The organism is Trichlorobacter thiogenes (assembly GCF_900167465.1).
In the GTDB taxonomy this organism is placed as follows: domain Bacteria; phylum Desulfobacterota; class Desulfuromonadia; order Geobacterales; family Pseudopelobacteraceae; genus Trichlorobacter; species Trichlorobacter thiogenes.
In genome coordinates this window covers 1-115343 of sequence record NZ_FUWR01000002.1, presented here as the reverse complement: position 1 = coordinate 115343, position 115343 = coordinate 1, and the positions used below count along the sequence as shown (strand labels likewise).

The window sequence follows — 115343 nt, the reverse complement described above, 5'->3', positions numbered from 1 at the left end:
CACCAGGCGGTCGATGGTATCGTTTACCCCGGCAACAACCTTCCTGAAATCCCCCTGATGCTGTGAGGCATCGGCACGGGTGTTTAATCTACCGGCAACCGCTGCATCGGAAAGCATATTGGCATCGGCCACCAATAGATTGACCGCATCAATACAGGTATTCAGGTTATTCTTGATCTCGTTGAAATCACCGTTATAGCTATCGGTAATACGTGGCGGGACATCCCCCTTGGAGATCCGGTCTACATACTCGGCAGCCACATTCAGGGGACCAATCACGGCATCAAGAGTTGCATTGATTCCTTCAACCATCTCCCTGAAACTGTTATTAAACTTTGACGCATTTCCGCGAGTCGCCAGACGGCCACCTTTAGCGGCATCCACCAGCATCATGATTTCCTGATTAAGCGACAGCATATTTCTCTTAACATTATCAATGGCCTCAGTGATCAACGCTTTTTTGCCTGGCAGACGATCCATATCCACCGTGAGATCGCCGTCGGCATATTTTCCAACAACTTCCACCACCCGCATCTTTACAGCTATATGCGACTTGACCAGCGTATTGATCCCTTCGGCCATTTGTGCATAGGCCCCCTGGAACTGCTCCACCGGCATAACTTCATCGATCATCCCAAGATCGTGCTGCCGACTCATCTCTTCGCGGGCGGCAATCAGGCCGTTCAGGGCATCGATACAACTGTTCAGATTGTTTTTCACCTCATTGAAGTCACCTTCATAACTATCGGTGATGCGAGGAGGGATATCCCCCTTTGAAATACGGTCCACATATTCAGCAGCCACATTCAGTGGTCCTATCACCGCATCAAGGGTCTGATTAACTCCTTCTACAATTTTCTGGAAGTCACCGTGATGCTTCGAGGCATTGGCACGGGTAGCCAGCTTGCCAGCCACCGCTGCATCAGACAGCATATTGGCATCGGCCACCAGGGCGTTGACCGCGTCAATACAACCGTTCAGGTTGTTCTTGATCTCATTGAAATCGCCGTTGTAGTTATCGGCAATCCTGGGGGGAATATCCCCTTTGGAGATCCGGTCCACATACTCGGCAGCCACATTCAGGGGGCCGATCACTGCATCAAGGGTCTGGTTAACCCCTTCCACAATGCCACGAAACTCAAAATTGACTTTTTCCACACTGCCACGGGTAGCCAGCTTGCCAGCCACCGCTGCTTCAGTCAGACGGTTTGATTCATCCAGCAGCCCTTTGAGAATGGCAGCGATGTTACGCTTAAGGTAGAAGCCAATCATCAGCGACAACAGGATTGCCACCACCAGGGCAACAACCAGCTGTATCCTGGCATGAGTGGCCACCTTTTCACCTGTCTTGCCAGCTTCACGTCCAAGCTTTTCATTCAACCTGGCCAGCTTGCCCAACAATGTCTCCACCTCTAAAAACTTCTTGCGAGAAGCCAGGGATGCTTCAAAGACTCTGTTATCAAGAGCATCGACCCGCTTATCTTTCAGATCGGCACCGGCTGCCAGCAGGCTGTCCTTTTCACGGGACAGCTCCACCACCTGTTGGCTGGCTTTTTTCCAGGCATCCCACTTTGGAACAAACTCCTTCCAGAGTGCTGCCTCTTCAACGGTCTGGGGCAGAGGCTCATAGATCTTCCAGGCCTCTGCTGCTTCTTTCCAGGACAACTCAATATGATCGTACTGCGCCTTACGCACAGCCGGATCCATCATCCTACGATTGATCAGCCCCCGTTCGCCAGCCAGAATGCTATACTGAGCCTCCTTCATGATCAGCAGCGTCTGAACGCTTGGAAGCCGTACCTCAGCAACTTCATACATGTTCTTTGACACTTCGTTTAAACCGTAGTAGCCGACTACCCCCATAACAGCAGCAATCAGCGTTACCACTGCAAAACCTGTCAGTATCTTGGTTCCAAGCTTCATCTGCTTAAACATGATCAATCCCTCCTTAGTCGCTCACACAGCACGCCAGGGTCTGCTCAGGCTGCCAGATCCAGATGATTCTCTGCGGAATTCTCCACTAACTGCATATCTGCGCCACCCATCAGCTTTTCTATATCGGCCAGGATCAGCATCTGTCCGTTTGTGGTGCCGATACCGGTGATGTACTGGGTATCAATGCCGGTGCCGAACTCAGGTGGCGGTTTGATCTGATCAGGCAGCAGGCTGACCACGTCAGAGACCCCGTCCACCACCATGCCGATCACCCGTCCCAGGACATTGATGATGATCACCACCGTGAACTCGTCATAGGCCACCGTGCCCAGGTTAAATTTGATCCGCATATCGATAATCGGCACAATCACCCCTCGCAGGTTAATCACCCCTTTCAGGAACTGCGGAGCGTTGGCGATGCTGGTTACTGCGTCATAGCCACGGATCTCCTGCACCTTGAGGATATCCATGCCGTACTCCTCTTTGCCCAGGGTAAAGGTCAGATACTCCCTGGCGCCGTCCTCTGCCATTGTGCTGGTCATTTCTTCCATGACTCTGGGACCCTCCTTTAGATTTGCGGGGCTTTACGCCACAGGTGAACCAAATCACCCACATCAAGGATCAGGGCGACATGACCGTCTCCCATGATGGTGGCTCCGGCTGTGCCATCCACCTTGCGATAGTTTGTCTCCAGACTCTTGATCACCACCTGGTGCTGATTCAGCAGTTCATCTACCAACAACGCCACCTGCTCACCTTCAGCATCCACAATCATCACCACCGCCTGTTCAGGCTGATCTACAGCACCCTTGATGCTGTAGATTTCATTCAGGCGCAGCAGAGGCAGATACTCTCCCCGCACCCGAACGGTGGTGTTGCCGCTCACCGCATTGATATCATCAAGCTGCGGCTGGAGTGACTCGATGATCGAGTTGAGCGGCACAATAAAGGTCTCGCTCCCCACCCGCACCGAGAGCCCATCCAGGATAGCCAGGGTCAACGGCAGGGATACCAGTACGCGACTGCCCCTGCCGGATTCTGATGAAATGGAGACGCGGCCACCCATGGCCTGAACATTTTTCATCACCACATCCATACCCACTCCACGGCCAGAGACATCGGTAACCTTTTCAGCCGTGGAGAAGCCGGGGGCAAAGATCAGCTGCCAGACCTCTTCGTCGCTCATCTCATCTGACACTGCCAGGCCGTTCTCAGATGCCTTCTGCAGTATCCTGGTACGATTGAGTCCGGCACCGTCATCAATCACCTCAATCACAATCCGTCCTCCGGTCTGGGCCGCACGCAGGGTAATGGTACCGTTTGGCTGTTTACCTGCCTGTCTGCGCTCTTCAGGGGATTCTATGCCGTGGTCAAGGCTGTTGCGTACCAGGTGGGTCAAGGGATCGGCCAGTTTTTCGATCAAACCTTTGTCCAGTTCAGTGGTTTCACCCACCAGCTTCAGCTCCGCCTGCTTACCCAGCTTGGCTGCCAGATCATGCACCAGCCGGGGAAAGCGGCTGAAGATAAAACTGATCGGCATCATACGGATCGACATGACACTTTCCTGCAGATCACGGGTGTTACGCTGGAGAAGCTCCATGCCGCGATGCAGGCTTTCGTACAGGACCGGATCAAACTGTTGAGCGGTCTGGGCCAGCATGGCCTGGGTAATGACCAGCTCGCCCATCTGATTGATCAGTTGGTCCACCTTGGAGACACCTACCCGGATGGATGAAGACTCGGTTCCATCAACCGGCCTGCGCCCAAAGGCGTTGGGAGCGGTTTCGTCCCGGTCATAGAGACGTCTGCCCGGTGATTCAGGAGCTGGATTTCTGCTGCTCTCGCTATTTTTCAAATTGGTTTCAGGTACGGTGGGGGGATCGTGGTGAAGGTCAGCAGGCTTAACAAGCTGTATTACTATCTCATCTTCGTCTGCCACAAACATGAAGATATCGCGCAGCTCTTCCAGCTGGGCCGTACTGTTCAGGGTCATATTCCAGCACAGGTAACATTGTTCAGGATCATAGCCATCAAAACCATCAGGAACCGCCACCTCTGCCGTTACCGACAGTTCCCCCAGGCTTGCCAACTCATCAAAGAGCGGCTCAACCCGCACCCCCCGCTTAAACAGATCAGCTGGCGGTGTAAAAACAATCCGGTATTCTGTAGTAGCATCAGGACTGTCCGTAGCAGGTGCCTCAGCACTGTCTGTAACCGGCTCTGGTGACGAATGGGACTCACCACCCTCAATACTCTTGAGTTTGTTGCAGGCTGACGCAACAACAGCTTCATCCACCGGAGTCTTATCGCGATGCCCGGCCAGTAACATGGCAATGGCATCCTTGGTTTCTAAAAAGGCATCCACCATTTCAGCAGTAAGGCCCAACTCATGATGACGCACCCGATCCAACAGGGATTCAAGGGTATGGGTGGTGGCGGCCATGTCTCCAAAACCAAAGGTTGCCGCACCGCCTTTTATGGAATGGGCAGCCCGGAATACGGCGTGCAACTCCTCTTCATCCGGCGCATGGGGATCAATGGAAAGCAGTATCCGCTCCATTTCTGCCAGATGCTCGGTACTTTCCTCAAAAAATACCTGAAAAAATTGTGAAAGGTCTGCAGACATGGCGCCCCTCTCATGCATCAGTGGTAGCACCTATGACAGGGCCACATCCTGCGAAGCCTCAAACAGCTTATGCAAGCCAACCTTATGCACCGTTGAACGCATGCCGTCTGACAGATTAACCAGTTCAGCACGCAAGCCTTTTATCTGCAGACACTGCACCCAGACATACAGCAGCTGCAAACCACTTATGTCGATCGCCTTGATACCTGAGCAATCAACCACCAATCGGTTGTTTTGGGGTACGACACCGCCCACGCCGTTGGAGATCGCCATTAAGGATTGTACCTGTTGGGGAATACCGTTCATGGTCCAGTCACCTGAAAGGTTGGTGGCAATACCTGTATGCTCTGTTTTCATACTGTCCTCCCGGTGATCTGTTCACCGTTACATTGCCAGATTCCTGCATCACGACATCCGCTACGGGTGAGAGTTTCTATTACAGAAAGCATGCCGAGGAGCAACACAGAGCTAATCACCTTGTTTTATTAAACTAAATAAAACAGACAACAGAATATCAGCCAAATATTTATATGGCGGGTGACTTCGCAGACAGGCTCTTTGCAAAGGAATACTGCAGGAACACAGAGTTAGATCGGCCGGTAAAAATTTTTACATTGGGGTAAGTTTTTTACTTAAGGTGGGTCAACGATTAGCGTCTGGCCAACGAAGCGGAATAGCCATTACAACAAGCGCGTTTCAGGCGGTAGTTTTGCCATTAGCACGGGCTTTAAGGCGATTGGTGATGGTTTGACGCGTGACGCCAAGCAGAGATGCAGCCAGATTGTGGTTGCCACTACTTAAGGTAAGCGCTTCATCAATAAGGTAGTCCTCTATCTCATGGAACGAAGGAAAGTGACCAAACAATGATAACAGATGGTTACTGTTACCTACCTGAACACTGTTACGACACGTTTCTTTGGATAGCCTGAAATGCTCACAGGTGAGCAGCCCCTCCTGATGGCGGGCCATGGCATCCAGCACCAGTCCCCGCAACTCCCTGATATTACCTGGATATGCCTGGGCACGAAGATGAGGTATCAGCTCTGCACTGAGTAAAGGAGGTTGTTTTCCGTAGACACGGGCCGTTTCTTCAACAAGGTGAATGGTAAGCAGCGGTATATCCTCAGGGCGCTCCCGCAACGGCGGCAGTTCAATGGTATGGGCACAAAGCCGGTAATAGAGGTCGCTTCTGAACCGCCCCGCTCTCATCGATTCCTGCAGATTATGATTGGTTGCCGCAACGATCCGGGCATCACTCTTTTTAACGGAATCGGAACCAACAGGAAAATAGTCACCTTCCTGCAACAGCCGCAGCAGTTTGATTTGAGAGGCACCGTGCAGGTCACCGATCTCGTCCAGAAACAGCGTTCCCCCTGCAGCCTTCCTGATCAGGCCTTCCCGTACCTGGTCGGCACCGGTAAATGCCCCTTTTACATGGCCAAACAGGGCGTCCGAAAACATAGCGTCATCCAGACCAGCCACATTGACCGCCACAAAACTGCCCTTGACCCCGCTTAGCTGATGGATGGCACGGGCCATCAACTCTTTGCCAACACCGGTTTCTCCAGCTATCAGGACCGGCTGACGAGAGCCTGAAACCGCCTCAGCATACTGAAAAATTGAACGCATCTTCTTACTGCAGGTCTTGATCTCCGTAAAGGCCTCGGGCTGCTTCAGTCGATCGGTAAGCAGATATTGCTTCAGAATACTGATCTCATTTCGCAGGTCATTAACATGCTGCGCATTTTTAACACAGGCGATCAATCTGCTGGGTTCAACCGGTTTCAGCAGATAATCGTAGGCGCCAGCCTTCATACATTCTACAACGGTTTCAACATCAGAAAGGCCGGTCACCATTACAACCGGCAGATAGGGATATTCCTGTTTGATCAAAGGCAGCAGATCCCGTCCGCTGAGATTCGGCATCATCATATCCAGAAGTATCAGTGAGGCACCGTCCTGCTTCAGGATATCCATTACCTGACGGCTATCGGTTACCTTGCGTAGATCTGCAATCCCTTCCGACTGCAGGGTTAATGCCACCATATTGGCAACCTGTTCATCATCATCAACAACCAGCACAGGGCCTTTCAGGGCACAACTGTTTTCCACACCTACCCCCTTTATGCGGTGTTACCGGCGCTATGCTTAACGCCCTCTTTTAATCCGGCGAGTCGGGCTTCAATTTTGCGGGCTGACGCAACAATACTTGCAATCACCATTGCTCCGTTTTTTCTGGCTTCAAGGCAGTCATCGCTGGAAAACAGATCATCATCACAGCGGCCATCATACTGATCCAGACTTGAAATAATGTCATCCCAGTAACGTGATAGCAGGTTTGCGCCAAGCAGAATGGCGTGGTTAGCGTTGACAAGCTCATGCCTGATATCGGTAACAGCCTGTTCCGACTCAAAAACACCGCTTTGGACAGCAGCACAGTCCAACTCTGCGGTTTTAGTAAGGCTGCCAACGCTCTGATTATCAGTCTTATGCATCATACAAGTATGCCCGCTTGTGTTTCCTGCAGCTTGAGATCAGCTCCGCAAAAAGGTTCAGGAAGTTGTGAACAGCTGTTACGCACTATTTGGTGAACTATATCAGGGAATTGGTGTCTGGCAAGGTGGGGGATAAAAAAACAGCAGCATCTACTTGCCGGGACAGACCTGGCTACAGTGCGATATCAACGTTGATACCGTCCGCCGGTTTCAGGCCATACCAAGGCATTACCTTCAATTTCCAGACGTAACTCACGGAAAAAAGGTTGTACAAGCCGAGATGCATCAACCAGCAGCTGATAGATGCTACCAGAAACGGTGCCAGGAGGCAGGGTCAAGGTCTCAAGCTGTCCAGGGCCTGCCTTAAGCTCAAGGGCAATTACCTTTTCCTGAGCTCCAAGCCTGACAACAGCGACAGCCCCGGATGAAACAGCAGCACGTCTGGCACCATCAGCCAAAACAAAGCCTATCTTCAGACGGTAGAGGGGAGATCCACTGCTGCTGTCACGCACCACAACACCGACTCCCTGCCGTGACCAGGAAGCAGGACGATCCTGCTGCACATCCGGTTCCTGCGGCATTTGGCAACTCTTTGGCCAGTGTAGAACCGGACGCTTAAGCGCTGGCCTTCCAGCATCCCCATTGGTCTCTTTTGCTGTCAGCCAGGCCTCCTGAAACCGGTCCATGGCTTCAACCGCCTTCTGCATTGCTGTTTGAGAATTGTGCTTCACAGCGTTCGCAGCAGCCAGCTCTACAGCCTTTGTTGCCTTATGCAGCTTGAGTAGTGCCGCATCAGCCTGTTGCTGACGCTCTGCCTTTGATGATTCCGGTACGCCAATCATTTTTGGTGCAGACGCATACTCAGCAGTATCAAGAAAAGGGCAGGCCTTCAGCACCGCTTCCCGCTGCCCTGCATACAACTGTTCCTGCAACGCCTTTTCCGCTTCAAAATTCCAGGGTTCAGTCGGTTTCTTCGTGTCCAACTGAAATAAGGGGCCTGTGGTTGAAGGTACTGCTGCCGTTAACACAATGCTGTCACCCTGCCGGGTCCAACGTCCTTCAGAGCTATGATCCTGATTACCATATGCCAGCATCCAGGCGTAGCTACCGTTAGTACGCAGCAAAAGCTCTGAACCGACCTCCCTCACCCCCTGCAGGTAATACCTGCCAACAAAAGCGGGCTGCTCGGCTGCCTGCAGACTGAAGGCAGATAACAGCAGAACAGACAGCACCAAAAACAGAATTTTTATCTTTTGCATGTGGGGCTCCATCAATCAACCGCTATCCTGCTAACAACACGATATTACTACTGCATATCCGCTCAAAACAGGCCGATCTTATTCAACAATACCAACGCCACTAAAATCGGCGACACATACCGGATAAGGAAAAACCAGATCCGGTAAAACCGTTGGGATCCCCCACCCTTTAACAGCTCTTCCCTGCCAACTTTAGGGGTCAGTATCCAGCCTGCAAACAGGGTGATCAACAGTCCTCCCAACGGCAAGAGATAGTTGGTTGACATAAAATCCATTGAATCCAAGAAATTGCGCGAACCGATCAGGTGCCAATCCTTCAGCATATTGTTGGAAAGTGCCGAGGGAACACCCAGCACAAAGATCAGCGCCCCTGCAATCAGAGTTGCCTTGCTGCGATCCCATTTAAGCTCATCACAGTAGTAGGCCACCACAACTTCCAGCAGGGAGATGGCCGAGGTAAGGGCGGCAAACACCAGCAGCAGGAAAAACAGAATGGCGATCAAGGTACCACCCGGCATCTGGCTGAACAGAATGGGCAACGTCTTAAAAACCAGGCCAGGACCGGCCGCAGGGGCCATGCCATAGCTGAAGACAATCGGAAAGATTGCCAGACCAGCCAGTAGCGCCACCAGGGTATCCATAACAGAAACGGTAATGGCTACCTTGGGGATGTTTATATCTTCATCCGCATAGCTGCCATAGGTCAGCATTGCCCCCATCCCGAGGCTGAGGCTGAAAAAGGCATGCCCCAACGCCTCCAGCATGGCAGGTGGATTCAATTTGCTCCAATCCGGCGCAAACAGAAACTGAAACGCCTTGGCACCACCTGGCGAGATCAGACCATAACCGGCCAGCGCAAGCAGAATTAGAAACAGAATCGGCATCATAATTTTGTTGGCCCGTTCCAGACCGCCCTTAACCCCACCAATTACGATCATCACCGTGGTAACCATGAAGATGGCCTGCCAGAACAGTTGGCTGAGATCGCTTGTTAGCAGGTCGCCAAACAACTGTGGGACCTGATCGGCATGGTGATGGGAGAAGGTTCCCTTCAACGCCAGCCAGAGATAATCCACAGCCCAGCCGGCCACCACACAGTAGTACGATAGAATGACAAAACCGGCCACTACCCCCATCCAGCCCACCAGTGTCCAGCCGCCACCTTTCAGCCGTTTAAAGGCCCCCACCGGATCTTTGCGGGTATGCCTGCCGATGACCATCTCAGCCATCATCAGCGGCAGACCAATGGCAACAATACAAAAGAGGTAGAACAGCACAAAGGCGCCACCGCCGTGCATTCCGGTGATGTAGGGGAATTTCCAGATATTGCCAAGACCGACAGCAGAACCGGCGGCAGCCATGATGAACCCCAGCCGGCTGGACCAGCGCCCACGAAAGTGCTGCGGTACCTGTGGATGATGACTCATACCGATATCCTCATTACTTCAGATTCACAGAACATCATTTTTGTGCATCGTGCCCTTGTATCAGATGTTTCCTGAAAAACGCCTCCATGGCCCCGTAAAACTCAAACTGGTTTTCCTCATTATGGAAGCCATGTCCTTCGTTATCCTTCACCAGATACTGCACCTCAACGCCACGCTTCTTCAGGGCAGCCACCATCTGGTCAGACTCATCCTTATTCACTCGGGGATCATTTGCCCCCTGGGCAATAAACAGCGGCGTCTTGATTCTTCCTGCATGAAAGACCGGAGAGCTAGCCGTCAGCGCAGCTTTGTCCTTTACCGGATCCCCCACCATCTCATACATCATAGCCAGATACGGTTTCCAGTAGGGAGGAATGGTTTCCATAAAGGTAAACAGGTTGGCAACCCCAACATAATCAACCGCTGCAGCATACAGATCAGGGGTAAAGGTCACTCCGGCCAGGGTGGCATAGCCGCCGTAGCTGCCACCATAGATCCCCACCCGCTTGGGATCGGCAATCCCCTCCTTGATCAGCCAGGCAACGCCGTCCGTAATATCATCCTGCATGCTCCTGCCCCACTGCTTGAAGCTCTTCTCCCAGAAGGCCCTGCCGTAGCCGGTTGAGCCGCGATAGTTCATCTGGAACACCGCAAAACCGCGATTGGCCAGAAACTGGATTTCCGGGTTATAGCCCCATGAATCCCGAACCCACGGCCCGCCGTGGGGATTGACAATCACCGGCAGGTTCCTGGCCTCACGGTTCACCGGCAGCGTCAGATAACCGTTAATGGTCAGGCCATCCCGTGTCTTGTAGGTTATCGGCTTCATACTGGCCATATCAGCCGGATTGATCCGGGGATTGATCTCACCCAGGCTGGTCAGGGTATCGGCTTTAAGCGAGTAGACATAGCGGGCACCCTGGGTACGGTCATTGTAGGCTGCCACAACAAAGGTATCTTCAGCCAGGTTTTCACTTTGCAGAGAGATCTCATAGCCGGGCAGTTTTTTCTGAAGGCTGTCGTAGATTGATCTGGTTTCAGCATCAAAGAAATGGCGTTGGCTCTTCCAGGTGGTGAAACTTGCCTGTGTAAGCAGTTTACGCTTGTGGGAATAGGATACTCCGCCAAGATCAACCTCTGGATGTTCAAAAAGCGGTTGTGATTCCGTAGCGTTGTTCGGATCAAGCACTACCAGCGCGGTCTTGTCACGGTCACGGTTTGAAAGGGCATACAGTGCTTTGTTATCAAAGGTGAAAAACAGGGGCGAGACCGAGGTACGGAAGTCTGTGGTCAGGATAGTCTTGAAGGCATCCTTTTCAGTAGCGCGATATAAAAGGCTGGTATTGACGCCATCTGATGTTGAGGCCATCCGGACACGGCCAGTATGGTCAGTGATCCAGCCGGTGATATTGCCGGGGTTCTCTGCCACCAGGCGGGCATCACCGGTTTTGACATTAACCCGGTACACGTCAAAAAACTGCGGATCCCGCTTATTGTGCTGCACCAACACATGCTCAGGATCATCCAGCAGGTCATCCACAATCGACGCACGGATCTTGGGAAAGGGGGTAAGATCCTTGACGGTGCCGCTTTTCAGATCCACCGACAGCAGATGATAATTTTCATCCCCGCCAAAATCCTTCACATAGAGAATGGTATCATTCCCCTTCCAGAAAAAGCCTGCAATATCCCGCTCTGTTTCAGCCGTAATTCGCTTTGCCGTGGCAAAGTCAGGCGCCTTGCCATCAGGAGGCAGGGCAACCACATGCAGATTCTGACGACGCTGGTACGGCTGCATAAACCCGAGGGTTTTCCCGTCATCGGAAAGCCTGAAAACAGAACGCTCCGGCTTGCCGAAAAAATCCTTCAGATCATACTGCTTTAAAGCTCCCCCGGCCATGGCCGGGCTGGCAAGAGCAGAAAGCATCAACAGATTACAGACACCGCTTGTTACGAAAGACTGCCTCATTATAAAACTCCTTTAAAATCGGACTAAATCATCCTAAAAACAACACAATATATCGTGAACTCCAGGATTAATTAAGGCACAGGATTATTGACTTTTCATTACCTAAATCCGTCTTGTGTTTCCATAGAAGTTGGCAACAAAACTTCTCTACACATTCCTAATTCAGCATATTTTTCAAGGCGTTATACGCACCTTCGGCATCAAGCTTTGAAGCGGCATAATCTCTACTAAGTAAGTCATCAGACAAGAATAGATCGTATTTTTGGCACACCTTGTTTTCTACTGATCTTGCCAGCTCGTAAGTATCAGGTTTCCCTTCCGCTAGCAAAACCCGCAAAGCGTCTTGAATTTCAACCGGTGATGCATTGAACACAGCAATTGCAATCCCTTCATTTGTGGCCTTAATCCCCTTTGACCTGAGCATGGCCGCCAGGGTGTCCAGCACCCTGTCGCCCATCCAGCAGAAAAGATGCGCTGTGCTGCCTTGCGTCACTATCCTCTTACTCTCCAGACTGAAACGACTGAAGTTTACCCGTGCTTCCGCCAAAAGCGTCTTTGCCTTGGCATCAAGAAAAGTCGGGACGTGGCTTTCTGAGTAAACAACAAACATTTCCTGCCTGATCCGATCATGAACCCATCCGGCCTGCCCGCCAAAAACTGGGGGTGCCCCGCCTTTTGATGGCTTCAATACAATGACCTTCTTGGCTGAATCCACTTCTTCAACAAGCCATCTCCTGCCTCCAAAGATCAGCAAAGAACCCTCGGTAACAGGCCGATCAATCGGAAGTGTACCAAGCGTCCTGTCGCCAGACACCAAGCGGTACTCCTCTACAGTTGAGAATGCAGTATAAAACGAATAGTGATTAACGATTCGTTCTCCGATCTGCCCATGCAAGAGCAAACCATCGCTTGCCTGCATGATAAGACGCTGTTCACCTAGGTTTCTCAAAAACGCAGTAAACATCTGCTGACCAACAAGTGAAAAGGGACCATTTTTACACAGGACATTGTACGCCTGCACAGCAGTAACCCCGCCACACTGGGCAATCAATGACAGCATCTGCTGAACAAGAGTTGACAAATGCAGGCCACCAGCAGGAGGTGGTTCATACCATTTTTCCAGCAAGAGCCTGACCATGGCAACGGTCTGTACCAGACCGGCACGAAGACAGTCAGCAAGGTCAGATTTTTCTGTTAATGCATCCTCCTGAATATACATCCTCAGAACAGCCGGGGCGCCATCCCTTCTTCCAGAACGACCAAGACGCTGACGCATACTTGCAACGGAGGGTGGCACACCCACCTGAGCAATGCTTGCCACAGAACCGATATCTATTCCCATCTCCAAAGTAGAGGTACAAACAATACTGACTGGGCAAGACTTATCTTTAATTGCCGCTTCCGCATCTTCACGCAGTTCTTTTGAGAGGCTGCCATGATGTGGCCAAAATTCATTTGGTAGTTGCTGTTCCACACACCGTTTCCGCAGTAGGTCGGCAAAGAACTCCACTCTATTTCGACTATTGGCAAAAATCAGATTGCTGCTTCCGCGCAGAGTTTTAAAAAGATTGTCACCTATATCAAGCAAACTACCATCCGGCTGTAGGTCTGCTTCGGCCTCTCCTGCCAGCACCAAGGGCGGTTGCTTCTGAAGATATCCCTTCAGAAGCAACTGAAGTTCCTGACCAGTGGTCGTTGAAACAATCATTTCTGTCTCACTAACGCCATCAGGTCTCAAAAATTGTGATGCAAGTTGCATATCGCCAATGGTTGCGCTCAATCCAATGCGCGGGACTTTCCGCTTGATAGCACATTCAATCCGATGAAGCAGCGATTGTAACTGCTGGCCCCGCTCAGAACCAATGAAGGAATGAAGTTCATCGACGACAATGTACAGAAGATTTTCAAAAAGCTGGGGAATGGCGTTACCATGATTAACGAAGAGTGATTCGACAGATTCAGGGGTAATCAGGAGAATACCGTTTGGCTTCTTAAGAAATCTGCTTTTTTTGCTACCAGAGATATCGCCATGCCATGGATGCACGGCGATATCCAGGCGCTCGCACAACTGTTCCATTCGGGAAAACTGATCATTAATAAGCGCCTTCAGAGGACTAAGGTAGACAACACAGGAATTCTGGTTTTCCTTTGACAGTAGTTTTGAGCAGATGGGGAGAAACGCGGCTTCAGTTTTACCTGCTGCCGTTGCCGCCGCAATAATTACATCAGTATCACCGGCAAGAATCGGGGCAACTGCCCGTTCCTGTGCATCCCGCAAGACCGTCCATCCCTGCTCCCAGACCCATCGACGGATCTTTTCATCGAGCAGAAAAAAAGCTTGTGATTCCTCAGAGTTTGAAGGATGCAAGACTATCCTCGTCATCAGCAGGCATTATCAGAGACGCCTGTGAACTGGCAGCTACCGTCTCTTCAGGAGTAAAGTCCAAATCAGGATTGACATCCGGCCTGATATCCACTGTTCCAAGAATATCCTGCCACGTTATTTGACGGTTTTGCTCCAGAACCGAAAGGAGGTTGACAAAACTGGTAATTGTATTGCGCGGAGTCCTGAAATAGGCATCTCCGATTTTTTTGGAGCAATGCTCCATAAAGGCTTTGAGGACTTCATCAGGAATAAGGTAGTCGTCGGTTTTTCCATAGGCAAAGACATGCCTGATTTTTCCCAGCAGGATATAGAAATCTTCAGGGCTCAAATTGCTCAGACGCAAAACAGGTCCGCTGTAATCTACCAATCCTTTAACGGCAAAGGTATTTTCAGCAAGACGGGATTGAAGCGCCGAATAGCTGTAAAGCCCCCGTCGCGTATCCATAAGAAAGTCTGGTGTCCCGCCCATGATAAAACCAAGCCCAACAGCAGTACCCTGCAAGGAATCGTTCAGTATCCGCAAAATCTGCTCATAGTTTGAATTTCGGGCTTGAACATTCGATAATTTATACAGGTTTACCAGTTCATCCAGACAGATCAGCATCCCCTCAAATCCGGCAAGCCTCACAAACCTGGACATCAACTTTAGGTGGTCATAAAAAGTACCGTCATCAATGATGGTCCGCACGCCAAGTGCATTACGAGCATCGGTTTTAGTAGTGAACTCTGCACGAAGCCAACGGATTGCATCCGCTTTTAACTGCTCGTTCCCTGCGTCGTGTCCTTTCCAGTATGCGGCGATAACATGGGCGAAATCATAGCCTCCCACCATTTCAGAAAGAAACTCCAGTTTTTCATGAATAACTGCCTCTGCATTTTTACCGGTGGCTTTAGACTCTTTAAGCGCCTCCGTAACAAACCGTTCCACAATAGATTGCATTGCTCCACCGTCCGGCTTTGAACGGGTTGAAATATTGCGCATCATCTCCGCATACAGTGAGCGCGCCTGCCCACCGGTAGCGTGAAGACGTCTGTCAGGGTTCAAGTCCGCATGGGCAGTAACCAGCCGTTTCTCAAGGGCAATTGCCCTGATAAGATTCAGAAAGAACGTCTTGCCGGAGCCGTATTCTCCGATGACAAAACGGATACCAGAACCATTATCTGCGATCCGTTCAATGTCTTTAATAAGGGCAGCAATCTCATTTACCCGCCCAACCTGGATAAGGTGCTGGCCGGTACGGGGTACCACACCCGCACGTAATGATTGAATGACAGCATCCCGGTCTTTGGGACGGATTGGGGTAGTCATGCCGTTATCTCCTTAGCAATATTTATTCGGTATCGAGGCGTCAGCCGCCCCACAACTTACTTTACCTTCTTGCTGCGCGATGTTTTGCCAGACGGTAGAAAGCTATCACCCGTCACCACACTTTTGCCGGTCTTAGCCTCCAGAGCCTTACGTGCCTGCTTGGCAATTGCCCCACCCTTTGTGGCCGCTACCTTGTTTTCAACCAGACCGGTTGCGTCATCTGTTTCAGCGATCTGGCGGGTTGATAATTCCGCCAACGCAGTAAAAATCAATTCAGCTTCGTTCATGTGGTCGCGCAGATTCTGACTCTGCAAGCCTTTCATCTCTTTGTGGTCTTTCACACTCACCCCTGACCACTCCTGATGAATGATGTTGGTAAGAATCGCAAACTCCTCACCCTTCTTGATGTCATGGTTTGCCCAGTAATCAGTCAGCTTGTTACGTGTTTCCTGACCGGTCATACGCTGTTGAATCCACTTTTCACTGCGCCCGTGCTTCTGCCAGGTTTCACGGGCGCGGTTCAAAGACAATGCTGGATCAGCCAGCTCCTGCATACGCTCGTAACCGACCTTGGCCAACCAGAGCTTGATCGGCTCAGCTTTCGGGCTAGGAACAGACTGCACCAGACGCAACAAGGTTTCGGCGGTAGCAACATCCGTAAGATAGTTTTTGCCATCAGCAGCAGGTAATTTCAGTCGGTGACAATTTGTCACCGACTGATTTCCTTCCCTACCAAGCCTCTCTTTTAGCTTATTCCAATACTTTCGAGCAGTTTGATAATCAGATTGCTGAGTCAGCACCTGAATGATATCCACCACCGAAAACCACCAGATTTCGGTTTCCTCATCATAGATGCGACGGATCTGGTGGGTTTCAAAAAGTGCCGGTTGGATTTGCATGGTTTCAGTTCCTTCCATTGGTTGGTGCAGAGTCAATGAGAGATTTATGTGTATTCAAGACATTAGACAGCCCCAACACCTTCCAATCTATTCACCATCTCAGGATCAATTTCAATGGGGTCGTCACCTTCAAAAAACGGTCCGCCAAAATGGTCAAAAGAAGCATCATTGATACTATCAAGAGTACCATCCAACATCAGGTTGTAGTCAGCAGCCAGCTTTTCCAACTCATCTCGCGCCCAAACCAACTTAGAAGCCAGCACCTGCATGAATGCAAATGATTCAGTATCAAGCCCGGCAATGGTAACATCTGAAACAATCGACTTAGAAGCAGTCGCCGGTGGCTGCGTCAAACTCTCTTCAGTAAAAATATTTTTTAGCATGTCAGAAACGGCGACAGTTTCCGCAAGTTTTGCCCTGATGCTGTCCATATCCAAAGAGATTCCCTCAACTGTTTTTTGCGGTGGCGACGGGATGACATATCCTTGTGGCTTTGTAAAATCAGCGGCCTGAACGGTGACCGGCCCAACGGCGGCGGCATGGGCATGGCTATAGAGACTCTGGGTATCCAATCCAAGCAGTTCATAAATCTTCGTAAGCATTTTCAGTTCAGCCGGATCAATGTAACCGTCAGACTGTGCAACACCGACAAGGAATCGCCCTAGCGACTCCCGCTGATCCTGTTTAAGCAGCTCAATCCGTTTTTTGACGCCATTCATGCCGGGAAAAGACGACAGAAGCCACTGGGTATGTGCCTGTAACCGTGATTTTTCATCAGCGGACAAATGAAGCCACGATTCAAGATGTTCCAGAAGATGGCGTTCTTCATTTACATCCACCGTTCCATCTGCAGCAGCTACAGCAGAAGCGAGATGTAACACCACGGTTGCAGCAGAGTATTCTGCTGAGGACGAATTTGGAGCATTATCGCTGATCCTAAAGAGAACAACCTGCTGTTCTGGTTTCGGGATAAAATTGACAAAACGAGGGTCCGGCTCGATGCCAATATTCATCTTGCCAAGCAGACTGGCAACGGCTGTTGCCTCTTTCTTGCCGAAGCCATCCGGCTTGATTGATGGTATCTGCTCCAGTAGAGTGGAGAAGGATACTGGCAAAGGAGCATCCAAAAAAAATGTTCTAGCCAGCCAACGGTAAAGATTTTGAAATTCTTTGCCTGCATATTTATTTAAAAGCTGGTGGGGGAGATATGAGGTTGCTTCTATCGAACTTCTACCATCAGGATTCCTACCAAGATAGCGGCTGTACCCTTCAAGTTCGTCAGTGCAGATGGTTACAATGTCACTTATTTTTGAAGATGGGCCGGTAAGACGAGTAATGTCCGGGAGGTCTGACACTGAAGTCTCAACATAGCCGCCAAAAGAAGAGCTTGCCGGACGATAACCAGCCTTGATGAGAGTCTTGTTCACTTTCAGCTTAAGACCTTCGCCGAATGTATTAACATAGCGTATTTTAAACAGCTCACCGAATTCCTCAGGACAACGTTGGAGCGGCATTCTGCGAGGCATTGACGGATCATTCGCCGCCCATGCCAGTGCCCATTCAGCTGGCAGGGGGATGCCGTCACGTGCTATTTGGCCAAGAGCAACCTTGAGGGTCAATGGGATCTCCCAGGGAACATACTCAATCTGCGGGGAGGCACGATAGAGTGGCACGGAAGTTTGTAAGACCTGCAAGAGATCCATAAACCTGCTGGCATACCCCTTAAAAGAATTATTGCCCCCGTATATGGACAGAAGACGTTTCACTTCCTCCATAATTACAGGCAGATCATTACGCGCAGCAACGGACTCTTTAGCATCAGCCAAGGCGCGTCTTTCCAGACCATAGAAATAGATAAATACATAACCAATACAGATTTTTGGATCTTTCCGTCCACTGGAAAGCCATTCAAGAAAACCAGCACGTGATGCCGGTGAAATCTGTGAATAAGAAGGCCAATAACTCATATTCAAGCCTTCCCTGTCAGGATGGGTACTGTCAACAGCGAGAGTGGGGTCAATCAGAGCTGGCTCTTCGCCCCACCCCTGAATCGATTTCAAACCAGTACCCAAGTAAATGAGTCCACCGGGAATAGTATATCCTGCATGTTGAAACGTTCTTCCATAAGGCACCCAAATTGTCTCAGAAGAAACGGTACGACTTGGATCTGGAGAATCGGTGAAGATTCGACCACTATCTGTTTTGAAGATAAAGAAGTTTTTGCCGCAGACAAAGCACTTGCAATCGATTGTTTTTTCAGTGATTTTAAGAATCTGATGCAAGCCGACGGCATTACAAAATGCACATTTTGTATTTTGTTTAGGTGCCTCTGTAAATACGGTAGGAACTGTTAAATTTTTCGTTTCAGGAGGGGGCTCTGGCGTTTTAGGGGATGGCTGGTTTTCAGTAGTTACAGAATTTCTTTGAATTGGTTCATACCTTGAAATGTCTGGTACCATGACAGACAGGGTGTTTGTATTGATTTGATTACTATCTGTTTTAAATACAAAGAAGTTTTTACCGCAGGCGAAGCACTTGCAATCAATTGTTTTTTCAGTAATTTTAAGAATCGGATGCAAACCGACGGTATTACAAAATGCACATTTAGCATTTTGTCTAGGAGTCTCAATCACTTTCCCTGAGACGATCTCGTTTCTGGCTTCAGACCTTTTCACAGATGTTTTAGGCGTTGACTGATTTTGGATTATTTTTGCAATGCCCCAAGCCGCCAAGACAACGACGCCACCAGCAACGACTAAATACCAGTATTTTGCCAGTAAAGCTATAATGATAAGTCCTACAATCGCAATACCACCACCGGCAGATTTCCTTTTAGCCATGGGATATCCTTTCGCGCAAAAATGTAGCCATAGTATTCAAACAACTGTAATCCGTAAGCGTCCCTCTCAATCAGACCGCTTTACATCATCGGGGAATGCTTCAGGTAGCCCGCCTCAATCCGCTGTAGCTCATCAAAGAGCCGTTGATTCACCGGAGTTGGGATACCGTGCTGCCTGCCCAGAGCGATGGCGGTTCCTGCCAGCATCTCCACCTCGGTCTTGCGGCCAGCCTCCACATCCTGCAGCATAGAGGTCTTGCTGGCATCCCCCAGGGTTTCAAGAACCTTGTACCATGCCGCAATATCCTGTTCAGCAAGATCTATCTGCATGGCTTGGGCAAGGCTGATCACCTCACCCATGGCTGCATCCATCAGTTGCTTTGCCTCGCTTGAGGCACGGATAGCGCCGTAGGTCAGGCCCATCACAGCAGAGACCTGATTTACCCCCACGTTGATCATATACTTGAACCAGAGGCTGCGCAGCATATCCAGCGGGATCTCATGGGCTATTGCAGCCCTGGTAAAAAGATCACGAACCTGTTTGACCCGATCAGTCAGTGTGCTGTTCTGCCTTTCTCCGAAAAGCACACGTCCCAGATTACTGTAGGTTACAGCGTTGTGTTCCCTGACCGCATCAATCCCCAGGGTCAGGCCATAGAGAAGTTTGTCCATGCCATAGACCGCACCGATGCGTTCTTCGCTGTCAATGCCATTCATCACCGAGAGGATGATGGTGGCAGGTCCAACAGCCTGTTTTATCTCAGCTATGGCCTGATCAAGGTGATGATACTTGACCGCCACGATCAGAAGATCAACAGGGGTTGCCTCTTCCGGGCGCAGCACCGTGATGCGAGAGGTAATGCCATTGACCGTGACGCCATCCTGCTGCAACCGGTTATAGCGTTCATCCGATGCAATCAGGCAGACTGATGCCGGATCCATGGCATAAAGCAGGCTGCCATAGGTTGCACCCAGCGCCCCGGCACCGATGATGGCGGTCTGATTGACTAATCTACTCATACAACTGAGTTGTCACACTACTGATAATCTGCAGCATGATATGAGCTGCGTACATAGGGACCGCTCTCCACATGCCTGAATCCCAGTGCCAGCGCCTCATCCCGCAGCTGATCAAACTGCTGGGGCGGAATATAGGCCACCACCGGCTGATGCCGTTTGCTGGGGGCCAGATACTGGCCAAGGCTTAAGTAGCTACAGCCCACCTTGCGCAGATCCTGCATGGTCGCCCGCACCTCATCCAGCTCTTCCCCCAGGCCAAGCATGATGCCTGATTTAGTGGGGATGGATGGCGCACCCAGCGCTGCCTGCTGCAGCAGGTCAAGCGAACGCTGATAATCAGCCCCTTTACGCACTTCATACAGGCGGGGCACGGTCTCCAGATTATGGGCCAGAATGGCTGGTTGCGCAGCCAGCACCGTTGCCAGACAGATATGATCACCGCCAAAATCAGGCACCAGCAGCTCTATTGCCGTAGCTGGTGATAGCTCCCGCACCGCAGCCACCGTTGCTGCATAATGGGCAGCACCGCCATCGACAAGGTCATCACGGGTGGGGCTGGTTATGACCACATGGGAGAGCTTCAGACGCAGCACCGCCTCTGCCAGGCGACGCGGTTCATCAGCATCCGGTGCCTGGGGGCTGGGCGCCTTATCCACATTACAGAAGCTGCACTGGCGGGTGCAGTCCCTGCCCAAAATCAGAAAAGTGGCTTGGCCGCAGCCAAAACACTCGGATATATTGGGACAGAGCGCCTGCTGGCAGACCGTGTTCAGTTTCAGTTCCGACAGCAGGCCCCGCATGGCAGCCTGCTCTCCCTGCGGTACCTTTTTGCGCAGCCATTCCGGCTTGCGTTGAATTTTCATGGTTCTTCACCTTCCAGATTCCAATGATCCGTTCGATATTTTTCTTGCATCAATTTCTCTGACAAATCACGCTCCTGCTCTGTCAGTCCTCCTGATTGTAGCGTTGCACCCAACTGCCCTGCAAACTGCTGCTGCAGAGCCTGTTTCAGTTGATCATACCCCACCGCAATCCCCTCATCAGCCAGACAGGTGGTAGCCTGTTCAAGCCCCTGCGGCCTGATCTTCAGGTACTGCAGCCCCTGCTCTACCCGGTTCTGCAGTGGTATCGAGCCATGCTGAAAGATGATCTCCCGCGAACGGCGCTGGGCATTACCACCGATCTTGCGGCCATGCAGCATGATATCGTAGCTTTCCTTGCCGGCAAAACAGAGCGGCGTGCGCTGCCCCAGCCTGCTGCCTGCCGGGGCCAGATCAACGGCGTAGTCAGCCTGCAAGCCCAAGGTACGGTAAAAGCTCAACAGAAACGAGGTCAGCACCCGGAAGGACTCTTTTACGGAAGCAGCAGGCGGGATCTGCGCTGGTGAACAGACCAGGCTGTAGGTCAGTTCATCGGCATGCCAGATCGCCCCGCCACCGGTAATCCTGCGCACAATCGTCAGGTTATCAGCCCTGCAGCGGGTCAGACCCAGATCATCCCCAGCCTTCTGAAACCGCCCCAGCGACAACGCAGGCGGCTGCCAGCCATACAACCGCAGCACCGGTTGGGATACCGCTGGATCAAAACAACGAAAAAGCGCCTCATCAATCGCCATGTTCTCCCTGCCGCAGCAGGGACCGGTATCAATGACCCGCCAGATTACACCAGGTTCAGCTTGTCTGTGCATCGATACTGTCCAATCCTTGTGTCTGTTACAAATTCAGCGGAATACAGAAATTGTATTTGAAGAATCCAGGAGCCGAATGTATACCATAACAGCCCACGCCTCCGCCATATTTGAGGTGATTATTGATCACGCGGCTGTAGTTGAAACCGGGCACAAAAGAGACCAAGACTCTGGTTGAAAAATATGGAGATGATTTGGTCTGCTTCCGCCACCGTTACGATGATACAAACCGTACACGGCTAAAAACGGTAGAAACCAATTACGGAAAGAAAGCAGAAACTGTGACCAGAAAAACCGATGCCCTCTATGCGGCCCCCCTCCAGGAAATAATCGATTTTCAATTTGATGAGCGGGTTGTCGCGGTGTTTCCCGACATGATACAGCGCTCAGTGCCGGGCTACGGCATGATTATATCCAATATCGGCATCCTTGCTGCGAAATATGCCCAGGCCGGAAGCCATTGCTATGATCTCGGCTGTTCACTTGGGGCGGCAAGCCTGGCCATGCGCCAACGGATCAGTACGCCGGACTGTGACATTATTGCGGTGGATAACTCTCCGGCAATGCTTGAACGCGCCCGTGAGCTGCTGGCCCTTGATACCGTGGCGTCCATTCCAGTGACAATAATCTGTAGCGATATCCAGGATGTAACCATTGAGAACGCCTCAGTCGTGGTGCTTAACTTCACCCTGCAGTTCATCCCACCACCACAACGACTGGCACTGATGCAACGGATCTACGGCGGACTTAATCCGGGCGGTATCCTGATCCTCTCGGAGAAGATTGCATTCAGCGAGCCGGAGCGGCAGAACTTTCATGTAGGGCTGCATCACGACTTTAAACGGGCCAACGGCTACAGTGATCTGGAGATCAGCCAGAAGCGGTCAGCACTGGAGAACGTGATGATTCCTGAAACCCTGGCTGTTCATCACAAACGGTTGAAGGCAGCCGGATTTTCCTGTTCTGAGCTCTGGCTGCAGTGCTTCAATTTTGTTTCTCTGGTCGCAATAAAATGAAATGCTACGATTCACTCTATCCGCAACTTGCGGCCATGGGGCAGGAACAATGGGCTGACCAGCTGCAAACCATCCTGTCAAAGCAGCAGTTGCTTGAACGTTACGGTGATATGCCGGAGTGGCTCAGCGCCCTGGAAGCGTTGCCGGAGCTACAGCCATCCTGCGTTGATCTGCTGGACTCTGTTACCATCGGCTCCAGCAGTGATCTTAGCCGGATCAGCAGTAAAGAGCTGATCAACAAACTGCAGGCCTTTCACCCCTGGCGTAAAGGCCCCTACAGCTTCTTCGGGGTTGAGATCGATACCGAGTGGCGATCTGACTGGAAGTGGGAACGTCTTCTGCCCCACATCCAACCGCTGGCCGGACGCAGGGTTCTGGATGTGGGCTGCGGCAACGGTTATCATGGCTGGCGGATGCGCGGCGTTGGCGCTGATTTTGTGCTTGGTATTGAGCCGTTTCTGGTTTCGGTGATGCAGTTTCAGGTCATACAACGTTACCTGCAGGATCCCCGGCACCATGTCATCCCAATCGGTGTTGAAGATCTGCCTGCCAACATGGCCTGCTTTGACAGCGTTTTCTCCATGGGGGTGCTCTATCATCGCCGCTCCCCCCTTGACCATCTGCTTGAGTTGAAGGGCTGCCTTCGTCCGGGGGGGCAGTTGATCCTGGAGACGCTGATTGTTGAAGGGGATCAGGGTACGATCTTTATGCCGCCGGGACGGTACGCCAAGATGCGCAATGTCTGGTTTTTGCCGTCGGTTGCTGCGATGACCCTGTGGTTGCAGCGCTGCGGTTTTACAGAGATTGCCTGCGTCAACACCAACCGTACCAGCCATGGGGAACAGCATGCAACAGAGTGGATGCGTTTTGAGTCACTGGCGGATTATCTTGATCCTGATGATGGGTCAAAGACCATTGAAGGACACCCGGCACCACTGCGGGCAATCTTTATTGCAACCAGGCCGTAAAAACCTGAATCAAGCAATTGGCCGCGAAAGAATGCAAGGATCGCAAAGAATTTAACCAGGTATAGTCTTAGAAAAAACAACCATCCACGAAGAACACGAAGTAACACAAAGAAAAACTGATTGCTTAAAGCAAACCGGTAATCAGCATTTGGGTAACACCTTTATTTCCTGTATCATTTTAAATCTTCGTGAAACTTCGTGTCCTTCGTGGACATGAACAGGCATTTTTCAGACAAAAAAGAGCCGACCGGAAACAATCCCGGTCGGCCTTTTCGTTTGAGACATCACCAACCTGCTACCCCAGACAGCAGACGGTCTGGCTACGGGCCGCCCTGGTCTCATCCAGCCGGGTGACCGGCATGGTAACCGGCATGGCGGCAAAGGAATCAGGATCAGCCTCTGCCTGCTTGGCAGCTTCGATCATCACCTCGATAAAGGCATCCATGGTGGCCTTGCTCTCGGTCTCGGTCGGCTCGATCATGATCGCCTCTTTCACGATCAGCGGGAAGTAGACCGTGGGTGGATGATAGCCTTTGTCGATCAGGAACTTGGCAATATCAATGGCATGGACACCCTGGGCCAGCTGTTTTGAGGCAGAGAAGACCACCTCATGCATGCAGGTCTGTGTGTAGGGCAGATCAAACCAGTCCTTCAGTTTTTCCTTCATGTAGTTGGCATTCAGCACCGCCTGCTCAGAAACCTGAATCAGGCCTTCACGTCCCAGCATGATCATGTAGGTGTAGGCCTTGACCATTACCCCGAAGTTACCAAAGAAATTGGCGGTACGGCCAATGCTCAAGGGATTATCGGTCTGGATCTGCAGCTTGCCGCTGACCTCGTCATGGATAATGCGGGGCATCGGCAGGAACGGAATCAGGCTTTTCTTGACCCCTACCGGACCGGAACCGGGACCACCGCCACCGTGGGGGGTACCAAAGGTCTTGTGCAGGTTGACGTGTACCACGTCAAAGCCCACATCGCCGGGCCGTACTTTGCCCATGATGGCGTTCAGGTTGGCGCCATCGTAGTACATCAAGGCATCATGACTGTGGGCAATATCAGCGATTTCCTTGATGTGCGGGTTGAACAGGCCCAGGGTGTTGGGGCAGGTCATCATGACCGCTGCCACTTCACCACTCATGGCCTGCTTGAACAGCTCCAGGTCCATGTCACCATAGGGAGCCGTAGGGATCGTGATGATCTCATAGCCCACCATGGCTGCCGAGGCTGGGTTGGTGCCATGGGATGAGTCAGGCACCACCACGTATTTCTTCTTGTTGCCCTTGGCCTTGTGGTAGGCCGCAACCAGCAGCATACCGGTCATCTCGCCATGGGCGCCTGCCAGCGGCTGGGTGGTGACTTCATCCATGCCGGTGATGTCAGCCAGCATCTGGCCCAGGTCATACAGCATTCCCAAGGCCCCCTGGCACAGCTCTGCCCCACCGGGCAGGAAGGCGGTTAAGGGATGCAGCGGAGCAAACAGGTTGGATGCGTTTTCCAGCACCTTGGCGTTGTACTTCATGGTGCAGGAACCCAGGGGATAGAAGTTGGTATCCACCGAGAAGTTGCGGCGGGACAGGTTGGTGAAGTGACGCACCATATCCAGCTCTGACATCTCAGGCAACCCGGCTGTTTCTGAGCGCAGCAGGTTTTGCGGCAGGTCAGTGGCTGCAGGGACATCAGAAACCGGCAGCATCACACCACGGCGACCAGAGACGGATTTTTCATAAATCAGTTGCATAGTGCCACCTCCAGCGCCTTCACCAGCTGATCAATCTCTTTTTTACTGCGTTTCTCGGTTACCGTCACCACCAGCATGTTTTCTGAACCAACATAAAACTGGCCCAGCGGCATACCGGCAGCAATCCCTTTATCCAACAGGGCAGCCACCACAGCTTCCGCCGGTTTTGGCAGGCTGATGGTGAACTCGTTAAAGGTTGGAGCGGTTTGCAGCACCGCCACGCCAGGCAGTTCTGCCAGACGGGCCTTGGCATACTCAGCCTTGTCCCGGTTCAGACGGGCCAGATCAGCCAACCCCTGCTTACCAATAGCAGCCAGGAAGATCAGACCGCGCAGGGCGCAGAGTGACTGGTTACTGCAGATGTTGGAGGTGGCTTTATGACGCTTGATATGTTGTTCACGGGCCTGCAGGGTCAGCACAAAACCACGCTTACCGTTCTTGTCAACGGTCTCACCCACGATCCGGCCCGGCATATTACGGATATGTGACTTCTTGGCAGCAATGAAGCCAAAGGAGGGACCACCAAAGGAGAGCGGATTGCCCAGTGACTGGCCATCACCCACGGCAATGTCAGCACCCAGATCGCCCGGTGACTTCAAGATTCCCAGGGCAACCGGATAGACCGCGGTTACCAGCAGGGCACCAGCAGCATGGGCCTGATCAGCCAGGCCGGAGAAATCTTCCACAGCACCAAACACGTTGGGATACTGCACAAGTACTGCAGCGGTGTTGGCATCAAGCTGTTTTGCCAGTTCTTCACGGTTCAGGAGACCATCCAGAGGTGGCAACTCCACCAGCTCTGCATCCTGATTGGAAAGATAGGTTGCCAGCACCTTACGTGCGATGGGAGAGACACAGCCATCAACCACCACCTTGGTCCGGTTTGTGGCCCGCATGGCCATCAAAGCGGCCTCAGCCAGGCCGGTGGCACCATCGTAGAGCGAGGCGTTACTGACATCCAGCCCGGTCAGACGACAGATGGCGGTCTGGTATTCAAACAGTGCCTGCAGGGTACCCTGGGAGCATTCCGGTTGGTAGGGAGTATAGGCGGTGTAGAACTCGGCCCGACCGGAGAGATGATCAACCGCTGCCGGGATGATATGGTCATAGAATCCGCCCCCGATGAACAGGGACAGGTTTTGACTGTTATCAGCAGCAACGGCCTGCAGTTTGGCATAGGTCTCAAATTCTGACATGCCAACAGGCAGGTTAAAGGTGCTGCAGCGCAGTGCAGCCGGAATCGGAGCAAACAGTTCCTCAACGCTGGATACGCCGATGGCAGCCAACATCTCCTGAATCTCTTCAGGAGTATGGGGGCAATAGTGACTGGTGTTCATATCATCTCCCTACAGGCTTTTCAGGTATTCGTCGTATTGGGCCTTGGTCATCAGGTTTGCCAGCTCAGCAGCATCACTCAACTCAAGCTCTGCCATCCAGGCCGCTTCCTCTGCCGACTCATTCACCTTTTCCGGTGCATCTTCCAGCTCACTGTTTACCTTGACCACCTTACCGGAAACCGGGGCATAGATGTCACTGGCAGCCTTGACTGATTCAATGGCAGCCAGCACATCAAACTGCTTAACCTGCTTGCCAACCGCAGGCAGCTCAACAAAGGTAATGTCACCCAGTTCATGGGCAGCATGATCACTGATGCCGCACACTGCGCTGGTACCACTCACTTTGACCCACTCATGCTCTTTGGTAAAATAGATTTCTGACATCTGTTCCTCCTCTAATGGATATATAGAATTACAGCTTAAACAACCTACTTTTTAGGGCACTCACCAATCCGTTTTCCCTTTACCTTTACCGTCATATTCTGGCCCTGAGACTTCATCTTCATGGTTGAACTGTAGGCATCAGAACTGAAGATGGTTTCACCGTTAAAGGTACCGGCACTCTGGCCCGTACATTTCATGGCCCAGGTCACCTTATTGCTGACCACCTTGTAGTCGGTCATAGTACAGTTCTTGTCCCGTGCAATCACCTTCTTCTGGTCTTTAACATCCTCTTTGGTGTAGCAGTGTTTGATGGTTGATGCAGGAATTTTCATCGGCATACCGGGCATCTCGGTCTGTGAGGTAACCTCCCAATACCCTTCACGGATACTGTCAGCAGCAAATGCACCTGCTGGCACCAGCAACATGGCTCCCAGTACAGCAATAATGGTACGTTTCATACACAACTCCTTTCGCTTAAACAGTTTTAGCCCCGTACTGATCCTTCCGTAAAGAACGGCACGGTACAGACTGCAGCCTCCATCACCGCCCGATCCTGCTTGATGGTCAGGCTGGTGCCGAGTGTTGCATAGCCGGGCTCAACATAGCCCAGACCGATACCGCAACCCAGCATCGGTGAGAAGACACCGCTGGTCACTTCACCGATCTGCTTTTCTCCATCAAAGATCCCAAAACCGTGGCGAGGAGTACGCCGTGAGGTAACCTTAAAGGCTACCTTGACCCGCTTCAGGGCCTGCTCCTTTTGCTTCAGCAGCGCCTCTTTGCCTACAAACTGCTTATCCAGCTTGACAAAGGCAGCCAGATCAGCCTCCAGCGGTGTGGTCGCCTCATCAATATCACTGCCATAGAGTGAGTAGCCCACTTCCAGGCGCAGCACGTCCCGTGCCCCCAGACCGGCAGGCTTGACCCGCTCATCCGCCAGCAGTTTCTCCCACAGCTCGCCCACCTTTTCAGCCGGCAGGAAGATCTCGTAGCCCAGCTCACCGGTGTAGCCGGTGCGGCTGACAATGGCAGGCACCCCCAGCACGGTCTGCTGTACAAATTTGAAATAAGGGATTTCAGCCACCCAACCACCCAGCAGATCAACCAGTACCTCGCGGGAACGGGGGCCCTGCAGGTCAAGCTTGGCAGTGGCAGCGGTAATATCGTTGAACTGGCCACCCTTCAGGCGTGATTGAATCACCTTGAAATCATTGGGGGCGGTTGCGGCATTAACCACAATCATGACTTCATCTTCTGCCATACGGAACACAATCAGGTCATCAATGATCCCGCCCTGCTCGTTCAGCAGAAAACCATACTTGGAGCGACCAACCGGGATGGCGGTAATGGAAAAGGTAAACAGATCCTCAAGCCCGGCTGCAACGATATCACCTTTGAAGGTAAACTCCCCCATGTGACAGATATCAAACAGGGCTGCCTGCTCACGACACCAGCGATGTTCAGCAATAATCCCTTCATACTGGATCGGCATATCCCAGCCGCCAAAGGGGGCCATCAGGGCACCCAGAGCGCGGTGCTGTTGGTTGAGAGGTGTAACGGATAATGATGTGGTTGCGTCTGACATGGATAGGTTCTCGATTCTGTGTGGAAGTTATCTAATGGTAATATTTCTTCACGCGGGTAACGTGGGATTTTTTCTTCTTCAGGCCAGCCAGGCCCTTGATGTCAGCCAGCCGCACCTTCCAGCGTCCTTCTTCATGATCCAGAGTAAACTCACGGCTCTGGCTTTCATCAATGCCAGGGCTGCCTTCCATCCCCAGTTTTGCAAAAACCTTGGCTGTTGTCCGTTTTTCACTGATCAGACGAAAAGCAGTCAGTTTATTAAAACAACAAACCGGCTTGATCTCTGCGTCTTTCATGTTCTGGACAAATCGTTCTCTGGTCATGCCACTTCTGTGGGAAAGGCTGTCGTATAGCAGCTCAAAACGTCCCTCTCGCCAGAGATCAAGGCTATCAGACATGGCCTGTTCGCGGGGGTCATTGCGTTGTTCTGCGCTACAGATAGAAGTAAAAGCGAATGTAATGACGAGCAAAAACAGAACAAAAAGGCGGGACATACGCGAAGACCTCCCCAAAAAGTGATCTATGGTAGTGCATCCTGGCCGCTGCAGCAATCAAAATTTATCCTGAATTGAACCTTGCCAATCCCTCTTCTTCAGTTACAATGCTAGGCAACAGTCAGATCTGCGGGGGGCGCAATGAAAAATCAAAATGAGACATTACAACAACTTCTTGATTTTGGACTGGATATTTCCCAGATCAAGGATATTGACTTCCTGCTGGAAAAGATCTTGTCTGAAGCACGCCGTTTTACCAACTGCGATGCAGGTACCATTTACATCAAAGACGGCAACTGGCTTGCAGCCCGTTATTCACAAAATGACACCATCAACACCCAACTGGCTGCACACCGGAAATCGGTTTACAGCAACATCATCATCAAAGTGGACAACACCTCCATTGCTGGCTACGTGGCAGCCACCGGCAATCAGCTTAACATCCCGGACGTCTACCAGCTTGACCCTAACCTGCCCTACTCCTTTAACAACTCCTTTGACGACCTGACCGGCTATCGTACCATCTCGCAACTGGTACTGCCGCTGACCAGCATGCGGGGCGAGACCGTTGGAGTGCTGCAACTGATCAACGCCAAGGAATCAAACGGTGCGGTTGGCGCTTTTGACGTTAATGACGAGAGTGGCATCAGCTACTTTGCCGTTACTGCAGCCAACGCCATTGAACGGGCCAAGATGACCCGCGAAATCATCCTGCGGATGAACCGGATGGCAGAGCTGCGGGATCCGAAAGAGACCGGCCCCCACGTCAATCGGGTGGCTGCCTATTCGGTGGCACTCTATGAAGGCTGGGCAGCCAAAAGGGGGCTGGAGCAGGATGAGATTGACCGGACCCGGGATATCCTGCGGATGGCAGCCATGCTGCATGATGTCGGTAAGGTGGCTATCTCGGACAATATCCTGAAGAAGCCGGGTAAATTTACCCCGGAAGAGTATGATGTCATGAAACTGCATACCGTCTATGGCGCCCGGCTATTTCCTGACCTGTACTCAGAGTTTGACGAATCTGCTGCTGCTGTTGCCCTGAATCACCATGAACGCTGGGATGGCAACGGCTACCCCGGCCATATCAGCCTGGCCACCCTAAAACCACTACCTGGCTATGAAAAGGAAGATGGCACAGCACGGGGAAAAAAAGGGGAAGAGATACCACTCTTTGGACGGATTGTGTCCATTGCTGATGTCTATGACGCCCTCTCAAACCGGCGCTGTTACAAAGAGGCATGGGATCAGGACGAGGTTCTCGAAACTCTGAAAAAAGATGCCGGGACCTTTTTTGACCCAGAGCTGATGGAGGTTTTCCTGGACAGTATTGATGCCATCCGCCAGCTGGGTGCCCAGTTCCCGGATGACCCGGATGCCCATGGCTAGCTACGGTAAAGGCTGCCAGATTCCTGAGCAGCCTTTACCGTAACAGCAGATCTACAGACTACGTCCATCCGCCTCGGCAAACAGCCGCAGCTTTTCCATCATAGCAGCAAACTTCTTTGGCTTCAGTGATTGCGGGCCGTCGCTGGAGGCCCGCTCAGGATCAGGGTGTACCTCCACAATCAGGGCATCCGCACCGGCTGCCACAGCGGCATAGCACATTGGCGCTACATAGTGATAGTTGCCGGTTCCGTGGGATGGATCAATTACGATCGGCAGGTGGGTCTTCATCTTCAGGACCGGAATGGCTGAAAGATCCAGCGTGTTACGGGTAGCAGTCTCAAAGGTACGAATCCCCCGTTCACACAGGATCACCCCCTGGTTCCCCTCACTCATGATGTATTCAGCGCTCATCAAAAATTCCTGAATAGTCATAGCCATACCACGCTTGAGCAGGATCGGTTTGCCGCACTGGCCAACCTTCTTTAACAGGGCGAAGTTCTGGGAGTTGCGGGCGCCGATCTGCAGCATGTCGGCATAGTCAGCCACCAGATCCACCGTTTCCGGGTTGATCACCTCGGTTACAAACGGCAGACCGGTCAGCTCACGGGCCTTGGCCAGCATCTTCAGCCCCTCTTCTTCCAGCCCCTGGAATGAATAGGGCGAAGTACGGGGCTTGAAGGCGCCACCGCGCAGCATGGTGGCTCCCGCCGCTTTTACCAACCTTGCACTTTCAATAATCTGCTCCTCACTCTCCACCGAGCAGGGACCAGCCATCACTACCACCTTATCACCACCGATCACCACACTGTCGCCCACCTTCACCTGGCTGGGCTCATGCTTTACCTCGCTGGAGGCCAGTTTGTACGGCTGCAGGATCGGCACAACGCTTTCAACGCCATGCATGTTCTCAAGCGAGTGCAAGACCAGCTTGCCCCGTTCGTCCCCAATGGCGCCAATCACGTCTCTGGTGGTGCCGTGAATAATGTGGGGTTTGTACCCCAGTTCCTTGATCCGTTTCACCACTTCATCCCTGTCTTTCTTGCCTGCGCCTGCCTTCATGACGATGATCATCTCTCGCTCCTTTTTCCCAAAAGCAAAAGGCCTGGAGGAGTCCCCCGGCCTTGTATCGTTTCTACCGCGTTAAACGAAAAAAGCCGGGGAGACTTGTTCCGTCTGCCCCGGCTTTTGGATGTGTAATCGGTTTTTTGCTCCTAAACCGCGTACACCCTTGCCCGGGCAGACGGCGTAAAATAAAAGCCGTACCAAAAAAACCCGAAAAAAGATGCAAAGCGATAGAAGGAGTTCATGGAAGGGATAAAAGCATAGGTTGCGATCCACTGTCAAGTATGTAGCGGTAAAAAATTGTTACGATACGGTTGCGGCCTGCGCGATCAGTTCACGGGCATGGTCTCTGGCAGCCTCGGTAATCTGCTCACCTGCCAGCATCCGGGCGATTTCCTGTATCTGGCCGTCCTGATCCAGTTCATGCACTATGGTGGTTGTTCTACCGTTCTCAACAAGCTTTTCAACCCGGATATGCTGCATGGCCCAGGCAGCCACCTGGGGTAGATGGGTCACGCAGAAGACCTGTTGACCGGTTGCCAGGTTCCGCAGCTTGCGCCCCACCACACCGGCAACTGCCCCACCCACCCCGGTATCCACCTCATCAAACACCATAGTTGGCGCTTCACCTTCAGGCAGTACCTGTTTAAAGGCCAGCATCAGACGGGAAAGCTCACCACCGGACGCCACTTTACCCAGAGGACGGGGCGGTTCACCAGGGTTGGGTGAAAACAGAAACTCTACCTTTTCAAAACCGCTGCCCCGCGGCTCAGCAAGCGGTTCAAACGCCACCTGCATCACGGCATGGGGCATGGCAAGCTGACGGGTCTCTGCGGCAAGCTGCTTTTCAAGCTCAACAGCGGCAGCACGGCGTTTTTTACTCAGTTCCGCCCCCAGTTTTTCAAGGGTCGTGCGCTGATCAGCCAGCTCCTGCTGCAGCTCATCACGGGATCTGCTCCGCCCCTGCAGCTCTTCAAGCTCTGCTGCAAGGGTGGCCCCCAGTGCAATCACCTCTTCCACGGTTGGTGCGTATTTGCGTTTCAGACGGGTCAGCAGATCCAGGCGATCATCAACCTGCTTCAACTGCTCCGGCTCTGCCTCAATCCGTGCAGCATAGTCCCGCAGTTGCAGGGCCGCATCCTCAAGCTGCAGGTAGCCCTCATCCAGCATGCTGTGCAGAGGGGCAAGTGCTATATCAATCTTTGCTGCCTCAGCCATGGCAGCGGTTACCCGCTTCAGCTCCCCCAGCAAGGCCTGATCACCGCCGTAGAGCGCCTCATAGGCAGAGCCGGTGGTGCAGGCCAGCCGTTCTGCATTGGCCAGCAGCCGCTGTTGTTCCTCAAGCTCTTCCTCTTCACCAGCCTTCAGTTCTGCTGCACTGATCTCTTCCACCTGATAGGCCAGCAGGTCAATCCTTCTGGCGGTATCCCGCTCCTGCTCATCAAAATGCGCCAGACGCTCTGTAATCTGTTTCCACTGTTCAAATGCAACAGCAACCTGCTGTCTCAGCCCTGTGGTATTGGCAAAGGCATCCAACAGCACCAGATGATACTCAGGCCGCAGCAGCCCCTGGGATTCATGCTGGCCGTGGATGGTGACCAGTTGCCGTCCAAGCCCGGTCAACTGCGCCAGGGTTGCCAGCGAACCGTTGATATAGACCCGGTTTTTGCCGTTACGGGAAAGACAACGTTTCACCAACAACTCATCAGCCACCTCAATGCCCGACTCCTGCAACTGAGACTGCAGCAATGGCAGTGAACCGAGATCAAACAGAGCCTCGACGGTTGCCTCATCTTCACCGGAACGGATCAGGTCGGTTGCTGCACGACCGCCACAGACCAGGGTCAGGGCATCGATAATAATCGACTTGCCAGCGCCGGTCTCACCGCTCAGGATGTTCAGGCCTGCCTTAAAGGAAAGCTGCAGCTGGTCAATAATGGCAACATTGCGGATGGACAGTTCGGTAAGCATGGGGGGCTAACGCTCCCCCCACTTCAATTTGGCACGCAGGATGGCAAAATAGTCTTTCTCAGGCGAGGTCACCAGAGCGGTGGTTGTATCTGCGCGGCTGACCTGGATACAGTCACCTTCCTGCAGTTCCACCCCCACCTGCCCATCCAGGGTCAGGTAGACCATCTCATCAAAGGATGATTTGACCGTAATCCTGATTATTGACTGGTAGGAAAGCACAATTGGCCGGTTGGTAAGGGTATGGGGACAGATCGGGGTAATCAGCACGCACTTCATCAACGGCTGCACAATCGGGCCACCAGCAGAAAGGGAATAGCCGGTGGAACCGGTGGGGGTGGATATGATCAGGCCATCAGCCTTGAAGGTAGTCAGAAAATCATCGTTGACCCTGGCCTCAAGCTCAATGATCCGGGCCAGCGCCCCCTTGTTGATCACCGCATCATTCAATACCTGACAGCGAGAGATTTCCTGATCACCCCTGGTCACGCTCACATCAAGCATCATCCGTTCAGTAATGCGATGGCTGTCGGCCAGACACTGCTCAAGCACCGGATACAGCTGTTCAACCGTTATCTCGGTCAGAAAGCCAAGGCTGCCCAGGTTGACCCCCACAATCGGCACCTGACGGCTGCTGAACAGACGGGCAACCGAGATCAGGGTGCCATCACCCCCCAGTACCACCACCAGCTCAGCCCGGTCACGGATCTGCTTTTCCGTCAAGCCCCTGGCATAGCCAACATGGCGTGCCAGATGGGTATCAACCAACGGCTGACATCTGCGCTCTTCAAGCCAGGTAACCAGTTCACTGGCTACCCCCTGACAGCGGGGATCATGTACTTTTGCAAAAATAGCGACCTGTTTCATGCATCTCCTGTACCACAGCATCCGGGGATTGTCCAGCCGACATAAACAGAAAAAGCCCCTGAACATCAGAGGCTTATCTTATGTTTAGAAGCAACAGACCAAGTCTCCTGCCCCATCCCCTGCAAAACCAATTGCCCACAACAATTTCAGCACCTTGCCAAACGCTTCACGTCATTTTTCCTATTGACACTTGTTCAAAATCATATATGGTAGTCATATGACTACCTATGCAGGCAAAAACCAAAATGAACTGACCCAGCGCCAGAAACAGGTGCTGCAGTTCATTACTTCCTACACGGACGACAACGGCTTTCCGCCCAGCCAGCGCGAGATAGCCAGACACCTGAATGTCTCCGGCACACTGCCGGTCATGAAACACTTGGGGGCGCTGGAACGTAAGGGCTACATCAAGCGGGAAAGCGTGAACCGGGGGATCTCTTTAGTACGACCAGTGAACCGCTCTGTCTCTCTGCCGGTCGTTGGGGTTGTACGTGCAGGACACCTCAGCCCTGCTATTGAAGATATTCAAGGGCACTTCTCTGTAGATCCGATGGCGGTAAAAGGGGATGGCTGCTTCTTTTTGCGGGTTAGGGGCGATTCAATGATCAACGCGGGCATATTCGATGGCGATCTTGCAATGATACGACCGCAGCAGACCGCCGGCAACAAGGACACCGTGGTCGCCATGATCGATGGCGAGGTTACGCTTAAATGGTTCTACCGCGAGCAGGACCATATACGCCTGCAACCGGCAAATTCTGCTATGGAACCAATCATTATCCGTCCGGAAGACGGCGAACTAAGCATAGTTGGCAAAGTCATCGGCGTGTACCGAAGCCTGTAACAACTCAAAATAATTAAACAATAATCAAGAAGGAGTAAAAAAATGGAACCGATTGTTTTAGTGGGAGCGATAATCGTTATGTTTGGTTTGTGGCAGGAATTAGAGCCTGTAGCTCAGAGGATAGTCACTGCAATTTCTAACAGATTGTATCATGCTAAAATCAACTTCAGCACTTACAGGCCTGTCCCCGTCCTATCAAGCAGATACATGGCTGGAGCGCAGAAAATAGCCAAATGACGAAGGGCTATTTTTCAGGTACCGGTGATACTTCAAGGTAACGCCGCAAGGCCTGACGCAGTGAATCAAAACCTATTTTCTGATAATCCAGAGCGTTGCGGTCTACCCACAGCGCCTCTGCCAGATCATCACCGGCTGTAAACTGCGGAAATTTATTCAGCCGTACCAGATAGATCAGATCCAACGTGTCATATTCAATGCCGCGATAGCGGTATTTGTTCGGGAAGGAAAACAGGTAGCGCAGTTCATCGTATAATTCAATTGCAAGTTCTTCCTTCAACTCGCGGCAAACCGCCTGTTCAGCAGTTTCCGCCGGATCAACGAACCCGCCTGGCAGATCAAGCATGCCTTTCTTCGGTTCATAGCGTCTTACCCCAAGCAGTATCTTACCTTGGCATTCAATAATCACTGCCACCGCTGCGGCAATATTCAGGTACAGTACAAAGCCGCAGTCCGCACAGGTAAAATGTTTGGGCGACGGCCACGTCAGCGCTTGGCTGCCGCACTGCGGACAGTATTTGATCGATGCATCACTCTCTCTCGTCATCTGGCTATCCTTCTCTTTCAGCATCCTGCCTCACGCCAACAGGTACCCGCTGGCAAGCTCCGTAAATGCCGCCACCTGCGCTTCCTGCCAGGCCTGATCATGCCCCAGCTCGCACGCCATCAGCGCCGCAACCTGCGGCGCCATGCTGATACTGGCGCGGGCATCCAGCAGCAACGCCCTGGTGCGGCGCGCCAGAACATCCTCCACCGTCCGCGCCTGCTCGTAGCGTGTCCCCCAAACCACCTCCCCTGCACAGTAGGGCAATGCCGGGTGCAGCGGTTCCCGCCAGGCCGGGTTCTCCGCCAGCAGCTGTTCCAGCAGCGCGGCATCACTGCCGTAGACCTGTAGAGGATGATCAGCAGCCACCCCTTCCTGCCAGCCGTGAATTCGCAGCTCGGCGGTATGCGACCGCCGTTCCTCCAGCCCGGCGATCTGGGCGGCAGCAGTCACCGTATCCTCTCCCATCTTGCGGTAGGTAGTCCACTTGCCACCGGCAATGGTCACCAGACCGCTGCTTTCAACCAGCAGGGTGTGATCGCGGGAGAGCGAAGCGGTGTCGCTGCCTGCATCGGCACGGACCAGTGGCCGGACACCGGCAAAGATGCTCAGCACGTCAGAGCGTTCAGGATGCCGATTCAGATAACGTCCTGCATGGGTAAGCAGGAAATCGATCTCTTCCTGCAGCGGACGTGGTTCCAGGCTGGCCGCCGGAATCGGGGTATCGGTGGTACCGACAATGGTCCGGCCATGCCAGGGGACCGCAAACAGCACCCGGCCATCATCGGTGTGGGGCACCATGATTGCGCTGTCACCGCTCAGAAACGAGCCGTCCAGTACCAGATGCACTCCCTGGCTGGGGGTGATCAGCTCCTTGAGGGTGGGATCAACCATCCGCCGCACCGTGTCGATGAACGGACCGGCAGCGTTGATGACCACCTTGCCCCTGATCACGAACTCCCGGTCGGTTTCCCTGTCCAGCGCCGCCACCCCGCTCACCAGCCCGTCTGTACGGATGATGTTGGTCACCGCCAGATAGTTGAGCGCAACACCGCCCAGATCAGCTAGGGTCAGGGCCAGACTGATGGCCAGACGGGAATCGTCAAACTGGCCGTCATGGTAAATCACCCCGCCCCGCAGACCGTTCGGCTCCACGGTGGGGATATGGCGCAGGGTCTCCTCCTTTGACAACAGACAGGAGGGACCGAGCCCCAGTTTACCGGCCAGCAGGTCGTACATTTTAAGGCCGATACCGTAAAACGGCCCTTCCCACCAGTCGTAGAGCGGCACCACAAACGACATGTTGTGTACCAGATGGGGTGCGTTGCGGATCAGCAGTCCCCGTTCCCGCAGTGCATCCAGCACCAGCGACAGGTTGCCCTGCTGCAGGTAGCGCACCCCGCCATGGATCAGCTTGGTACTCCGGCTGGAGGTTCCCTGGGCAAAATCCCCCTGTTCCAGCAGCAGGGTCCGGTAACCGCGGCTGGCCGCCTCCACTGCCGTGCCAAGGCCGGTGGCGCCGCCGCCGATCACGATCATATCCCAGATCGCACCATCTTCAAGCTGTTGCAGCAGTTCAGCACGCATCATGGCTGTACCCATCCTTTTGATCGCTCAATCGCCCTGCTCCAGTTATGGCGCAACTCCGCCATCCGTGCCGGATCAGCTGCAGGAGTAAAGGTCTTCTCCGCCTGCCAGAGCTGCCCCAATTCCTTGCGGTCCTGCCAGTAGCCGATTGCCAGCCCGGCCAGATAGGCCGCCCCCAGGGCGGTGGTTTCCCGCACCCTGGGCCGCACCACCGGCACCCCCAGCAGGTCGGCCTGGAACTGCATCAATAGATTGTTGGCCGTAGCACCGCCATCCACCCGCAGTTCAGCCAAGGGGGTAGCAGCATCCGACTCCATCGCCTCCAGCAGATCAGCAGTCTGGAAGGCGATACTCTCCAGGGTGGCCCGGGCAATATGACCGGCAGTAGTACCACGGGTGATGCCCAGCAGGGTACCGCGGGCGTAGGGGTCCCAGTGGGGCGCTCCCAACCCGGCAAAGGCCGGGACAAGGTAAACACCGCCGCTGTCCGGCACCGAGGCAGCCAGCGCTTCAACCTCTTCCGCACTGCGGATAATCCCCAGCCCGTCCCGCAGCCACTGCACCGCTGCACCGGCCACAAAGACGCTGCCTTCAAGGGCATATTCGGTCCGGTTCCCCAGGCGGCAGGCCACGGTGGTAAGCAGGTTCCGCTCAGAAAGAACCGGATGTTCACCGGTCTGCATCAGCATGAAACAGCCGGTGCCGTAGGTGTTCTTGACCATCCCGGGCCGGTCGCAAAGCTGGCCGAACAGCGCGGCCTGCTGGTCCCCGGCAATACCGGAGATCGGCACCCGTGCAGCAAAGAAACGGGCAGCGGTCTCACCGTAGACCTGGCTGGAGGAAACAACCTCAGGCAGGATTGCAGGCGGAATCCGGAGCAGCTGCAGCAGTTCCTGATCCCAGTTTCCCTCATGGATATTAAACAGCAATGTGCGGGAGGCGTTACTGGCATCGGTCAGATGCCGCTCACCACCGGTCAGATTCCAGACCAGCCATGAATCAATGGTGCCGAAGGCCAGCTCCCCCGCCTCTGCCCTGGCCCTGGCCCCGGGCAGGTGATCCAGCAGCCAGGCCAGCTTGGTGCCGGAGAAATAGGGGTCCAGCACCAGCCCGGTCTTGGCCCGAAAGGTTGCTTCCAGCCCCAGCCCCTTGATACGGTCACACTCCGCAGCAGTACGCCGGTCCTGCCAGACAATGGCATTGTGGATCGGCTTGCCGGTCCGGCGATCCCAGACCACCGTTGTCTCCCGCTGGTTGGTGATGCCGATGGCCGCGATGTCAGCGGCGCTCAGCCCGGCCCGGGCAACCGCCTCCACCGCCACCCCCAGCTGGGAGGCCCAGATCTCCTCGGCATCATGCTCCACCAGACCAGGCTCAGGGAAAATCTGGCGGAACTCCTTCTGGGCCAGACCGCGGACGTTGCCGTCATGGTCAAACACCAGGGCACGGGAACTGGTGGTACCCTGATCAAGTGCAAGAATGAAGCTCATGGCTTATTACTCCTGTACGAAGTATCTGCTGGTTGGAGTATATCGCGGTCTGTCCGCTTGGCAATCGCAGGCGCCCATTCGATCCGGTCTGCATAGAGAACAACAGCAGCGCCAAGGTGCCCTCAAAAAGCAAAAGCCCCCGATTTACCGGAGGCTTTTGAACGTATCCGCACCATGGCGGATTGTTAATTGGTGGAGGTGGTGGGAGTCGAACCGTGGCCCTAAAGGTTAAACATCCAATCACGCTACACGCATAAATTTATTAGCAAAATTCCATAGAGTAGCATAGTGATACTCAACTCTAATTTTATCCCTTGTGTACCACCCCTCTGTGCCACTTGGCAAGTAACTCTGTATGCTCTCCAACTGTGAGAAGGGTAAGCAGATACAGTAGTATTTCCTGGAAGTTGAAGCTCAGTCTTTTATCGCATCGGCAACTTGCCACCCTTTATGGGTCAACTTAAAAATGATATTATTGCCACTGTTAACTACTAATTCTTCAATTTGAAGTTCGCTCAATGCATTTTCCCATTTAGCCGCCTCACGCCCATTTACTCCACCAAAGCTTTCAACACCGGCCACTAATACGGAGCCACTAAAATCTAACCGCTTCAAAATTACTCCAGAATCTTCTTTTGATGCAGCCCTGAGAAGGGTACAAGCCTCGTCAGTCAAATTTATAGATGTAGGTAAAGGTGGGTGGGTTACGTTAATAGGCTCCGCTTTGGATACAGGCTGTGTTAGCTCCTTCAGATAGGGGTTGTTATTCAGGCAAAGCTGAAGTTGCTTGGAAACTTTGGAGCGGAATTGTTCTAGGTTGTCGAACGTCTCAACAAGCCCCCGTGGCTTCAATTTCTCCCTAAACGCCTGTAGTTCAGCGAACTGAGTGGCATCAATACTTTGCGGGGCTACTGGCTTTGATGAGAAATAAATCATAACCGGCCTGCCTTTGGCTACATGGCGTTCAATCTCCTCAACAGTCCCGCTCTGAGCCTCGCCAGTGGGCGTTCCTAGACGTGTCCAAAACACACCAATTAACACATCACAATCATCCAGTAATCGGGAGTTGATTAACTCTTGAGGTCTCGCGCCTAGCTCTGGAGATGAATGGGTTTCCCACCCAACGGGATTGAGTACTACCTTTGATTCAGAGGCGTTTACGTCATTCCAATCGTGAATAACTGCCCGAATAGCTTCACGTTCAGCGTCAACATCCCCGGGCGATGCTATCATCACAGGAATGACTGTTGCTTGATATGCCATGTATTACTCCTTTGAAGGTGTATCTGGACTTGGAACATGCTATGCAGCTACCTCAGTATAAGCGTTTTAATCCGTTGCAATCTCGGTGTTGTTTTGCCCTGCCCATATACACCGCCAAGGTAAACACCTACGAAGGTTGCAAAACAGCCACTTCTCCCTAAACGATCCAAAAATGTATTCTTTTCATCATCGGGTATTGAGTAACGTGTAGACAGCTCCTCAGAAAATTCAGGCCAAAATCGGATAAACGTCTGACAATCGCTTTCACCCTCTAATATTGGAAAGCGTGTCTCATATTCATCAAGTAGGAGCAGAACTGATAGTTCCCGATACGATAACTCATCAAGAATATATAGGTACTCCTCATACTCATCTACACTAGAGAACCGACCTTCTACAGTTGCCCCCAATAAAAGCCTTGCAAAGTACCGTATCTTCTCCGCCCTGTGTGTCTTTAGGGCTACCTCTGAAGTAGCAAAGAAACAATGCAGGAAGTCATTGTTATCTATCAATTCGGGTGATAGCTCTTGATTCCCATTAGCTAGCTCATCAAAGAAGACTCTCATACGCTCAGCCCGTATGGACTGAACCTTGGTAATCACTGCTGTATCAACCGCTGAGCCTATGCTTAAAGGGATCAACTGGACAAGGGCACGCAATAAAGCGTTGTGCTCATAGCGTTTCACCAGGGTATCAACCACAGCAGGTAATTCCATACAACACCAGCCTCCAGCAAAGTCTAGTGCCCACCAAAGGGGTTTATTTATTATCCCTTTTCTCTATCGCTTCCAGCGCACCCATAGGTAATGAGGCATAAAGAGCCTCAACTTCTTTAGGTTTTGTAATTCTATCTTCCACAATAATATTGATTAGCTTAAAGAGGCTCAGGGCGATGGGTACACAATGCAACCGACATTCGGGTTGTGTAGTAACGGGAGCTATGAAGACTGTAGCCAAGCTCTGCCCGCTTTTGAACTGAATAAACCCCACAGTAGGGGCAGTTAAAGTTGTCTTTATTATATTCAGGTGGATAAAACGTCATAGAACCTCCTCACATAAACCGCGACCAAAATACTATAGAAATCTGTGAGAGCATATTTGTAATTTCCCGTGAGCTGTTTACCCCGTACCCCGCCCCGAACTACCCTGTGCCAAGAAAAAAGGCGGCTGGCATTGGTGGAACAATAGCAGCAGCTTCAGTTCCCACAGGTAAACCACACATACGCCTGTCAATTCTACCTTGTCTTATTTGGTACTAGCCCTGGCTATCCGGTAGACACTGGCAACACCTATCTTCAGTGTATCAGCCACAGCCTGTTTGGTCATTCCTTGCTTTAACAGTTCCTGTACTTCTGCTGATTTATCGCGTGCTGTTGCCTTGCGTCCCTTGTACTTGCCTGCCTGCTTTGCCAGTTCTATCCCTTCCCGTTGCCTCTCTAACATCATTTCACGTTCAAACTGCCCGATAGCCGCCAGCATGGAAAGCATCAGCTTACCGGTGGGGGTGGAGGTGTCCAGATTGATGTTCAAGACCTTGAAGGAAACCTTTCTGGCTTCCAGTGTCTCTACGATCTCCAACAGGTGCTTGGTGCTGCGTGCGATCCTGTCCAGCTTGCATACGATTACAGTATCACCTTCCCGAAGATGGTCAAGCATTGCTGCCAACTGTGGGCGGTCCTGCTTTACGCCTGATGCTTTTTCTTTGAATATCTTGTCTACACCTGCCCCCTTCAACTGTTCAAGCTGTGCGGTCAGCTCCTGGCCTTCTGTGCTTACTCGCGCATAGCCGATGTTTGCCATGATGGTTTCCCCCAGTGTAGTTGCTATCAATAAGTTAAGCATTAATGTGATAAACCTATCAATAGGGTTAAGGACTGTCAAGGTTTTACTTTTTTCATCGGTTTTGTTGTTCGTAAGCTGCTGATTTTACATGAGCGCAACCTATCACGCTTTTACTATCATTGAATCATGGTCTATTGATAGGATATTTAAGGGGATACTGTAGAAAGACTTGTGGGGCTGTGGTGGAACTGTGGCTGTAGTGTATTTATATGATAGCTAGCTGCATGTTTTTTGAATTGTCTTGATGGAACCTATACCTCACTATCACCCGTTACTTGTCAGCTTCATAAAGTGGCACTTTATTACCGATACGAAATGACACCTATCACGCTGATACGGTTATAGATTACCCATGTTTTGTGTGAATACCTGCCCACTTTAGAGGAAAGGGAAAGGATGAAGGGATTGTTTAAGTTAAACTTAAGGGTAAACTTAAAGGGTAACTGTAGTCTCCTCCTTTTATGTTTCTGAATAATGGGTATCAGTAGCTTCAGTAGAAACTGTAGTGTATTACTTCAGTTCAACATAAAGATATCCTTAAGGTAAACACCACTTTTTAGTGAATACCCCCTCACTCTTGAGGAAAGGGAAAGGATGAAGGGATTGTTTAAGTTAAACTTAAAGGGTAACTGTAGTCTCCTCCTTTCATGTTTCTGATTAAAGGGTATCAGTAGCTTCAGTAGAACTTAACGTTACACCAAAGGTTCAGCTTCAGCTCCCCGCTGTGCTTCCCTTCAGCATCTTGTACCACCCACTGATTAAAACCACCTGAAAGGGGACCACCCTAAAGAGTCAACCCGCAGTGTGGTACTCTGGGAGTACACCTGAAGGGCAGCAGCTCCTCAATTACACACCAATCAGCTGGACAATACCACTGTTACACCCAACAAAAGCCTACTGCTTTAGTGTGAATACATCTGTCGTGTTTATGAAAATTGCAGGTGTACTCCCCATTACTACAGGTAATCCAATTGCTTAGGGTGATACTGAGGTATTCTGCTAATGTTTCGCTTTAGAAATATTCCCGTTATCGAAACATAACTATATGTAATTACTACTATTTTGTTATTGACTTGGCTTTATATTTCCCTGTAGTGTCCCCCCTCAGTTGAGCAACACCAATACAATTGACCAGGAGAGAGGGGAACACAGCACCATGACCAGCAACGACAGGCAACAGTCAATGAGTAGTCACCTGATTGATACACTGCTACACATAGAGGCCCTTTTTGGTATCTACACTGACAAGAGTATTGAAGATACTGCACTATCCTGTGGTTGTGGTGGCTTTGAGGAACAACTTACGGTATCACATCAGCTGCAAGGGCTTGAGGCTGGTATCAGAGCTTTACTGAATGAATGCATTAATACCGTAAGTAACCAACCCTCACAGGCTTGCTGATTCCGAGCAGTAATACAGCTACTCCCACACCAAAACTATAGGGCTACCTTAAGGATTTCTGATCCATCCAGGGTAGCCCTTTGGTTTGCCCTTTACCAAACACTTCTAACCACCTTTTAGCGAGAATACCTGACCTTTGGTATGGCTGAGGTTCGCACCATCGTGATTGATGGGGAACCTTGGTTTGTAGCCAAAGATGTAGCAACCGTGTTGGGTTATTTGAAACCTGAGAACGCAATATCAGCTCATTGTAAAGCTGCACGCACTACCCCGAAACAGGGTGGTGGTCTTTATTCCATCATCCCCGAACGTGACGTATATCGCTTGATCATGCGAAGTAAACTACCGGCTGCTGAGAATACCTGACCACCCTAGAGGAAAGACTACCGCTCCCCTGTAAGTAGCTTCTCTCTTGTCCTTATAAATTTTTCAAACATAGCAACACCACAACTGCATAGAAAGGAGGTGAATCAGTTGACACAACAGCAAGTCAGCAGAGGCTCTGGCAGTATCTACCATGTGAACCTTGACAGTGTGACCGCCCGAGACCTTACCGGCTGTCAGCAGCTACTCAGGGACCAGGGCTTTTCACTTAGTCAGAGTGCTATAGTACGCCGTGCCTTGAGGTACTACCTACAGCAGCTCAAGCAGTTGACCACAGAACAAGCTGTAAGCAGTGAGATTGTAGAAGTTATGAGAGCCGCTCAAGGTTTTGCTTGATCATTACAACACAGAGGAAAGGAACCACACGCATGAATCAGCTGTTAATTGAAACACTGCGGAAAGAGTTTAGCAAAGAGCTGTCAGTTCAGACTAATTGGGGACGTAATCAGATTTTATCGGCTTTTGAAAGATCACTCAGTAATGCAACAGGCAAAGTTCTTGATGCTCTGGGTAAATCCTTAAAGTAAGGAACAAACATGCCCGAATTTGCCAGTAACGCACGTACTACCCGTAAGCAGATAGACCCACGGGAATACTTCAGTTGGACCACACCGAACCGTAAAGTTACCGCCCAAGCAACAGACCCCTTTGTAACAGCAGGAAACATCCAGAGACAACCTGACCCAAACCTGATGGCCTTTGTTGACTCAATGAAGAACATTTCAGATTTAACCAATGGGTACATCCAGGTTCAGAAGTCATACGGTAAAGAGAATCAGCAGAAGGCTGTTGCAGATGCTGTTACCGGCAAGCCTCAAGCTACAGAACATGAGGGTCTGTTCAATGGTGGCTATGGCTACAATGAAGCCTACAATGTCACTATAGGTGAATCCAAGGGTCTTGCCTTCAGCAAAGAATACATGACCAAACTTGAGGAGAACCAATACTTCCAGAATCAGCCTGACCCTCAAGTTGCCCATAAGAAGTTCTTTGATGACCTGTATCAGCACCACTTCCAAACTGTAGGTGATAACCCTCAGATCCTCTTCGGGGCATCTGAGCGGCTAAAACAGGCGCAGGTTGAAGGTAGTGTGGCTATGCAGTCAGCAGCTCACAGGGTATCCAAAGAAACATTCATGAACAGCATGAGTACCCTACAACAGGATCATTTGTTCACGTATGCCCGAAGTGACAAAAGCACCACCTCTTTGGAACAACTACGGAAAGCCTTGAATGATGATTGGGACTTTAAGGCCAAACCCACCAACCTGCTAAGCCGTGATGAGTACACCAAGACTGTCATTCAGAACATAGCTCACTCTGCGGTTCAACTGGCTGAAGACCCTAGAGAGGGAACACATGAAGCTGTTGATAAAGCCTACAAGCTGCTTGAACTCTTTGATGTAGCTGACCCTGACACCAAACAATCGTGGGCTACTATGGTTGACGGTAAGGGGGAACTGAAGTTCAGAGAGACCATTGATCACGTAACCAACCAGATAGCGAAAATTCAGGAGAGGCGGGAACAGGCTGACGCTAAGGCACTCAAGGCTAAACAGGAAGCAGCCCTGAAGAGTCTGTTCGTGGATGTTATTCTGAACCCTGACATGGAGCTTAGCGAGAAAGAACAGCTCATTACCTCCAACAAGTACCTTGACTATACACAGATTGAAAAGCTGGTTGATAAGGCCACAGCGTACCATAAGGATGAACATAGTATTCATGAAGACCACAACACCATAGTGGGACTGAGGGGTAACATTGAAATGACCAGCTCTATCAAGACCCTTGAGGCCCTACGTGGGGAGGTAATGAGTCAGTATGGGTACACCCTGAAGTCAGGGACCGCAACGGAGCTGCTGTCAAGGATCACCTCAAGGATTGACCATATCAACTCTGAAGGTAGGGCCAACGCTCAGTTATCCCTTGAGCAGAAGAAGTTGGGCTATGACATGGTGCAAAAGGTCATTGGGGCACCTTCAGCTATGGATATGGATGGAACACAAGCTGCCCTACGGATGAACACCTATGGTCGTATGTTCTTTGGAAGGGTAAGCCAGGGAGAAGAACCAACTCAAGTGAGTGCTGCTCTCATTGAACACTACAGTAAACTCTCAAAGCGTACCCAGAAGAACACCCTGGGACCATCTAAGTTCAAGACCAGAGAGCAGATACGTGACGCGGTACACTCTGGGAAGTTACGGGCTGATGAGGGGCTACTTGAGTTGAAACGCTTTGACGGTGTTGAGTAATGGAAGAGACTAAACGGCTTACCCCGATCAAGGCTATTCGGGCCAAGTGTCTTGATTGTAGTCATGGTCAATACGGATCAGTTAAACAATGTACCATTAAGACTTGCCGTTTGTATCCGTATAGGATGGGTAAGAGGCCTAAGGTCTGCGACCACCCCCACACACCTGAACTCACCCCAGTCAAAACGATACGGGCTTACTGCCTGTGGTGTAGTAACAATCAGGTAACTGAAGTACGGTTGTGTACTGTTAAGCGGTGTGCCTTGTATCTGTACCGGATGGGTAAGAGGCCAGCAAGGCCGAAGGTCTGCGACCGACCACGGGGAAACTGAAGGGCCGTACAGTAGGGGAATAGTAACTTATCGTTAAAACCATAGGGCTATCTAAGGATTTTTGAGTTATCCAGGGTAGCCCTATGGTTTGACCTTGGGTACAGAGTCACAAATGCTTTATTGCGTACTACTACTTCTTCAACTTCACCGCAACGCCTGAAGCTGAACCTTTTCCCAGCCTAGTATTATTACACACAATCCGCCCCTTCAGTTCAACCAAAGCAGCAGCTACAGATACACCATAGTCAACCAACCGGACAGACTCAAGCAACACTGACGCTATATAGTCCTTACCGTATCTACCAAAGGTGATAGTGACCTGCCCGTGGCCTATCAGTTGTGCTGACACTGATTCACTGACACCGGCTTGCTTCAAGGCATTGGTGAAAGTATGACGGAATGAGTGGAACACCTTGCCCTTCTCTTTGGTAATCTTGCTCCGGTTGAAACGCTGATACCACTTACCAAACGCTTGACCATAACCGTCCCGCTGTTTCTGTAACCGTCCCCACAGTCTGACACTACCGCGCTGCCGTAACTTCTCCACATAATCCAGCAACCCCAAGTCAATCAACACCGGATGCACTGGAACAAGCCGAACTGATGAGGCGGTCTTAACCTCTTTGTCACCCTCTTCGTTCACACTGAAGCAGGGAACACCCTCATGGTCTTTAATATCAGTTAAGTGGAGCTGACATACTTCATTGAGCCGCAAACCTGAATAGAGGCTTATCAGAGGTATCCAGAACTGTTCTGGGCGTGCTTTGTCAAACTCTAGGGACTGCAGAAGCTGAACAAGATCAGAGGTGCTGTAGATACTCCTCTCTTCTGATTGCTTCCCTCGTTTGTGTTTAGCCAGTGTCAAACCTTCAAACTCATTACTTGATATGTACTTGTGCCTATGCGCCCACTTAAAGAAGGAAGCTATACGGATAAGGTACTTGTTTACCGTGGTTTGACTCATGGGTGGGAGTCCTAGTGCTATTACCTCCTGAAGAGTCTTACCCTCTCTTCCTTTACCCTTTCGGGGATTCGGTGGAAGTTTTACCAAGGTTGACCTGAAGCCCTGCAGCTCCCTGTGGCTGATTGATGTCACAGGCTTGTCTCCAAGTAATTCGAGAAGCACAGATAGTATTGCCGTATTCTCTTGTTCTGTCTTGGCTGTCCACTTCTTAAGGGTTATATGTTCCTGTGTGTATGCGATAACCACAGCTGACAGTAGCCCACCTTCAGCAGCTACCGCATCAGCAACCACCTGACTGTTCACAGGTGCTGCATACATCAGACCCCTGTCATAAGCATTCAAGTGATCCCCATTCAACCGGCTATCTTCTACCTTGCACACCTCCAAAACACGCTTGGCAAGCTCGCGGGTCAGCCCCACATACTCAGGTGATCCATATTCAAGGGTGATGCCTTCCTGTTCACACACCTGTTGCACCAGGGGCCGTACTGCCTCAAGCCCACGCTCTTTGGTTGCTGCAACATCAAGGAGGGATAAGGCTTTTGAATAGGTATCAAACACAGCACTGTAGCCCACTAGGGCTTTCTGGCGGTCTCCTTCAGCTCTCAAGCCTAAACCAGCATTGCGGGACTCCTCACTGTCCGCTAAAGTGCCATGCAAGAACTTGTTAGCTATTTCTCTAAGCTGTTCGTTATTCATACTTGCCTTGTATCTTACCATTGAATCAAAGGATACCGCTGCCCTGGCTGCTAGCACCTTAACCTGTAACCTTGCTAGCTCATAGGTGCCGGTTCTCAGGGATTGTCTGATTTCCTTACTACCTCCAAAGTACTCCCAAAGCTGCTCTGGTATCCTTACCCGAAAATAATAGCGACCGCCACGCCTGAACATAAACGAATGACCCATAGGAACAACCCCTGTGTGTACCGTACTTGTGTACCACTTGGCTGTTTCCTATGGGTCATTTTGCTTGAAACCTTAATGATTTCAATAGTTTTGGTGGAGGTGGTGGGAGTCGAACCCACGTCCGAAAGACCTACATCATGAGCTACTACACCGTTAGTCTGTTGATCAATTTAGCCGACATGCTGTACAGCAGACAAGACAGCAGGTCAGCGGTCCCTGGATTTCAGACGGCGTATCGGGCTTACGCAATCCAATTCGGTAGTGAATGACGGTCCCTTCCTACCACCGACATCTCAGTCGGGACCGCCTGTTAAGCAGCTAGTGCAACAGGAGTGTTATAATTGTCGGCAATTAATGCCATGCAGGTTTATTAAGGTCGGCCACCTGCCCCGACCCGGTGCAACCCAGGAGTTCATTCCCCCGTCGAAACCTTTACACCCCCAATTTGTAAAAGATCATATTTATACTATACGCTATCTGGCCTTAATTTTGAAATCTTTTGCATGCTCCCGCTTCAGATCCTTCTTTTTCAGGTCCTCACGTTTGTCATGCATCTTCTTACCTTTGGCAATCCCCACCTCAACCTTGACCTTGCCATCTTTAAAATACAGCCTGAGTGGCACTGCGGTACAACCATCCTGGCGGATTCTATCGTGCAGCTTGCCAATCTCTTTTGCATGCAGCAGCAGCTTCCTGTTCCGTTCCGGGTCATGATTCTGCCGGTTGCCAAAGTTGTAGGGGGCGATATGCAGGTTATGCAGAAAGGCCTCACCATTACGCACCAGCACAAATGCGTCAACCAGGTTGGCGGTGCCTGAGCGCAGTGACTTGACCTCAGTCCCGACCAGGACGATTCCAGCTTCCAACCGTTCTTCGATGTGGTATTCGTGGAAGGCCCGTTTATTTGCGCAGATGAGCTTTTCAGACATGATTGGTAGACTGTAGCAGAGCCGGACAAAAAAGGGAATGCCGGAAACGTTGCATAAATGTTGCCTTGCGCCTCCCCTCTTCAGTTGACAAGCGCTGACGTGGAGACTATACAAAAACACTCGGCATTTCGCCTGTTACAGAGTCTATTCAGGAGGTTTTCGCCATGATCAAGGTCTACTACAACGCAAATGGTGTTATTTCAAGCCACCTGATCAGCGGTGATGAGATTGATCTCATAGAATCAAAGCAGTTGATCTGGGTGGATATGCTTTCCCCAAGTATGACAGAGGTGAGTGAGCTCGACAAGAAACTGGGACTTGACCTGCCAACCCGCCAGGAGACTGAAGAGATCGAGTTTTCTGCCCGCTATTGGGAGGATGAATTTGGTATCACCATCAACACCTATTTTCTGGTAAAGCAAGGGACGACCGCCAGCAACGAGTCGGTTTCATTCACCCTGAAAGATAATTTCGTTATTACCATCCGCTTTATTGAACTGCCGGTTTTTGGTGATTTTAATCGCAAACTGCTGCTTAACCCCAGCCATTATACCGATGGAGCCCGAGTGATGGGGGGTATCCTGGAAATGCGGATTGAAGACGATGCCGACACCCTGGAGGCGGTCTCCCGCGAAATAGCCAGCATTGCGCGGCTTAACCCCAGTAACTTTGATGATACGAAAAAGTTTCTTTCCTATATGGCAGACTTTGAGGCCACCAACATCACCATCCGGGAAAACCTGACCGACAAGCAACGGGTGCTCTCTTCCCTGCTGAAGAGCGGCAAGATGCCCAGCACCCTCAAGAGCGATTTCAGTATCATGATCAAGGATGTAAACTCCCTGATTACTACAGCCAATTTTAACTTTGAACGGCTTGACTACCTGCAGAACCTGTTCCTTAACTTCTTAAGCATTGAACAGAACAAGGTGATCAAGATTTTCACCGTTATGTCGGTCATTTTCCTGCCGCCTACCCTGATCGCCAGTATCTACGGTATGAACTTTAAATACCTGCCGGAGCTTGATCTCAGCTTCGGCTACCCGCTGGCGCTTTGTATGATCGTCATTTCTGCTGTGCTGCCGCTTTATATTTTCAAGCGCAAAGGCTGGCTATAACCAGCTGCGCTGTTAAAAGGAATACTCCCCATGCCTATGCACCTGATTTCTGCTGCAGAGATCTTTCCTGCCGGAGACAAACGCAGCTTTGATGAACGCCGATCAGAGATACTTGAAGCCTGCAAGCGGTTCATAACCGACTCCCACGAAGAGATCCGTCAACGCCACGCAGCCGGTGCAAGCGGGACCGAGGTGGTTCACCAGCTTTCAGCCGTCATGGATGCCATGGTTTCCACACTGTTTAACGGCATTCTTGACCTGATGGGTGCTGACAGCAAGCGCCTGACCGGCCATCTGACCCTGGCTGCAGTGGGTGGCTATGGCCGTGGCGAACTCAACCCCTATTCAGATGTGGATATCATGTTCCTGCATGATGGCAGTGTGCCGGTGGAGGTAGTGGAGGCCTTTGCCCAGAAGCTACTCTATTTCCTGTGGGACCTGCGGCTGGATGTGGGGTACTCGGTGCGTACTCCGGCTGATTGTATTGAAATGGCAGCCCAGGACACCACTATTAAGACCGCCCTGATTGATTCACGTTTTCTGGCCGGTCATCAACCTCTTTTTGGCATCCTGCACAAGACCGTCTATTCCCAGATTTTGCCCAAGGCCAGCGATAAATTTATTAAGGAAAAGATCGCTGAAATGCGGCGGCGGCGGGACAAGTATGGCGCCACCATCTACCTGCTGGAGCCCAACATCAAAGAGGGAGAAGGCGGGTTACGTGATCTGCAGACCGCCCTCTGGGTGGCCCAGGTCAAGTACAAATTTGAAGACCCCAAAGAGCTGGTAATCAAGGGCATTCTCTCTGAAGCTGAAATGGAGGTCTACCACTCTGCCCTTGATCACCTCTGGCGGATGCGTAATGAACTGCACTTTCACACCCGTAGAAAATCAGACCAGATGAACTTTGACCTGCAGGTCCACCTGGCCGGTTTTCTTGGCTATGTTGACCGCGGCAAGGTACTGGCTGTGGAAGATTTTATGCGGGATTACTACCGCCATGCAGCTCGGGTTGAACATTTCTCCTCTACCCTTAGCTCCCGCTGTATCTGGCGAGATGAAGGAGCGGCAAAGATACTGGGCTACTTTGTGCGCCGTCCGGTGGGGCATGGTTGTTTTGTCCTCAAGGGTGAGTTGATTATCCCAGACGAATCAGTCGTTGATAAAAACCCGGCGGTACTGATGCAGATCTTTGAGCTGGCCCAGAAACATGGCGTCAGCCTTAATATCCGCGTCAAATGGTTAATCAGACGTTCACTGCATCTGGTAAATGACAAGTTTCGCCGCAACCGTGAAGTTAATCAGGCCTTCATGAATATCCTTCGTTCTGAAAAAGGGATGGCTGATACCCTGCGTCTGATGCACCACCTTGAATTTCTGAATGAGTACATCCCCGAGTTTGAGCATATCTATTGCAAGGTCCAGCACGACCTGTACCATATCTACACGGTTGATATTCACACCCTGTTTGCTGTGGAGCAGATTGAAAAAATCCTGAATGGTGAGCTGAAAAAAGAGCTTGCACTCCCCTGCGAGATAGCCCGCCAGATCGGCAAACGGGAACTGCTGATCCTGTCGATCCTGTTCCACGATATCGGCAAGGGAGAAGGAGGCGGCCACGCCGACAAGGGTGCCGACATGATCCCCACCATTGCCCGTCGGATGGGGCTCTCCAAAGAGGATAGCGAACGGCTGGAGTTTCTGGTACGCAGCCACCTGATCTTTGCCCATATTTCCCAACGCCGTGACCTGGCCGACGAACGGATGATCATGCAGTTTGCCCGTCAGATGGTCACCAGCGAAAACCTGAAGATGCTGTTTCTGCTGACCATAGCCGATGTCAGGGCGGTCGGTTCCGATGTCTGGACCACCTGGAAGGCGATGCTGTTTAACGAGCTGTACGAAAAGGCGTTCAACATCCTTGAACGGGGTGATTTCAGGCTTGAGGCCGGCACGGAACGGGTCCGCAGCGTACGTCGTAAGGTCAGGGAGATGGTAGAATACGATATCCCGGCTGCCACTGCCAAGGAAGAGTTACGCGCCCTGCCCACCCGCTATCTGCTATCGGCACCGCTGCAGACCATTGCAGACCATCTGCATCTGCTGGTGCAGTTAAACGGAAAAGATCTGGTCATGCAGGTCCAGCATGAGCAGGATAGTGGTTTTTCCAGCTTTACCATCTGCACCTTTGACACCTACGGGCTGTTTTCCAAGATAACCGGCGTCATGGCAGCCAACGGCATCAACATCCTGGGTGCCCAGATCTTCACCGGCAAAAACGGCAAGATCCTGGACATCCTGCAGGTAAACTCTGCCCAGGGATTTGTAATTACCGACCAAACCCGCTGGCAGAAGGTGGAAACAGACATGGCCGAGGTACTGCACGGTACGGTACAGGTCTCTGATCTGGTGCACAAACGTCAACGCCCCACCCTGCTGCCGGCTAAATCAGCCCGCCACTTCCCGACCCGGATCGAGATTGATAACGAGGTGTCGGATGAGTACACCGTCATTGACATCTACGCCCATGACAAGGTGGGCCTGCTCTACCTGATTACCAGCACCATCAATCAATTGGGGCTGTATATTGGGGTTTCCAAGATCTCCACCAAGGTTGATCAGGTTGCAGACGTCTTCTATGTACGGGATATCTTCGGCCACAAGATTGTCTCTGAAGAAAAGCTGGAAGAGGTCCGTACCACACTGTCCTGGGCCATTGATGACTGGCAATGAACCGCTTTCTTGACCTGTTTCTGGCCTGGCTGACCGTGGAAAAAGGGTTGTCAGGCAACACCTGCAGTGCCTATGCCGCTGATTTGGGGCGCTACCTTGACTATCTGGAGCGACTCAAACGTGACACGCCGGACAGCATCCAGTCAACCGACATCGCTGAATTCCTTGGCAAAGAGCGGGAGCGGGGTCTGGCCCCCCGCAGCCGGGCCAGACTGCTTTCCTCCATCAGGATGTTCCATCGTTTCCTGTTGATAGAGCGTTACGCCACCCTCAACCCCTCAGCCATCATTGAAGCCCCCCGCCCCCTGAAAAAACTGCCAACCTTTTTGAGTATGGAAGAAGTTGAAAAGCTACTGAGGGCAACGCTGGGCAAACGTGATGAAGATATCCGCGACCGGGCCATGCTGGAGCTGCTCTATGCCACCGGCCTGCGGGTATCAGAACTGGTGAACCTGAAGCTACGCGAGGTGAACCTTGAAGTCGGCTACCTGATGACCATTGGAAAAGGCAACAAGGAACGACTGGTACCGATCGGTGCCACCGCCTGCCACCGTGTGGCCGACTATCTGGAGCAGGTACGCAGCAAGCAGGACCCGGAGTTGCTGCAAAAAGAGCTGTTTCTCTCTCGGCTGGGGGAGTCCATGACCCGTCAGGCATTCTGGAACATCATCAAAAAGCGCGCCCTGCTGGCTGGCGTCCGCACCAGCATCTCTCCCCACACCCTGCGTCACTCCTTTGCCACCCACCTGCTGGCAAATGGAGCCGACCTGCGTAGTGTCCAGATCATGCTCGGCCATGCCGATCTCTCCACCACCCAGATCTATACCCATGTCACCCGCGAACGTCTGAAACAGCTGCACAAGGAGCTACACCCACGGGGGTAGGCCTACCGCCTGCGCCGCACCTTGCGCTTGTGCAGCTGCTCCTCAGGCGGAGGCGGCACCGCGGCAAGCATGGCGCGATACCCACAGTCGTCGGGCAACCAGTCAAGCGTGCAGACCAGTTCGGGAGTCAGGGCAATACACTCCGGATTGATCCGGAAACGATTTTCAAAGATCTTGCACTGGCGGCTGTCCAGATCAAGGTAACGGCAGGCGGTGGTGGTATAGGTCACCCGCCCCCGCTCATCCTCGATCTTTTCAAAACAGCAACGACCACAACGGCGGCAAAGCGCATCCCAATTTTTTTTATCAAGTAGCTGTTCTATCATTGTGCTACCATAACCAGCCGGAAACAGACTGTCAATTCCAGTTACAACGACTAATCCAAAAACCCTCAACCATTTTAATAGGTACCACGTTCGCCTTGCCACAGTACCGGTTATTCCTGTATATATCTTTGGATGAAAATCTGTTCACTGGCCAGCGGCAGCAAAGGCAACTGCCTCTTCATTGAGACAGGCGGCGTCCGTCTATTGATAGATGCTGGTTTGTCTCTGAAGGAGATCACAGCCCGCTTGTCAGGTTCGGCAATCGAGCCAGAATCCATCCATGGTGTGCTGATTACCCATGAACATATTGATCATATCCGTAGTGCCGGTTCATTTGCACGACGCTACAAAGTGCCGGTTCTGATCAGCTACGCAACCCGCCAGGCAGCTGAACGGTATCTGCAAAAGACACCGTTGGTGGAGTTTGAAACCGGCTACTCGTTTACTTTTCGCGACATCATGATTGACCCGTTTCCCATTTCCCATGATTGTTGTGATCCGGTCGGGTTTCTGCTTGAATCCAGCGAAGGTCGGGCTGGCTCTGCCACAGACCTGGGAATTGTCACCCGCCTGGTGCGGGAGAAGCTGAAAGGCTGCCGGGCCCTGAACCTGGAGTCAAACCATGACCCGGAGATGTTGTTGAACGGCCCGTATCCCTGGAACCTGAAGCAGCGGATAAAATCACGTCATGGCCACCTGTCCAACCAGGAATCACTGGAACTGTTGTACGATCTGGCCCACGATGGCCTTGAGGCCTTGGTGATGGCTCACCTCTCCGAGGTGAACAACCACCCGGACAAGGTTGTGGAAACCACATCAGCATTTTTGCGGGATCAAAATTGCTGTGCCCCACGGATTGTAATTGGGGAGCAGCATCAGGCCGGACCGGTAATAAAACTTTAACGCACACCACATAACAGAGGAGCTTTTGTAATGATTCCACGCTACACCCGTCCTGACATGGCAAAAATCTGGGAACCGGAAAACCGTTTCCGCATCTGGCTTGAGATTGAGACCCTGGCCTGCGAGGCCCAGGCCCAGCTTGGCGTCATCCCTAAAGAGGTCGTGCCGGTTATCCGCGAGAAGGGTAACTTTGACATTGAGCGGATCGATGCCATTGAGGCAGAGGTCAAGCATGACGTGATCGCCTTCCTGACCTCGGTGGCTGAGTATGTCGGTCCTGAGGCTCGCTTTATCCACCAGGGCATGACCTCATCCGACGTGCTTGACACCTGTCTGTCTGTACAGCTGGTGCAGGCTGCCGATGAACTGCTGGCTGATCTTGATATGCTGCTTGAATCAATCAAACTGCGGGCCTTTGAACATAAAGACACGGTCTGCATGGGACGGTCCCATGGTATCCACGCTGAACCGGTTACCTTTGGCCTGAAGCTGGCTTCATTCTACGCCGAGATGGGGCGTAACCGCACCCGTCTGCAGGCTGCCCGTGAGAACATCGCCACCGGCGCCATCTCCGGCGCAGTGGGTACCTTTGCCAACATCAATCCCTTTGTGGAAGAGTATGTCTGCGAAAAAATGGGGTTAAAACCGGAACCGGTCTCCAGCCAGGTTATCCCCCGCGACCGCCATGCCGAATACTTCTGTGTTCTGGCCATCATCGCCTCCTCCATTGAACGGATCGCCATTGAGATTCGCCACCTGCAGCGTACCGAGGTGCTGGAGGCGGAAGAGCAGTTCACCAAGGGCCAGAAAGGCTCGTCAGCCATGCCCCACAAGCGGAACCCGATCCTGTCTGAGAACCTGACCGGCCAGGCCCGCTACGTTCGCTCCATGTGCATTCCTGCCCTGGAAAACGTGGCACTCTGGCATGAGCGGGATATTTCACACTCCTCGGTTGAGCGTTACATTGGGCCTGATGGCACTGTTGCGCTGGATTTTTCCCTGCGCCGCCTGAACGGACTGATCCGCAATCTGGTGGTCTATCCTGAAAACATGCTGCGTAACCTGAATCAGATGAAGGGGCTGGTCTTCTCCCAGAAGATTCTGTTGGATCTGACCCAATCCGGTGTCTCCCGCGAGGATTCCTACCGTCTGGTACAGAAAAACGCCATGAAGGTCTGGGAAGAAGGCAAGGATTTCCAGACCGAACTGCTGGCCGACCCGGAAGTTGTCGGGGCGCTGGGTGAAACCAAGATACGTGAGTCCTTTGATCTTTCCTATCACCTGAAGCATGTTGATACCATCTTCAAAAGGGTCTTCGGTGCCTAGTCTACTGGAAGCGATCATAGCCTCTTTTATCCCTTCAAACAGCGACATCGGTTCTCTGTTCTGGGCCAAAAGATTACTGGTAGCCTTGATCGTCTTCGGCGGTTTCTGGCTCCTGGCCCAAGCGGTCTGTTCCGTAATTAACCGTTGGGGCAGCAAGGTCACCGCATTTACCAAAACAGATCTTGATGACCGGATAGTGCAGCGTGTTACCCCTTCGATCTCGCTGTTACTGACATTTTTAGGGATTTATTACGCCTTCAGGACCCTGCCACTGCATGAGAAAATCTTTCGGCTGCTGTCAGGTGGCCTGTACGTTTCCATTGTGGTAATTGTCTGCATCCTGATCTACCGGGTTCTGCATGAAACTCTGCTCTGGTATGCAGAACGCCAGCAAGATGGTGAAAACGGCACCTTCTCACGTCAGATGGCGCCAATGGTTGAAAAGATCACCATGCTGTTCATCATCGGCGGGGCACTGATGGCGGTGCTGAAGCATTTCAACTATGATATTCTTTCGCTGGTCACCGCCCTGGGGATCGGTTCTCTGGCCATCGGTATGGCAGCCAAGGACACCCTGGCCCATGTCATCTCCGGTTTTACCCTGATGATTGACCGCCCTTTCAGGATTGGCGACCGGATTCAGCTGGCAAGTGGCCAGATAGGTGATGTACAGGACATCGGACTACGCTCCACCAAGATCAAGACCCTGGACAACCAGTTGCTGATCATTCCCAACTCGGATCTCTGTAACACCATACTGACCAATCAGGCCTTTCCCGACAACCGGATCAAAGGCAGGATCAACGTGGGGGTCAGCTATGGCAGTAATGCAGAGCAGGTCAAGGCGTTGCTGGTACAGCTTGCCCTTGAAGTTGAAGATGTATTGCAAGAGCCGGCGCCGGAGGCTTTTTTTGTTTCCTTTGGCGAAAGCGCTCTGAATATGGCACTCTTTTTCTGGGTTGAGGAGTATGCCATACTGTTTGCCACCACCGACAAGATCAACTCAAAGATTCTTGGACGATTCCGTGAACAGGGGATTGAGATTCCGTTCCCGATCAGAACCGTCACGCTGAAACACGAACAAGGCACGCAAACCCCACAGTAAAGGGAGGAATAGGCCATGAAACCAGTTCGGCTCTGTGCAGCAGTCACCCTGTTGGCGCTGATGCCGGTTTTCAGCTTCGCTGCCGATGAAGCAGGCGGAGTAAAACCGGAAACCACTGCCCTGTATCAAAAAGCCAGGGACCAAGTCACCAAACTAAACAACACCCCGGTAACCAAGTATGCCCCTGAAGTTGTTGAGCAGGCAGCAGCAAACATAGAAGCAGCACAAAACGGTCTGCAGCAGGGAAATGACCGTGCCACCCGTCAGGCATCTGAACTGGCAACGACCCAGGTCAAACTGGCCCTGGCCCTGACTGACGAGCGGATTGCCGCTGAAAAAACAGCCGCAGCACAAAAAGAACTGGCACAGTTGGAACAGCGCCTGGAAGCCATCCTGGCTGGTAAAGGAGAGAAACCATGAACCGTTTGATTCGTGTAGCACTCACCTTCTGCCTGGTTGCCGGCCTGACCACAGCTATCCCCCTGACTGTCTTTGCTGCAGATGAACCGGCACCGGCTTTCCTGCAACAGGCCCAAAACGCGGTTGCCCAGGTTCTTTCTAAAGGATCAGAACAGGTAGAACTGAAAGATGATATCCTGATTGCCCAAAACTCACTTCGCAATGCTGAAGCCGAGTATAAAAAGAACCTTGGCTGGAGCGGCAAACTTGATCAAAAAGCTGAACCCACGGTTCGCTATCTTGCTGATATTGCCAGACTACAGGCGTCAGTACTGCTGGCCCGGCTTGGTAAACAGGATCAGGACAAAGAAACAGCACGGCTTAATGGCCTGATTGCGACAACCAAATCAAAGATCAAAATCTTTGATGACCTGGTTGCCCAGGTTAAGACGTTGAAGAAACAGAGCGCTGATCAGGCCAGCCAGATATCAAGCCTGAATGCCAAGGTTGCTTCGCTGAATGCTGAACTGTCTGCCAAAGGCTCCGCTATCACCAGTTCAGATGAAAAAACTACTAACCTGTTGAAGGCCCTGGATGAACAGAAAAAGGCAACTGCAACTTCAGAACAACGGGTTGCCGTCCTAACCCAGGAACTTGAAGGCCTGAAGCAACAAACAGCGCAATTACAGGCAACCGGTGAGCAGCTGGCTGCTGAAAAGCGGATCAAGGCCTTTGAAGCAGAGGCAGGCAAGCTGGGCGGCATTGTCAAGACAACGGCCGCAGGCTTGAGCGTTACCTTTCCCCGCTCACAGATGCTGAAGACAACAGGCAAGAGTACCACCCTGACTCCTGCTGGCACCGGTACGGTTGCCAAGCTGGCAGAACTGCTCAAAACATATTCAGAGTACCGGATCAAGCTGCGGGTACACGGCTTTGGCCAGCCCAGTCGCCACGAAGATGCAGCAGCCACTGACCAGATGGCCCGTTTTATCCGCGAAGGATTGCTGAACAAAGGCAAACTTGAACAGGCAACCGTTGAGGCTCTGGGGGTCGGGTCCGCAGAACCGGCCTTCCCCAAAAATAACGTGGAAGGTAATCGCCGCGTTGAAATTATCTTTGTGAAGAAATAAAGGACTGACATGCCCAGCAGAATAGAAATAGCCCTGAAGGACAGTGTCCGCGATTCCCGCGGTGAGCGGATCAAGCGCGAGATTGAACATTTTCTGCATCTGAAAGTAAAGCAGGTGCGTACCCTTGATGTCTTTACCGTGGATGCAGAGCTGTCCCGGACCGAGCTGGAGGCAGCGGCTTCCGGCCCGTTCTGCGATCCGGTCATCCAGAGCTACAGTATTGACCTGCCCCAGGCGGTCGGCTTTGACTGGGCCGTGGAGGTTGGCTTCCGCCCCGGCGTAACCGACAACGTGGGACGGACAGCCGGTGAAGCGGTTTCCTACCTGATCCAACGTCCTCTTGCGGACAACGAGGCGGTCTACTCTTCAATCCAGTACCTGCTCTCAGCTGATCTCAGCAGTGAACAGGTAGAGAAGATCGCCACCGGCCTGCTGTGCAACACCCTGATCCAGCGCTACAGCATCATGTCTGCGGCTGATTTCATGGCCAAACGGGGCTTCCCCACCACCGTACCCAAAGTGACTGGCGAGACCAAAGGCCAGGTACGGGAGATGGATTTAGAGGTTTCTGACGAAGAACTGCTGCGGATCAGCAAGGATGGCGTGCTGGCCCTGACCCTGGAAGAGATGAAGATCATCCAGTCCCACTACCGCGATCCGCAGGTGCTGGCGGAGCGGAAAAAGCAGGGGCTGGGCAGCAAGCCGACCGATGTGGAGCTGGAGTGCCTGGCCCAAACCTGGTCAGAACACTGCAAGCACAAGATCTTTAGCGCTACGGTGCAGTACGAAGATGAAAATGGCAACAAACAGGAGATTAAATCTCTTTTCAAGTCATACATCCAGCGGGTCACCAAGGATGTCCGCGAGAATCTGGGGGACAAGGATTTCTGTCTTTCAGTCTTCAAGGACAACGCCGGGGTGATCACCTTTGATGAGAACAACTCGCTGGTCTTCAAGGTGGAGACCCACAACTCCCCTTCTGCCCTTGATCCCTACGGCGGGGCGCTGACCGGTATTGTGGGGGTTAACCGCGATCCGTTCGGTACTGGTCAGGGCTCCAAGCTGATCTTTAACACCGATGTGTTCTGCTTTGCTGACCCGTTCTACGACAAGCCGCTGCCGTCACGCCTGCTACACCCCCGCCGGATCTTTGAAGGGGTGGTGGAAGGGGTGGAACATGGCGGCAACAAGTCCGGCATCCCTACGGTTAACGGCTCCATTGTCTTTGATGAGCGCTTTGCCGGTAAGCCGCTGGTGTTCTGCGGCACCGCCGGTATGATGCCTGCCAGGGTGAACGGTATTCCAGGCCATGAGAAGAGCATCAAGCCGGGCGACCTGATCGTAATGGCTGGCGGCCGGATCGGCAAGGATGGCATCCACGGCGCCACCTTCTCGTCTGAAGAACTGAACGAGAACTCACCAGTTACCGCCGTACAGATCGGTGATCCGATCACCCAAAAGCGGATGTTCGACTTCCTGATCCGCGCCCGTGACAAGGGGCTGTATCGTTTCATCACTGACAACGGCGCAGGGGGCCTCTCCTCCTCCATTGGTGAGATGGCTGGTGAGTGCAACGGCTGCAGGATGGACCTGGCCAAGGCACCACTTAAGTATCCCGGCCTTAACCCTTGGGAGATCCTGATCTCCGAGGCCCAGGAGCGGATGTCCATGGCCGTACCGCCTGAGAAGCTGGACGAGTTCATGGCCATGTCCAAGCGCTTTGGCGTGGAATCAACCGTGCTGGGTGAGTTCACTGACAGCGGCACCTTCCATATCCAGTATGGCGATGCAACCGTGGCCTGGCTGCCGATGGAGTTCATGCACGAAGGCCTGCCACCAATGCAGATTCCGGCCAAGTGGCAGCCACCGGTTAATCCGGAAGCACCGGCACAGCACAAGGAAGACTGGACCGCAGACCTGCTGGGGCTGCTGGGCCAGCTCAACATCTGCTCCAAGGAATCAGTGGTGCGGCGTTATGACCATGAGGTGCAGGGTGGTTCCGTGGTCAAGCCGTTCACCGGTGTTACCAATGATGGTCCGTCTGATGCGGCAGTGGTCCGGCCGATCCTCGATTCCTACAAAGGGGTGGTGGTCTCCCACGGTATCTGCCCCCGTTATTCCGACATTGATGCCTACCATATGGCTGCCAATGCCCTTGATGAGGCGCTGCGCAACTATGTGGCAGTCGGGGGCAACCCTGATCACTGGGCAGGCCTTGACAACTTCTGCTGGTGTGATCCGGTCCTGTCTGAAAAGACCCCGGACGGCCCCTACAAGATGGCCCAACTGGTGCGGGCCAACCAGGCCCTGCTGGATCTCTGCGTACCGATCAACCTGCCGCTTGTTTCGGGCAAGGATTCGATGAAGAATGATTTCTACGACGGTACCACCAAGATCTCGATCCCCCCTACCCTGCTGTTCTCAGTGATCGGCACGATTCCTGATATACGCAACGCCGTGACCATGGACTTCAAGCGAGCCGGCGACATCATCTGCCTGCTAGGTGAAACCAAAGACGAGCTGGGCGGTTCCGAGTACCTGGCCATGCAGGGCTATACCGGCAACAAAGTGCCCAAGGTGAATATTACCACTGCCCTGGCCCGCTACAAGGCACTGCACCAGGCCATTATGAGCGGACTGGTGGCATCATGCCATGACCTGTCAGACGGTGGTCTGGCAGTGGCCCTGGCTGAATCAGCCTTCTCCGGCGGCTTTGGCTGCCGTGTTGAGTTAGCCAATGTTCGTTTTGAAGGAGATCAGCGGTATAAGACGGATGAGCTGCTGCTGTTCTCGGAATCAGCCTCCCGTCTGCTGGTAACGGTGCATCCGGCCCAGTGGGCAGCCTTTGAAGAGGCGATGGCCGGTACCGGCTTCAGTCAGATCGGACAGGTCGCTGATAACGACATTGTTACCATTGCCGGGTTGGAAGGCAAGACCGTGCTTTCAACAGATCTTGCCCAGCTGAAAAGCGCCTGGCAACGGCCATTGAAGGAGCTGTAGGCGGCTATCGCTTCCATGGCCGCCTCCATCCAGCATACCCTTAAAACCGTCTTCGGTTTTCATGACTTCCGCCCTCCCCAGCAGGAGGTGATTGAGCGGGTTCTGGCTGGTGAAGATGTTTTTCTGGTGATGCCAACCGGCGGCGGCAAGTCACTCTGCTACCAGATACCTGCCCTGCATCGGGATGGTGTGGCAATTGTCGTATCACCACTGATCGCCCTGATGAAGGATCAGATGGATGCCCTGATCGCAAACGGGGTGCGGGCCGCCTGCCTGAACTCCTCGCTTTCTGCGGCTGAAGCAGGCAGGGTTTTTCAGCAGTTGGACAAGGGCACACTGGATCTGCTGTATGTTGCGCCGGAACGGCTGTTGATGCCGGAATTTCTGGAGCGGCTTGGCACGCTGAAACTGGCCCTGTTTGCCATTGACGAGGCCCACTGTATCTCGCAATGGGGACATGATTTCAGGCCGGAATACACCCAGCTGGGTCGCCTGCGGCCACTGTTTCCCGGTGTGCCGATTGTGGCCATGACCGCGACGGCTGACCCGGAAACCCGCAAGGATATTCTGGGGCAGTTGGGGCTTCCCAATGCTACGGTTTTTGTGGCAGGGTTTGATCGACCCAACATCACCTATACGGTAATCCCCAAGCAAAAGCCGCTGGCCCAGCTTGGAGCATTTCTCCGCAACCGGCGGGATGAAGCAGGGATTGTCTATGCCTTAAGCCGCAAGCGGGTTGATCAGGTAGCCAAGCAGCTACAGGCCGCCGGATTTAGTGCCGCCGCCTACCACGCCGGTCTGCCGGACGACCAGCGCAGACGTGTTCAGGAAGCATTCCAGCGGGATGATATCCGCATTGTGGTTGCCACCGTGGCCTTTGGGATGGGGATAGACAAGCCCAACGTCCGCTTCGTGGTGCATTACGATATGCCCAAGAGTGTGGAAAGCTACTATCAGGAGACCGGTCGGGCCGGACGGGATGGCCTGCCATCTGAAGCACTGATGCTGTTCGGCATGGGGGATGTCATGACCGCCCGCAAGCTGATTGAAAACAGTGATAACGCCGAGCGGGTCAGAATCGAAATCCAGAAACTGAACGCCATGGTGGCCTATGGCGAGGCACTTACCTGCCGCCGCCGTGCCCTGCTCTCTTATTTTGGCGATCAACGGGATCATGACTGCGGTAACTGCGACATCTGCACTGATCCGCCCCAGCGCTTTGACGCCACGGTTCAGGCCCAAAAGGCGCTTTCCTGCGTCTACCGGACCGGCGAACGGTTTGGCATGATGCACCTGATTGAGGTGCTGCGGGGCAGTAAAAACCAGCGGGTACTGGATCTGAAGCATGATAAACTTTCCACCTGGGGGATCGGTGCGGACACACCTGCAACGCAGTGGGAAAACATCATCCGCCAGTTGATTCACTTAGGCTATCTGACCCAGGATTTTACCCGCTTTGGCGCTCTTTCCCTTTCTTCTGCGGCCCGTCCAGTGTTAAAGGGTGAGACGACGGTTACGCTGGGGATGCCCCGTAACACCGTGGAGACGGTGGAGCGAACCAGAAAACGGGCCGGTGCAAAAAAAGATTACGATCAAGCCCTGTTTGATAAACTACGGGCTTTGCGCAAACAGATTGCCGACGCCGCCAAACTGCCTCCGTTTGTGGTATTTTCTGATGCGACACTGGCTGAAATGTCGCGCAGCTACCCCCAAAACCTGCAGCAGATGCGTCAGGTAAGTGGTGTCGGAGATCGCAAGCTGCAACAATACGGAGATGCATTTCTGGCAGAGATCAGGCAGTATCAGGCAGGAGATAACGAAACCTACATGGTGGCATAATCACCTATCGAGACAGAAACAGGGACCAGTGCATGAAACAGACACGAGCAATTGTTATAACCGGTAACGGCACCAACTGTGAGACGGAAGCGGCCCACGCCTGCAGACTGGGTGGTTTTGATGAGGCAAAGATTGCCCATATTGCCGAGATACTCTCCGGCGAGGTCCGCCTTGACGATTACCACTTTTTGAACCTGACCGGCGGTTTTCTGGATGGTGACGACCTGGGCAGCGCCAAGGCACAGGCACACCGCCTAAAGTATGCAACAGTCTATGACACACCAAACGGAGCACCAGAAAAGCTGGTGGAGCAGTTTACCCGCTTCATCAATGCCGGCAAGCTGGTGCTGGGGGTCTGCAACGGCTTTCAGTTGATGGTCAAGATGGGGATGCTGCCTGCTCTGGATGGCAATACATTGACCCAGACCGTCACCCTCTGCCACAACGACTGCGGACGTTTTCAGGACCGCTGGTGCTACCTGAAGGCCGATCCTGCCTCCCCGTGCGTCTTCACCAAAGGGATTGAGAAAGGGATCTACCTGCCGGTACGTCACGGCGAAGGAAAATTCCTGACCGACAGCCCTGCAACCCTGGAGCGGATTGAGTCTGGCCATCTGGCGGTACTTAAATATTCTGAAGCTGATTACGCAGAACCGACTATGGAATTCCCGGCTAATCCTAACGGATCAACCAATGCCATTGCCGGTCTGTGCGACCCAACCGGCCGCCTGATGGGGCTAATGCCTCACCCGGAGGCCTTTGTCCATTATACCCAGCATCCCCGCTGGACCCGCGAGCAGTTGCCGGAAAACGGTGACGGCCTGATCCTGTATAAAAATGCAGCCGACTTTGTGAGGAAAAACCTGCTATGAAACTTTTCCGCCCTGAAGAAGAATGCGGCGTATTCGGCATCTATGGCCACCCTGAAGCAGCCAACCTGACCTATCTCGGTCTGTACGCCCTGCAGCATCGCGGCCAGGAAAGCTGTGGCATTGTCTCATCCGACGGCACAGGGCTGCATGCCCACAAACGGATGGGGCTGGTGGCCGATGTGTTCGGTAATCAGAAGGTGTTTGAGAAGCTGCCGGGCAAGTCAGCCATCGGCCATGTGCGCTACTCCACTGCCGGTGCCTCGGTGGAAAAGAACGTGCAACCGATTATGGTGGATTACTCCCGCGGTTCCATTGCCGTGGCCCACAACGGTAACCTGGTTAACGCCAATCTGTTAAAGGCAGAGCTTGAGGCCTACGGCTCCATCTTCCAGACCACCATGGATACCGAGATCATCATTCACCTGCTGGCCATTTCCCGCACCCACTCACTGGTTGAGCGGATCGGTGATGCCCTGAACCGGGTCAAAGGTGCTTACTGCCTGCTGTTCCTGACCGAATCCCGTATGATTGCCGTGCGCGACCCCCACGGATTCCGCCCCTTATGTCTCGGCAAACTGGGAGACGGCTGGGTAGTCGCTTCCGAGAGTTGCGCCCTGGATCTGATCGAGGCAACCTTTGTACGGGAAGTTGAACCGGGTGAGATGCTGGTCTTTACCAAAGATGGCCAGATGCAGTCACTGTTCCCATTCAAGAAGATCGAGCCAACTCCCTGTGTCTTTGAATTTGTCTATTTTGCCCGACCGGACTCAAACATCTTTGGCAGAAACGTCTATCAGGTGCGTAAAGAGCTGGGACGCCAACTGGCCCGCGAATATCAGGTGGATGCCGATGTGGTGATTGCGGTGCCGGATTCCGGTGTACCGGCAGCCATGGGCTATGCCGAGCAGGCAGGTATCCCCTTTGAACTGGGGCTGATCCGCAACCATTATGTGGGACGGACCTTTATCGAGCCAGCCCAGGCAATCCGCCACTTCGGGGTCAAGATCAAGCTGAACCCGGTTCGGGAACTGCTGGAAGGAAAGCGGGTCGTGGTCATCGACGACTCCATCGTACGGGGCACCACCTCACGCAAGATCGTCAAGATGGTGCGCAATGCCGGGGCAAAAGAGGTGCATATGCGGATCTCCTCCCCCCCCACCAGTTATCCCTGCTTCTACGGTATCGACACCCCCAACCGCAAGGAGCTGATCTCCTCCTCCCATACCTTGGATGAAATCAGACGTTATATTACCGCAGACTCGCTGGGCTACCTTTCTGAAGAAGGGTTGATCAAGGCCACCGGCCTTAAACACAGCTTCTGTACCGCCTGTTTTACCGGTGACTATCCGATTAACTTCCCCATGCCATCACAGGTTCCCCAAATGGGTCTATTTTCCAAAGACGAGGAGTACACCGAACAATGACTGACCGCGAAAAACTGAAGGCAATTATTCTTGAGCTGTCTTACGAAAAACGTCTGGTAACCCTGGCTTCCGGCCGCCAGAGCGACTTCTACTTTGATGGCAAACAGACCACCCTGCATAGCGAAGGTGGCCTGCTGACCGGCAAACTGTTCTACGAAGCGATCAAGGATGTACCGGGTGTACAGGCCGTGGGCGGCATCACCCTGGGTGCTGACCCGATCGCCACTGCCACCTCCATTGCAGCCTGCCTGGATGGCAATCCGCTGCATGCCTTTATCATCCGCAAAGAGCCCAAGGGACACGGTACCGGCCAGTGGCTGGAAGGTCGTAAAAACCTGCCTGCCGGCACCAAGGTGGTGATTGTTGAGGACGTGGTGACCACCGGCGGATCTTCCATGAAGGCGGTTAACCGCGCCAAGGAAGAAGGGCTGGACGTGCTGGGCATCGTTTCACTGGTGGATCGCGAAGAGGGCGGTCGGGAGAATATCGAAGCTGAGGGATATTGGCTGAAGGCGATTTTTACCAAATCTCAATTAGTCGGTGCATGAGCATAAAGCAACGTCTTGATAAACTGATGGTTGAAAAAGGCCTGGCCCCTTCCCGCGAGAAGGCCCAGGCCTTGATCATGGCTGGACAGGTGGTGGTGGGTGATCATGCCGCCCAGAAGGCCGGGCAACAGGTAACGCCAGAGGTTGAGATCAGAATTAAGGGTGAGGTGATGCCCTATGTCAGTCGTGGTGGCCTGAAGCTGGCACAAGGTCTGGATGCCTTTAAGATTGATCCAGCAGGGCGTATTGCCATTGATGTGGGGGCTTCCACCGGCGGTTTTACCGACTGCCTGCTGCAACGGGGAGCCAGCCGGGTTTATGCGGTGGATGTGGGCTATGGACAGCTGGCCTGGAAGCTTCGTGAAGACCCGCGGGTGGTGGTGATGGAAAAGACCAACATCCGCCATCTGCAACTGGAGCAGCTTGAGCCTCTACCTGATCTGGCGGTGATCGATGCCTCATTCATCTCGCTGAACCTGGTATTGCCCCCTACCCTGGCGCTGCTGACAAGACCTGCTGAGGTGGTGGCGTTGGTGAAACCCCAGTTTGAGGTGGGTAAAGGTGCAGTGGGTAAAGGTGGCATTGTACGGGACCCGAAGCTGCATGAAGAGGTGCTGGCAAGTATGGAACGCCTTGCTGCTGAACTGGGAGCAGAACTGCTCGGGATCTGTGATTCGCCGATTACCGGCGCTGATGGCAACCGTGAATTTTTGATGGGATTGCGACTGAAATAGCACACGGATGACGCGGATCGAGCGGATTAACGCAGATTTCAAAACAATTTTAAGACCCGTGAAAATCCGCTAAAATTGAATTTAATCCGCGTGCCATTGCCTTTGACTTGGTTTCTTGAAAGGTTAACTGTATGGAAAACTGTTTGTTCTGCAAGATCATCGCCGGAGAGATTCCGGCCAAGAAGGTGTATGAAGATGACCTGATGGTGGCGATTGAGGATATCGCCCCCAAGGCACCGCTGCATCTGCTGCTGATCCCCAAGCGGCACTTCAGTAACTGCCTGGACATGGCAGAGCAGGATGAGACAACCGTTGGGCACCTGTTCAGGGTTGCCGGGCAGTTGGCAACTGAACGTGGTCTTTCGGAAGGCGGTTTTCGCCTTGTACAGAATAACGGAGCCGATGCCGGGCAGACCGTATTCCACCTGCATATCCACCTGCTGGCAGGGAGAGAGTTACAGTGGCCCCCGGGGTAGTGAAAAACAAAAGACAAAAACAGGAAGTAATAACTCCCAACAAACTGTGCAAACGCTGCAGACGCAGCTGCAAGCAGCCTGTTAACGCTGTGGTTGCCTCCTGTCCCCGCTATTATCCCATTCATAAAAAACAGCAGGTGATCAAGGAATGGAAGCAACCGGAGCTGTTTGGCGATGCCTGAATCGGCAGCCCCTGCCATTAACATCAAGCGATGCTCCGGCTGTGGCCGTTGCGTTGCGGCCTGCCCGGAACGGATCATCACCCTGGAGACAGAAAACCATCATAAACATGCCGTCATAACCGAACCCCAGCGATGCACTGACTGCGGTGCCTGCATCGCTGCCTGCCCGATTGAGGCCATCTCCAGCGAACCTTTTTCCCCTTGATTTTCCTACTGATGTTGTGATAAAAAGTAACGCTTTTCAATTCACACGCCCTTAAGTAAACCGGCGGTGTCCCTTTTAGCGGCTTGCGGGGATTCAAACGGGGCGGAGGAAAAACCAAAGGAGAAACACCATGTCAAGTATCAGCATGAAGGAACTGCTGGAAGCCGGCGTCCATTTCGGCCACCAGACCAAGCGTTGGAACCCCAAGATGAAGCCCTATATTTTCGGGGCACGTAACGGCATCTACATCATCGACCTGCAGAAAACCGTCCGCTACTTCAAATCCGCTTACAATTTTGTCAAGGAATCTGCCGAGCAGGGCAACACCGTTCTGTTCGTTGGTACCAAGAAGCAGGCCCAGGATTCGGTTGCTGAAGAAGCAACCCGTTGTGGCCAGTACTACGTCAACCAGCGTTGGCTGGGCGGTATGCTGACCAACTTCTCCACCGTCAAGCAGAGCATTGAGCGGCTGAAGAAGCTGGATGCCATGTTTGAAGACGGCACCATTGAGGCCTACACCAAGAAGGAAGCGCTCAAGATGGACAAAGAGCGTGAAAAACTGGAAAAAGTTCTGGGCGGCATCAAGCATATGCACAAACTGCCCGGCATGATGTTTGTTATTGACCCCAAGAACGAAGAAATCGCGGTTCAGGAAGCTCAGAAACTGGGAATCCCGGTTGTTGCCATTGTTGATACCAACTGCGATCCAGACCTGATTGACTATGTCATTCCTGGCAACGACGACGCTATCCGCGCCATTCGTCTGCTTTCCTCCAAAATTGCCGACGCTATCCTGGAAGGCAATGAAGCCCGTAACACCGCCCTGCAGAGTGATGCAGAAGGGGCTGATGACCTTGAAGCTGCAATGACTGAAGAAGTTGCCTGCGAAGCTTCCGCTGACTAGTTCAAAGATCAGCATTACCTAAAGAAAACAACAAACGACCACGCAGATGTGGTCCGGAGGATAGAAACAATGGCTATTACCGCAGCACAGATCAATGAACTGAGAAAAGCCACCGGCGCCGGGATGCTGGATTGCAAAAAAGCCCTGGAAGAGGTTGGCGGCGAGATGGAGCAGGCTATCGATTACCTGCGCAAAAAGGGACTGGCAGCCGCTTCCAAGAAGGCTGGCCGTGCCGCAACTGAAGGTATGGTTGCAGCCGCAGTTACCGCTAACGGCAACGCCGGTGTGCTGGTTGAGATCAACAGCGAGACCGACTTTGTTGCCAAGAACGACAAGTTCCAGGATTTTGTCAAGCAGGTTGCTGATCATGTCCTGCAGAAAAACCCTGCCAACATTGAAGAGCTGATGGCACAGCCGTTTGCTGGCGATGCATCCAAGACTGTGCAGATCCTGCTGAATGAGGCGATTTCAGTCATCGGCGAGAATATGCAGATCCGTCGCCTTGTCAGCTTTAAAGCTGATGGTGGCGCAGTTGGCACCTACATCCACGCAGGTGGCAAGATCGGCGTACTGGTTGAAGCGAGCTGTGATAAGGCAGATGTCTGCAGCAGTGAGGCCTTTGCCACCGTACTGAAGGATGTGGCCATGCACACCGCAGCCGCTTCCCCCCTGTTCCTCTGCCGTGAAGATGTTGCTGCCGATGTTCTGGAGCGGGAAAAAGAGATCTATCGCGCCAAGGCACGGGAAACCGGCAAGCCTGACAACATCATCGAGAAGATCATCGGTGGTCAGGTCAACAAGTTTTACGGCGACATCTGCCTGCTGGAGCAGGTCTATGTTAAAGATACTGACAAGACCGTACAGCAGTATGTTGATGCCAGCGCCAAGCAACTGGGCTGTTCAATCACCCTGAAGCGCTTTGCCAAGTTTGTGTTGGGCGAAGGGCTTGAAAAGAAGGAATCGGATTTTGCCGCCGAGGTGGCGGCAGCGGCCGGACTGAAATAAGACTGAAAGCGCCGGCCTTCACAGCCGGCGTTTTCGTATCAACTCCAACCAACTCTTGACCAGGGAAACAATCAGCTGACACAGTGATTGCCTGAAGCAAACAGAAACCAGGAGGAACCATGCCACGTAAATCCTTCAAACGGGTACTACTGAAGCTTTCCGGAGAATCGCTGGCCGGAGATCAAGGCTATGGCATTGATCCCTGTACTATCAACACCATTGCCGCCGAGATCAAAGAGGTGGTTGAGGATGGCGTTGAACTGGCACTGGTGATCGGTGGCGGCAATATCTTCCGCGGCCTGGCTGCCTCCTCAAAGGGGATGGATCGTGCCAGTGCTGATTATATGGGGATGCTGGCCACGGTGATCAACTCACTGGCCATGCAGGATGCACTGGAAAAAGTTGGCGTTTCAACCCGTGTACAGTCTGCCATTGCCATGCAGGAAGTTGCTGAACCGTACATCCGGCGCAAGGCGGTCCGCCACCTGGAAAAAGGGCGGGTGGTCATCTTCGGTGCCGGTACCGGTAACCCCTACTTTACCACTGACACCGCCGCCAGCCTGCGGGCGATGGAGATCAATGCCCAGGTTATCCTGAAGGGGACTAAGGTGGACGGCGTCTACACAGCCGACCCTAAAAAAGATCCTACTGCAACCCGCTACAATGAACTGTCCTATATTGAGGTACTGCAAAAAGGGCTGCAGGTGATGGATGCAACCGCCACCTCGCTTTGTATGGACAACAACCTGCCGATCATTGTGTTTGACCTGACAACACCGGGAAATATTAAAAAGGTTATCAGCGGCGAAGCCATTGGAACCATCGTACAAGGAGCATAACCATGTACAAATCCGTTATAGCAGAAATGAAAAACCATATGGAAAAGAGCGTCGAGGATCTGCGCAAGGAATATCAGCGTATCCGTACCGGCCGCGCCAGTACGTCACTCCTTGACGAGGTAAAAGTAGACTATTACGGCAACCCCTCTTCCCTGTCCCAGGTGGCAACTCTGGCTGTGCCGGAGCCACGCACCATTACCATTACCCCTTGGGAACCCAAGATGATCGGCCCGATTGAAAAGGCGATCCTGAATGCCAATCTAGGGCTGACCCCTGGTAACGATGGCAAACTGATCCGCCTGAATCTGCCTCCTTTGACTGAAGAGCGCCGTAAAGAGATCGTCAAAGGGATGAAAAAGATGGATGAAGACCATAAGGTTGCTGTCCGCAACATCCGTCGCAAGGCGATTGACGACCTGAAGAAGCAGGAAAAAGACAAGACCATCACTGAAGATGAACTGAAAAAAGCTGAAAAAGAGGTACAGACCGTTACCGACAGCATTATTGCCAAGCTGGACGAGATCCTGGCCCACAAAGAAAAAGAGGTTATGGAAGTCTGACATGACCGAGCTGGATCCCACAAAAATGCCCCGCCACCTTGCCATCATCATGGATGGCAATGGACGCTGGGCCCAGCAACGGATGCTGAAACGGATTGTTGGCCACCAGCGGGGGGCGGAAACCGTGCAGATGGTGGTGGATCAGGCCTCAAATCTGGGTATCGGCTACCTGACCCTGTTTGCCTTCTCTTCAGAAAACTGGTCCCGCCCCAAGCTTGAGGTGCAGGCCCTGATGGCGCTGCTTAAAAAGTATATCCGTAATGAACTGCGCCGGATGCTGAAAAACAATATCCGCTTTAATGTAATCGGCAACCGGGCTGATCTTCCCCCGGAGATTAACGTCATACTGGATGATGCCCTGCAACAGACTTCTGGCAACACCGGCATGGTGCTGACTCTGGCCCTTTCCTATGGCGGTCGCCAGGAGATTGTCAGGGCAGCAGCCAAGATTGCACAGCAGGTTCAGGATGGTACACTACAGCCTGAGCAGATCACTGAATCGCTTTTCAGCCAACACCTGGATACTGCCGGACTGCCTGACCCGGACCTGCTGATCCGCACCAGTGGAGAAATGCGAATCAGCAACTTTCTGCTGTGGCAACTGGCCTATGCAGAGCTGTATTTCACCGATATCAACTGGCCGGACCTGACCATTAACACACTGCACGCTGCGCTGGCCGATTTTCAGGCCCGTGAACGTCGCTTTGGCAAGACCAGCGCACAGCTAAACCAAAGGAGCTGACCATACAACGTCTGCTGACTGCATTGATTCTGCTGCCGCTGGTACTGGCGATCATCATCAAGGGTGCGCCGTGGCTGTTTGCCTTGTTGCTCTCCCTGTTCTGTCTGATCGGCATGCTGGAATTCTTTGGTATGGCCCTGCCCGACCGGAAAACAGAACTGTACCCCTTTGCGCTGCTGGGGGCGATTAGCTTGGCAACCCCGCTGCTGGGTGATGGCCGGTTCTTTATCATGTCCCTTGCGGTTGCCTTTCTGCTGGGGGGCTTCCACTTTTTGTTCAGACTGCGGGACATGGGTACGGTTGCCCAGGAACTGTCCCTGGTCATGACCGCCTTCCTGTACGTTCCTTTCCTGATGGCTCACCTGCTGATGATCCGTCTGCTGCCCCAAGGGGTAAACTGGTTGCTGTTGATCATGCTGATTGTGATGACCAATGACTCCACCGCCTATTACGTTGGCAGCGCCTTTGGCAAACACCGGCTGTATGAGGCGGTAAGCCCCAAGAAGAGTATTGAAGGGGCACTGGGCGGCCTGCTGGGCAGCCTGGGTGGCACCCTGCTGGCAAAGTTCACCTTTTTCCCCCAGTTAAGTTTTGCTGATGCCATTATCACCGCAGTGGTAATCGGCATTATCGGCCAGCTCGGTGACCTGTTTGAATCCCTGTTGAAGCGCAGCTTCGGGGTCAAGGATTCAGGCAGTATTTTCCCCGGTCACGGCGGTGTGCTGGACCGGATGGACAGCATCATCTTTGCCGCACCGGTCACCTACTACTATGCGGTCTACCTCTTCGGGAGGTTTTAAACATGAAACAAATTGCTATTCTCGGCTCAACCGGTTCCATCGGTGTCAGCACCCTGGAAATCGTTGCTGCCCACCCTGATAAATTCCGGGTCATCTCTCTCTCCGGAGCTAAAAACCTTGAGCTGCTGGCCCGTCAGATCCGTCAGTTCAGACCCAAACTGGCCGCTGTTGCGGACCCTGCTGATATCCCACGCCTGAAAGAGCTGCTAGCCGGTGTTGAGGTGGAACTGACCGGTGGCGTTGAAGGACTCTGCGCAGTGGCCACGGCATCGGGTGTACAGATGGTGGTGGCTGCCATTGTCGGTGCTGCCGGTCTGGTACCCACTGCCGCAGCTATCCGGGCAGGCATTGATGTTGCCCTGGCAAACAAGGAAACTCTGGTCACAGCCGGTCATCTGTTCATGAACCTGGTGGAACAACACAAGGTCAAGCTCTATCCGGTGGACAGTGAGCACAGCGCCATCTTTCAATCCATTGAAGGGCACCGCAGCCAGGACATTACCAAAATTATCCTGACCGCCTCTGGTGGCCCGTTCCGCGAGTCTTCGCTTGAGAAGCTGCAGACAGTCACCATCCAGGATGCCCTCAATCATCCCAACTGGAGCATGGGCCGCAAGATCACCATTGATTCTGCCACCATGATGAATAAGGGGCTGGAAGTGATTGAGGCGCGCTGGCTGTTTGATGCGCCACCGGATAAGATCAGCGTCAACATCCACCCCCAGAGTATCATCCACTCCATGGTAGAGTATATTGACGGCTGTGTGATCGCCCAGCTGGGAACCCCGGACATGAAGGCCCCGATCGCCTATGCCCTCTCCTATCCAGAGCGGGTCAGCACCGGGGTTAAACCGTTGGATTTAACTGAACTTTCCGGTCTGACCTTCTCCAAGCCGGACCTGGAACGGTTTCCCTGTCTGGGGCTGGCCTATCGCGCCCTTGGCGAAGGCGAGAGCATGCCTGCAGTTATGAATGCAGCGAACGAAGTGGCAGTGGAGGCGTTCCTGAATGGCCGGATCTCCTACCTGCAGATTGCACGTTTGATTGAGAAGACCATGGATGCCCATCAGGCTCACCGCCTCGGCTCCATTGAAGAGGTGCTGGAGGCCGACCAGTGGGGTCGAACCACGGCACAGGATATCTGCACCACTCTCCAGACAGGCAGGTGCTTATGATCGTTGTAAACTTTATTATCGTCCTCGGCATCCTGATCTTTGTCCATGAATTTGGCCATTTTATTGTGGCCAAGTGGATGGGGGTCAAGGTTGAAAAATTCTCCCTTGGTTTCGGCCCTAAGCTGTTCGGACGCCAGATCGGTGAGACCGAATACCTGATCTCCGCCTTTCCGCTGGGTGGCTACGTCAAGATGTTTGGCGAAGGTGGCTTCAGCGAGATTGAGATGATCGAGCAGGAGTATGAGCGGGAGGCCCCCGGTTCAAAACCGGTTGAGGCCTACAAACTGACACCGGCTGACGAGGCACGTTCCTTTGCCCATAAGACCATCCCACAGCGGATGGCTATCGTCTTTGCAGGTCCGTTCTTTAATATGGTCTTTGCCTGGCTGCTGCTGATCACGCTCTACATGACCGGCATGCCGATCCTGAAGGCAACCGTGGGTGAGATTTTCCCCAACCGCCCGGCAGCGCTGGCAGGCATCCAAAAAGGAGACCTGATCACAGCGGTTAATGGCCAACGTATCATTCAATGGGAAGATTTCTCTGCCCATATGGCAAAGGCACCCGCTAGTGTGACGCTGAGTATCACCCGGGCCGGCAAACCAGTGACGGTTGAACTGAAGCCGCAGATCGGCGAGACCAAGAACCTGTTCGGCGAGATTATCAAAAAGCCGATCATCGGTGTTTCTCCGGCCTATGATTTTGTAACCGAACGATTCGGCCTGGTGGATGCCTTTAAACTGGGCAATGCCAAGACGGTTGAAGTTACGAAACTAACGGTACTTTCACTGGTCAAGCTGTTTCAAGGCGTAGTGCCGTTGAACAGCCTGGGCGGTCCGATGATGATTGCCGACATGGCAAACAAGGCTGCCCAGACCGGCGGCGCCACTTTTTTCATGCTGCTGGCGGTGGTATCCATCAACCTTGGCATCCTGAACCTGCTGCCGGTGCCGGTACTGGATGGCGGACACCTGATGTTCTACACCATTGAGGCGATTATCCGCCGCCCGGTCCCGCAAAAGGTACGCGAATATGCCCAACAGGCTGGTATGGTGCTGTTGGTGGGGATGATGGTGCTGGCTTTTTACAACGACATTATCCGTTACTTCTTCACTAGCAAGCTGTGATCTGTCTCTGTATTGAGACCGCTACGGCCAGGGTTGGTATCGCCCTGAGTAATAACGGCAGGCTGCTGGCAGAGTCTCTGCTGGATGCCCCTGGCGGCCAGCAAAACAGGCTGTTGATGCCTGAACTGCAGCGGCTGCTGGATCAGAACAACCTTACCATTAACCAGATTGATCTCTTTGCCTGTGCAACCGGCCCCGGTTCCTTTACCGGGGTCCGCACCGGCATAGCCGCCACCCAGGGGCTGGCACTGGCAGCAGGAAAACCCTGCAGCGGCGTCTCCACCCTGGCCATGCTGGCCATGAACCTGCCCCATGCCGCCTGGCCGGTCTGCCCCATGCTGGATGCCCGTAAAAATGAGGTCTACACCGCCCTCTACCGGACTACCGATCGAACAACCCAACTAAAACAAGACTGTGTCATACCCCCTGCTGATTTCTTGCAGATGCTCAGCGGACCCACCATCTTTGTGGGTGACGGAGCCCTGCGTTATCAAGAACTGATCCAACAGACACTGGGGGATAACGCCCTTTTTGCCCCCCCTACCCACCACCTCCTGCGCCCTTCATCCGGCTGCCAGCTTGCAGAAGCAGCCTTTCAGAACGGCTTGTCTGTTCCACCGGAACAGCTGCTTCCCAACTACCTGCGACTCTCTGAAGCAGAATTATCCCGCCAACAAAAAATTTAGCCAAACTATATATATTTACCAACAATAAAAAGCACTTGTAGTCCGTCTGAAGACTGGTATAGTGAAGCGTATACATACATCCCAGGGAGGGACCTATGAATATTCATGAGTACCAGGCCAAGGAGATCTTAAGCACATACGGCATTCCGGTACCCCGCAACCGGGTGGCGTTGACCGCTGACCAGGTTGAACGGGCTGCCAAGATGATGGGGGGCCACTGTGTGGTCAAGGCCCAGATCTATGCCGGTGGCAGAGGCAAGGCTGGCGGCGTCAAGCTGGTGCATCACCCGGAACAGGCTAGTGACGTTGCCAAGGAACTGTTCGGCAAGCGTCTGGTTACCAAGCAGACCGGGCCGGAAGGGCTAAAGGTACGCCGGATTCTGGTTGAAGAATCGGTGGAGATCGCCCGGGAATTCTACCTCTCAATCACCCTGGATCGTGAATCATCCCGTTACTGCCTGATCGCATCAGCTGAAGGGGGGATGGATATTGAAGAGGTGGCCCAGAAGGCACCTGACAAGATCCATGTCCTGACCATTGATCCCTTCACTGGCCTGCGTACCTATCAGGCCCGCAAGATCGCCCTGGCCCTGGGGCTTTCCGGCACGGTCTGCGAAGACTGTGTCGAACTAATCCTGAACACCTACAAATGCTGTCTTGAAAAAGACTGTTCCCTGATTGAGATCAACCCGTTGGTGGTGACCAGGGCTGGCTGGCTGCTGGCCATGGATGCAAAGATCTCCTTTGATGACAATGCGGTCTATCGTCACCGCGAATACCCGGACATGATGGACTACTCCCAGCTTGACCCGCTGGAGATCACTGCTGGCAAGTATGACCTGGCCTACATCAAGCTAAGCGGTAACATCGGCTGCATGGTCAACGGCGCTGGCCTAGCCATGGCGACCCTGGATGTGTTGAAGGAATTTGGCGGAGAACCAGCCAACTTTCTGGATGTTGGGGGCGGTGCAACCCGCGAAAAAGTGGCTGAGGCGTTCAAGATCATCCTGCAGGACTGCGACGTCAAGGCGGTCTTTGTCAACATCTTTGGCGGTATCATGCGCTGTGATGTGATTGCTCAGGGGATTATTGAGGCTGCCAATGAGGTCCACTGCCCGCTGCCGATTGTGGTCCGTATGGATGGCAGCAACGTGGAAGACGGCAAGAAGCTGCTGCTTGAATCCGGACTTAACGTTCAGATCGGTGACAACCTTGGTGATGGCGCACAGAAGATCGTTGCCATGCTGGCCAAGGCGTAAGGGGGAGCGCAACCATGTCTATTCTGATCAATAAAGACTCAAAAATACTGGTTCAAGGGATTACCGGCAAGAGCGGCCTCTTCCACACCCAGCAATGCCGGGCCTATGGCAGCCAGATTGTGGCAGGGGTTACCCCCGGCAAGGGCGGCATCCATATTGAAGGGATTCCGGTCTTTAATACCGTGGCCGAGGCGGTGCAGTACACCGGCGCAACGGTCTCCATGATCTTTGTGCCGCCACCAGGCGCTGCTGATGCAATTCTGGAATCATGCGAAGCAGGTCTTGATCTGGCAGTCTGCATCACTGAAGGGATTCCGGTACGGGATATGGTGATTGCCCGCGCTGTACAGGCCCAGAGCAAGACCAAACTGGTTGGCCCCAACTGCCCCGGCATCATCACCCCCGGCCAGTGCAAACTGGGGATCATGCCCGGTTACATCCACACCCCCGGCAAGGTCGGGGTGGTCTCCCGCTCCGGCACCCTGACCTACGAAGCGGTCAAGCAGTTGACCGACATGGGACTTGGACAATCCACCTGCGTCGGTATTGGCGGCGACCCGATCATCGGCATGAAGTATATTGATGTGCTAAAGATGTTTAACGAAGACCCAGGCACTGAAGCGGTCTTCATGATCGGCGAAATCGGTGGCGGCGCAGAAGAAGAAGCCGCCTACTGGATCAAGGAAAACATGAAGAAACCGGTGGCGGCCTTTATTGCCGGCAGCACCGCACCGACCGGTAAACGGATGGGCCATGCCGGTGCCATCATCACCGGCGGCAAAGGCAAGGCTGAAGATAAGATCCGCACCCTGCAAGAATGCGGAGTTACCGTCTCCATCTCACCCACCAAGATGGGCGAAGCCATGGCCCAGGCACTTAAAAAATAATACATCTGCATATTTCAAGTACAACGTCCCGCTTCGGATAATCCGAGCGGGACGTTTACGTCTGTACATAGCAAAATCGGTGTTGACAATAACGATAACCAAAACTTTTTCAAGGTTCTACACTTGAAATTGCGGAAAAGCGTGGTATTTGAATCTACTAATGTCGCAAATCCCTCACAGCGACACAGCTACACATTTTTCCCAAGGAGAAGCAAACATGAAGCGTATGATTCTGGCAGTTGCAGCACTGACACTGGGTTTAACGAACGTCGCATCCGCAGAAGAAATTACCATTGTTGGCCCTGTCACCAAAATCGAACTCAAGACTGGCAGCGCAGATGTAACAGTCAAAGACTCAAAAACCGACAAAACTGCAGTTGTAGTGGTCAAGGACCAACAGAGTCTGGACAAACTGAGTGACAAGCGGATCAGCAATGGGGTAGATGTCCGCGTCAAATATGACAGCGCCACTGGTATTGCACGTGTATTTAAAAAGGAAGGCGGCTGCTAAAGCTATTGTTACACGGTAATTTTAAAGGTCCATATCAATCCTGATATGAACCTTTTTTATGATCAGAACAGCACATTACAACTCACACAATCAATACAGGCACTCCACCAATTCTTCCGCGATTATTGAATCACAATCCTGTCAACGGTAACGGTTCCATTTCCTGCAAGGGTAAGTTTACCGCTAATCGTACTGTAGCCGGTCTGGCTGGAGTAGGTATCAGCATATCCACCTTTTAAGCTAAAGCTGATGTTGCGATTACAGCTAAGGCCGCTATCCGGGAAGATAAGTGATTTGGCCTGAATCAGACCGCCTGATGGTACGGCTGCATAGGCGCTGATAAGGCTACCGTAGGGGGTGGTGCCGATCCGGGCACGGGGTACCAGGTTAAATGCAGCGCCCAGGGTTTTGGTACTGCTCATTGTCACCGTACAGGAACCTGAAACGTTGGTGCAGGCACCTGACCAGCCACCAAATACAGAGGCAATATTGGCGGCGGCGATTAATTTGACGGTGTCTGCCTGGGTAAAGTCATAGGTGCAATTCCCGCCGGTGCAGGAGATACCGGACGAGTCGCCGGTTACGGTGCCACCACTGCCATTGCTGGTGCTGACGGTGAGGTTCAGTTGAGCACGACCGGTGCCGGAAAGCGCTACGGAAAGCGTAGGGTTGTTAACGTCGGTGCTGGTTATTGCCAGTGTGGCATTCTTAAGCCCGGTTGCGGTGGGTTTGAAGCTTACCTGCAGGGTGCAGGAACCACCGGGGGCGAGAGTAAACGGAGTAGTGCCACAGCTGCCGTTGCTCAAGATGAATTGGTTCGCGTTGGTGCCGGTAATCGTTCTTGAGTTGATCTGCAGGGATGAGGTGGCTGAGGAGTGGTTGGAGAGGGTAAAGGTGGCGCTGCTGGATGTCTGGCCATTGGTGACCGTGCCATAGTCATTGGATGCCGGTGAGGCGGCAGCTGCGGTGGGGGCAACCAGCCGGATTACCCGGTAGCCGTTGTTGTAGTGCCCCATCGTAAAAGTAAATTGTCCGTTTGTTATTGTGGCGATCTGCGCTCCGGTAAAGTAATCAACCGCTTTGGTTGCCTGTCTGTTCTGCAGGGTTACGGTTACCGGCAGGTCGGTGGCGGCAAAGCTGGAGAGAAGCAGGTAGCCGACACCGTTTAGTTCACGGGTGCCTATCCGCACACTTGGAAACTGGTTGGTCCAGGCCTTCCAGCTGGTAAAGTGCGGCTGTTCGATGATTGGCAGCATTAGGTCGATCTTGGGGGAGACGTCGTCACGGAAAGCGGCAGGCCAAGGGTTATTCGGATCATTGATCGTGAGCTGATCGCCCCCATCCCTCCAGACACTCATCGCCCGTCCCCCCATAATAATGCCGTAGAACAGCGAGGGAATAAATGTATTACCGATATTCATCTGAAGCTGGATGACTGACACTGGCGCACGCAGGTTCTGAGCCATGAACTGGGTAAGCAGTGAGGGTTCTGGATTAAGTTCAAAACTATCGCAAGCGGCATTAGCCCCAACATACGAGCCCGTCAAGTCCATCGCAGTACGACTTGCGTTGTGATAGGTGCGCGGAACACCGACATTGCCATTCAGATAATAGATAGGATGGCGACGTTTGCCTGTTTGCGGATCAAGATGATCGGTATCGACATTGATTCTCAGAGATTCCTGGTAGGTATAGTTGCCAACCATGCCATTCTCATTATCAATATAATACCAAAGCAGATTCCTGTGATGTCCCGTTGTTTCGCCCCACTGGTAGATGGCATCTATCTTTGCCCACATAGTTTCGAACGGGACAGGAACGTCGTTAACTACCGAGTTGCCTATCATTGACAGGTGTTCCAGCCCCACATCAATGGCCACCTGCGCGCTCAACGCATCGGTGAGGTTCATGATGCCGGTGAAACCGTAGCTTTTGTAGCGTTGGAACATGGTCTGGTAGGTTAAATTATCAGTCGGACTGTCTCGATAAATCATCCGCGGGAAGACATGCTTCCACACGGTATCAGTCTCTTTTTTAGTATAGATGTTTCCCAGGCCATCAACAAGCTGTGTCCTGCTGACAAAGCTGTCTTTGTCGGTAACGGTATTGACGCCATGCAGTGTCACCGCCTCATTACCGCCAGGAAGCTCGTAGACATCAAAATCCGGCGCAAGGTAGATTGTTGAGGGCGTACGTGCAAAAGCAGTTGTCGGGTTCACCCAGACCTGAACATACCACCTTTTGTTATACTGGGGACGCACCGAAATATTCACTTCCTCCCATTCTCCGGCACGGGAGACATTCCAGGTGGAAGTCCGGCTGCCTTCATAGGGAATCCCGTCTATGTTACCAGCTTCCGCTTTGAAGTTGATGGTTTGCCCCTGGGGGAAGGTATCGGCCTTCATACGCAGCACAAACTGGTACTGTTTTCCAGCTGTGAGGTTGAGATAGGGAGACTGAATCAGTTTTATCATGGTGTCATGGTTGGTGGTTCCATCCGCCACATTGGTGATAAAAGGGAAGCCTTGCTGGGTGGAATCGTAACTCAACGTGCTTCCACCTTTGGCCTCCCATAGGGTCTCATCCTCCACCACCATCAGATCAGGTCCCAGGGTTGCAGCAGGTAGCTCAGCCGCCACAACAGAACTGACTGACATCAGCGACAAGACAAACAAAAGCATAAATACCAATAACTTGTTCACATCTCCTCCTGTTGTTTTCACTGAATCACAATCCTGTCAACAGTTACAGCTCCACTTCCTGTAAGCGTCATGTTTCCTGGAATAATACTGTACCCGGTCTGACTGGAGTAAGTGTCGCTATACCCGCCTTTTAAGCTAAAACTGATGTTACGATTACAGCTAAGGCCGGTATCTGGAAAGAGAAGTGACTTGGCCTGAATCACACCATTTGATGCAACAGCGGCATAGGCGCTGGCAAGGCTACCGTAGGGGGTGGTGCCGATCCGGGCACGGGGTACCAGGCTAAATACAGCGCCCAGGGTTTTGGTGTCGCTCATGGAAAGACTGCAGGTGGTGGAGCTATCGCTGCAGTCGCCGGACCAGTTGCTGAAAACAGAGGCGATGTTGGCAGTGGCGGTCAGGTTGACGGTGGCAGCCTGGGTAAAGTCATAGGTGCAATTCCCGCCGGTGCAGGAGATACCGGAGGAATCACCGGTTACCGTTCCACCACCGCCATTGCTGTTGCTGACGGTGAGGTTCAGTTGAGCACGACCGGTGCCGGAAAGGGCTACGGAAAGCGTAGGGTTGTTAACGTCGGTGCTGGTTATTGCCAGTGTGGCATTCTTAAGCCCGGTTGTGGTGGGTTTGAAGCTTACCTGCAGGGTGCAGGAACCACCGGGAGCAAGAGTAAACGGAGTAGTGCCACAGCTGCCATTGCTCAAGATGAATTGGTTCGCGTTGGTGCCGCTAATCGTTCTTGAGTTGATCTGCAGGGGTGAGGTTGCAGAGGAGTGGTTGGAGAGGGTGAAGGTGGCGTTGCTGGATGTCTGGCCATTGGTGACCGTGCCATAGTCATTGGATGCCGGTGAGGCGGCAGCTGCGGTGGGGGCAACCAGACGGATTACCCGGTAGCCGTCATTGTAATGCCCCATCGTAAAAGTGAATTGTCCGTTTGTTACTGTGGCTATCTCTGCGCCGGTAAAGTAATCAACCGCCTTGGTTGCCTGTCTGTTTTGCAGGGTTACGGTTACCGGCAGGTCGGTAGCGGCAAAGCTGGAGAGAAGCAGGTAGCCGACACCGTTCAGTTCTCGGGTGCCGATACGGACAGAGGGAAACTGGTTGGTCCAGGCCTTCCAGTTAGTGAAGTGCGGCTGTTCGATCAACGGCAGCATCTGGTCAATCTTGGGGGAGACATCATCCCGGAAAGCGGCAGGCCAAGGATTAAGTGGATTATCGATTGTGAGCTCAGAGCCCCCATCCCTCCAGACGCTCATAGCCCGTCCACCCATGATTATGCCGTAAAACAACGAAGGAATGAATGTATTGCCGATTCCCATCTGAAGTTGGATAACCGACACTGGCGCACGCTGGTTCTGGCTCACAAACTGGGTGAGCAGGGTTGGCCCCGGCCTCAGATCAGGTCCTTTCGACGCACCATCAGAACCGACATAGCTGCCAGTGAAATCCATGAAAGTGCGGCTGGCATTGTGATAGGTGCGTGGAATGCCGACATTGCCGTTATTGACGTAGACGGGATGCCTCCGCTTGCCGGTTTGCGGATCGAGATGAAAGGTATCAATGCCGTTTCGTATCTGCTCCTGATAACTGTAGTTGCCGACAAAGGCATTTTCGTTATCAACATTGTACCAGAGGACATTGGCATGGTGTCCCGTTCGTTCCGCCCATTGATAGACGTCATCCATGCGAAGCCAAATGTAATCGAAGGTACCATCTATCCAGGGAACATTGATGGATATGTACTTAAGGCCGACATCCAGCGCAGCCTGAGCGGAATCGTCATCAGCAATATTCATGACACCGTTAAATCCATAGTCTTTGTAACGCTGAAATTCTGTAATATGGTCGGTAGTCCATCGCCGGTACATCATGCGCGGGAAGACATGTTTCCATGTGGTGCTATTTTCTTCTTTCGTATAGATGTTTCCCAGGCCATCAACAAGCTGTGTGCTGCTGACAAAACTGTCTTTGTCGGTAACGGTATTGACGCCATGCATCGTCACCGCCTCATTGCCGCCAGGAAGCTCGTAAACATCAAAATCAGGTGCAAGATAGATTGTTGAGGGCGTCGCAGCAAAGCGGGTGCCTGGCTCCACCCAGACCTGGACATACCATCTCCTACTGTATTGTGGACGTACATATAAATACACATCTTCCCACTGTTCTGCACGCGACACATTCCAGGTCGAATGCCGCTCCGCCTCAGAGGGAACACCGTTGACACCAACCGCTTCGGCTACGAAGTTGATGGTTTGGCCTTGAGGAAAAGTATCGGCCTTCATGCGCAGCACAAACTGGTACTGTTTTCCGGCTGTGAGGGTGACATAGGGAGACTGGATCAGTTTTGTCATTGTGTCATGGTTGGTCTCACCGGTATTAACATTCGTGGTAAAAGGGAAACCCTTTTGAGAGCTATCATAGCTTAGTGAACTGTTGAAAGCAGCCCACCGGGTATCTGCCACCGGGTCCACCCCCATCAGATCCGGCCCAAGGGTTGCAGCCGGTAGTTCAGCCGCCATAGCAGAACTGATCGACAGCAGTAGCAAAGCACTAAAAAGGAGATAACCCACTATTCTGTTCACATTCACTCCTGCTGTTTTCACTGAATCACAATCCTGTCAACAGTGACGGTCCCACTTCCTGCAAGGGTCAGTTTACCGCTAATCGTACTGTAGCCGGTCTGGCTGGAGTAGGTATCAGCATACCCGCCTTTTAGGCTAAAGCTGATGTTGCGATTACAGCTTAGGCCGCTATCCGGGAAGATAAGTGATTTGGCCTGAATCAGACCATTTGATGCAACGGCTGCATAGGCGCTGGCAAGGCTACCGTAGGGGGTGGTGCCTATCCGGGCACGGGGTACCAGGTTAAATGCAGCGCCCAGGGTTTTGGTGTTGCTCATTGTCACCGTACAGAGACCTGAAACGTTGGTGCAGGCACCTGACCAGCCACCAAATACAGAGGCGATGTTAGCGGTGGCGGTCAGGTTGACGGTGTCTGCCTGGGTAAAGTCATAGGTGCAATTCCCGCCGGTGCAGGAGATACCGGATGTGTCACCGGTTACGGTGCCACCACTGCCATTGCTGGTGCTGACGGTGAGGTTCAGTTGAGCACGACCGGTGCCGGAAAGGGCTACGGAAAGCGTAGGGCTGTTAACGTCGGTGCTGGTTATTGCCAGTGTGGCATTCTTAAGCCCGGTTGTGGTGGGTTTGAAGGCGACCTGTACCGTACATGAACCACCGGGATCGAGAAAAAAGGGAGGTGCGCCACAGCTGCCGTTGCTCAAGATAAATTGATCCGCGTTGGTGCCGGTAATCGTTCTTGAGTTGATCTGCAGGGATGAGGTGGCAGAGGAGTGGTTGGAGAGGGTAAAGGTGGTGCTGCTTGATGTCTGGCCATTGCTGACCGTGCCATAGTCATTGGATGCCGGTGAGGCGGCAGCTGCAGTGGGGGCTACCAGTCGGATTACCCGGTAACCATTATTGTAGTGCCCCATCGTAAAGGTAAACTGGCCATTGCTGACCGTCCCTATCTCTTCACCGGTAAAGTAATCAACCGCCTTGGTTGCCTGCCGGTTCTGCAGGGTTACGGTTACCGACAGGTCGGTGGCGGCAAAGCTGGAGAGAAGCAGGTAGCCGACACCGTTTAGTTCACGGGTACCGATACGGACACTTGGAAACTGGTTGGTCCAGGCCTTCCAGTTGGTAAAGTGCGGCTGTTCGATGATTGGCAGCATTAGGTCTATCTTGGGGGAGACGTCATTTTTGAATGCCAGGGCCCAGACATTGTCACGGAAGTCCGCTGTCGAGCCGCTAAAAGTCGTACCATCGCGCCATACACTTAAGGCACGGCCACCCATGATAATGCCGTAGAACAGTGAAGGGATAAATTCTTCCTTGAAATACGTCTGCAACTGGATGACGGCAACCGGTGCCCGCTGGTTCTGGGTCATGGATTCAATCAGCAACCTTGGAGCTGCCGGGACGCCGTTGGGGGTACCAAGAGCATCTGCAGTACCAACATAGGAGCCGGTAAGATCCATTACGTTGCGACTGGTATTGTGATAGGTGCGCGGTAGACCGTTCTGTCCATTCAGTACGTAGACAGGGTGGCGGCGTTTGCCGGTCAGTGGATCAAGATGATAGGTGTCAATGTATGCCTGAAGGGATTGCTTGTACTCGTAATCTGCTACATGGGCATTTTCGTTGTCGTAGTTGTACCAAAGAAGATTCCCATGGCGATTGTTTGTCGTTGCCCAGTTGTAGACACGATCAATATAGCCTTTCATGCTTTCAAAACTTGTAACAGTGGCGTCCGAGTTAGTGGAATTAGACATGATGGAGATATAGTCCAGACCGGCATCCATGACATCCTGGGCATTGTATTCATCCCAGATATCCATAACCCCGTTAAAACCATACTCCTTGTAACGTTGGAATATTGTTTTAAAGGCCACGCCACCCAATTCGGATTGATAACGCCGGTACATCATCCGGGGAAATACGTGTTTCCAGTTTTCGCCATCCTTGACATACACATTGCCGAGGCCGTCGATCCACTCAGTGCTGCTGACAAAGGCATCCTTGTCCGTTGAAACATCAATGGGGCGAAGGGTAGCGATCTCGTTACCGCTGGACAGCTCATAGCAATCAACATCTGGAGAGATATAAATGGTTGATGGTGTTGAAGTATACTTAATCGTGGGATGTACCCAGACATCCAGACGCCAACTGCCATTTTTTGTAGGGTATACAGGAACGTAAACATCCTCCCACTCCCCGGCCTTTGACGCGTTCCAGGCAAACTGGTAGACCTGCGTCGAGTCTGCAGCATCTCTTGCCACAACCATGATGTTTTGTCCGCGTGGGAAAACGTCCGTTTTCATGCGTAGGACAAACTGATAGGCATGACCTGCCTGAAGACTTACATTTGGTGTGCGAATCGATTGCGGCCAGTCTTCATGATTCGTCATCCCGTTAACATCGGTGGTAATCGGAAAGCCCTGGTTGATACTGTCATAGGTTGGGGTTCCAACGGTAAGATTATTAACTCGATCGATCCACTGAGAACTGGTTACGACGCCCATCATATCAGATCCAAGGGGAGTTGCCGGGAACTCAAAAGAGAGTGCAGGGCTGATAAATATGAGAAGTAGCACCTTAACAAACAGAAAAGCAGACAGCTGTTTCACACTTCCTCCACTTTTTCAGACCACAAATTCTACAGTAGTCTATGCAGTATTGCTGCTTTGTCAAGCAACCCACCGGCTATTTTTAAAAGCAACCCTCAAATCACACAGTCGCATTTTTTATAATTGGGCGCAGTTCCTGCAACAACATCTTGCGTCAAAACCCCGACATTGACACCATATCTTGGCATGAGGCATACTCATTGCCTCACAGTTTTGTCGGGAGGCAGCCCCCATGGAAGTAGCTGAAACAACACAAACCATCACCCCCTTTGTTCACCTGCACCTACATTCCCAGTACTCACTCCTGGACGGAGCGATCAGGATTGAAGACCTGGTTGCCAAGGCCAAACAGTATCAGATGCCTGCCCTGGCCATTACTGACCATGGCAACATGTTTGGTGCGGTGGAGTTTTATCTGAAATGCAAAAAGGCCGGAATCAAGCCAATCATCGGCTGCGAGCTGTACATCGCCCCTGATTCCCGTTTTTCAAAAGATTCCAAGGGTATCTCCGATGCGGCCTATCACATTATCCTGCTCTGCGAAAACCTTGAGGGGTACAAGAACCTCTCCTACCTGACCTCTGCTGGCTACAAGGAAGGCTTTTACTACCGCCCCCGGATTGACCGCGCCCTGCTGGAAAAACATAGCGGCGGCCTGATCGCCCTGTCTGCCTGCCTGAAGGGTGAAGTGGCCATGCAGTGCGGCCGGGGCAAAATGGAAGATGCCCTGGAGACCGCCCGCTGGTACAGCCAGCTGTTCCCCGACCGTTACTATATCGAGATCCAGGAAAACACCCTGCCGGAACAGGACACCGTTAACCTGCGGCTGCTGGAAGTGGCCAAAGAACTAGGCCTGCCGCTGGTGGCCACCAATGACTGCCACTACCTGAACCGGGAAGATGCCAAGGCCCATGAGGTGCTGCTCTGCATCCAGACCGGCAAGACCATGTCTGACCCGACCCATATGAAGTTCTCGGCCGATGAGTTCTACGTCAAGACCCCGGACGAGATGGCGGCGGCCTTCCACTATGCGCCTCAGGCGGTTGCCAATACGGTGGCGATTGCCGAACGCTGCAACCTTGAGCTGCCGTTGGAGAAGGACTACTACTTCCCCCACTTTGAACCGCCTGAAGGCAAGACCCACGACGACATGCTGGAGGAACAGGCGATTGCCGGTCTGCAGGAGCGTCTGATCACCATCCGGGCCAAATACCCGGACATGACCGAGGAGCAGGTTCAGGGTTACCATGACCGGTTGCGGATCGAGCTTGACTGTATCCGCCAGATGAAGTTCCCGGCCTACTTCCTGATTGTGGCTGACTTTATCAACTGGGCCAAGAGCCAGGGTATTCCGGTGGGACCGGGCCGGGGCTCGGCTGCCGGTTCGCTGGTGGCCTATGCTATACGGATCACCGATCTGGACCCCCTGCCCTACAACCTGCTGTTTGAGCGGTTCCTGAACCCGGAACGGATCTCCATGCCTGATATTGACGTGGACTTCTGCCAGGATCAGCGGGAAAAGGTGATCGAGTACGTGGTGCAGAAGTACGGCCGCGAGCGAGTTTGCCAGATCATCACCTTTGGAACCATGAAGGCCAAGGCGGTGGTGCGGGATGTGGGCCGGGCCATTGATATGGCCTACGGCGATGTGGACAAGATCGCCAAGCTGATCCCCGATGACCTGAAGATGACCATTGAAAAGGCGATCAAGCAGGAACCGCAGCTGAAAGAGATGGCTGCTGCCGATCCCAAGGTGGCGCAACTACTGGAGACTGCCAACTGTCTGGAAGGTCTGGCCCGCCATGCCGGAACCCATGCCGCCGGGGTGGTGGTGGCCCCGGATCAGCTGGAAGAGTATCTGCCGGTCTACAAGGATCAGAAGACCGGCGGCATCAACACCCAGTATTCCATGAAGTATGTGGAGATGGTGGGACTGGTCAAGTTCGACTTCCTGGGACTGAAAAACCTGACCGTAATCCAGAACGCGGTGCGGATGATCCGCGAAGGCCAGAACCCGGAGTTTGATATCACCCGCTTGCGGGATGATGACCAGGCCAGCTACGACCTGATCACCGCCGGCAACACCACCGGTATCTTCCAGCTTGAATCCAGCGGCATGAAGGAGATGCTGGTCAAGCTGAAACCTTCCTGCTTTGAGGACGTGATCGCGGCCTGCGCCCTGTACCGCCCCGGCCCGCTGGGCTGCGGCATGGTGGATGAATTCATCGAGCGTAAGCATGGCCGCCAGAAGGTAGTCTACGATCTGCCCCAGCTGGAGCCGATCCTGAAGGACACCTACGGGGTCATTGTCTACCAGGAGCAGGTTATGCAGATTTCCCGTTCCCTGGCCGGATACTCCCTGGGACGGGCCGACCTGCTGCGCCGCGCCATGGGTAAGAAAGACCCGGCGGTTATGGCCAAGGAAAAGGAACCGTTCCTGGAAGGGGCCAAGGCCCAGGGGCTGGACATCAAGAAGGCCGAGGCGATCTTTGACCAGATGGCCAAGTTTGCCGAGTACGGCTTCAACAAATCCCACTCGGCTGCCTATGCCCTGATCGCCTACCAGACTGCCTATCTCAAGGCCCACTACCCGGTTGAGTTCATGGCTGCCCTGCTCTCCTGCGACATGGACAGCACCGACAAGGTGTTGAAGAGCATCAGTGACTGCCGTGAACAGGGGATTGAGGTACTGCCGCCGGATATCAACACCTCGGGTCAGTCCTTTACCGTGTCGGGCAAGTCAATGCGTTTCGGCCTGGGCGCGGTCAAAGGGGTTGGCGGCGGCGCGGTGGAATCGATTATCGAAGCCCGCGCAGACGGTCCTTTTACCGATATCTACGATTTTTGTGAGCGGGTGGACCTGCGCCGGGTCAACAAGCGGGTCATGGAGGCGCTGGTCAAGTGCGGTGGCTTTGATTCGCTGCATAAACATCGTGCCCCGCTGATGGCGGCCCTTGATGATGCCACCACCGCAGGTCAACGTTTTCAGGAGGAGCGGGACAGTGCCCAGGTCTCTCTGTTTGGCGACATGCCCACTGCCACCGCAACCCGTTCCGGCCGCAAACTGCCGGATATCGAAGAATGGCACGACAAGGAAAAGCTGGGCTATGAAAAGGAAGCGCTGGGCTTTCTGATCACCGGTCACCCGCTGGACCGCTATGCCTCTGACATTAAACGCCTGGCCAGTGCCGAGATCGCCCGACTGGTGGATTTCCCGGATGGTATGGAGGTACGTGTCTGCGGGATTGTGACCTCCCTGAAAGAAATTATGACCAAAAAGGGCGACCGGATGGGCTTTGTCACCATTGAAGACCTGACCGGCCAGATTGAGATCACCGTCTTCTCCGACATGTACGTCCCGGCAGCAGGCCTCTTAAAATCAGATGACCCGCTGCTGTTTACCGGCAAACTGGAAAAGGGTGAAAAAGGCTGCAAGCTGTTGGTGATGAAGCCCCAGGAAGGTAATGGCCGCAAATTCCCCAATCAGGTCAACGTCAATGGCGATATCAAGTTGTTGTCCGAGGCCCAGGAGCAGCAGACCACTCGTGTCAGCCTGGCGTTGCGCCTGCTGGAACTGACAACGGAACAGTTAACGCCGATCAGGGATCTGCTGGAAAAACACCCCGGTAATCTGCCGGTGTTACTGCAACTTGAGATCCCCAACCGCAGCCGGACCATCATTAAACTGCCGGACCACCTGAAAGTGGCGGCCAGCGATGAATTTAGGGTAGCGGTAGAACGCTGTGTCGGGTATAATGCCGCGATCTTTGAATGAATGGTCTTTTTCCGTCCTGGCCGTGTCAAGCGGCGGCCTTACTTGTGCGACGTACCAGACAGTACGTCTCCGCGTAAGTCCTTGCTTGCCCCACCCAAAACGAAAAAATCCTCATTCCTCACCTGATACTCAAATTTAACTTTTTGTGAGGTACTCTGATGGCAGCTACTGTCTACATGGAGTTTGAAAAACCGATTGCCGAGCTGGAAAAGAAGATCGAAGAACTGCGCTCACTGGGTGCCAGTGAGATGTCTACCGAGATCGATGCGCTGCAAAGCTGCGTCGAGACCAAGCGTCAGGAGATCTTCAACAACCTCTCCCGTTGGCAGAAGGCCCAGGTGGCACGTCATATCAACCGCCCCTTTACCCTTGATTACATCCAGCATCTGTTTACTGATTTCAATGAGCTGCACGGTGATCGCAACTTCGGCGATGACCACGCCATCGTGGGTGGTCTGGCCCGTTTTGACGGCCAACCGGTGATGGTGGTAGGGCACCAAAAGGGGCGCGACACCAAAGAGAAAGTGTTCCGCAACTTCGGCATGCCCAACCCTGAAGGCTACCGCAAGGCGCTACGCCTGTTCCAGATGGCTGAACAGTTCAACCTGCCAATCATCACCTTTGTGGACACCCCTGGCGCCTATCCCGGCATTGGGGCAGAAGAGCGTGGCCAGGCCGAGGCGATTGCCCGCAACCTGCGCGAGATGGCCAGCCTGACCGTGCCGATCATTGTCTGCATTACCGGCGAAGGTGGCTCCGGTGGCGCTCTGGCCATTGCCGTTGGCAACCGGGTCCTGATGCTGGAGCATTCCGTCTATGCGGTTATCTCGCCGGAAGGTTGCGCTGCCATCCTCTGGTCCGACGGCACCAAAGGCCAGCAGGCTGCTGAAGCACTTAAGCCTGCAGCCCAGGATATCATTGAGCTGGGCGTGATTGATGAAATCGTCCACGAGCCGGTTGGCGGCGCCCACCGTGACCACGAAGCCACTACCCAGGCCATGGGATCAGCCATCCGCCGCCACCTGGCTGAACTGAAAGAGATGACACCGGAACAACTGGTTGAAGATCGCTACCAGAAGTTCCGCGCCATGACCCGCATGGCTGAATAGGTTTGTGTTCCTACTCAAGGCGCTGCAAAACAATTCAAACAGGGGTGCCTCGGCGCCCCTGTTTCTGTTAGGGAATCCATGAACAAAAAACTACTTAAATTTCTGATCCTGATCGGTGGCGGTGCCCTTGCCGGAGGAATCTTCGGCTGGATGTCCCGTTGCGCCGGAGGCGGAAGCTGAGCCATGATGAGCAACCCCTGGTCAGGGGCCTTGTATGGAGCAGCAGCAGGATTCTTTCTAGCCCTGGTACCGGGCGAAACCGACACGAAACACCCTGAGGACACGCCATGATGGAACGTCTGCAAAAAATTATTTCCGCTGCCGGGATCACCTCCCGCCGCGCCTCGGAAGAGATGATCCTGGCCGGGCGGGTCACCGTCAACGGCCAGGTGGTGACTGAACTGGGCAGCAAGGCAGATCCGACCAAAGATCTAATAGCCCTGGATGGCCAGCCGGTTAAACCGGCTGAAACGTTCTACTATGTGCTGCTGCACAAGCCTGCCGGCTATGTCACCTCACTCAAGGACCCCCAGGGAAGGCAGCTGGTAACCGAGCTGGTCAAGGATATCGGCGAACGCCTGTTTCCGGTGGGACGGCTGGACTACAACTCTGAAGGGTTGCTACTGCTGACCAATGACGGTGCCTGGGCCAACCGGCTGATGCATCCCCGCCATCAGGTTGATAAGGAATACCATGTGCGGGTCAGGGGCAAGATTGATCCACAGCAGATCAAGAAACTGGCTGATGGGGTGGAACTGGAGGATGGCCCCACCGGAGCCACCACGGTGCGCCTGCTGAAAAACGACCAGAGCAATGACTGGCTGTCTGTCACCATCCGTGAAGGCCGTAACCGCCAGGTGCGGCGGATGTGCGCGGCCGTGGGGCTGTTTGTGGTACGGCTGCGCCGGATACGCTACGGCAACCTGACCCTGGGTGGCCTGCAACCGGGTGAATACCGTCTCCTGAGCAAGGAAGAGGCCCAGGCACTGGATGCCCCGCCACCAGTCAAGCAGCGGGAACAGCGCATGACAGCCCCTGCAAAAGCACCTAAGACACCTCAGCCACCAACGCCAACCAAACGGCCACCACGCAGAAAGATCATCGGGCAGTAAGCGGAGCTTCCCATGGCAAAACGCACATTAATCGCAGACCTTCTCAAACAGCCTGAAGCAGGCGGCAGCTACACTGTTGCCGGATGGATCCGCTCAACACGGGCCTCCGGTGATGTTGCCTTCATCGTCCTGAATGACGGTTCCAACCTGTCCGGCATCCAATTGGTGCTTGAGCGGGCAACTGTAACCAACTTTGATAACTACAGCAAACTCGGCACCGGAACCGCCCTGCAGGCAACCGGCGAACTGGTCCCCTCTCCGGCTGCCGGTCAACAGTACGAACTACGGATAACAGAGTTGATAGTGGTTGGTGAGGCTAGCCCTGACTACCCGCTCCAGAAAAAACGTCACAGCTTTGAGTACCTGCGCAGCATCGCCCATCTACGGCCCAGATCCAACACCTTTGGCGCTGTCTTCCGGCTGCGCTCAAAGCTGGCCCAGGCAATTCACCAGTTTTTTGCTGAACGCAGATTCCTGTATGTCCATACCCCGATCATCACCGCCAGCGACTGCGAAGGGGCTGGTGAGCTGTTCCGGGTCACCACCCTGCCCCCCAACGGTGCCCCCCGCAACGAAGGGGGCAGCATCGACTTTGGCCAGGACTTCTTTGGTCAGAGGACCGGCCTGACCGTCAGCGGCCAGCTTGAGGGGGAGCTGTTTGCCCAGGCCTTTGGCAACATCTACACCTTTGGCCCCACCTTCCGGGCTGAAAACTCCAATACCGCCCGACATGCTTCAGAATTCTGGATGATCGAGCCTGAAATGGCCTTTTCCGATCTGGCTGATGATGCCGACCTTGCCGAAGAGTTTGTCCGCTACCTCTGCAGTTTTGCCCTGAGAGAATGCGCCGAGGACATGGCCTTCTTTGACCTGCATATTGAAAAAGGGCTGATCCAGCGGGTACAGGCCGTTGCTGAGGCACAGTTTGCGCGGATGGACTACGGCGATGCCATCACCCACCTGCAGAAGGCTCCGGTCAGCTTCAACTTTCCTGTGGAATGGGGATTGGATCTGCAGACCGAGCATGAACGCTACCTGACCGAACAGGTGGTGGGTGGTCCGGTCTTTGTGCTGAACTACCCAAAGCATATCAAGGCGTTTTACATGCGCCAGAATGACGATGGCCGCACCGTGGCAGCCATGGACCTGCTGGTGCCCAAGGTGGGTGAGATCATCGGCGGCAGCCAGCGGGAAGAACGGTTGGACCGGCTGATAAACCGGATTGAAGAGATGGAAATACCCAAAGAACCACTCTGGTGGTACCTGGATTCCCGCCGCTGGGGCAGCACCCCCCATGCCGGGTTCGGCCTGGGCTTTGAGCGGCTGATCATGTACCTCTCCGGCATGGAAAATATCCGTGACGTGATTCCATTTCCACGGACGCCGCGACATGCAGAGTTTTAGTCCGTGTTCATCTTCTGCTCTGAAATCCATCTCTCGTTACCAGCGTTTTCGCTGAAAGAAAAACGGGGCATCATCAAGAGCATCCTGGGCCGGGCCCGCAACCGCTTCAACGTCTCCTGCGCCGAGGTGGATCGCCAGGACAACTGTCAGGTGGCGGTGCTGGGTTTCGTTACTGTCAGTCCTGATAAAACCATTGCCCGCAACACCCTGGATCGCCTGGAAGACTGGATCTATGACGGCTGGCCCGATGTTGAGATTACCGCCAGTAATGTAACAGAACTATAAATTGACAGTATTCATGCCTGCCGCGTATAATCCATCCTTCACTATGTACACGACCCTCTCCACATATCTTGTCTCCCGCACCGCCTGACGGTACGCCATGCCCGAATCCCCCGGACATACACCAGAACAGTCTCATCTTGCCTACCTGCCAAAGCTGGCAAGCAATCTGCTCGACTCAGTCGTACGGCGGTTCTCAAACCCGGCAACAGCCCGGCGCAACAGAGTGCTGCTGCTCCTGCTGACTGCCGGACTCTTGACCCTGATCCTGCTGCCAAGCCAGCACCTGGTGACTGCCCGTTACAAACCGGGCGAAATCGCCACCTCGGACATCCGCGCCAGCCAGGACTACCTGCTGGAAGATCACGAGCTGACCAAACAGTTACGCAGCGAAGCAGAGGCCAAGGCGCCGGTGGTTTACACTGCCGGTGAGACCGTTGCCACAACACTGCTTAACAGCATAACCAAGGCACTGAACACTGCCCGTACCGCGCGTTCAGAAAAACCGACCATCACCACAGCCGAGTTGCGACCGCTGCTTGAGCCGGTGCTTGATGCACAGCTTGCCGAAGGCGAATTGCGCTCCTTGTTAAAGGCAACCAGCCAGCCATCTGTGTTAACCAGTCTGAAACAGATTCTAGACGAGCTTTACAAACAGAAGATCATTCTTGATGAAAAGGTATTCCGCTCCGATATCCAGCGCGGCATAGAGATCTGCAACACCACCGGCAAGAGCATCGGCACGGCAACCGCGAACACGCCGTTTATCGAGATCGGCGAGGCCCGCAGGCTGTTGCAGACAAAACGGCTTGATGACGTGACGCCTGATGTATCGCGCCACCTGCTGGCACTGTCCGCAAAAATCCTGAAGCCCAACTTGTTTTTTGACCGGGAGGCCACCGAAGCCCGTAAAAAGACCCTCTTGAATGATGTCAAACCGGTACTGTACAAGATTCAAAAGGGTGAAATGATCGTCCGGGTGGGAGAACGGGTCAGCAGTGAACAATCCCACAAACTGCAGATGATCTATGAGGCCAGCCGTGGAGAGGGCACTATCTATACCGCACTGGGCATCTTTGGTCTGGTACTGGTACTGTTCTACTTCCCCTATCGTTTTGCCTGCAAGAACATCCGCAAGTTCAATCCCAGCAACCGGGATCTGCTGGCCATAGCCATCCTGATCGTGGGCAGTTTTTTTGTCTTCAAGCTGGCGCTGCTGGTGTCGGCCAATATCGGAGCAGCCTTTCCGTCAGTATCGCCCGCTTCCTATGCCTATCTCTTTCCGTTTGCAGCAGGCGCCATGATCGTACGGATCCTGCTCAACTCGGAAGTTGCTTTAATCTACTGCGTCATGATGGCCCCGTTGTTGGGTATCCTGTTTAACAGCAATATGTTCGTGGTCATTTATGCGCTTTTGGGCAGTGTGGTGGGTGCCCACGGCGTGCGGCAGTGTCAGGACCGCAGCGTGATCTATACCGCCGGTCTCAAACTGGCAGTAGTCAACCTGGCCATGGGGATCTGTTTTCAGACCATGAACAGCGCCCTATTTACCCTGCAAACCCTTTACGTGATCTGCTTCACCCTGGTGGGGGCACTGCTCTCAGCCATGCTGGTTTCAGCCTTTACCCCGCTGTTTGAGTCACTGTTTCACTTCACCACCAACATCAAACTGCTGGAGCTGGCCAACCTCAACTCACCGCTGTTACGGGATCTGATGATCAAGGCTCCCGGCACCTACCATCACAGCGTGGTGGTGGGCAATCTGGTGGAGGCTGCCGCCGAGGCGATTGGCGCTAATCCGTTACTGGCCAGGGTTGCCGCCTACTACCACGACATCGGCAAGTCAGCAAAACCACTGTATTTCATAGAAAACATGCACGGCGGCGAAAATCGTCACGACAAATTATCCCCTCACATGTCTGCCCTGATCCTGATCTCCCACATCAAGGAAGGTGAGGCGCTGGCAAAGGAAAAACATCTGGGACAACCGATCATTGACGTAATCCGACAGCACCACGGCACCGCCCTAATCAAGTTTTTTTATGAAAAGGCCAAACAGCAGGCCGATGCCACTGGCCAGCAGGTTGATCCCCAGGAATTCCGCTACCCCGGCCCCAAACCGCAGACCCGTGAAGCAGGCTTGGTGATGCTGGCCGATGCGGTTGAGGCAGCCTCCCGCACCCTGGTCAACCCTACCCCGGACCGGATTCAGGGGATGGTACAGAAATTAATCAACCGGATCTTTTCCGATGGCCAGCTGGATGAATGCGAACTGACCCTTAAAAACCTGCATGAGATTGCCAAGAGTTTTAACCGGATTCTGGGGGCCATCTTCCATCACCGGATTGACTACCCTGAACCGGTTCACAAGGGGAACAGCGGAGGTAAGAAGAGCAATGCACATTCTGGTACAGAACAACCAGCGAAAGCACCCGGCCCCGTTGCGTCCCATCAGGGCAGCAGCAACGAGGATCTTAAACGCCTTGGGATGTCCTGACGAGACCGAGCTATCGATCACTATTGTTGGTGATCGCACCATACACCGGCTGAATCATGAGTATCTGGGCAAGGACCGCCCCACCAACGTCATCTCCTTCTCCCTGCAGGAAGGGGAATTCGGCGATCTGACGCCCCATGCCCTGGGCGATGTGGTCATCTCAGCCGATACCGCCGCTAAAGAGGCCCAGATCGGCAACTGGACCGGCTATGAACGTCTGATCTTTCTGCTTTTGCACGGCATCCTGCACCTGACCGGCTACGACCATGAGCGGAGTGGCGAGACCGAGGCGGTCAGGATGGAACGCAAAGAGCAGGAAATCTGGAAACTATTACAAAAGGAAGGGCTGACAGCCCTTCCCTGATCATTTGACAGACGGAGGAAAAACGAACGTGGACGAAGGAAGTAGTCGCAGGCCGGCAGGTTTGCTCGATAGAGTCACCCGACTGGTAACCGGGCGCAGAAAGGTTACTGAAGAGGAGATTCACGATCTGATTGAAGCCGGCGAAGAGGAAGGGATTGTAGACGAGCAGGAACGTGAGATGATCAGCGCCATTCTGGAGCTGGACAACACCGTGGTGCGCGAAATCATGGTGCCCCGCACCTCCATGGCAGCCATCAGTGTCGAGGCATCGGTAAGGGAAACCATCGATGCCATCATCGCCTGTGGCCACTCCCGTATTCCGGTCTATGACGGTACCCTGGACAACATCATCGGCCTGCTGTATGCCAAGGACCTGCTGAAAAGCTGGGGGATGGAAGATTCTGGCATCCACCTGCGGGATCTGGTCCGGCAACCGTTTTTTACCCCTGAAACCAAGACCCTTGAACTGCTGCTGCAGGAGTTCAAGAAGAAAAAGGTCCATCTGGCCATTGTGGTTGATGAATACGGCGGCACTTCCGGTCTGGTCACCATTGAAGACCTGCTGGAACAGATTGTTGGCGATATTCAGGACGAGTATGACATGGAAGAAGAGCTGTATACCTGCAATCCTGATGGTTCTCTCACCACCGACGCCCGCTTGCCGATAGAAGAACTGGAAGAACAGTTTCAACTTGAAATTGAGCGGGACAAGTTTGATACGGTTGGCGGCCTGGTGGTCCACCTGGCTGACGGCATCCCGGTTGCCGGCACCGTCATCACCGGTGAAGGGCTTGCAATCGAGATCCTGGATGCTGATCCCCGCAAGGTTAAACGGGTCAGAATCGTTCGCCTGACCGACACACCGGAGCCTGCTGCCCCGTGAACCTGCACGATTTCCGCCTGCCACTGATCTCCGGCACTATCCGCCCTGCCCTGCTGGCTGGCCTTTCCGGCCTGCTGATCGCGCTCTCATTCCCCAAGGCAGACCTCTCGTTCCTGGCCTGGATCGCCCTGGTACCACTGCTGACCACCCTTGAAGGTCAGACACCCAAGGCAGCCTTTAAACTGGGCTTCTTTAGCGGCCTGATCGCCTATGCCGCTCTGCTCTACTGGGTTATGATCGTCATGGGAGACTACGGACACCTGCCGCTGTTTGCCACTATTCCACTCTGGCTGTTTCTCTCAGCCTGGCTGGCCCTGTTTTATGGACTGGCCACCTGGGCAACCGTCATGGGTGAACGGTGCGGGATTAAATCAGCCCTGCTGATGCCGTTGGCCTGGGTCAGTGCTGATTACCTACGCAGCTTTCTGATAACCGGTTTCCCCTGGACCATGCTGGGCCACTCCCAATACCGCCTGCTGCCGCTGATTCAGGTGGCTGACCTGACCGGCGTCTTTGGCATAACAGCCCTACTGGTGCTGGCCAACGTGGTATTCTATCGGATTATCCGAGCCCTATCCGGTGCAGAGATCCCCTACCCGGCTAAAAGTGCCATCATCTTTGTCCTGGCCCTGACCTCTGCCCTGGGCTACGGCTTTTTTCGTCTAAATTCGCCACTCCCCCCGGCAGCACCGCTCAAGGTCGCCCTGATTCAGGGCAACATTGATCAGGCTGTTAAATGGTCACCCGCCTTTCGTGAAGCAACCCTGGACATCTATACCAACCTCTCCCGCCAGGCTGTTGCCCAGCAGGCAGCGGATCTGATTGTCTGGCCGGAAAGCGCGGCACCATTCTTCTTTCAGGAAAACAGCCCCTCGTCAGACCGGATTCGTAACCTGAGCCGCGAACTGAAGACCTACCTGCTGTTTGGCAGCCCGGCCATTGAACAGCGTAACGGCAAGTACAGTAACCTGAACAGCGCCTTCCTGCTGGCGCCTGATGGCAGCGAACGTGGTCGCGCCGACAAGATCCACCTGGTGCCGTTTGGCGAGTACGTCCCCCTGTCCCGGCTGCTACCTTTTGTCAACAAGCTGGTCCACGGCATCGGTGATTTTGTGCCCGGCCAGGAAATCAAGCCGCTCAAGGCAGGTTCTACGCCCCTGGGGGTACTGGTCTGCTACGAAGTCATCTTCCCGGAACTGGCCCGGGCGCAGGTTAATGCCGGCAGCCGGGTGCTGGTTAACATCACCAACGATGCCTGGTTCGGTCGCTCCTCCGCCCCCTACCAGCACCTCTCCATGGCCGCCTTCAGGGCGGTTGAAACACGGACTCCGCTGATTCGTGCGGCAAACACCGGCATCACCTCCATCATCGACCAGAACGGACATATCCGCGGCATGACCTCGCTCTTCAAAGAAGCGGTCATGGTGGGAGAGGTACAACCGGGCAGCGCCAACGCCCTGTATCTAAAGATTGGCGACCTGTTTGCCCAGGGTTGTCTGGCACTAACCATCGTACTTTTACTGCTACGGCGTAGCCGTTTGAAATCAAAGTCACCTTAAAGAACAGGAGACATCGCCATGAAGTCACGCTTGATCACACTCATTACACTGTTTTTGCTCTGTTGCGCTGCCACCTCCTTTGCAGCCCACCCCTTAAGCACCGATGATGCCGGAACCCAGGGAATGCTGAAGTTTCAGGTGGAAGCAACCGGAGAGTTCTCATGGGACAAGGATACCGACAACGGCGTTACCATGAAAGTCAACCAACAGCTCCTTGGATTAACCCTGACAGCTGGTGTATTTGACAGCCTCGATGCCTCAATTTCATTCCCGTACCTGCTGCAGCAGGTTAAACTAAACGATACTACCATACAGGATGAAAACGGTCTGGCCGATATCACCCTTGCCCTGAAGTGGCGTTTTCTGGAACTGGGACCAGTCAGCCTGGCCATTAAACCAAGCATGAATATTCCCAACGGTGACCGGGACAAAGGGCTGGGAGCGGGCCGCACCGGCTATGCCACCACCCTGATCTCAACCGTTGATCTCAAGCCAGTAACCGTCCATGCCAACCTTGGCTACGTGCATCAAGATCGTATTGACACAGACCGTGCCGACAATCGCAGTGACTTCTGGAAAATGTCGGTGGCTGCCGGAGTTGCCGTAACGAAAAGTCTGCAAATTGTTGCTGAAGTAGGCACCACCACCAGCACCCTGCAGACCTCCAATGTCTGGCCCTCCTTTGTCACCGGAGGCCTGATCTACTCGCTCAACGATAAACTGGATCTTGATCTGGGTGTGCGTGGCGGCTTTAACAAGCCTGCCACAGACCTGACCATGCTGACCGGCGTCACCTTCCGGTTTCCGTAACACGATCGTGTCATCCTGATGTAACGAAGACGGCTGCCTGAACTGGCAGCTGTTTCTGTTTTAGGTAGCATGAGTACACTTCAGACAGGGCGATTACCCCATTGTTTTTTAGTCATCAAAACGTTACTGTTTGAACAGTAAAACTGTCTCATTATAAGACCATGAACAACTACACCATTGATCAACTCATCAATATCCAGCAGATAAAACAGCTTCTGGAGACTCACGTCCAGATTTCAGGCATCCCCTGCGGCCTGATGGATAACGATGCAAACATAATTGTCGGCGTTGGTCTGCAGCAAGTCTGTACCCAGTATCTGTGGGAGCATCCCGGCTCTTTTGCCCGTTGCTGGCGTAACGATCCTGAAATCAAACAGGCACTGGAAAATTTTACCGGCGATCTGTTTGAATGCCGCTGCCAAAACGGTATGATCAACATCGCCATGCCGATCATCGTCGACAGAGAACACCTGGGAGTCTTTTTCTCAGGCCAGTTTTTTTACGATGATCAACAGCCTGATCTAGCCTGGTTCCAGCAACAGGCTAAAGAGCTTGATTTTGATCCAGAATCATACCTAGCGGCAGTTCGGCAAGTGCCTCTGTTCAGCCGTACTTATGTTGACAACACCATGCGTTTTTTGCATCAGTTAGTGCAACTGCTGGCAGAGACAGGCTACACAAATCTCCAGAGACAACGGGAGTTAGAAGAGCGTAGACAACAGGAACTGTTATTCAGGGAAAGCGAAAAAAAGTTCCGTACTCTGGCGGAAAACTCGCCCGATAACATCGCCCGTTACGATACAGGCTGTCGAATGATCTACGTTAATCCCCGTCTTGCCCAGACACTTGGGATTCCGGTTACTGACCTGCTCGGCAAAACACCTTTGGGAAAAACAACTGACGGTGAGCGTTACGAGTACCAGGAGAAGATCGAACAGGTACTTGTAACGGGTGAAAATGCAGAAATCGATATTATTTTGCCTGATAGCGGAGAAGGTAAACGCCATCATAATATCCGTTTTGTTGCCGAGCGCGGTACGGACGGTGCTATATCCGGTGTGCTGGCCATTGGACGCGATATTACTGAACGCAAACAGGCTGAGCAGGAACGGCTGGCAAACCTTCATTTTCTTTCCTGTATGGAACGGATCAACCGCGCCATACAGCTATCCACTGATCTCGAACAGATGATGAGTGATGTACTTGATGTGGTACTATCAATCTTTGACTGTGATCGAGCCTACCTGCTCTACCCCTGCGACCCGGATGCAAAATCATGGCAAATCCCCATGGAGCGTACTACTGTGGGCTATCCGGGCTCAAAGGATGTTGAACTGGCTGCCGCCTCCAATGATTGGATTGCCAAAAAACTTCGCCTGCTGCTCTACTCCAATGGAGCGCTACGACTTGGGATCGGCACCCCTTTCCCCCTGTCTGGAGATCTTGTAGACCAACTTGGCATTAAAAACATCCTGGCAACGGCGATCTATCCGAAAGTTAACCAGCCATGGGAGTTTGGTATCCATCAATGTACCCATATCCGCACCTGGTCACCCGCAGAGAAACACCTGTTTCAGGAGATTGGCAGACGGCTGACAGACGGTATGACCAGCCTGCTAATCCAGCGTAACCTACAGGAAAGCGAACGCCGGTATCGTATGGTTTTTGAAAACTCACCGGTATCAATCTGGGAGGAAGATTTTTCCGGCATCAAGCTGTTCTTTAACCAGCTACGAGCCGAAGGGATCGATAATCTTGAAGAGTACCTTGACCTACACCCCGAACAGATCAGCATCTGCGCTGCATTGGTAAAAGTGATTAATGTCAATCAGGCTACTTTGGCATTACACGGTGCCACAGACCGGCAAGGACTACTTGAAGGCCTGATCAAAACCTTTACTCCTGAATCACTCATGACCTTCCGCCAGGAACTGCTCGCCCTTTGGCAGGGTAGAACCCGGATGCAGCTTGACTCAACCGTCAAGACCCTGTCGGGTGAACTTCGACAGGTAACCGTGTATGTATCTGTCTGCCCCGGCTACGAAGACACTCTGGGTAAATGTGTTGTATCCCTTGTAGACATTACCGACCGAAAAAGTGCCGAGCAGGAACTGCGAGAAAAACAGCAGCATTTGAATGATCTGCTGCTGGAATTGACTCTTTCTGAAGAGCGCGAACGCCGCCGTATTGCCGTTGATCTCCATGATACCCTGGGACAGGACCTGACCTTGACCCGAATGAAGCTGGGGACGCTACACAAGACACCGCTTTCATCAGATCAAGGTACACTTGTCAGCGATATAAAACTACTGACGGACAGTTCCATCAACCGTGTGCGCAGCCTGACCAGATTGCTCTGCCCTGCGGTTCTGGATGGTGCTGGGCTTGAGGCAGCTCTGAAATGGCTGGCACGGCAGATAGAAACCGATTACCACCTCCAAATCGCATTCCATGATGACTTGCAGGAAAAACAGGTTGGCAAGGAGCTCCAGATAGAGCTGTACAACAGCGTACGGGAACTGTTGATCAACATTGCCAAACATGCCGGAACCAGCACCGCCTGCCTGTCTGTCTACCGCGAGGCAGATACCCTGGCAATCAGGGTTGAAGATGACGGTGTCGGGTTTGACGTCGCAACCGTCTTGTACAGTCCAAGTACTGAGGGGTTCGGCCTGTTCACCATCAGGCGCAGAATCATATATATAGGCGGTGTCTTTCAGATTACCTCTAAACAGGGTAGCGGCACAGAAGTAGCCATCAACGTACCGCTGGCAAAACAAGCACCACCAGATACGACAACGGGAGAACAGCCATGAGCATCAAGGTACTGCTGGTTGACGACCATAAGATCATCAGGGACGGGCTTTCGGCAATCCTGCAAACTGAAAGCGACATTTGTATCGTTGCTGAAGCAGGCAGTGGTCAGGAGGCATTGGACAAGGTCAAACAATCTGCACCTGACGTAGTGGTGATGGATCTGACCCTGCCGGATATGGGCGGAGTACAGGTAACACGCCGCATTCTGGCTGACTATCCCGCAACCAGGGTATTGGTGTTAACCATGTTCCTTGACGACAACTGTGTCTTTGAAAGCCTTGATGCCGGGGCCAGAGGCTATCTGGTCAAGGACTGTGCAGCCGAAGAGCTGGTGCTGGCACTACGTGCTATTCATCAAGGCAAGCCCTATTTCTGCACGGGCGCCCAGGAAATCATGATGCGAAAATGCCTGCCTGGTGCTGCCGACAGCAGCAATCCTGCCCTCACCAAACGGGAGACCGAGGTGTTGAAACTAACGGCGCAGGGGTTAAACACCAAGGAGATTGCCTTTCAATTAGGAGTCAGCATCAAGATGATTGAAGTACATCGTATGAACCTACGCAAAAAACTGGGACTCCACAGCATTGCCCAGCTCACCACCTATGCCTTGAAAAACAGGCTGATAACAGTATGACGAACACCTGATTGCTCACCCTCACAACATCGGGTTTACCCTATGCACACATAAGGTAAACCCCATATTACGCCTTCCGACAATGCCATAATGCAACGAAAAATTTCCGCGATATAAAGTGTAGTATACGATTTTTCTTCCCTGTAGCAACCGTACTTCAACCCTGCTTTACATGACAACTGATTGCGCCAGACTGTGTTAAATCAGCACATTAGGAGGACGTTCGTTATGAGCATCAAGCTAAAACTGGGCGCTATGGCCGTTCTTATATCTGTCGGGATAATCGTTCTTATTGTAGCGATTGGTATATCTACAGAAAGACTTCAAGTTAATGGCCCGCTCTATCAGGATATTGTGAGAGGTAAAGATCTGGTGGCGGATATCCTGCCACCACCAGAATATATTCTTGAAGCATATCTGGTCTCGTATCAGGCTCTGTCAGAGAAGGATGTTTCAAAAATTCCATCGTATCAGGAACGATTTGGTAAATTGCGTAAAGAATATGATGAACGCCATGCCTATTGGGCCAAAGAGCTGCCTGAAGGAAAGGTCAAAACGCTCTTATTGGAGCAATCGTATAAACCGGCCGTACTGTTTTTCGACACCGCATCAAAAGATTTTTTCCCGGCTCTTGTGGCAGGCAATCGTGCTCAGGCAGAAAAGACGATGGGCGATGTCTTGTCCTCTTCCTATGAAGCCCATCGTAAGGTCATCGACGAAATTGCAACCATCACAAACAGTGAAAACACCGCTTTGGAGAAACGTGCTACCAGCATACTGCAGACGTCAAGAATGGTGACGATGACAATCAGCGCTGCGTTTGTTGTAATCGTCATTGCAATATTTACGCTAATTTTCCGCAACATAACCGGACCGCTACTCAAGGTGATAGCCATAGCTGACACCATTGCCGCAGGAGATTTAACGATCAAGGTGGAAGTGAATTCAAAAGACGAATTTGGACAATTGATGACTGCCATGAAAACCATGGTTGAAAACCTGCGTCATCTGGTGAGCCAGACGGTCACTATCTCGGCGAGCATCACCGCAGCCTCCGATCAACTAAAGAGTACCTCTGAACAGATTGCCACCGGTGATGAAGAGGTGGCTGCACAGATCAGCACGGTCGCCACGGCCAGTGAAGAGATGGCCGCCACCAGTAACGACATCGCCCGCAACTGCCATGCTGCCGCCGACAGCGCGGATATGGCAACCAAAACGACTCAAAATGGCTTCGAAATTGTTAAGCACACGGTGGATGGCATTCATTTTCGTGGTGAAAAAACCCGTGAAAACGCAAAAATCCTGGCAAATCTGGGAAAACGATCAGAGCAGATCGGTGCTATTGTGGGCACCATTGAAGATATTGCCGACCAGACCAACCTGCTGGCTCTAAACGCTGCCATCGAAGCGGCCCGTGCCGGTGAACAGGGCAGGGGATTTGCGGTGGTGGCCGATGAGGTGCGTGCGCTGGCTGAACGTACCACCAGGGCCACCAAAGAGATCAGTGACATGATCAAGGCAATCCAGCAGGAGACGAACGTTGCCATTCATTCAATGGAAGAAGGGGTGCGGGGCACTGAGCAGGGAGCTGCTGAGGCGTCCCAACTTGAGACATCGCTGCAGCAGATATTGGAGCAGGTAAATGACGTTACCACGCAGGTCAGCCAGATAGCCACCGCAGCGGAACAACAGACCGCCACCACCGGCGAGGTAACCACCAACATCCAGCTTGTCACTGAGGTAGTGCAACAGACCGCGGTTGGTGCAGAGCACACCGCTGTTGCTGCGGCCCAGCTTGCGGGGCAGGCCCACGATTTGCAGGCATTGATCAGCAAGTTCAGGCTGCAGTAAGCAACGTTACCAGTAAGCTCTAACGCATGTCTCATGCCCCCCTTCCCTCTCTGCGGGAGCGAAGGGGGACCATTACGCTCCTTGGCTGTGAACAGCAGTTGCTTACGGGCACTTCAGCAACCTACAGCAGCATTTTCCCACTTTATCAAACATAGGGTTTTCCCCATTTGCACCCTAGAGATTTCCCGCTATCACTTCACTTCCGATAATCGCAACATGCCACACAAAAAGAATAAGCCTATATTTTAATCTAATTTAGCCTGACAGATAAATCACAGCTCTGACAAGCGTCTACAACAAAAACTCAGCCTGTTTTTTATTCACGTCACACAACTGTAACGCTTCTAATTTTTGCGCTTTAATGTTAGGGGTAGCTTTATACAATTCTCACTTAGGAGCCTTCCGTGAATCTAAGCATCAAAATGCGTATCATGATCATTATGCTGGTTGGGTGGCTATCCATCCTTGTTGTTGGAGTCGTTGCACTCTTTGGTCTACACAGTAGCGATAAATCGATTGAAACCCTTTACAAGGAACGGATGGGCCGCCTGACCGATATCAGCCGGGTTATGTCCTTGATGCGTGACAACCGAATTCAACTGTTGCTTGCCCTGCAGCATGATCCAAGCAACGCCGTAATTCTCAAGCTGCATGACCATGCCCTTGAGATGCACATTGAGCAGGTCACCAAAAACATTCAGGAAATCACCACCATCTGGGATAGCTTCATGAAGCGTCCCATGACGCCTGAAGGCAAACAACAGGCAGAGGATTTCGCTGCCAAGCGGAAGCAGTTTGTTGTTGAAGGCCTGAAACCGACCCAGGAAGCAATTACCGCAGGCCGCTATAGTGAAGCAACCGAACTGACCCTGAAGAAGATCAACCCGCTGTTTAAAGTGGCCGATGAAGCTGCCACCCTGCTCTATAATCGCCAGACCCAACAGGCCAAGGCTGCCTTTGAGCAGGCCCAGTCTCAATACAAGACGATCCTGACCATTACCATTGCGGCCGTTGTGATCTCGGTACTGATCTCCGGCCTGCTCGGATTTATGATTATACGTGCCATTTCATCAGCCACGACAACCCTGATCAGCGCCAGTAATGCCATGGCCCAGGGCGACCTAACCCAGCGGGCAAACCTGACAACAGGAGACGAACTGGGCACGATTGCCAAGGCATTTGATGCCATGGCGGTTTCCTTTACCGACATTATCCGCCTGGTTTCCGATACCTCATTGCAGGTGGCTGCTGCTGCCAATCAGCTTCAGGCCAACTCAACCCGTATCGCCACCGGCGCTGAAGAGGTGGCTGCCCAGACCATTACTGTTGCCACAGCCGGAGAAGAGATGGCAGCCACGTCAGGTGACATTGCCCAGAACTGTATGGGCGCAGCAGAAAGCGCACAGCAGGCCACAAGCACCACCAGAGATGGCTTTGCCATTGTGCAGCATACGGTTGAAGGAATTGTTACCCGGGGTGAGCGGACCAAGGAGAATGCAGGCATTGTTGCCCGCCTAGGTGAGCGTTCTGACCAGATTGGCGCCATTGTGGCCACCATTGAGGATATTGCCGACCAGACCAACCTGCTGGCCTTAAACGCTGCCATTGAAGCAGCCCGTGCCGGTGAGATGGGACGTGGATTTGCGGTGGTGGCTGATGAAGTACGCGCCCTGGCTGAGCGTACCACCAAGGCCACCAAGGAAATCAGTGAGATGATCAAGGCGATCCAGCAGGAGACCAAGGTTGCTATCACCTCAATGGAGGCCGGGGTAAAAGGTACTGAGCAAGGGGCTGCAGAGGCCGCAGAACTTGAATCAGCACTGCAAAACATCCTTGACCGGGTCTCTATGGTAACCGACCAGATCAGCCAGATTGCCACTGCAGCGGAAGAACAGACCGCTACCACCAGTGAGATATCAAGCAATATTCAACAAATTACCGAAGTGGTGCAAGAGACTGCCCATGGTGCCCAGGAATCTGCCACAGCAGCCCACCAGCTGAATAGCAATGCCGAAGAGTTACAACGGCTGGTGCGACAGTTTAAGTTTCAGTAGCGCCTGCCCAAAACCCCATTTCATCGTTTTTGTGTGGCCCCTTTGATGCCAGGAGGGGCCACAGCTTTATCAGCAGTTTATCTGCACTGACGACAGGGATCGTTTTAACCTGTATCGGCACCCATGTCTGGATTCTGCTGTTGCAGAGGTGGCGGAAAAAAGGTACAAATGAGCCTCGGCACGAGCCGTAAATCAGACTGAAACGAGAGCACCATGTACCGCGAAGAAGTTGCACAGCTTGATGATCTGACCACTCGAATCTCCTCCCTTCGGAGGTCTCTTTGACCTGGATGACAAGCGAGAAGAGCTGCAGGAGCTTGACGCCCGTATCGCTGCCCCCGGTTTCTGGGACGACCCCTCCGGTTCTCAGGATATCCTGAAAAAACGCACCGTTATTGAAAAACTGCTCCAGTCGTGGGACTCACTTAACCGTCAGGCCGATGATGTGCGGGTAATGATTGAGCTGGGTGAAGAGGCTGAGGACGAAGCCACCTTGGCCGAAGTTCACGGTATGAATGAGCGCCTGAAGTCCGGCGTTGAAGAGGCCGAGTTCCAGCGGATGTTGTCCGGCACCCATGACCGCAACGGCTGCTTTGTGTCGGTCAACTCCGGCGCTGGGGGCACTGAATCCCAGGACTGGGCCAACATGCTGCTGCGGATGCTGCTGCGCTACTGCGAAAAGAAGGGCTGGAAGACAGCCATTACCGACTATCAGGATGGTGAAGAGGCCGGTCTCAAGTCTGCTACTTTCAGCGTTTCCGGTGAATTTGCCTATGGCCACCTTAAGGCCGAGGCCGGAGTCCACCGCCTGGTGCGGCTCTCTCCCTTTGACAGCAACAACCGCCGCCACACCTCCTTTGCCTCGGTCTTTGTCTTCCCCGAGATTGAAGAGGAAGATATCGACATCCGCATTTCAGACTCTGACCTGCGGGTGGACACCTACCGTTCTAGCGGTTCCGGTGGTCAGCATGTGAACACCACCGATTCTGCAGTTCGGATCACCCACCTCCCCACGAACATTGTGGTGGCCTGCCAGTCTGAGAGGAGCCAGATCCTGAACCGTGCCACTGCCATGAAGGTGCTGCGGGCCAAGCTGTACGAAAAGGAGATGGAAGAGCGAAACGCCAAGGCATCGGAAATTGCCGGTGAAAAGCGGGAGATCGGCTGGGGCAGCCAGATCCGCTCCTATGTGCTGCATCCCTACAAGATGGTGAAAGACCTGCGAACCGGCGTCGAATCAGGCAACCCGGATTCAGTGCTGGACGGTGCGCTGGATGACTTTGTGATCCCGTTTCTGATGGGTGTCCGACGTGATGTCAAGGATGAGGACTAGGCCATGAAACATCTCTTGCATATCTGCTATCTTATTGTCTTAACATTGCTATTTACGGCAACCCAGGGTTGTGCATCGCCACATACAACCAAAAAACGGACAGAGCCGCTTAAAACCGGCAGCAGTGTAAAATACGCAAAAGGGGTCAGCCGCCTGGGGTTTGCGATCCAGATGGGCGCCTTTTCTGATGTAAAAAATGCTGAGCGTTTTGCCAATCGGCTACAGGATAAGGGGCTTGAGGCGTTCTACTATCGCAAGGACAACGGCATCTATGCGGTACGATTTGGTGATTTTCCCACCAAGGAAAAGGCTCGTACCGCTGCCAATCGGCTGGTGGCGGACAAGCTGATTGACAGCTTCTACATCGCCCCACCTAATGAGGTGGTGTTTGCTAATTCCAAAGAGCCAACCATCAAACAGAATCGTCCTGAGCTCCACAAGCCACTCAAGCCCTATCCACCACCAAGCAATGAGCTGGGCCTGCCGGTTGAGGAGCCCACTGCCAAGCCACCTGCAACCAAACCGGGAGAGCGGGACCTGGGCTTTATCGCTGCCCGCACCGCAGAACGGTTTGTGGGTATCCCTTACCAGTGGGGCGGCACCACCGTGGTGGATGGCATGGACTGCAGCGGTTTTACCAAGGCGGTCTATAATCTCTGCGGCATCAACATCCCCCGCACCTCGCGGGAACAGTACAAGGCCGGTAACCCGATCAACAAAGCGGAACTACGGGATGGAGACCTGGTCTTTTTTGGTGCTTCAGAATCATCCATTACCCATGTTGGCATCTATGTCGGCAATGGCAAGTTTGTCCATGCCCCCAAACGGGGTGAAGATATCAAGACCGCATCCGTTGAAGAATCCTACTTCGAGCGCCGTTTTGTAGGCGCCCGACGCTATATTCAATAACGCAGGAGCACAAAGATTATGGCAATCATCAGACCGTTTGAGGCCCTGCGGCCTCCCGTACACCTGGCCCCCCGTGTGGCTGCCCTCCCCTATGACGTGATGGATGTGGAGGAGGCCCGCCAGATGGCTGGCGAAAACAGTGACTCATTCCTGCATATCTCCAGGCCGGAGATTGATCTGCCAGCCTCGGTGGACCCCCATGCCGATGAAGTACACCGCCAGGGCAAGCTGAATCTGCAGCGATTTATTGAACGCAAGGTGCTGATTCAGGAAGCAGCCCCCTGTTATTACATCTATCGTCAGCGGATGGGTTCCATCATCCAGACCGGGCTGGTGGCCTGCTCTGCGGTGGATGATTATGTGACCGGCGCCATCAAGAAACATGAGCATACCAGGGCAGACAAGGAAGAGGACCGGATCAAGCATATTGACACGCTGGATGCCAATGACGAGCCGGTCTTCTACATCTTCCGCGATAACCCTGAAGTGGAAACAATTCTGTCTGAGGCCTCTTACGAACCGCCAGACTATAATTTTACCACTAACGATGGTGTTTCCCACAAACTCTGGGTGGTTGCAGATCCGTATCTGATTGACCACCTGACCAAACTGTTCAGCAACATACCAACCCTGTATGTTGCCGACGGTCACCACCGCAGCGCTGCCGCAGCAAAGGTGCGCGACCTGCGTAAGGCAGCAAATCCCAACCATACCGGCAATGAAGAATACAACTTTTTCCTGACGGTAATCTTCCCGGAAAGCCAACTGAACATCATGCCGTACAATCGGGTGGTTAAGGACCTGAACGGACTTGATGCTGCACAGTTTCTGGCCAGCGTTGCAACATGCTTTGAGGTTACCCCAGTGTCTGCGCCACTGGCACCGGAGGCACGGCATCAGTTCGGCATGTACCTTGGCGGTCAGTGGTATCAGCTACAGGCCAAACCGGAACTGACTGATGAAGGTAGCACTGTTGGGCGTCTGGATGTTTCGATCCTGCAGAACCATCTGCTGCATCCGGTATTGGGGATTGAAAACCCCCGCACAGACAAGCGGATCAGCTTTGTAGGCGGAATCCGCGGCCTGGATGAGCTGGTACGGCTGGTGGACAGCGGCGAGTATGCCGTGGCCTTTTCCATGCATCCCACCGGCATCAAAGAGCTGATGGATTTGGCTGATGATGACCAGATCATGCCACCAAAGTCTACCTGGTTTGAGCCCAAGCTGCGCAGTGGCCTGTTTGTGCATCTATTGTCGTAGAAAACGGTCTTTTTCCGTGATATCTGCGTAAGTCTTCAGTCGCGCTTGTGCGGCGTACTTACAGGGTACGCCTCCGCGCGCTCCTTCGACAGCCTTGATCTCACGAAAAAATCCTCGTTTCTGGAGGGGTGTCTATGGGCTACTGGCTATTCAAATCAGAACCTGGCTGTTTCTCCTTCCAGGATCTGCAATCCCGTCCCAACGCAACCGAGCATTGGGACGGGGTACGCAACTTTCAGGCTCGCAATTTCCTAAGGGATGAGATCAAGCCCGGTGACCGGGTACTGTTTTACCACAGCTCCATCCCTGAACCGGCGGTGGTAGGGCTTTGCACCGTGGTACGTGAAGGCTACCCTGACCATACCGCCCTTGATCCCAATGCCGATCATTTTGATCCCAAAGCAACTCCTGACAAGCCAATCTGGTACATGGTTGATGTTCGTGCTGACCAGGCATTACCTGCTGAAGTTCCGCTCGCTGTAATCCGCGAGCATCCACTCCTGACCGGCATGCCGCTGGTTAACCGCAGCCGTCTTTCCATCCAGCCCATCACAGAAGAACAGTACACCACTATTTTGCAGCTGGGAGGTCTCCCATGACCATACGCTGTCTGTTGCTCTGCCTGACACTGCTTAGCGTGACATCTCTGGCCCATGCTGCCCCACGGCAGCTGACCCTGTTTTCCGATGCCAGCCTGATTGAGGTTGAGATAGCGGCTAAAAAGGGAGTTGCAGAGTTTTCATTTCCTGCGCCAATCAAGGAAACAACTCTGCGGGTCAGGCCACTGGACAACAGCTACAGCATTGGTCGTGTTGACCTGCTCCCGTTCAAGACATCTGACAAGCTGCAAAAGGAGCTGGATAGCCTGACAGAGCAGAAACACCGCCTTGAAGATCGGCTGAAGGCCCTGGACACCCGGGAAGGGATCTTTGCCGCAGCTGCAAAATCTCAAAGCTCCAAGGCGCCCCGCAAGACCAAGACCAATCCAGACCCGATGACATCCGTAAGACAAGGCACCGATTTTGCCATTGCCCAGCTGGAAGCGGTCTTTACGGCACGTCGCCGTGCCGAGCAGGATCTAAAACGGCTTGAAGGAAAACTGGCGGGCCTGCAGAAAACTGCAGTCGGTGGGCCTACGGTGCGAGTCTCAGTAACACCGGCAACAGGCCGCATTAAAGTTGCTGCCCTGCTGAAAGACGGAGGCTGGACACCACGTTACGATATTCGTATTCAGGGCAACGGTACTGCGTTGCTGTCACTGGCAGCACACAGCAGCGTCTCGCTACTAGATGGTTACGCGGTCAGTGTCACCCCTGCCGCAGTCAGTGCAGGTCAACCAATCCAGACCTATCCCTTCTCAACTGCTGGTTCAGCACATCTGGCGGACTGGCAGCTGCTCACAGAAAAAGAGCAGGTTACAACCAGCCCAACACCCAGCTTCTCCCTAACATTGAAGAATACCAGCCCGGCACCGCTCGCCGCAGGTAAAGCAGTAATCTATTATGCCGGTGAGTACCTTGGTACCACCGACTTTCCTGGCCTGGCAGCTGGTGCCACGACAACGGTGACCGGCCCTAAATAAACGTAAGGCCGGTTCCTGCAACAGGAACCGGCCTTACGTTTTACCACTTTTGAGTTACCCCGTACTACTTCAGGTACACTTCAATTTTTGCCTTCTTCTTGGCATCTTCCATGATGGAGTTGATCGCCTCGCTCACCTTTTTACGCTTAAGTGAATCCGCAATCTTGGCCTTCACGTCATCAAACGGAATCTTGGCTGAGGCCTTTTTCTCCGTCAGTTTGATGATATGATACCCGAACTGGGTCTCCACCACACCGCTTACGTCACCCGGCTTCATGGCAAAAGCGGTCTCTTCAAACGGCTTTACCATCTGGCCTTTGCCAAAGTAGCCCAGATCGCCGCCCTGCTTGCTGCTGGGGCATCCTGAATTTTCCTGAGCCAGCTTGGCAAAATCTGCACCAGCCTTGATCTGCTTTAAAAGCCCTTCAATCTTCTCTTTGGCCTTTGCTTTATCAGCATCAGTTGCCTTGGCATCCAGCGTAATCAGGATGTGACTGGCACGAACCTGCTCCGGCTGGGTAAAGGTCTCAGGGTTCTTGGTGTAAAACTCTTTCACCTCTGCATCAGATACGGTCTGCTTGGGCACAATCACCTGCTCAATATGATTTTCAATAATCACATTGCGCCGGATCAGTTCACGCAGATCCTTTTCAGTAATCCCCTGCTCCTGCAGCCCCTTTTTGAACTCATCCTCTGTCTTAAAGCGGGTCTTCAATCGGGCGACAGCATCGCTAATCTGCTTATCCTGATCCTTAACCGGGGTATTCTTGGCAACCTGATACATCAGCTCGCCACCGATCATCTGATTCAACAGGAACTGCTGCACCGCCTTTTCCTGACCTGGCGGCACCTGCGCTGCCGAAGGTGATTTACTGAAGGCGGTCAACGCCTTCTGAAGATCCGCAGCAGGGATGGCAACGCCATTCACCCGGGCAACCGGATCAGGTAACGGCTTGGGTTTTTCAGCAGCGGCTGGGGCTGGTGCTGCCTTTTTCTCTGCAGCAAAGGCTCCGGCACTACCCATCATGGATACAGCAGCCACCAGTACCGCAATGGTTAAACGACGCTTGAACATCATGACAGTACAATCTCCTTTGGCGATGATTTGATTAAGTATCTATAACACGCCGTGAATCAAGGAAAAAGGGGAAATTTATACAGAATCATTTTTGACTTTTCATTAACTTTCGGTTACAGTTCCCGCATACAAAACCTGCCTTTGAGCAGGGTCACCACGCCACACTGGGAGGTAAGGTGTCTATGAAGAAGGTGCTCGTCGTTGATGACAGCCTCTCCGTAACCCGCCAGCTGGAAAAGATCATCAACGATTCCGGCGATTTCGTTTGTGTTGGTCATGCGAAAAACGGGGCTGAAGCCATCAAAATGAACCACAGCGAAGATCCTGACATTATCTGCATGGATATGAACATGCCTGGTATGGATGGGCTGACCGCCCTGCGCAGTCTGGTAATGCTGGACAAGGCGGTGCAGGTGGTCATGGTAACCTCTTTGGGCGGTGTCGGTGATAAGTTTACCGAGGCCATCAAGCTTGGAGCAAAAAATGTTAGGCTCTTCAGCAGAATCTGTGGGTAGCCTCAGGTTCTGGCAGGTTGCCAAGTGTATGATACAAGGCGATTTTCATCACTTCAAAGTTTCTGAAACCGTATGCTTTACGTGACGTCACTTTAGCCTTGTTGTTGAATCCTTCTACGGCCCCCAAGGCAACCTGCCCTTTGGTCCGAAACCAGTTGAGTAACAGCTCCCGATGCGAGCGCAGCATCTTGGCAATCTTCTTCATCGGGATGATGCGTGACCTCATGGTTCTTTTGCACCAAGCATCCAGAAATCTGGCAGCCCAGCCCGCAGTGGCATAGCGCCAGAA

At 53.0% G+C, this 115343-nt stretch carries 95 protein-coding genes and 1 other RNA gene (1 of these 96 running past the window's edge); 56 read left to right on the top strand and 40 right to left on the bottom strand.

The features are described 5' to 3' along the window. From B5D39_RS17200 to B5D39_RS03765, 16 genes are all read right to left on the bottom strand, one after another. A protein-coding gene (locus tag B5D39_RS17200) for a methyl-accepting chemotaxis protein (protein WP_078789076.1) crosses the window boundary here: on the bottom strand, positions 1-1935 show its 5' portion. Its footprint begins 1743 nt before the window's first position; 1935 of the gene's 3678 nt are visible here — the first part of the coding sequence; the start codon lies at positions 1933-1935; its stop codon lies beyond the left edge, outside the window. A gap of 44 nt (positions 1936-1979) precedes the next feature. After that, positions 1980-2486, bottom strand: coding sequence for a chemotaxis protein CheW (locus tag B5D39_RS03835; RefSeq protein ID WP_078789075.1), 507 nt, complete (start codon positions 2484-2486; stop codon positions 1980-1982). 17 nt (positions 2487-2503) lie between these two features. Continuing rightward, positions 2504-4579 carry a chemotaxis protein CheW gene (locus tag B5D39_RS03830; RefSeq protein WP_078789074.1) on the bottom strand — a complete coding sequence of 692 codons (2076 nt, stop codon included), beginning with the start codon at positions 4577-4579 and terminating at the stop codon, positions 2504-2506. Between the two features lie 12 nt (positions 4580-4591). Further along, positions 4592-4918, bottom strand: a complete 327-nt coding sequence (locus B5D39_RS03825; RefSeq protein ID WP_078789073.1) for an STAS domain-containing protein — start codon at positions 4916-4918, stop codon at positions 4592-4594. A gap of 339 nt (positions 4919-5257) precedes the next feature. Continuing rightward, positions 5258-6673, bottom strand: coding sequence for a sigma-54-dependent transcriptional regulator (locus tag B5D39_RS03820; RefSeq protein WP_078789072.1), 1416 nt, complete (start codon positions 6671-6673; stop codon positions 5258-5260). Between the two features lie 11 nt (positions 6674-6684). Beyond that, a complete protein-coding gene (locus tag B5D39_RS03815; RefSeq protein WP_078789071.1) occupies positions 6685-7059 on the bottom strand; it encodes a hypothetical protein in 375 nt (124 codons plus the stop codon). 182 nt (positions 7060-7241) lie between these two features. Beyond that, the gene (locus tag B5D39_RS03810) at positions 7242-8315 is read right to left on the bottom strand and encodes a hypothetical protein (RefSeq protein ID WP_078789070.1); all 1074 of its coding nucleotides are present in this window, start codon (positions 8313-8315) and stop codon (positions 7242-7244) included. Positions 8316-8377: 62 nt separating this feature from the next. Further along, positions 8378-9742 carry a sodium-dependent transporter gene (locus tag B5D39_RS03805; protein ID WP_078789069.1) on the bottom strand — a complete coding sequence of 455 codons (1365 nt, stop codon included), beginning with the start codon at positions 9740-9742 and terminating at the stop codon, positions 8378-8380. A gap of 34 nt (positions 9743-9776) precedes the next feature. Then, positions 9777-11711 (bottom strand): alpha/beta hydrolase family protein, encoded by a 1935-nt coding sequence (locus B5D39_RS03800; protein WP_078789068.1) that lies wholly within the window; start codon positions 11709-11711, stop codon positions 9777-9779. 157 nt (positions 11712-11868) lie between these two features. Further along, positions 11869-14079, bottom strand: coding sequence for a DEAD/DEAH box helicase (locus tag B5D39_RS03795; protein ID WP_208610545.1), 2211 nt, complete (start codon positions 14077-14079; stop codon positions 11869-11871). Continuing rightward, positions 14060-15406: an ATP-binding protein gene (locus tag B5D39_RS03790; RefSeq protein WP_078789066.1), complete on the bottom strand. Its 1347-nt coding sequence runs from the start codon at positions 15404-15406 to the stop codon at positions 14060-14062. The genes B5D39_RS03795 and B5D39_RS03790 overlap by 20 nt, the downstream gene beginning before the upstream one ends. Before the next feature lie 56 nt (positions 15407-15462). After that, positions 15463-16323 carry a BRO-N domain-containing protein gene (locus B5D39_RS03785; protein WP_244161348.1) on the bottom strand — a complete coding sequence of 287 codons (861 nt, stop codon included), beginning with the start codon at positions 16321-16323 and terminating at the stop codon, positions 15463-15465. A 44-nt stretch (positions 16324-16367) separates the two neighbouring features. Then, a complete protein-coding gene (locus B5D39_RS03780; RefSeq protein ID WP_078789064.1) occupies positions 16368-19145 on the bottom strand; it encodes a tellurite resistance TerB family protein in 2778 nt (925 codons plus the stop codon). 80 nt (positions 19146-19225) lie between these two features. After that, entirely contained in the window at positions 19226-20164 is a 939-nt protein-coding gene (locus tag B5D39_RS03775; RefSeq protein WP_078789063.1) for a ketopantoate reductase family protein, read from the bottom strand. A gap of 17 nt (positions 20165-20181) precedes the next feature. Next, positions 20182-21027 (bottom strand): lipoyl synthase, encoded by an 846-nt coding sequence (gene lipA / locus B5D39_RS03770; RefSeq protein WP_078789062.1) that lies wholly within the window; start codon positions 21025-21027, stop codon positions 20182-20184. Further along, positions 21024-21851, bottom strand: coding sequence for a lipoate--protein ligase family protein (locus tag B5D39_RS03765; RefSeq protein WP_078789061.1), 828 nt, complete (start codon positions 21849-21851; stop codon positions 21024-21026). The genes lipA and B5D39_RS03765 overlap by 4 nt, the downstream gene beginning before the upstream one ends. A gap of 281 nt (positions 21852-22132) precedes the next feature. Here B5D39_RS03765 and cmoA point away from each other — a divergent pair, with 281 nt between their 5' ends. Continuing rightward, the gene (cmoA, locus tag B5D39_RS03760; RefSeq protein WP_078789158.1) at positions 22133-22867 is read left to right on the top strand and encodes a carboxy-S-adenosyl-L-methionine synthase CmoA; all 735 of its coding nucleotides are present in this window, start codon (positions 22133-22135) and stop codon (positions 22865-22867) included. Beyond that, positions 22864-23835 carry a tRNA 5-methoxyuridine(34)/uridine 5-oxyacetic acid(34) synthase CmoB gene (gene cmoB / locus B5D39_RS03755; RefSeq protein WP_078789060.1) on the top strand — a complete coding sequence of 324 codons (972 nt, stop codon included), beginning with the start codon at positions 22864-22866 and terminating at the stop codon, positions 23833-23835. Before cmoA ends, cmoB begins: the two co-directional genes overlap by 4 nt. A gap of 295 nt (positions 23836-24130) precedes the next feature. On the opposite strand, the gene gcvPB is transcribed toward cmoB, so the two are convergent. Genes gcvPB through B5D39_RS03725 form a run of 6 tightly spaced genes read right to left on the bottom strand, consistent with a single transcriptional unit; the run spans position 24131 to position 29375 of the window. Continuing rightward, a complete protein-coding gene (gcvPB, locus tag B5D39_RS03750) occupies positions 24131-25576 on the bottom strand; it encodes an aminomethyl-transferring glycine dehydrogenase subunit GcvPB (protein ID WP_078789059.1) in 1446 nt (481 codons plus the stop codon). Next, entirely contained in the window at positions 25567-26913 is a 1347-nt protein-coding gene (gene gcvPA, locus B5D39_RS03745; protein WP_078789058.1) for an aminomethyl-transferring glycine dehydrogenase subunit GcvPA, read from the bottom strand. The genes gcvPB and gcvPA overlap by 10 nt, the downstream gene beginning before the upstream one ends. Before the next feature lie 9 nt (positions 26914-26922). Then, the gene (gene gcvH / locus B5D39_RS03740; RefSeq protein ID WP_078789057.1) at positions 26923-27297 is read right to left on the bottom strand and encodes a glycine cleavage system protein GcvH; all 375 of its coding nucleotides are present in this window, start codon (positions 27295-27297) and stop codon (positions 26923-26925) included. A gap of 44 nt (positions 27298-27341) precedes the next feature. Then, positions 27342-27755 carry a DUF3617 domain-containing protein gene (locus B5D39_RS03735; RefSeq protein ID WP_078789056.1) on the bottom strand — a complete coding sequence of 138 codons (414 nt, stop codon included), beginning with the start codon at positions 27753-27755 and terminating at the stop codon, positions 27342-27344. A gap of 26 nt (positions 27756-27781) precedes the next feature. Then, complete coding sequence (gene gcvT, locus B5D39_RS03730) at positions 27782-28882, bottom strand: glycine cleavage system aminomethyltransferase GcvT (protein ID WP_078789055.1); 1101 nt, start codon at positions 28880-28882, stop codon at positions 27782-27784. Between the two features lie 31 nt (positions 28883-28913). After that, on the bottom strand, positions 28914-29375 hold the full coding sequence (locus B5D39_RS03725) for a hypothetical protein (RefSeq protein ID WP_078789054.1): 462 nt from the start codon (positions 29373-29375) through the stop codon (positions 28914-28916). A 141-nt stretch (positions 29376-29516) separates the two neighbouring features. On the opposite strand from B5D39_RS03725, the gene B5D39_RS03720 reads away from it, so the two are divergent. Continuing rightward, positions 29517-30764 carry a GAF and HD-GYP domain-containing protein gene (locus B5D39_RS03720; RefSeq protein WP_078789053.1) on the top strand — a complete coding sequence of 416 codons (1248 nt, stop codon included), beginning with the start codon at positions 29517-29519 and terminating at the stop codon, positions 30762-30764. A 51-nt stretch (positions 30765-30815) separates the two neighbouring features. Here B5D39_RS03720 and aroF read toward each other — a convergent pair whose 3' ends face one another. From aroF to B5D39_RS03705, 3 genes are all read right to left on the bottom strand, one after another. Then, positions 30816-31835 (bottom strand): 3-deoxy-7-phosphoheptulonate synthase, encoded by a 1020-nt coding sequence (gene aroF, locus B5D39_RS03715; protein WP_078789052.1) that lies wholly within the window; start codon positions 31833-31835, stop codon positions 30816-30818. A 294-nt stretch (positions 31836-32129) separates the two neighbouring features. Further along, positions 32130-33797, bottom strand: coding sequence for a DNA repair protein RecN (gene recN / locus B5D39_RS03710; RefSeq protein ID WP_078789051.1), 1668 nt, complete (start codon positions 33795-33797; stop codon positions 32130-32132). A 6-nt stretch (positions 33798-33803) separates the two neighbouring features. Then, positions 33804-34661, bottom strand: coding sequence for an NAD(+)/NADH kinase (locus tag B5D39_RS03705; protein ID WP_078789050.1), 858 nt, complete (start codon positions 34659-34661; stop codon positions 33804-33806). A 217-nt stretch (positions 34662-34878) separates the two neighbouring features. Here B5D39_RS03705 and lexA point away from each other — a divergent pair, with 217 nt between their 5' ends. Next, positions 34879-35505 carry a transcriptional repressor LexA gene (lexA, locus tag B5D39_RS03700; protein WP_078789049.1) on the top strand — a complete coding sequence of 209 codons (627 nt, stop codon included), beginning with the start codon at positions 34879-34881 and terminating at the stop codon, positions 35503-35505. Positions 35506-35749: 244 nt separating this feature from the next. Here lexA and B5D39_RS03690 read toward each other — a convergent pair whose 3' ends face one another. The 6 genes from B5D39_RS03690 to B5D39_RS03665 form a co-directional block, all read right to left on the bottom strand. Then, on the bottom strand, positions 35750-36289 hold the full coding sequence (locus B5D39_RS03690; RefSeq protein ID WP_078789157.1) for an NUDIX hydrolase: 540 nt from the start codon (positions 36287-36289) through the stop codon (positions 35750-35752). Between the two features lie 30 nt (positions 36290-36319). Further along, the gene (locus B5D39_RS03685; RefSeq protein WP_078789047.1) at positions 36320-37876 is read right to left on the bottom strand and encodes a glycerol-3-phosphate dehydrogenase/oxidase; all 1557 of its coding nucleotides are present in this window, start codon (positions 37874-37876) and stop codon (positions 36320-36322) included. Next, entirely contained in the window at positions 37873-39363 is a 1491-nt protein-coding gene (glpK, locus tag B5D39_RS03680) for a glycerol kinase GlpK (protein ID WP_078789046.1), read from the bottom strand. The genes B5D39_RS03685 and glpK overlap by 4 nt, the downstream gene beginning before the upstream one ends. A gap of 414 nt (positions 39364-39777) precedes the next feature. Continuing rightward, a complete protein-coding gene (locus tag B5D39_RS03675; protein WP_078789045.1) occupies positions 39778-40626 on the bottom strand; it encodes a hypothetical protein in 849 nt (282 codons plus the stop codon). 47 nt (positions 40627-40673) lie between these two features. Beyond that, a complete protein-coding gene (locus B5D39_RS03670) occupies positions 40674-41342 on the bottom strand; it encodes a hypothetical protein (RefSeq protein ID WP_078789044.1) in 669 nt (222 codons plus the stop codon). A 529-nt stretch (positions 41343-41871) separates the two neighbouring features. After that, complete coding sequence (locus B5D39_RS03665) at positions 41872-42468, bottom strand: recombinase family protein (protein WP_279627289.1); 597 nt, start codon at positions 42466-42468, stop codon at positions 41872-41874. A 1156-nt stretch (positions 42469-43624) separates the two neighbouring features. Between B5D39_RS03665 and B5D39_RS03660 the strand changes: the two genes are divergently transcribed. From B5D39_RS03660 to B5D39_RS03645, 4 genes are all read left to right on the top strand, one after another. Next, on the top strand, positions 43625-43870 hold the full coding sequence (locus B5D39_RS03660; RefSeq protein ID WP_078789042.1) for a hypothetical protein: 246 nt from the start codon (positions 43625-43627) through the stop codon (positions 43868-43870). A 141-nt stretch (positions 43871-44011) separates the two neighbouring features. Further along, positions 44012-44236 (top strand): BRO-N domain-containing protein, encoded by a 225-nt coding sequence (locus B5D39_RS03655; RefSeq protein WP_078789041.1) that lies wholly within the window; start codon positions 44012-44014, stop codon positions 44234-44236. Between the two features lie 386 nt (positions 44237-44622). Continuing rightward, on the top strand, positions 44623-44781 hold the full coding sequence (locus tag B5D39_RS16910) for a hypothetical protein (protein ID WP_153304302.1): 159 nt from the start codon (positions 44623-44625) through the stop codon (positions 44779-44781). Between the two features lie 9 nt (positions 44782-44790). After that, on the top strand, positions 44791-46506 hold the full coding sequence (locus tag B5D39_RS03645) for a hypothetical protein (protein WP_078789039.1): 1716 nt from the start codon (positions 44791-44793) through the stop codon (positions 46504-46506). Between the two features lie 462 nt (positions 46507-46968). Here B5D39_RS03645 and B5D39_RS03640 read toward each other — a convergent pair whose 3' ends face one another. The 3 genes from B5D39_RS03640 to smpB all read right to left on the bottom strand — a co-directional run bounded on the left by B5D39_RS03640 (position 46969) and on the right by smpB (position 49637). Next, entirely contained in the window at positions 46969-48708 is a 1740-nt protein-coding gene (locus B5D39_RS03640) for a site-specific integrase (RefSeq protein WP_078789038.1), read from the bottom strand. 91 nt (positions 48709-48799) lie between these two features. Beyond that, positions 48800-49150, bottom strand: a transfer-messenger RNA (tmRNA) gene (ssrA, locus tag B5D39_RS03635). Between the two features lie 31 nt (positions 49151-49181). Next, positions 49182-49637, bottom strand: coding sequence for an SsrA-binding protein SmpB (smpB, locus tag B5D39_RS03630; protein WP_078789037.1), 456 nt, complete (start codon positions 49635-49637; stop codon positions 49182-49184). Positions 49638-49801: 164 nt separating this feature from the next. Here smpB and corA point away from each other — a divergent pair, with 164 nt between their 5' ends. The 3 genes from corA to xerD are packed head-to-tail and all read left to right on the top strand — an operon-like array spanning position 49802 to position 54372. After that, a complete protein-coding gene (gene corA / locus B5D39_RS03625) occupies positions 49802-50755 on the top strand; it encodes a magnesium/cobalt transporter CorA (protein ID WP_078789036.1) in 954 nt (317 codons plus the stop codon). Between the two features lie 30 nt (positions 50756-50785). Then, positions 50786-53488, top strand: coding sequence for a [protein-PII] uridylyltransferase (gene glnD / locus B5D39_RS03620; RefSeq protein WP_078789035.1), 2703 nt, complete (start codon positions 50786-50788; stop codon positions 53486-53488). Further along, positions 53485-54372: a site-specific tyrosine recombinase XerD gene (gene xerD, locus B5D39_RS03615; protein WP_078789034.1), complete on the top strand. Its 888-nt coding sequence runs from the start codon at positions 53485-53487 to the stop codon at positions 54370-54372. The genes glnD and xerD overlap by 4 nt, the downstream gene beginning before the upstream one ends. 2 nt (positions 54373-54374) lie before the next feature. On the opposite strand, the gene B5D39_RS03610 is transcribed toward xerD, so the two are convergent. Beyond that, on the bottom strand, positions 54375-54698 hold the full coding sequence (locus B5D39_RS03610) for a YkgJ family cysteine cluster protein (RefSeq protein WP_244161347.1): 324 nt from the start codon (positions 54696-54698) through the stop codon (positions 54375-54377). Between the two features lie 132 nt (positions 54699-54830). Between B5D39_RS03610 and B5D39_RS03605 the strand changes: the two genes are divergently transcribed. The 25 genes from B5D39_RS03605 (at position 54831) to B5D39_RS03480 (ending at position 79336) form a co-directional block, all read left to right on the top strand. Continuing rightward, on the top strand, positions 54831-55601 hold the full coding sequence (locus B5D39_RS03605) for an MBL fold metallo-hydrolase (RefSeq protein WP_078789033.1): 771 nt from the start codon (positions 54831-54833) through the stop codon (positions 55599-55601). Between the two features lie 30 nt (positions 55602-55631). After that, positions 55632-56927, top strand: a complete 1296-nt coding sequence (purB, locus tag B5D39_RS03600) for an adenylosuccinate lyase (RefSeq protein WP_078789032.1) — start codon at positions 55632-55634, stop codon at positions 56925-56927. Then, positions 56920-58032, top strand: coding sequence for a mechanosensitive ion channel family protein (locus B5D39_RS03595; RefSeq protein WP_139366666.1), 1113 nt, complete (start codon positions 56920-56922; stop codon positions 58030-58032). The genes purB and B5D39_RS03595 overlap by 8 nt, the downstream gene beginning before the upstream one ends. Before the next feature lie 15 nt (positions 58033-58047). Beyond that, positions 58048-58452 (top strand): hypothetical protein, encoded by a 405-nt coding sequence (locus B5D39_RS03590; RefSeq protein ID WP_078789030.1) that lies wholly within the window; start codon positions 58048-58050, stop codon positions 58450-58452. Continuing rightward, positions 58449-59561, top strand: a complete 1113-nt coding sequence (locus B5D39_RS03585; protein ID WP_078789029.1) for a hypothetical protein — start codon at positions 58449-58451, stop codon at positions 59559-59561. The genes B5D39_RS03590 and B5D39_RS03585 overlap by 4 nt, the downstream gene beginning before the upstream one ends. A gap of 9 nt (positions 59562-59570) precedes the next feature. Next, positions 59571-62561, top strand: a complete 2991-nt coding sequence (gene purL / locus B5D39_RS03580) for a phosphoribosylformylglycinamidine synthase subunit PurL (protein ID WP_078789028.1) — start codon at positions 59571-59573, stop codon at positions 62559-62561. A 15-nt stretch (positions 62562-62576) separates the two neighbouring features. Further along, positions 62577-64400, top strand: a complete 1824-nt coding sequence (gene recQ, locus B5D39_RS03575; protein WP_078789027.1) for a DNA helicase RecQ — start codon at positions 62577-62579, stop codon at positions 64398-64400. Positions 64401-64432: 32 nt separating this feature from the next. Further along, the gene (locus B5D39_RS03570) at positions 64433-65272 is read left to right on the top strand and encodes a phosphoribosylformylglycinamidine synthase subunit PurQ (RefSeq protein ID WP_078789026.1); all 840 of its coding nucleotides are present in this window, start codon (positions 64433-64435) and stop codon (positions 65270-65272) included. Then, entirely contained in the window at positions 65269-66696 is a 1428-nt protein-coding gene (gene purF, locus B5D39_RS03565) for an amidophosphoribosyltransferase (protein ID WP_078789025.1), read from the top strand. Before B5D39_RS03570 ends, purF begins: the two co-directional genes overlap by 4 nt. Beyond that, positions 66693-67244, top strand: a complete 552-nt coding sequence (gene pyrE, locus B5D39_RS03560; RefSeq protein ID WP_078789024.1) for an orotate phosphoribosyltransferase — start codon at positions 66693-66695, stop codon at positions 67242-67244. The genes purF and pyrE overlap by 4 nt, the downstream gene beginning before the upstream one ends. After that, entirely contained in the window at positions 67241-67978 is a 738-nt protein-coding gene (locus B5D39_RS03555) for a TlyA family RNA methyltransferase (protein ID WP_078789023.1), read from the top strand. The genes pyrE and B5D39_RS03555 overlap by 4 nt, the downstream gene beginning before the upstream one ends. A gap of 131 nt (positions 67979-68109) precedes the next feature. Beyond that, positions 68110-68454 (top strand): histidine triad nucleotide-binding protein, encoded by a 345-nt coding sequence (locus B5D39_RS03550; RefSeq protein ID WP_078789022.1) that lies wholly within the window; start codon positions 68110-68112, stop codon positions 68452-68454. Between the two features lie 174 nt (positions 68455-68628). Further along, positions 68629-68841, top strand: coding sequence for a 4Fe-4S dicluster domain-containing protein (locus B5D39_RS03540; protein ID WP_078789021.1), 213 nt, complete (start codon positions 68629-68631; stop codon positions 68839-68841). 130 nt (positions 68842-68971) lie between these two features. Then, positions 68972-69745 carry a 30S ribosomal protein S2 gene (gene rpsB / locus B5D39_RS03535; protein WP_078789020.1) on the top strand — a complete coding sequence of 258 codons (774 nt, stop codon included), beginning with the start codon at positions 68972-68974 and terminating at the stop codon, positions 69743-69745. A 69-nt stretch (positions 69746-69814) separates the two neighbouring features. Beyond that, positions 69815-70750, top strand: coding sequence for a translation elongation factor Ts (tsf, locus tag B5D39_RS03530; protein WP_078789019.1), 936 nt, complete (start codon positions 69815-69817; stop codon positions 70748-70750). A gap of 119 nt (positions 70751-70869) precedes the next feature. After that, positions 70870-71589: a UMP kinase gene (gene pyrH / locus B5D39_RS03525; protein ID WP_078789018.1), complete on the top strand. Its 720-nt coding sequence runs from the start codon at positions 70870-70872 to the stop codon at positions 71587-71589. 2 nt (positions 71590-71591) lie between these two features. Next, the gene (frr, locus tag B5D39_RS03520) at positions 71592-72149 is read left to right on the top strand and encodes a ribosome recycling factor (protein WP_078789017.1); all 558 of its coding nucleotides are present in this window, start codon (positions 71592-71594) and stop codon (positions 72147-72149) included. A 1-nt stretch (position 72150) separates the two neighbouring features. Continuing rightward, entirely contained in the window at positions 72151-72891 is a 741-nt protein-coding gene (locus B5D39_RS03515) for an isoprenyl transferase (RefSeq protein ID WP_078789016.1), read from the top strand. Then, positions 72888-73691, top strand: coding sequence for a phosphatidate cytidylyltransferase (locus tag B5D39_RS03510; protein ID WP_341865412.1), 804 nt, complete (start codon positions 72888-72890; stop codon positions 73689-73691). Before B5D39_RS03515 ends, B5D39_RS03510 begins: the two co-directional genes overlap by 4 nt. 2 nt (positions 73692-73693) lie before the next feature. Next, positions 73694-74866 (top strand): 1-deoxy-D-xylulose-5-phosphate reductoisomerase, encoded by a 1173-nt coding sequence (locus B5D39_RS03505; protein WP_078789014.1) that lies wholly within the window; start codon positions 73694-73696, stop codon positions 74864-74866. After that, positions 74863-75993, top strand: a complete 1131-nt coding sequence (gene rseP / locus B5D39_RS03500; protein ID WP_078789013.1) for an RIP metalloprotease RseP — start codon at positions 74863-74865, stop codon at positions 75991-75993. The genes B5D39_RS03505 and rseP overlap by 4 nt, the downstream gene beginning before the upstream one ends. After that, complete coding sequence (tsaB, locus tag B5D39_RS03495; RefSeq protein ID WP_078789012.1) at positions 75990-76679, top strand: tRNA (adenosine(37)-N6)-threonylcarbamoyltransferase complex dimerization subunit type 1 TsaB; 690 nt, start codon at positions 75990-75992, stop codon at positions 76677-76679. Before rseP ends, tsaB begins: the two co-directional genes overlap by 4 nt. 95 nt (positions 76680-76774) lie before the next feature. Beyond that, the gene (sucC, locus tag B5D39_RS03490; RefSeq protein ID WP_078789011.1) at positions 76775-77938 is read left to right on the top strand and encodes an ADP-forming succinate--CoA ligase subunit beta; all 1164 of its coding nucleotides are present in this window, start codon (positions 76775-76777) and stop codon (positions 77936-77938) included. A gap of 14 nt (positions 77939-77952) precedes the next feature. Next, positions 77953-78825, top strand: a complete 873-nt coding sequence (sucD, locus tag B5D39_RS03485; protein WP_078789010.1) for a succinate--CoA ligase subunit alpha — start codon at positions 77953-77955, stop codon at positions 78823-78825. Between the two features lie 217 nt (positions 78826-79042). After that, the gene (locus B5D39_RS03480; RefSeq protein WP_078789009.1) at positions 79043-79336 is read left to right on the top strand and encodes a hypothetical protein; all 294 of its coding nucleotides are present in this window, start codon (positions 79043-79045) and stop codon (positions 79334-79336) included. A gap of 122 nt (positions 79337-79458) precedes the next feature. Here B5D39_RS03480 and B5D39_RS03475 read toward each other — a convergent pair whose 3' ends face one another. Genes B5D39_RS03475 through B5D39_RS03465 form a run of 3 tightly spaced genes read right to left on the bottom strand, consistent with a single transcriptional unit; the run spans position 79459 to position 87223 of the window. Further along, the gene (locus tag B5D39_RS03475; protein WP_078789008.1) at positions 79459-82038 is read right to left on the bottom strand and encodes a choice-of-anchor D domain-containing protein; all 2580 of its coding nucleotides are present in this window, start codon (positions 82036-82038) and stop codon (positions 79459-79461) included. Between the two features lie 17 nt (positions 82039-82055). After that, positions 82056-84617 carry a choice-of-anchor D domain-containing protein gene (locus B5D39_RS03470; RefSeq protein WP_139366665.1) on the bottom strand — a complete coding sequence of 854 codons (2562 nt, stop codon included), beginning with the start codon at positions 84615-84617 and terminating at the stop codon, positions 82056-82058. 17 nt (positions 84618-84634) lie between these two features. Beyond that, positions 84635-87223 carry a choice-of-anchor D domain-containing protein gene (locus B5D39_RS03465; protein WP_078789006.1) on the bottom strand — a complete coding sequence of 863 codons (2589 nt, stop codon included), beginning with the start codon at positions 87221-87223 and terminating at the stop codon, positions 84635-84637. Between the two features lie 232 nt (positions 87224-87455). Here B5D39_RS03465 and dnaE point away from each other — a divergent pair, with 232 nt between their 5' ends. The 19 genes from dnaE to B5D39_RS03370 all read left to right on the top strand — a co-directional run bounded on the left by dnaE (position 87456) and on the right by B5D39_RS03370 (position 113461). Then, the gene (dnaE, locus tag B5D39_RS03460; RefSeq protein WP_078789005.1) at positions 87456-90998 is read left to right on the top strand and encodes a DNA polymerase III subunit alpha; all 3543 of its coding nucleotides are present in this window, start codon (positions 87456-87458) and stop codon (positions 90996-90998) included. Between the two features lie 158 nt (positions 90999-91156). Next, entirely contained in the window at positions 91157-92107 is a 951-nt protein-coding gene (locus B5D39_RS03455) for an acetyl-CoA carboxylase carboxyltransferase subunit alpha (protein ID WP_078789004.1), read from the top strand. A 287-nt stretch (positions 92108-92394) separates the two neighbouring features. Continuing rightward, the gene (locus tag B5D39_RS03450; RefSeq protein ID WP_078789003.1) at positions 92395-93219 is read left to right on the top strand and encodes a pseudouridine synthase; all 825 of its coding nucleotides are present in this window, start codon (positions 92395-92397) and stop codon (positions 93217-93219) included. Positions 93220-93231: 12 nt separating this feature from the next. Next, a complete protein-coding gene (gene asnS / locus B5D39_RS03445) occupies positions 93232-94623 on the top strand; it encodes an asparagine--tRNA ligase (RefSeq protein WP_078789002.1) in 1392 nt (463 codons plus the stop codon). 3 nt (positions 94624-94626) lie between these two features. Next, positions 94627-94908: a DUF503 domain-containing protein gene (locus B5D39_RS03440; RefSeq protein ID WP_078789001.1), complete on the top strand. Its 282-nt coding sequence runs from the start codon at positions 94627-94629 to the stop codon at positions 94906-94908. A gap of 97 nt (positions 94909-95005) precedes the next feature. Next, on the top strand, positions 95006-97402 hold the full coding sequence (locus tag B5D39_RS03435) for an HD family phosphohydrolase (protein ID WP_078789000.1): 2397 nt from the start codon (positions 95006-95008) through the stop codon (positions 97400-97402). Beyond that, positions 97389-97766, top strand: a complete 378-nt coding sequence (ybeY, locus tag B5D39_RS03430; protein ID WP_244161345.1) for an rRNA maturation RNase YbeY — start codon at positions 97389-97391, stop codon at positions 97764-97766. Before B5D39_RS03435 ends, ybeY begins: the two co-directional genes overlap by 14 nt. Before the next feature lie 28 nt (positions 97767-97794). Further along, the gene (locus tag B5D39_RS03425; RefSeq protein WP_078788998.1) at positions 97795-98649 is read left to right on the top strand and encodes a hemolysin family protein; all 855 of its coding nucleotides are present in this window, start codon (positions 97795-97797) and stop codon (positions 98647-98649) included. Beyond that, positions 98646-100208 carry an apolipoprotein N-acyltransferase gene (lnt, locus tag B5D39_RS03420; RefSeq protein WP_078788997.1) on the top strand — a complete coding sequence of 521 codons (1563 nt, stop codon included), beginning with the start codon at positions 98646-98648 and terminating at the stop codon, positions 100206-100208. Before B5D39_RS03425 ends, lnt begins: the two co-directional genes overlap by 4 nt. 18 nt (positions 100209-100226) lie before the next feature. Beyond that, entirely contained in the window at positions 100227-101018 is a 792-nt protein-coding gene (locus B5D39_RS03415; protein WP_078788996.1) for a transporter, read from the top strand. Positions 101019-101179: 161 nt separating this feature from the next. Further along, positions 101180-103834 carry a PocR ligand-binding domain-containing protein gene (locus B5D39_RS03410; protein WP_078788995.1) on the top strand — a complete coding sequence of 885 codons (2655 nt, stop codon included), beginning with the start codon at positions 101180-101182 and terminating at the stop codon, positions 103832-103834. Then, positions 103831-104469 carry a response regulator transcription factor gene (locus B5D39_RS03405; RefSeq protein ID WP_078788994.1) on the top strand — a complete coding sequence of 213 codons (639 nt, stop codon included), beginning with the start codon at positions 103831-103833 and terminating at the stop codon, positions 104467-104469. The genes B5D39_RS03410 and B5D39_RS03405 overlap by 4 nt, the downstream gene beginning before the upstream one ends. Before the next feature lie 228 nt (positions 104470-104697). After that, entirely contained in the window at positions 104698-106323 is a 1626-nt protein-coding gene (locus B5D39_RS03400; RefSeq protein WP_078788993.1) for a methyl-accepting chemotaxis protein, read from the top strand. 404 nt (positions 106324-106727) lie between these two features. Further along, complete coding sequence (locus B5D39_RS03395) at positions 106728-108377, top strand: methyl-accepting chemotaxis protein (protein ID WP_244161344.1); 1650 nt, start codon at positions 106728-106730, stop codon at positions 108375-108377. Positions 108378-108590: 213 nt separating this feature from the next. Further along, a protein-coding gene (gene prfB / locus B5D39_RS03390) for a peptide chain release factor 2 (protein ID WP_139366664.1) occupies positions 108591-109710 on the top strand; the annotation gives its coding sequence in 2 pieces (ribosomal slippage) (positions 108591-108659 and positions 108661-109710; 1119 coding nt in all). A 3-nt stretch (positions 109711-109713) separates the two neighbouring features. Next, a complete protein-coding gene (locus B5D39_RS03385; protein ID WP_078788992.1) occupies positions 109714-110619 on the top strand; it encodes an NlpC/P60 family protein in 906 nt (301 codons plus the stop codon). A gap of 18 nt (positions 110620-110637) precedes the next feature. Beyond that, a complete protein-coding gene (locus tag B5D39_RS03380) occupies positions 110638-111879 on the top strand; it encodes a DUF1015 domain-containing protein (RefSeq protein ID WP_078788991.1) in 1242 nt (413 codons plus the stop codon). 134 nt (positions 111880-112013) lie between these two features. Next, complete coding sequence (locus B5D39_RS03375) at positions 112014-112478, top strand: EVE domain-containing protein (RefSeq protein WP_078788990.1); 465 nt, start codon at positions 112014-112016, stop codon at positions 112476-112478. Further along, on the top strand, positions 112475-113461 hold the full coding sequence (locus B5D39_RS03370; protein WP_078788989.1) for a hypothetical protein: 987 nt from the start codon (positions 112475-112477) through the stop codon (positions 113459-113461). The genes B5D39_RS03375 and B5D39_RS03370 overlap by 4 nt, the downstream gene beginning before the upstream one ends. Positions 113462-113525: 64 nt before the next feature. On the opposite strand, the gene B5D39_RS03365 is transcribed toward B5D39_RS03370, so the two are convergent. Continuing rightward, positions 113526-114539, bottom strand: a complete 1014-nt coding sequence (locus tag B5D39_RS03365) for a peptidylprolyl isomerase (RefSeq protein ID WP_078788988.1) — start codon at positions 114537-114539, stop codon at positions 113526-113528. Positions 114540-114721: 182 nt separating this feature from the next. Between B5D39_RS03365 and B5D39_RS03360 the strand changes: the two genes are divergently transcribed. Continuing rightward, positions 114722-115054 carry a response regulator gene (locus B5D39_RS03360; protein ID WP_078788987.1) on the top strand — a complete coding sequence of 111 codons (333 nt, stop codon included), beginning with the start codon at positions 114722-114724 and terminating at the stop codon, positions 115052-115054. On the opposite strand, the gene B5D39_RS03355 is transcribed toward B5D39_RS03360, so the two are convergent. Then, the coding region (locus tag B5D39_RS03355; RefSeq protein WP_139366663.1) for a transposase at positions 115035-115343 on the bottom strand (309 nt) is incomplete at its 5' end. The genes B5D39_RS03360 and B5D39_RS03355 overlap by 20 nt on opposite strands.

Excerpts from the sequence above, each read along its gene's own strand:
- B5D39_RS03835 (WP_078789075.1), bottom strand. The coding sequence starts at position 2,486 with ATGGAAGAAATGACCAGCACAATGGCAGAGGACGGCGCCAGGGAGTAT.
- B5D39_RS03830 (WP_078789074.1), bottom strand. The coding sequence starts at position 4,579 with ATGCATGAGAGGGGCGCCATGTCTGCAGACCTTTCACAATTTTTTCAG.
- B5D39_RS03825 (WP_078789073.1), bottom strand. The coding sequence starts at position 4,918 with ATGAAAACAGAGCATACAGGTATTGCCACCAACCTTTCAGGTGACTGG.
- B5D39_RS03815 (WP_078789071.1), bottom strand. The coding sequence starts at position 7,059 with ATGATGCATAAGACTGATAATCAGAGCGTTGGCAGCCTTACTAAAACC.
- B5D39_RS03810 (WP_078789070.1), bottom strand. The coding sequence starts at position 8,315 with ATGCAAAAGATAAAAATTCTGTTTTTGGTGCTGTCTGTTCTGCTGTTA.
- B5D39_RS03805 (WP_078789069.1), bottom strand. The coding sequence starts at position 9,742 with ATGAGTCATCATCCACAGGTACCGCAGCACTTTCGTGGGCGCTGGTCC.
- B5D39_RS03800 (WP_078789068.1), bottom strand. The coding sequence starts at position 11,711 with ATGAGGCAGTCTTTCGTAACAAGCGGTGTCTGTAATCTGTTGATGCTT.
- B5D39_RS03790 (WP_078789066.1), bottom strand. The coding sequence starts at position 15,406 with ATGACTACCCCAATCCGTCCCAAAGACCGGGATGCTGTCATTCAATCA.
- B5D39_RS03785 (WP_244161348.1), bottom strand. The coding sequence starts at position 16,323 with ATGGAAGGAACTGAAACCATGCAAATCCAACCGGCACTTTTTGAAACC.
- B5D39_RS03780 (WP_078789064.1), bottom strand. The coding sequence starts at position 19,145 with ATGGCTAAAAGGAAATCTGCCGGTGGTGGTATTGCGATTGTAGGACTT.
- B5D39_RS03775 (WP_078789063.1), bottom strand. The coding sequence starts at position 20,164 with ATGAGTAGATTAGTCAATCAGACCGCCATCATCGGTGCCGGGGCGCTG.
- lipA (WP_078789062.1), bottom strand. The coding sequence starts at position 21,027 with ATGAAAATTCAACGCAAGCCGGAATGGCTGCGCAAAAAGGTACCGCAG.
- B5D39_RS03765 (WP_078789061.1), bottom strand. The coding sequence starts at position 21,851 with ATGCACAGACAAGCTGAACCTGGTGTAATCTGGCGGGTCATTGATACC.
- cmoB (WP_078789060.1), top strand. The coding sequence starts at position 22,864 with ATGAAATGCTACGATTCACTCTATCCGCAACTTGCGGCCATGGGGCAG.
- gcvPB (WP_078789059.1), bottom strand. The coding sequence starts at position 25,576 with ATGCAACTGATTTATGAAAAATCCGTCTCTGGTCGCCGTGGTGTGATG.
- gcvPA (WP_078789058.1), bottom strand. The coding sequence starts at position 26,913 with ATGAACACCAGTCACTATTGCCCCCATACTCCTGAAGAGATTCAGGAG.
- gcvH (WP_078789057.1), bottom strand. The coding sequence starts at position 27,297 with ATGTCAGAAATCTATTTTACCAAAGAGCATGAGTGGGTCAAAGTGAGT.
- B5D39_RS03735 (WP_078789056.1), bottom strand. The coding sequence starts at position 27,755 with ATGAAACGTACCATTATTGCTGTACTGGGAGCCATGTTGCTGGTGCCA.
- gcvT (WP_078789055.1), bottom strand. The coding sequence starts at position 28,882 with ATGTCAGACGCAACCACATCATTATCCGTTACACCTCTCAACCAACAG.
- B5D39_RS03725 (WP_078789054.1), bottom strand. The coding sequence starts at position 29,375 with ATGTCCCGCCTTTTTGTTCTGTTTTTGCTCGTCATTACATTCGCTTTT.
- B5D39_RS03720 (WP_078789053.1), top strand. The coding sequence starts at position 29,517 with ATGAAAAATCAAAATGAGACATTACAACAACTTCTTGATTTTGGACTG.
- aroF (WP_078789052.1), bottom strand. The coding sequence starts at position 31,835 with ATGATCATCGTCATGAAGGCAGGCGCAGGCAAGAAAGACAGGGATGAA.
- recN (WP_078789051.1), bottom strand. The coding sequence starts at position 33,797 with ATGCTTACCGAACTGTCCATCCGCAATGTTGCCATTATTGACCAGCTG.
- B5D39_RS03705 (WP_078789050.1), bottom strand. The coding sequence starts at position 34,661 with ATGAAACAGGTCGCTATTTTTGCAAAAGTACATGATCCCCGCTGTCAG.
- lexA (WP_078789049.1), top strand. The coding sequence starts at position 34,879 with ATGACTACCTATGCAGGCAAAAACCAAAATGAACTGACCCAGCGCCAG.
- B5D39_RS03690 (WP_078789157.1), bottom strand. The coding sequence starts at position 36,289 with ATGACGAGAGAGAGTGATGCATCGATCAAATACTGTCCGCAGTGCGGC.
- B5D39_RS03685 (WP_078789047.1), bottom strand. The coding sequence starts at position 37,876 with ATGATGCGTGCTGAACTGCTGCAACAGCTTGAAGATGGTGCGATCTGG.
- glpK (WP_078789046.1), bottom strand. The coding sequence starts at position 39,363 with ATGAGCTTCATTCTTGCACTTGATCAGGGTACCACCAGTTCCCGTGCC.
- B5D39_RS03675 (WP_078789045.1), bottom strand. The coding sequence starts at position 40,626 with ATGGCATATCAAGCAACAGTCATTCCTGTGATGATAGCATCGCCCGGG.
- B5D39_RS03670 (WP_078789044.1), bottom strand. The coding sequence starts at position 41,342 with ATGGAATTACCTGCTGTGGTTGATACCCTGGTGAAACGCTATGAGCAC.
- B5D39_RS03665 (WP_279627289.1), bottom strand. The coding sequence starts at position 42,468 with ATGCTTAACTTATTGATAGCAACTACACTGGGGGAAACCATCATGGCA.
- B5D39_RS03660 (WP_078789042.1), top strand. The coding sequence starts at position 43,625 with ATGACCAGCAACGACAGGCAACAGTCAATGAGTAGTCACCTGATTGAT.
- B5D39_RS03655 (WP_078789041.1), top strand. The coding sequence starts at position 44,012 with ATGGCTGAGGTTCGCACCATCGTGATTGATGGGGAACCTTGGTTTGTA.
- B5D39_RS16910 (WP_153304302.1), top strand. The coding sequence starts at position 44,623 with ATGAATCAGCTGTTAATTGAAACACTGCGGAAAGAGTTTAGCAAAGAG.
- B5D39_RS03645 (WP_078789039.1), top strand. The coding sequence starts at position 44,791 with ATGCCCGAATTTGCCAGTAACGCACGTACTACCCGTAAGCAGATAGAC.
- B5D39_RS03640 (WP_078789038.1), bottom strand. The coding sequence starts at position 48,708 with ATGGGTCATTCGTTTATGTTCAGGCGTGGCGGTCGCTATTATTTTCGG.
- smpB (WP_078789037.1), bottom strand. The coding sequence starts at position 49,637 with ATGTCTGAAAAGCTCATCTGCGCAAATAAACGGGCCTTCCACGAATAC.
- corA (WP_078789036.1), top strand. The coding sequence starts at position 49,802 with ATGATCAAGGTCTACTACAACGCAAATGGTGTTATTTCAAGCCACCTG.
- glnD (WP_078789035.1), top strand. The coding sequence starts at position 50,786 with ATGCCTATGCACCTGATTTCTGCTGCAGAGATCTTTCCTGCCGGAGAC.
- xerD (WP_078789034.1), top strand. The coding sequence starts at position 53,485 with ATGAACCGCTTTCTTGACCTGTTTCTGGCCTGGCTGACCGTGGAAAAA.
- B5D39_RS03610 (WP_244161347.1), bottom strand. The coding sequence starts at position 54,698 with ATGATAGAACAGCTACTTGATAAAAAAAATTGGGATGCGCTTTGCCGC.
- B5D39_RS03605 (WP_078789033.1), top strand. The coding sequence starts at position 54,831 with ATGAAAATCTGTTCACTGGCCAGCGGCAGCAAAGGCAACTGCCTCTTC.
- purB (WP_078789032.1), top strand. The coding sequence starts at position 55,632 with ATGATTCCACGCTACACCCGTCCTGACATGGCAAAAATCTGGGAACCG.
- B5D39_RS03590 (WP_078789030.1), top strand. The coding sequence starts at position 58,048 with ATGAAACCAGTTCGGCTCTGTGCAGCAGTCACCCTGTTGGCGCTGATG.
- B5D39_RS03585 (WP_078789029.1), top strand. The coding sequence starts at position 58,449 with ATGAACCGTTTGATTCGTGTAGCACTCACCTTCTGCCTGGTTGCCGGC.
- purL (WP_078789028.1), top strand. The coding sequence starts at position 59,571 with ATGCCCAGCAGAATAGAAATAGCCCTGAAGGACAGTGTCCGCGATTCC.
- recQ (WP_078789027.1), top strand. The coding sequence starts at position 62,577 with ATGGCCGCCTCCATCCAGCATACCCTTAAAACCGTCTTCGGTTTTCAT.
- B5D39_RS03570 (WP_078789026.1), top strand. The coding sequence starts at position 64,433 with ATGAAACAGACACGAGCAATTGTTATAACCGGTAACGGCACCAACTGT.
- purF (WP_078789025.1), top strand. The coding sequence starts at position 65,269 with ATGAAACTTTTCCGCCCTGAAGAAGAATGCGGCGTATTCGGCATCTAT.
- pyrE (WP_078789024.1), top strand. The coding sequence starts at position 66,693 with ATGACTGACCGCGAAAAACTGAAGGCAATTATTCTTGAGCTGTCTTAC.
- B5D39_RS03555 (WP_078789023.1), top strand. The coding sequence starts at position 67,241 with ATGAGCATAAAGCAACGTCTTGATAAACTGATGGTTGAAAAAGGCCTG.
- B5D39_RS03550 (WP_078789022.1), top strand. The coding sequence starts at position 68,110 with ATGGAAAACTGTTTGTTCTGCAAGATCATCGCCGGAGAGATTCCGGCC.
- B5D39_RS03540 (WP_078789021.1), top strand. The coding sequence starts at position 68,629 with ATGCCTGAATCGGCAGCCCCTGCCATTAACATCAAGCGATGCTCCGGC.
- rpsB (WP_078789020.1), top strand. The coding sequence starts at position 68,972 with ATGTCAAGTATCAGCATGAAGGAACTGCTGGAAGCCGGCGTCCATTTC.
- tsf (WP_078789019.1), top strand. The coding sequence starts at position 69,815 with ATGGCTATTACCGCAGCACAGATCAATGAACTGAGAAAAGCCACCGGC.
- pyrH (WP_078789018.1), top strand. The coding sequence starts at position 70,870 with ATGCCACGTAAATCCTTCAAACGGGTACTACTGAAGCTTTCCGGAGAA.
- frr (WP_078789017.1), top strand. The coding sequence starts at position 71,592 with ATGTACAAATCCGTTATAGCAGAAATGAAAAACCATATGGAAAAGAGC.
- B5D39_RS03515 (WP_078789016.1), top strand. The coding sequence starts at position 72,151 with ATGACCGAGCTGGATCCCACAAAAATGCCCCGCCACCTTGCCATCATC.
- B5D39_RS03505 (WP_078789014.1), top strand. The coding sequence starts at position 73,694 with ATGAAACAAATTGCTATTCTCGGCTCAACCGGTTCCATCGGTGTCAGC.
- rseP (WP_078789013.1), top strand. The coding sequence starts at position 74,863 with ATGATCGTTGTAAACTTTATTATCGTCCTCGGCATCCTGATCTTTGTC.
- sucC (WP_078789011.1), top strand. The coding sequence starts at position 76,775 with ATGAATATTCATGAGTACCAGGCCAAGGAGATCTTAAGCACATACGGC.
- sucD (WP_078789010.1), top strand. The coding sequence starts at position 77,953 with ATGTCTATTCTGATCAATAAAGACTCAAAAATACTGGTTCAAGGGATT.
- B5D39_RS03480 (WP_078789009.1), top strand. The coding sequence starts at position 79,043 with ATGAAGCGTATGATTCTGGCAGTTGCAGCACTGACACTGGGTTTAACG.
- dnaE (WP_078789005.1), top strand. The coding sequence starts at position 87,456 with ATGGAAGTAGCTGAAACAACACAAACCATCACCCCCTTTGTTCACCTG.
- B5D39_RS03455 (WP_078789004.1), top strand. The coding sequence starts at position 91,157 with ATGGCAGCTACTGTCTACATGGAGTTTGAAAAACCGATTGCCGAGCTG.
- B5D39_RS03450 (WP_078789003.1), top strand. The coding sequence starts at position 92,395 with ATGATGGAACGTCTGCAAAAAATTATTTCCGCTGCCGGGATCACCTCC.
- asnS (WP_078789002.1), top strand. The coding sequence starts at position 93,232 with ATGGCAAAACGCACATTAATCGCAGACCTTCTCAAACAGCCTGAAGCA.
- B5D39_RS03435 (WP_078789000.1), top strand. The coding sequence starts at position 95,006 with ATGCCCGAATCCCCCGGACATACACCAGAACAGTCTCATCTTGCCTAC.
- B5D39_RS03415 (WP_078788996.1), top strand. The coding sequence starts at position 100,227 with ATGAAGTCACGCTTGATCACACTCATTACACTGTTTTTGCTCTGTTGC.
- B5D39_RS03410 (WP_078788995.1), top strand. The coding sequence starts at position 101,180 with ATGAACAACTACACCATTGATCAACTCATCAATATCCAGCAGATAAAA.
- B5D39_RS03405 (WP_078788994.1), top strand. The coding sequence starts at position 103,831 with ATGAGCATCAAGGTACTGCTGGTTGACGACCATAAGATCATCAGGGAC.
- B5D39_RS03400 (WP_078788993.1), top strand. The coding sequence starts at position 104,698 with ATGAGCATCAAGCTAAAACTGGGCGCTATGGCCGTTCTTATATCTGTC.
- B5D39_RS03385 (WP_078788992.1), top strand. The coding sequence starts at position 109,714 with ATGAAACATCTCTTGCATATCTGCTATCTTATTGTCTTAACATTGCTA.
- B5D39_RS03380 (WP_078788991.1), top strand. The coding sequence starts at position 110,638 with ATGGCAATCATCAGACCGTTTGAGGCCCTGCGGCCTCCCGTACACCTG.
- B5D39_RS03375 (WP_078788990.1), top strand. The coding sequence starts at position 112,014 with ATGGGCTACTGGCTATTCAAATCAGAACCTGGCTGTTTCTCCTTCCAG.
- B5D39_RS03370 (WP_078788989.1), top strand. The coding sequence starts at position 112,475 with ATGACCATACGCTGTCTGTTGCTCTGCCTGACACTGCTTAGCGTGACA.
- B5D39_RS03365 (WP_078788988.1), bottom strand. The coding sequence starts at position 114,539 with ATGATGTTCAAGCGTCGTTTAACCATTGCGGTACTGGTGGCTGCTGTA.
- B5D39_RS03360 (WP_078788987.1), top strand. The coding sequence starts at position 114,722 with ATGAAGAAGGTGCTCGTCGTTGATGACAGCCTCTCCGTAACCCGCCAG.